The 115,343-nt window shown below is 72.9% G+C and carries 88 protein-coding genes, 1 tRNA gene, 1 pseudogene and 1 riboswitch (1 of these 91 running past the window's edge); of the genes and pseudogenes, 59 read left to right on the top strand and 31 right to left on the bottom strand.

Annotation, left to right across the window (positions count from 1 at the left end):
* The 7 genes from WA762_RS15085 to WA762_RS15055 all read left to right on the top strand — a co-directional run.
* Positions 1 to 965, top strand: partial view of a S9 family peptidase gene (locus WA762_RS15085; RefSeq protein ID WP_335936196.1) — the 3' portion only. 961 nt of this gene lie to the left of the window's left edge; only the last 965 of its 1,926 coding nucleotides appear in the window; the start codon falls outside the window, past its left edge; it ends in the stop codon at positions 963 to 965.
* 54 nt (positions 966 to 1,019) lie between these two features.
* Positions 1,020 to 2,423, top strand: a complete 1,404-nt coding sequence (locus WA762_RS15080) for a serine hydrolase domain-containing protein (RefSeq protein ID WP_335936195.1) — start codon at positions 1,020 to 1,022, stop codon at positions 2,421 to 2,423.
* Between the two features lies 1 nt (position 2,424).
* A complete protein-coding gene (locus WA762_RS15075) occupies positions 2,425 to 3,579 on the top strand; it encodes a M20 family metallopeptidase (RefSeq protein ID WP_335936194.1) in 1,155 nt (384 codons plus the stop codon).
* On the top strand, positions 3,576 to 4,433 hold the full coding sequence (locus WA762_RS15070) for a GNAT family N-acetyltransferase (RefSeq protein WP_335936193.1): 858 nt from the start codon (positions 3,576 to 3,578) through the stop codon (positions 4,431 to 4,433). The genes WA762_RS15075 and WA762_RS15070 overlap by 4 nt, the downstream gene beginning before the upstream one ends.
* Positions 4,430 to 5,536 (top strand): o-succinylbenzoate synthase, encoded by a 1,107-nt coding sequence (menC, locus tag WA762_RS15065; protein ID WP_335936192.1) that lies wholly within the window; start codon positions 4,430 to 4,432, stop codon positions 5,534 to 5,536. The genes WA762_RS15070 and menC overlap by 4 nt, the downstream gene beginning before the upstream one ends.
* Positions 5,537 to 5,701: 165 nt before the next feature.
* The gene (locus tag WA762_RS15060; RefSeq protein WP_335936191.1) at positions 5,702 to 7,300 is read left to right on the top strand and encodes a helix-turn-helix domain-containing protein; all 1,599 of its coding nucleotides are present in this window, start codon (positions 5,702 to 5,704) and stop codon (positions 7,298 to 7,300) included.
* Positions 7,301 to 7,680: 380 nt separating this feature from the next.
* A complete protein-coding gene (locus tag WA762_RS15055) occupies positions 7,681 to 8,127 on the top strand; it encodes a nitroreductase family deazaflavin-dependent oxidoreductase (protein WP_335936190.1) in 447 nt (148 codons plus the stop codon).
* Between the two features lie 75 nt (positions 8,128 to 8,202).
* Here the strand turns inward: WA762_RS15055 and WA762_RS15050 are convergent, their stop codons facing one another.
* On the bottom strand, positions 8,203 to 9,447 hold the full coding sequence (locus tag WA762_RS15050; protein ID WP_335936189.1) for an MFS transporter: 1,245 nt from the start codon (positions 9,445 to 9,447) through the stop codon (positions 8,203 to 8,205).
* Between the two features lie 97 nt (positions 9,448 to 9,544).
* On the opposite strand from WA762_RS15050, the gene WA762_RS15045 reads away from it, so the two are divergent.
* Complete coding sequence (locus WA762_RS15045; RefSeq protein WP_335936246.1) at positions 9,545 to 10,033, top strand: winged helix-turn-helix transcriptional regulator; 489 nt, start codon at positions 9,545 to 9,547, stop codon at positions 10,031 to 10,033.
* Between the two features lie 220 nt (positions 10,034 to 10,253).
* Here the strand turns inward: WA762_RS15045 and WA762_RS15040 are convergent, their stop codons facing one another.
* Complete coding sequence (locus tag WA762_RS15040; protein ID WP_335936187.1) at positions 10,254 to 11,228, bottom strand: acetylxylan esterase; 975 nt, start codon at positions 11,226 to 11,228, stop codon at positions 10,254 to 10,256.
* A gap of 143 nt (positions 11,229 to 11,371) precedes the next feature.
* Between WA762_RS15040 and WA762_RS15035 the strand changes: the two genes are divergently transcribed.
* The gene (locus WA762_RS15035; protein ID WP_335936185.1) at positions 11,372 to 11,647 is read left to right on the top strand and encodes a DUF2087 domain-containing protein; all 276 of its coding nucleotides are present in this window, start codon (positions 11,372 to 11,374) and stop codon (positions 11,645 to 11,647) included.
* Positions 11,648 to 11,735: 88 nt separating this feature from the next.
* A complete protein-coding gene (locus WA762_RS15030; protein ID WP_335936183.1) occupies positions 11,736 to 13,031 on the top strand; it encodes an alpha/beta fold hydrolase in 1,296 nt (431 codons plus the stop codon).
* A gap of 67 nt (positions 13,032 to 13,098) precedes the next feature.
* On the opposite strand, the gene WA762_RS15025 is transcribed toward WA762_RS15030, so the two are convergent.
* Complete coding sequence (locus WA762_RS15025) at positions 13,099 to 13,671, bottom strand: rhodanese-like domain-containing protein (RefSeq protein WP_335936181.1); 573 nt, start codon at positions 13,669 to 13,671, stop codon at positions 13,099 to 13,101.
* Between the two features lie 98 nt (positions 13,672 to 13,769).
* Between WA762_RS15025 and WA762_RS15020 the strand changes: the two genes are divergently transcribed.
* Positions 13,770 to 14,048 carry a metal-sensitive transcriptional regulator gene (locus WA762_RS15020; protein WP_335936179.1) on the top strand — a complete coding sequence of 93 codons (279 nt, stop codon included), beginning with the start codon at positions 13,770 to 13,772 and terminating at the stop codon, positions 14,046 to 14,048.
* 84 nt (positions 14,049 to 14,132) lie between these two features.
* Here the strand turns inward: WA762_RS15020 and WA762_RS15015 are convergent, their stop codons facing one another.
* Both WA762_RS15015 and WA762_RS15010 read right to left on the bottom strand, forming a co-directional pair.
* Positions 14,133 to 14,891, bottom strand: a complete 759-nt coding sequence (locus WA762_RS15015; protein WP_335936178.1) for a sulfite exporter TauE/SafE family protein — start codon at positions 14,889 to 14,891, stop codon at positions 14,133 to 14,135.
* A 118-nt stretch (positions 14,892 to 15,009) separates the two neighbouring features.
* Complete coding sequence (locus WA762_RS15010) at positions 15,010 to 16,386, bottom strand: MBL fold metallo-hydrolase (RefSeq protein ID WP_335936177.1); 1,377 nt, start codon at positions 16,384 to 16,386, stop codon at positions 15,010 to 15,012.
* A gap of 219 nt (positions 16,387 to 16,605) precedes the next feature.
* On the opposite strand from WA762_RS15010, the gene WA762_RS15005 reads away from it, so the two are divergent.
* The 6 genes from WA762_RS15005 to WA762_RS14980 all read left to right on the top strand — a co-directional run bounded on the left by WA762_RS15005 (position 16,606) and on the right by WA762_RS14980 (position 23,000).
* A complete protein-coding gene (locus WA762_RS15005) occupies positions 16,606 to 17,574 on the top strand; it encodes an NADPH:quinone oxidoreductase family protein (RefSeq protein WP_335936175.1) in 969 nt (322 codons plus the stop codon).
* 266 nt (positions 17,575 to 17,840) lie between these two features.
* The gene (locus tag WA762_RS15000) at positions 17,841 to 19,442 is read left to right on the top strand and encodes an ABC transporter substrate-binding protein (RefSeq protein WP_335936173.1); all 1,602 of its coding nucleotides are present in this window, start codon (positions 17,841 to 17,843) and stop codon (positions 19,440 to 19,442) included.
* A gap of 23 nt (positions 19,443 to 19,465) precedes the next feature.
* Positions 19,466 to 20,431, top strand: coding sequence for an ABC transporter permease (locus tag WA762_RS14995; protein WP_335936245.1), 966 nt, complete (start codon positions 19,466 to 19,468; stop codon positions 20,429 to 20,431).
* Positions 20,424 to 21,281 (top strand): ABC transporter permease, encoded by an 858-nt coding sequence (locus WA762_RS14990; protein ID WP_335936171.1) that lies wholly within the window; start codon positions 20,424 to 20,426, stop codon positions 21,279 to 21,281. The genes WA762_RS14995 and WA762_RS14990 overlap by 8 nt, the downstream gene beginning before the upstream one ends.
* A 92-nt stretch (positions 21,282 to 21,373) precedes the next feature.
* Positions 21,374 to 22,291: an ABC transporter ATP-binding protein gene (locus WA762_RS14985; RefSeq protein WP_335936243.1), complete on the top strand. Its 918-nt coding sequence runs from the start codon at positions 21,374 to 21,376 to the stop codon at positions 22,289 to 22,291.
* A complete protein-coding gene (locus tag WA762_RS14980) occupies positions 22,284 to 23,000 on the top strand; it encodes an ABC transporter ATP-binding protein (protein WP_335936169.1) in 717 nt (238 codons plus the stop codon). Before WA762_RS14985 ends, WA762_RS14980 begins: the two co-directional genes overlap by 8 nt.
* A 125-nt stretch (positions 23,001 to 23,125) precedes the next feature.
* Here the strand turns inward: WA762_RS14980 and WA762_RS14975 are convergent, their stop codons facing one another.
* Positions 23,126 to 23,530 carry a DUF4180 domain-containing protein gene (locus tag WA762_RS14975; protein ID WP_335936167.1) on the bottom strand — a complete coding sequence of 135 codons (405 nt, stop codon included), beginning with the start codon at positions 23,528 to 23,530 and terminating at the stop codon, positions 23,126 to 23,128.
* The gene (locus WA762_RS14970) at positions 23,527 to 23,958 is read right to left on the bottom strand and encodes a helix-turn-helix domain-containing protein (protein ID WP_335936165.1); all 432 of its coding nucleotides are present in this window, start codon (positions 23,956 to 23,958) and stop codon (positions 23,527 to 23,529) included. Before WA762_RS14970 ends, WA762_RS14975 begins: the two co-directional genes overlap by 4 nt.
* Positions 23,959 to 24,335: 377 nt before the next feature.
* On the opposite strand from WA762_RS14970, the gene WA762_RS14965 reads away from it, so the two are divergent.
* Both WA762_RS14965 and WA762_RS14960 read left to right on the top strand, forming a co-directional pair.
* Positions 24,336 to 25,277 (top strand): phosphatidylinositol-specific phospholipase C/glycerophosphodiester phosphodiesterase family protein, encoded by a 942-nt coding sequence (locus tag WA762_RS14965; protein ID WP_335936163.1) that lies wholly within the window; start codon positions 24,336 to 24,338, stop codon positions 25,275 to 25,277.
* A 109-nt stretch (positions 25,278 to 25,386) separates the two neighbouring features.
* Positions 25,387 to 25,581: a hypothetical protein gene (locus WA762_RS14960; protein ID WP_335936161.1), complete on the top strand. Its 195-nt coding sequence runs from the start codon at positions 25,387 to 25,389 to the stop codon at positions 25,579 to 25,581.
* A gap of 39 nt (positions 25,582 to 25,620) precedes the next feature.
* Here WA762_RS14960 and WA762_RS14955 read toward each other — a convergent pair.
* The 4 genes and pseudogenes from WA762_RS14955 to WA762_RS14940 all read right to left on the bottom strand — a co-directional run.
* Positions 25,621 to 26,151 (bottom strand): annotated as a pseudogene (locus tag WA762_RS14955) (alpha/beta fold hydrolase); the annotation flags it as partial.
* 174 nt (positions 26,152 to 26,325) lie between these two features.
* A complete protein-coding gene (locus WA762_RS14950) occupies positions 26,326 to 26,688 on the bottom strand; it encodes a DUF779 domain-containing protein (protein WP_335936159.1) in 363 nt (120 codons plus the stop codon).
* A gap of 196 nt (positions 26,689 to 26,884) precedes the next feature.
* Complete coding sequence (locus WA762_RS14945) at positions 26,885 to 27,583, bottom strand: response regulator (RefSeq protein WP_335936157.1); 699 nt, start codon at positions 27,581 to 27,583, stop codon at positions 26,885 to 26,887.
* Positions 27,580 to 29,184 carry a sensor histidine kinase gene (locus WA762_RS14940; protein WP_335936155.1) on the bottom strand — a complete coding sequence of 535 codons (1,605 nt, stop codon included), beginning with the start codon at positions 29,182 to 29,184 and terminating at the stop codon, positions 27,580 to 27,582. The genes WA762_RS14945 and WA762_RS14940 overlap by 4 nt, the downstream gene beginning before the upstream one ends.
* A 220-nt stretch (positions 29,185 to 29,404) precedes the next feature.
* Here WA762_RS14940 and WA762_RS14935 point away from each other — a divergent pair, with 220 nt between their 5' ends.
* The 10 genes from WA762_RS14935 to WA762_RS14890 all read left to right on the top strand — a co-directional run bounded on the left by WA762_RS14935 (position 29,405) and on the right by WA762_RS14890 (position 44,308).
* Positions 29,405 to 30,220 carry an ABC transporter ATP-binding protein gene (locus WA762_RS14935; protein ID WP_335936153.1) on the top strand — a complete coding sequence of 272 codons (816 nt, stop codon included), beginning with the start codon at positions 29,405 to 29,407 and terminating at the stop codon, positions 30,218 to 30,220.
* Positions 30,210 to 31,091, top strand: a complete 882-nt coding sequence (locus WA762_RS14930; protein ID WP_335936152.1) for an ABC transporter permease — start codon at positions 30,210 to 30,212, stop codon at positions 31,089 to 31,091. Before WA762_RS14935 ends, WA762_RS14930 begins: the two co-directional genes overlap by 11 nt.
* A 166-nt stretch (positions 31,092 to 31,257) precedes the next feature.
* Positions 31,258 to 32,289 (top strand): ABC transporter substrate-binding protein, encoded by a 1,032-nt coding sequence (locus WA762_RS14925; protein ID WP_335936150.1) that lies wholly within the window; start codon positions 31,258 to 31,260, stop codon positions 32,287 to 32,289.
* Between the two features lie 473 nt (positions 32,290 to 32,762).
* Positions 32,763 to 33,797, top strand: coding sequence for a pyridoxal-phosphate dependent enzyme (locus WA762_RS14920; RefSeq protein ID WP_335936148.1), 1,035 nt, complete (start codon positions 32,763 to 32,765; stop codon positions 33,795 to 33,797).
* Positions 33,798 to 33,799: 2 nt separating this feature from the next.
* Positions 33,800 to 35,029 carry an MFS transporter gene (locus WA762_RS14915; protein WP_335936146.1) on the top strand — a complete coding sequence of 410 codons (1,230 nt, stop codon included), beginning with the start codon at positions 33,800 to 33,802 and terminating at the stop codon, positions 35,027 to 35,029.
* A gap of 58 nt (positions 35,030 to 35,087) precedes the next feature.
* Positions 35,088 to 36,161 (top strand): ornithine cyclodeaminase family protein, encoded by a 1,074-nt coding sequence (locus WA762_RS14910; RefSeq protein ID WP_335936144.1) that lies wholly within the window; start codon positions 35,088 to 35,090, stop codon positions 36,159 to 36,161.
* A gap of 11 nt (positions 36,162 to 36,172) precedes the next feature.
* Positions 36,173 to 36,988 (top strand): class I SAM-dependent methyltransferase, encoded by an 816-nt coding sequence (locus tag WA762_RS14905; RefSeq protein ID WP_335936142.1) that lies wholly within the window; start codon positions 36,173 to 36,175, stop codon positions 36,986 to 36,988.
* Positions 36,985 to 40,290: an amino acid adenylation domain-containing protein gene (locus WA762_RS14900; RefSeq protein ID WP_335936141.1), complete on the top strand. Its 3,306-nt coding sequence runs from the start codon at positions 36,985 to 36,987 to the stop codon at positions 40,288 to 40,290. The genes WA762_RS14905 and WA762_RS14900 overlap by 4 nt, the downstream gene beginning before the upstream one ends.
* Positions 40,287 to 42,041, top strand: a complete 1,755-nt coding sequence (locus tag WA762_RS14895; RefSeq protein ID WP_335936140.1) for a non-ribosomal peptide synthetase — start codon at positions 40,287 to 40,289, stop codon at positions 42,039 to 42,041. Before WA762_RS14900 ends, WA762_RS14895 begins: the two co-directional genes overlap by 4 nt.
* Positions 42,038 to 44,308 (top strand): M20/M25/M40 family metallo-hydrolase, encoded by a 2,271-nt coding sequence (locus WA762_RS14890; protein ID WP_335936138.1) that lies wholly within the window; start codon positions 42,038 to 42,040, stop codon positions 44,306 to 44,308. Before WA762_RS14895 ends, WA762_RS14890 begins: the two co-directional genes overlap by 4 nt.
* 196 nt (positions 44,309 to 44,504) lie before the next feature.
* Here WA762_RS14890 and glpK read toward each other — a convergent pair whose 3' ends face one another.
* Both glpK and WA762_RS14880 read right to left on the bottom strand, forming a co-directional pair.
* Complete coding sequence (glpK, locus tag WA762_RS14885) at positions 44,505 to 46,022, bottom strand: glycerol kinase GlpK (RefSeq protein WP_335936137.1); 1,518 nt, start codon at positions 46,020 to 46,022, stop codon at positions 44,505 to 44,507.
* A 72-nt stretch (positions 46,023 to 46,094) separates the two neighbouring features.
* Complete coding sequence (locus WA762_RS14880; protein WP_335936135.1) at positions 46,095 to 46,940, bottom strand: MIP/aquaporin family protein; 846 nt, start codon at positions 46,938 to 46,940, stop codon at positions 46,095 to 46,097.
* A gap of 712 nt (positions 46,941 to 47,652) precedes the next feature.
* Positions 47,653 to 47,811, top strand: a riboswitch (cyclic di-AMP (ydaO/yuaA leader).
* A gap of 2 nt (positions 47,812 to 47,813) precedes the next feature.
* On the opposite strand from WA762_RS14880, the gene WA762_RS14875 reads away from it, so the two are divergent.
* The gene (locus WA762_RS14875; RefSeq protein WP_335936134.1) at positions 47,814 to 48,569 is read left to right on the top strand and encodes a LysM peptidoglycan-binding domain-containing protein; all 756 of its coding nucleotides are present in this window, start codon (positions 47,814 to 47,816) and stop codon (positions 48,567 to 48,569) included.
* Positions 48,570 to 48,735: 166 nt separating this feature from the next.
* On the opposite strand, the gene WA762_RS14870 is transcribed toward WA762_RS14875, so the two are convergent.
* Entirely contained in the window at positions 48,736 to 49,056 is a 321-nt protein-coding gene (locus WA762_RS14870; protein ID WP_335936133.1) for a hypothetical protein, read from the bottom strand.
* Between the two features lie 361 nt (positions 49,057 to 49,417).
* Here WA762_RS14870 and WA762_RS14865 point away from each other — a divergent pair, with 361 nt between their 5' ends.
* Positions 49,418 to 50,815: an APC family permease gene (locus WA762_RS14865; RefSeq protein WP_335936132.1), complete on the top strand. Its 1,398-nt coding sequence runs from the start codon at positions 49,418 to 49,420 to the stop codon at positions 50,813 to 50,815.
* 172 nt (positions 50,816 to 50,987) lie between these two features.
* Here WA762_RS14865 and WA762_RS14860 read toward each other — a convergent pair whose 3' ends face one another.
* The gene (locus tag WA762_RS14860; protein ID WP_335936131.1) at positions 50,988 to 51,578 is read right to left on the bottom strand and encodes a lytic polysaccharide monooxygenase auxiliary activity family 9 protein; all 591 of its coding nucleotides are present in this window, start codon (positions 51,576 to 51,578) and stop codon (positions 50,988 to 50,990) included.
* A 365-nt stretch (positions 51,579 to 51,943) separates the two neighbouring features.
* Between WA762_RS14860 and WA762_RS14855 the strand changes: the two genes are divergently transcribed.
* The 9 genes from WA762_RS14855 (at position 51,944) to WA762_RS14815 (ending at position 72,121) form a co-directional block, all read left to right on the top strand.
* The gene (locus tag WA762_RS14855) at positions 51,944 to 53,239 is read left to right on the top strand and encodes a HEAT repeat domain-containing protein (protein ID WP_335936130.1); all 1,296 of its coding nucleotides are present in this window, start codon (positions 51,944 to 51,946) and stop codon (positions 53,237 to 53,239) included.
* 99 nt (positions 53,240 to 53,338) lie between these two features.
* On the top strand, positions 53,339 to 54,106 hold the full coding sequence (locus WA762_RS14850; RefSeq protein WP_335936129.1) for an SMI1/KNR4 family protein: 768 nt from the start codon (positions 53,339 to 53,341) through the stop codon (positions 54,104 to 54,106).
* A 43-nt stretch (positions 54,107 to 54,149) separates the two neighbouring features.
* Positions 54,150 to 55,010, top strand: a complete 861-nt coding sequence (locus WA762_RS14845; protein WP_335936128.1) for a Gfo/Idh/MocA family protein — start codon at positions 54,150 to 54,152, stop codon at positions 55,008 to 55,010.
* 746 nt (positions 55,011 to 55,756) lie between these two features.
* A complete protein-coding gene (locus WA762_RS14840; protein ID WP_335936127.1) occupies positions 55,757 to 56,698 on the top strand; it encodes a sterol desaturase family protein in 942 nt (313 codons plus the stop codon).
* Between the two features lie 80 nt (positions 56,699 to 56,778).
* On the top strand, positions 56,779 to 66,234 hold the full coding sequence (locus WA762_RS14835; RefSeq protein WP_335936126.1) for a non-ribosomal peptide synthetase/type I polyketide synthase: 9,456 nt from the start codon (positions 56,779 to 56,781) through the stop codon (positions 66,232 to 66,234).
* On the top strand, positions 66,224 to 67,906 hold the full coding sequence (locus WA762_RS14830; RefSeq protein ID WP_335936125.1) for a phytoene desaturase family protein: 1,683 nt from the start codon (positions 66,224 to 66,226) through the stop codon (positions 67,904 to 67,906). Before WA762_RS14835 ends, WA762_RS14830 begins: the two co-directional genes overlap by 11 nt.
* Positions 67,903 to 69,651: a phytoene desaturase family protein gene (locus tag WA762_RS14825; protein ID WP_335936124.1), complete on the top strand. Its 1,749-nt coding sequence runs from the start codon at positions 67,903 to 67,905 to the stop codon at positions 69,649 to 69,651. The genes WA762_RS14830 and WA762_RS14825 overlap by 4 nt, the downstream gene beginning before the upstream one ends.
* Complete coding sequence (locus WA762_RS14820; protein WP_335936123.1) at positions 69,648 to 70,703, top strand: MDR family NADP-dependent oxidoreductase; 1,056 nt, start codon at positions 69,648 to 69,650, stop codon at positions 70,701 to 70,703. The genes WA762_RS14825 and WA762_RS14820 overlap by 4 nt, the downstream gene beginning before the upstream one ends.
* 215 nt (positions 70,704 to 70,918) lie before the next feature.
* On the top strand, positions 70,919 to 72,121 hold the full coding sequence (locus tag WA762_RS14815) for a cytochrome P450 (RefSeq protein ID WP_335936122.1): 1,203 nt from the start codon (positions 70,919 to 70,921) through the stop codon (positions 72,119 to 72,121).
* A 130-nt stretch (positions 72,122 to 72,251) separates the two neighbouring features.
* Here the strand turns inward: WA762_RS14815 and WA762_RS14810 are convergent, their stop codons facing one another.
* Positions 72,252 to 73,529 carry a cytochrome P450 gene (locus WA762_RS14810; protein ID WP_335936121.1) on the bottom strand — a complete coding sequence of 426 codons (1,278 nt, stop codon included), beginning with the start codon at positions 73,527 to 73,529 and terminating at the stop codon, positions 72,252 to 72,254.
* 320 nt (positions 73,530 to 73,849) lie between these two features.
* Here WA762_RS14810 and WA762_RS14805 point away from each other — a divergent pair, with 320 nt between their 5' ends.
* The gene (locus WA762_RS14805) at positions 73,850 to 74,356 is read left to right on the top strand and encodes a GNAT family N-acetyltransferase (RefSeq protein WP_335936120.1); all 507 of its coding nucleotides are present in this window, start codon (positions 73,850 to 73,852) and stop codon (positions 74,354 to 74,356) included.
* A 132-nt stretch (positions 74,357 to 74,488) separates the two neighbouring features.
* On the opposite strand, the gene WA762_RS14800 is transcribed toward WA762_RS14805, so the two are convergent.
* The 4 genes from WA762_RS14800 to WA762_RS14785 form a co-directional block, all read right to left on the bottom strand.
* Complete coding sequence (locus tag WA762_RS14800) at positions 74,489 to 76,138, bottom strand: FAD-dependent oxidoreductase (RefSeq protein ID WP_335936119.1); 1,650 nt, start codon at positions 76,136 to 76,138, stop codon at positions 74,489 to 74,491.
* Positions 76,139 to 76,170: 32 nt separating this feature from the next.
* Positions 76,171 to 77,085 (bottom strand): AurF N-oxygenase family protein, encoded by a 915-nt coding sequence (locus WA762_RS14795; RefSeq protein WP_335936118.1) that lies wholly within the window; start codon positions 77,083 to 77,085, stop codon positions 76,171 to 76,173.
* 402 nt (positions 77,086 to 77,487) lie between these two features.
* Positions 77,488 to 77,940, bottom strand: a complete 453-nt coding sequence (locus WA762_RS14790; RefSeq protein ID WP_335936117.1) for a hypothetical protein — start codon at positions 77,938 to 77,940, stop codon at positions 77,488 to 77,490.
* A gap of 377 nt (positions 77,941 to 78,317) precedes the next feature.
* Positions 78,318 to 79,487 (bottom strand): PP2C family protein-serine/threonine phosphatase, encoded by a 1,170-nt coding sequence (locus WA762_RS14785; RefSeq protein WP_335936116.1) that lies wholly within the window; start codon positions 79,485 to 79,487, stop codon positions 78,318 to 78,320.
* A gap of 215 nt (positions 79,488 to 79,702) precedes the next feature.
* On the opposite strand from WA762_RS14785, the gene WA762_RS14780 reads away from it, so the two are divergent.
* The 4 genes from WA762_RS14780 (at position 79,703) to WA762_RS14765 (ending at position 84,956) form a co-directional block, all read left to right on the top strand.
* Complete coding sequence (locus WA762_RS14780) at positions 79,703 to 81,157, top strand: glyceraldehyde-3-phosphate dehydrogenase (protein WP_335936115.1); 1,455 nt, start codon at positions 79,703 to 79,705, stop codon at positions 81,155 to 81,157.
* A gap of 284 nt (positions 81,158 to 81,441) precedes the next feature.
* Positions 81,442 to 82,371 (top strand): LLM class F420-dependent oxidoreductase, encoded by a 930-nt coding sequence (locus WA762_RS14775; RefSeq protein ID WP_335936114.1) that lies wholly within the window; start codon positions 81,442 to 81,444, stop codon positions 82,369 to 82,371.
* 319 nt (positions 82,372 to 82,690) lie between these two features.
* Positions 82,691 to 83,329 (top strand): HD domain-containing protein, encoded by a 639-nt coding sequence (locus WA762_RS14770; RefSeq protein ID WP_335936113.1) that lies wholly within the window; start codon positions 82,691 to 82,693, stop codon positions 83,327 to 83,329.
* Positions 83,330 to 83,780: 451 nt separating this feature from the next.
* Positions 83,781 to 84,956, top strand: coding sequence for a cytochrome P450 (locus WA762_RS14765; RefSeq protein WP_335936112.1), 1,176 nt, complete (start codon positions 83,781 to 83,783; stop codon positions 84,954 to 84,956).
* A gap of 168 nt (positions 84,957 to 85,124) precedes the next feature.
* On the opposite strand, the gene WA762_RS14760 is transcribed toward WA762_RS14765, so the two are convergent.
* Complete coding sequence (locus tag WA762_RS14760; protein WP_335936111.1) at positions 85,125 to 86,297, bottom strand: serine hydrolase domain-containing protein; 1,173 nt, start codon at positions 86,295 to 86,297, stop codon at positions 85,125 to 85,127.
* Between the two features lie 405 nt (positions 86,298 to 86,702).
* Between WA762_RS14760 and WA762_RS14755 the strand changes: the two genes are divergently transcribed.
* Positions 86,703 to 87,107 carry a hypothetical protein gene (locus WA762_RS14755; protein ID WP_335936110.1) on the top strand — a complete coding sequence of 135 codons (405 nt, stop codon included), beginning with the start codon at positions 86,703 to 86,705 and terminating at the stop codon, positions 87,105 to 87,107.
* 193 nt (positions 87,108 to 87,300) lie between these two features.
* Here the strand turns inward: WA762_RS14755 and WA762_RS14750 are convergent, their stop codons facing one another.
* Positions 87,301 to 88,533 (bottom strand): nucleotidyl transferase AbiEii/AbiGii toxin family protein, encoded by a 1,233-nt coding sequence (locus WA762_RS14750; protein WP_335936109.1) that lies wholly within the window; start codon positions 88,531 to 88,533, stop codon positions 87,301 to 87,303.
* Between the two features lie 29 nt (positions 88,534 to 88,562).
* Positions 88,563 to 89,393 carry a hypothetical protein gene (locus WA762_RS14745; protein ID WP_335936108.1) on the bottom strand — a complete coding sequence of 277 codons (831 nt, stop codon included), beginning with the start codon at positions 89,391 to 89,393 and terminating at the stop codon, positions 88,563 to 88,565.
* 463 nt (positions 89,394 to 89,856) lie between these two features.
* On the opposite strand from WA762_RS14745, the gene WA762_RS14740 reads away from it, so the two are divergent.
* Entirely contained in the window at positions 89,857 to 90,273 is a 417-nt protein-coding gene (locus WA762_RS14740; protein ID WP_335936107.1) for a hypothetical protein, read from the top strand.
* A gap of 323 nt (positions 90,274 to 90,596) precedes the next feature.
* Here WA762_RS14740 and WA762_RS14735 read toward each other — a convergent pair whose 3' ends face one another.
* The 3 genes from WA762_RS14735 to WA762_RS14725 form a co-directional block, all read right to left on the bottom strand.
* The gene (locus WA762_RS14735) at positions 90,597 to 91,598 is read right to left on the bottom strand and encodes a helix-turn-helix domain-containing protein (protein ID WP_335936106.1); all 1,002 of its coding nucleotides are present in this window, start codon (positions 91,596 to 91,598) and stop codon (positions 90,597 to 90,599) included.
* A gap of 217 nt (positions 91,599 to 91,815) precedes the next feature.
* Entirely contained in the window at positions 91,816 to 95,586 is a 3,771-nt protein-coding gene (locus tag WA762_RS14730; protein WP_335936105.1) for a S8 family serine peptidase, read from the bottom strand.
* A 265-nt stretch (positions 95,587 to 95,851) separates the two neighbouring features.
* Positions 95,852 to 96,757, bottom strand: a complete 906-nt coding sequence (locus WA762_RS14725) for a dienelactone hydrolase family protein (protein ID WP_335936104.1) — start codon at positions 96,755 to 96,757, stop codon at positions 95,852 to 95,854.
* Positions 96,758 to 96,774: 17 nt separating this feature from the next.
* Here WA762_RS14725 and WA762_RS14720 point away from each other — a divergent pair, with 17 nt between their 5' ends.
* Together WA762_RS14720 and WA762_RS14715 are read left to right on the top strand one after the other, a co-directional pair.
* Complete coding sequence (locus tag WA762_RS14720; protein WP_335936103.1) at positions 96,775 to 97,758, top strand: GlxA family transcriptional regulator; 984 nt, start codon at positions 96,775 to 96,777, stop codon at positions 97,756 to 97,758.
* Positions 97,759 to 97,962: 204 nt separating this feature from the next.
* On the top strand, positions 97,963 to 98,658 hold the full coding sequence (locus WA762_RS14715) for a DUF1326 domain-containing protein (protein WP_335936102.1): 696 nt from the start codon (positions 97,963 to 97,965) through the stop codon (positions 98,656 to 98,658).
* Positions 98,659 to 98,985: 327 nt separating this feature from the next.
* Here WA762_RS14715 and WA762_RS14710 read toward each other — a convergent pair whose 3' ends face one another.
* Positions 98,986 to 99,495: a tautomerase family protein gene (locus WA762_RS14710; protein WP_335936101.1), complete on the bottom strand. Its 510-nt coding sequence runs from the start codon at positions 99,493 to 99,495 to the stop codon at positions 98,986 to 98,988.
* 100 nt (positions 99,496 to 99,595) lie between these two features.
* Between WA762_RS14710 and WA762_RS14705 the strand changes: the two genes are divergently transcribed.
* Positions 99,596 to 100,090 carry a winged helix-turn-helix transcriptional regulator gene (locus WA762_RS14705; RefSeq protein WP_335936100.1) on the top strand — a complete coding sequence of 165 codons (495 nt, stop codon included), beginning with the start codon at positions 99,596 to 99,598 and terminating at the stop codon, positions 100,088 to 100,090.
* A gap of 348 nt (positions 100,091 to 100,438) precedes the next feature.
* Here WA762_RS14705 and WA762_RS14700 read toward each other — a convergent pair whose 3' ends face one another.
* Positions 100,439 to 101,773: an aminotransferase-like domain-containing protein gene (locus WA762_RS14700; protein WP_335936099.1), complete on the bottom strand. Its 1,335-nt coding sequence runs from the start codon at positions 101,771 to 101,773 to the stop codon at positions 100,439 to 100,441.
* Positions 101,774 to 101,915: 142 nt separating this feature from the next.
* Here WA762_RS14700 and WA762_RS14695 point away from each other — a divergent pair, with 142 nt between their 5' ends.
* The gene (locus tag WA762_RS14695) at positions 101,916 to 102,692 is read left to right on the top strand and encodes a crotonase/enoyl-CoA hydratase family protein (protein WP_335936098.1); all 777 of its coding nucleotides are present in this window, start codon (positions 101,916 to 101,918) and stop codon (positions 102,690 to 102,692) included.
* Between the two features lie 318 nt (positions 102,693 to 103,010).
* Positions 103,011 to 104,426, top strand: coding sequence for an aldehyde dehydrogenase family protein (locus WA762_RS14690; RefSeq protein ID WP_335936097.1), 1,416 nt, complete (start codon positions 103,011 to 103,013; stop codon positions 104,424 to 104,426).
* Between the two features lie 227 nt (positions 104,427 to 104,653).
* Here the strand turns inward: WA762_RS14690 and WA762_RS14685 are convergent, their stop codons facing one another.
* Positions 104,654 to 105,166 carry an FBP domain-containing protein gene (locus WA762_RS14685; RefSeq protein WP_335936096.1) on the bottom strand — a complete coding sequence of 171 codons (513 nt, stop codon included), beginning with the start codon at positions 105,164 to 105,166 and terminating at the stop codon, positions 104,654 to 104,656.
* 475 nt (positions 105,167 to 105,641) lie between these two features.
* Between WA762_RS14685 and WA762_RS14680 the strand changes: the two genes are divergently transcribed.
* Positions 105,642 to 106,493: a TetR/AcrR family transcriptional regulator C-terminal domain-containing protein gene (locus WA762_RS14680; RefSeq protein WP_335936095.1), complete on the top strand. Its 852-nt coding sequence runs from the start codon at positions 105,642 to 105,644 to the stop codon at positions 106,491 to 106,493.
* Positions 106,494 to 106,607: 114 nt separating this feature from the next.
* Here the strand turns inward: WA762_RS14680 and WA762_RS14675 are convergent, their stop codons facing one another.
* Both WA762_RS14675 and WA762_RS14670 read right to left on the bottom strand, forming a co-directional pair.
* Positions 106,608 to 108,914, bottom strand: coding sequence for a coiled-coil domain-containing protein (locus WA762_RS14675; protein ID WP_335936093.1), 2,307 nt, complete (start codon positions 108,912 to 108,914; stop codon positions 106,608 to 106,610).
* Between the two features lie 3 nt (positions 108,915 to 108,917).
* A tRNA-Arg gene (locus tag WA762_RS14670) sits at positions 108,918 to 108,989 on the bottom strand.
* A 479-nt stretch (positions 108,990 to 109,468) separates the two neighbouring features.
* Here WA762_RS14670 and WA762_RS14665 point away from each other — a divergent pair.
* The 6 genes from WA762_RS14665 (at position 109,469) to WA762_RS14640 (ending at position 115,050) form a co-directional block, all read left to right on the top strand.
* Positions 109,469 to 110,224, top strand: a complete 756-nt coding sequence (locus WA762_RS14665; RefSeq protein WP_443080589.1) for an SDR family NAD(P)-dependent oxidoreductase — start codon at positions 109,469 to 109,471, stop codon at positions 110,222 to 110,224.
* A gap of 437 nt (positions 110,225 to 110,661) precedes the next feature.
* A complete protein-coding gene (locus WA762_RS14660) occupies positions 110,662 to 110,994 on the top strand; it encodes a winged helix-turn-helix domain-containing protein (protein WP_335936241.1) in 333 nt (110 codons plus the stop codon).
* Positions 110,995 to 111,544: 550 nt separating this feature from the next.
* Positions 111,545 to 112,306 (top strand): iron-containing redox enzyme family protein, encoded by a 762-nt coding sequence (locus WA762_RS14655; RefSeq protein WP_335936091.1) that lies wholly within the window; start codon positions 111,545 to 111,547, stop codon positions 112,304 to 112,306.
* 32 nt (positions 112,307 to 112,338) lie between these two features.
* Positions 112,339 to 113,619 carry a pyridoxal phosphate-dependent aminotransferase gene (locus tag WA762_RS14650; RefSeq protein WP_335936090.1) on the top strand — a complete coding sequence of 427 codons (1,281 nt, stop codon included), beginning with the start codon at positions 112,339 to 112,341 and terminating at the stop codon, positions 113,617 to 113,619.
* A gap of 177 nt (positions 113,620 to 113,796) precedes the next feature.
* Positions 113,797 to 114,414, top strand: a complete 618-nt coding sequence (yczE, locus tag WA762_RS14645) for a membrane protein YczE (RefSeq protein WP_443080591.1) — start codon at positions 113,797 to 113,799, stop codon at positions 114,412 to 114,414.
* Between the two features lie 138 nt (positions 114,415 to 114,552).
* Positions 114,553 to 115,050 carry a DUF2004 domain-containing protein gene (locus WA762_RS14640; RefSeq protein WP_335936088.1) on the top strand — a complete coding sequence of 166 codons (498 nt, stop codon included), beginning with the start codon at positions 114,553 to 114,555 and terminating at the stop codon, positions 115,048 to 115,050.
* The last annotated feature ends 293 nt before the right edge of the window (positions 115,051 to 115,343 follow it).

The following is a 115,343-nucleotide window of genomic DNA, read 5'->3' as shown; positions in this document are numbered from 1 at the left end:
TCCCGGCCGGAACCGGGATCAGCGGCTGCTCCCTCGCGCCGAAGGCCGGGCGGGCCGCCGTGGTGGCCACCGACGCGTCGAGCTTCGCCGAGATCGTCCTGCTCGACCTGGACGCCTGGGAGCGAGGAGAACCCGGCGCCCGGCCCGTACGGCTCACCGACCACATGGCGCGCGCACTGCCCGGCATCGCCCTCCACCCGGCCACCGAACGCGAGTTCACCATCGCGGACGGCACCGTGGTGCACGGCATGATCACCCGCGCCGCGACGACGCCCGACGGCGGCCCGCTCCTGGTGGACGTGCACGGCGGCCCGCACAACGCCTGGGCGCCCCACTCCGACCCGGTCCACCTCTACCACCAGGAACTGGCCTCGCGGGGCTGGACGATCCTGACGCTGAACGTGCGCGGCAGCGACGGCTACGGCGAGGACTTCTACACCGCCGCGGTCGGTGCCTGGGGCGAGACGGACGAACAGGACGTCCTGCAACCGGTCGCCGCCCTCGTCGACGAGGGCCTCGTCGACCCGGACCGGATCGCGCTCACCGGCTACAGCTACGGCGGCTACCTCACCTGCTGGCTCTCCGCCCGCAGCGACCTCTTCTCCGTCGTCGTGCCGGGCGGCGTCCTGGTCGACCTGAAGACCATGGCCGGCACCTCCGAGGAAGGACACCTGATCGCCGAACACGAGATCGGCGACCCGCGACGGATGACGGAGCTCTCGCCGCTCAGCCACGTCGACGCCGTGCGCGCCCCCACCCTGATCCTGCACGGCGCGGCCGACCACACCTGCCCGGCCGGCCAGGCCGAGCAGTGGTTCCACGCGCTGCGCACCCGGGACGTACCGGTCCGGATGGTCCTGTACCCCGGTGGATCGCACCTGTTCCTCCTGGACGGCCGGCCCTCGCACCGGGAGGACTACTCCCGCCGGCTCGTCGAATGGGTCACGCTGCACACCGACCGCTGACCACGCACCACCCCAGCACTCCCACCACCGATCGCCACGGAACCGGAGCTGAACATGACCGAAACCACGGAAACCGCCGCCGACACCACCACCACCACCACCGACCTGTCCGCCCACTGGACCGCCCGCCTCGCCGAACTGGCCGCCCGGCACTCCGTCCCCGGCGCGAGCCTGGGCATCCTGCACCGCGGCGAACTGGTCGCCGAGGCCGCCACCGGCCTCGCCAACACCGAGGCCGGGATCGGGACGACCACCGACACCCTGTTCCAGATCGGCTCGATCTCCAAGGTGTGGACCACCACCGTGGCCATGGCCCTGGTCGACGAGGGGCTGCTCGAACTCGACGCCCCGCTCGTCTCCGTCCTCCCCGAGCTGCGGCTCGCCGACGAGGAGCTGACCCAGAAGGTGACAGTGCGTCACCTCATGACCCACACCAGTGGGATCGACGGCGACCTCTTCACCGACACCGGCCGCGGCGACGACTGCCTGGAGAAGTACACCGCGCTGCTGGCCGACACCGTGCCCAACCACCCGCTCGGCGCCACCATGTCGTACTGCAACGCCGGTTTCACCCTGCTCGGCCGGGTGCTCGAAGTCGTCACCGGCGTCCAGTGGGACCGGCTCATGCGTGAACGCCTGTACGCCCCGCTGGGACTGACCCACACCGCGACCCTGCCGGAGGACGTGCTGCGCTTCCGCGCCGCCATCGGCCATCTGGGCGACCCTCCCGCCCAGGCCCCGCAGTGGGGGCTGATGCGTTCGGCCGGACCGGCCGGGCTGATCTGCTCGACGCCGCGCGAGGTGCTGAAGTTCGCCCGGCTGCACATGGACGACGGCGTCACCGAGGACGGCACCAGGATCCTCTCGGCCGAGGGCGTCGCCGCCATGCAGACCGCGCAGGTCGAGCTCCCCGACCCGTACGTCATCGGTCACTCCTGGGGGCTCGGCTGGTTCCTCGACACCTGGGACGGGCGCCGGGTCCACGGTCACGACGGCGGCACCATCGGCCAGAGCGCCTTCCTGCGGGTGCTTCCCGACGAGGACCTGGCGATCTGCCTGCTCACCAACGGCGGCGACACCGGGAGCCTCTACCGCGAGGTGTTCGCGGAGATCGTGCGCGACCTCGCCGGCGTCACGATGCGCCCCGGGATCGAGCCGGCCACCGGACCGGTGGCGGTGGACCCCGCCGACTACGTGGGCGTCTACCAGCGGCTCTCCAGCAGGCTGGAGATCGTGGAACGGGACGGCGGCCTGGTCATGCGCGACCGGGTCACCGGACCGCTGGCCGAACTCGTCGAGGAGACGGAGCACGAGTACGACATGCACCCGGTCGAGCCGGGCCTGTTCGTGGTGCGGCGGCCGGGGCTCAAGTCGTGGTACCCGGTCGTCTTCTACGCCCTCGCCGACGGCTCGCGCTACATCCACCACGGCATCCGCGCCACGCCCAAGGCGGGCTGACGTGACCGCGATCGCCACCGCGCTGAAGGCGCTGGAGGCCGGGCTGCCGGATCTGCTGGCCGACATCGGGACACTGGTCACCACCGAGTCGCCCAGCGCCGACGTGTCCGCCGTCGCCGACTGCGCCCGGGTCGTCGCCGCTCTCGGCGCCCGGCTCACCGCGACGCCGCCCGAGTGGCTGGACGGCCCGGGGCGGCCCGTCCTGCGCTGGCGCTTCGGCGCCGGCGACCGGGTGCTGCTGCTCGGCCACTTCGACACGGTGTGGCCGGTGGGCTCCCTGGCCCGGCACCCCTTCGAGGTGACCGACGGGCGGCTGACCGGCCCCGGCTGCTTCGACATGAAGGCGGGCGTGGCACAGCTGTTCCACGCCCTGTCCGTCCTCGACGACCTGGACGGAGTGTCGGTGCTGCTCACCGGCGACGAGGAGATCGGCGCCCCCGCCTCCCGCGCCCTGATCGAGGCCGAGGCGCGCCGCACCCGGGCCGTGCTCGTCCTGGAGGCGAGCGAGCGGGGCGCGCTGAAAACGGCGCGCAAGGGCATGTCCGGCTACGAACTGGGCATCGCCGGACGCGCCGCGCACGCCGGCCTGGAACCCCACCGGGGCGTCAACACGACCACCGAACTCGCCCACCAGATCCTCGCGTTGTCCGCGCTCGCCGACCCGGCGGCCGGCACCACCGTGACACCGACCGTCGCCGCCTCGGGCACCACCCGCAACACCGTGCCCGACGCGGCCCGGCTGCTGGTCGACGTACGCGTCTCGACGGCCGCCGAGCAGGACCGGGTCGACCGGGCCGTCCACGCCCTCGCACCGGTGCTCGCGGGCGCCGAGCTCACCTTCTCCGGCGGGCCCGACCGGCCCCCGCTGCAACCGAGCGCGTCGGCGGAGCTGTTCGAGCGCGCCCGGGCCCACTACGCGGACCTGGGGCTCGGCCCGCTGCGCGGAGTCGCCGTCGGAGGCGCCTCGGACGGCAACATCACCGCCGGCGCGGGTACGCCCACCCTGGACGGCCTGGGCGCCGTGGGCGGCGGGGCGCACGCCGACGACGAACACGTCCTCGTCGCCGAACTCCCGCGCCGCGCCGCCCTGGTGGCCTCGCTGGTCGCCTCGCTCCTGCGCGAGCCGCCGGCCGCCCCGGACCGGGTGGGACCGTGAGCGGGACCCGGGCGGCCGAGGCGGCCGCCGCAGCCGGCCTGGCCGCACGGCGGGCCGGCGTGACCCTCTCCGAACTGCACGGGCTGGACGAGATGCGGGAGGCCTGCCGGGTGCTCGACCGGGTCTGGCGGCCGGTGCCGGGGAAACCGCTGATCACCCCGGAACTGCTCCGGGTCTTCGCGCACTCCGGTAGCTATGTCGTCGGCGTCCACCGCGACGGCCGCATGATCGGGTTCTGCCTCGGCTTCCTGGCCACCGCGGGACTGCACTCGCACATCGCCGGGGTGGACGGCTCCGCCCGGGGCCGCAACGTCGGCTTCGCCGTCAAACTCCACCAGCGGGCCTGGGCCCTGGCCCGCGGCATCACCGCGATCACCTGGACCTTCGACCCGTTGATCAGCCGCAACGCCTATTTCAACCTGTCCAAACTGGGCGCCGCGCCCAGCGAGTACCTCGCCGACTTCTACGGGGCGATGCAGGACGAGGTGAACGCCGGGACCGAGACGGACCGGCTGATGGTCCACTGGGAACTGGCCGGCGACCGCGCCGTGGCCGCCGCCGAGGGCGTCTCCCGCCGCGTGACCGTCGACGACGCCGGCGGGCACGCGGTCGTCGGCCTGGACGCCGACCCCGACGGGCGACCCGCCGTCGGACGCCGGGACGGCGACACCGTCCTGGTCCGGATCCCCGCCGAGGCCGAGGCGCTCCGCCGCACCGACCCGCCGCTGGCCCGCGAGTGGCGGTACGCGCTGCGCGAGGTGCTCGGCGGCCTGATGGCCCAGGGACACACCGTCACCGGATTCACCCGGGACGGCTGGTACGTGATCGTCAGACGTCAGGAGAAGCAGGTATGAAGCTCGTCGGTGTGGAACTGCGCCGGATCGCGATGCCGCTGGTCGCGCCGTTCCGGACCTCGTTCGCCACCATGGACACCCGGGAGATCCTGCTGGTCAGGGTCGAGACCGAGCACCACGAGGGATACGGCGAATGCGTCACGATGGCCGATCCGCTCTACTCCTCGGAGTACACGGCGGGCGCGGCGGACGTGCTGCGCGGTCATCTCGTGCCCGCGCTCGCCGCCCTGCCGGACCTCGACCCCTGGGCCGTCGCCCCGGCACTGGCCCCGTTCAAGGGGCACCGGATGGCCAAGTCCGCGCTGGAGACCGCGGTGCTGGACGCCTGGCTGCGCGCCCACGGCCTGTCCATGGGCCAGTGGCTGGGCGCGACCGCGGACCGGGTGCCCGCCGGGGTGTCGGTCGGGATCATGGACTCGATCCCCGCCCTGCTCGACGCCGTCGACGGCTACCTGGCCGAGGGCTACCTCCGGATCAAGCTGAAGATCGAACCCGGCTGGGACGTGGAGCCCGTGCGCGCGGTACGGGAACGCTTCGGCGACGACGTGCTCCTCCAGGTGGACGCCAACACCGCGTACACCCTCGCCGACGCCGGACAACTGGCCCGGCTCGACCCGTACGGACTGCTGCTGATCGAACAGCCCCTGGACGAGGAGGACGTGCGCGGCCACGCCGCCCTCGCCGCCCGGGTGCGCACCCCCATCTGCCTGGACGAGTCGATCGTCTCCGCCCGCTCGGCGGCCGACGCCATCGCCATGGGCGCCTGTTCGGTCGTCAACATCAAACCGGGACGGGTCGGCGGCTACCTGGAGGCCCGGCGGATCCACGACGTGTGCGCCGCGCACGGCGTCCCGGTGTGGTGCGGCGGCATGCTGGAGACCGGCCTGGGGCGGGCCGCCAACGTCGCCCTCGCCGCCCTGCCCGGCTTCACCCTGCCCGGCGACACCTCCGCCTCCGACCGGTACTACCGCACCGACATCACCGAGCCGTTCGTACTCAGGGACGGCCGTCTCGACGTGCCCCGCGCACCCGGGCTCGGCCTCTCACCGATCCCCGAGCGGCTGGCCGAGGTGACCGAATCGACGGAGTGGATCGGCCGATGACCGCGCCGTGACCCGGACCCCGCCGGGGCGACCGTGAACGGCACGGACGCGCGCCGGGTCCGCGCGGCCGAAGGGACGCCCCTGGGCCGCGCGGCCCGGCGGGCGGACCGGCGACCGGGCGGGGGAGCCGACCGCGGACGTGTCCCGCTCGTCTACGGTGTGACGATGACGGAGCAGCCGCGGGCCGTGCTCGGCCGGATCCTCGACGATCTGGGATCGACGCTGATCGATGTGGTGGCGGGGGAGGCCGACCCCTCCACCGCCGTCACCGGGGTGCTCATCCAGGACCCGCTGGACGAACCGGCCGGGCTGCCCGGAGCGGTGGTGCTCGGCGTCGGGGTGTACGGCGCCGGGGCCGTCGCGGCCCTCGTCGAACGGGCCGCCGGGCTCGGCGCGGTGGCCGTGGTGGTGCGTTCCCCGGTCCCGGTCGCCGGACCCGTGGCGGAGGCCGCCGACCGCACCGGCGTGACCGTGCTCGGCCTGACCCCCGGCGCGTCCTGGGCCCAGGTCGCCGCCCTGCTGCGGTCGCTGCTCGCCACCGACGAACTGGGCGCCCTGGGCGGCCCCGACGCCCAGGGCGGCGCCGAACCGTTCGCGGGCGACCTGTTCGCCCTGGCCAACGCGACCGCCGCCCTGCTGGACGGGCCCGTCACCGTGGAGGACCGGGGCGGACGCGTGCTGGCCTTCTCCAGCCGCCAGGACGAGGGCGACGACGCCAGGATCGCGACCGTCCTCGACCGCCAGGTGCCCGCCGAGAACCTGCGCGCCCTGGAACGGCGCGGCGCCTTCCGGGCCCTCTACCGCAAGGAGGAACCCGTCTACGTGACCGGCGTCTCCGACAAGCCCCGGATCGCGACCGCGGTCCGGGCGGGCGGCGAGATCCTCGGTTCGATCTGGGTCGTGGTCGACGGCCCGCTGGGCGAGGACCGCACCCGGGCCCTCCAGGAGGCGGCGAAGGTGGCCGCGCTGCACCTGCTGCGCCACCGCGCGGGCGCGGATGCCGAACGGCGGCTGCGCGCGGACCTGCTGGCCACCGTTCTGGAGGGCGGGCCGCACGCCCCGCAGGCCGCCGCACGCCTGGGGCTGTCCGCCCAGCCCGCCTGCGTGCTGGCCCTCTGGGTGACCGGCGAGCCGTCCGCCCCCGACCGGGTGGCCGCGGGGCACCGCGTCGCCGAGGCCCTCGCTCTGCACCTGGCCGCGATCCACCCCCGTACGGCCACGGCGTCGTTGGGCGGCGTCACCTACGCGGTCCTGCCCACGCGTTCGGACGAAAACGCCCTGCGGGCGGCCCAGGCGTTCCTCGGCCGCGTGGGCGACCGGGTGGCCGCGGTCATCGGCATCGGGCGGCTCGCCGTCCGCCCGGCGGACCTGCGCCGCTCCCGCGCCGACGCGGACCGGGTGCTGCGCGTCCTCGGCTCCGGCCGCTCGCGGCGGCGGTCGGCCCGCCTCGCGGACGTCTACACCGCCTCGCTGCTGGAGGAACTGACGGACCGGATCGCCGCCGAGGACGACGTCCCCGACGGCCCCGTCGTCCGGCTGCGCGCCTACGACGCCCGGCACCGCACCGCCCTCACGGACACCCTGGACGCGTGGCTGAGCACCTTCGGCGACGTGCCCGCCGCCGCGGCGGCCGTCCACGTCCACCCCAACACCTTCCGCTACCGGCTCCGGCGGGTGGCCGAGGTGGCGGGCATCGACCTGGACGACCCGGAGGCCAGGTTCGAGGCGATGCTGCACCTGAGACTGACCCCACCGGGCCCCTGACGCCCGGCCCGGGAAGCGGCCGTCGAACGGGGGCCGGACGAGCGCCGATCCTGCCCCGCCCCGGCCGGTCGGACCGGCCGGAACGGCGAACACGGGCGAGGAGCCGACACACGCACGGAACGGATCGAGCGGACAGCCGGAACGGGCCCGGACGCGGGCGCCGCCTCGACGGGCCCGCCCGCGCGGGACGGCCGTTCGGCAGACGGGCCGTCACGCCCGCCGCCGAACACCCGCCCCGTCAGCGCCGCGCCGGGGCGGGAGGGATGACAGAGTTCTCCCAGCGCCCCGACGCGCGGACGCGGCGGCGCACGGCTGCGTGCGCCGCGCGCCGGCGTGTCGGGACGATCCGGTATCCGCATGTCGACGATGGGACAGAAGCCATGCCTCTCCAGGGTGTGTACGAGCCGAGCCCCGAGAAGTGGGTCCGCGACCAGGTCGAGCTGTTCGAGAGCTCCGGCGGGACGGAGGGAACCACGATGCGGGGCCTGCCGGTGGTCATCCTGACCACCCGCGGGGCCAGGAGCGGAAAGATCCGCAAGACCCCGCTGATGCGCGTCGAGCACGACGGCACATACGCCGTGGTCGCCTCGCAGGGCGGCGCCCCCAAGCATCCCGTCTGGTACCACAACGTCGTGGCCGACCCCCGGGTGGAGCTCCAGGACGGCCCGGTCCGCCAGGACATGAACGCCCGTGAGGTCACCGGCGAGGAGAAGGCGCAGTGGTGGCGGCGCGCGGTCGAGGCGTTCCCCGACTACGCCGACTACCAGCGCAAGACCGAGCGGCAGATCCCGGTCATCGTCCTGGAACCGGCCGCCGCGCGGCACTGACGGCCGCCCGGGGAGGCGCCGCCGCCCACCGGACGGCCGGTGTCCGGCACACCGGCCGTCCCCCGGCCGGGGCGCTCAGCCGGCGGACGCGCCCCGGGCCCGGGCCGGGCCCCCGCGGGTCGCGGCCCATACGACCAGGGCGAGTGCGCTGATCGCGGCGCCGAGCACGCACACCGCCCCCCATCCGGCCCTGCCGTACACGGCCGTCGAGGCGACGGCTCCGGTGGCGCTGCCGACGGAGTAGAACACCATGTAACCGCCGATCAGACGGCTGCCCGCGTCGGGGCGGGCCGCGTACAGGACGCTCTGACTGGTGACGTGGACGGCCTGCACGGCGAGATCGAGGAGCACCGCCCCGGCCGCCAGCGCCCACAGCGACTGCCGGGTGAGGGCGAGGGGCAGCCACGACAGGGTGAGCAGGGCCAGCGCGACGCCGGTCGTCCACCCGGCGAGCCCCCGGTCGTGCAGACGCCCGGCCGGAGCCGCCGCGAGCGCGCCCGCCGCTCCCGCCAGCCCGAACGCGCCGATCGCGGTGTGCGACAACGACAGGGGCGGTTCGCTCAGGGGGAGCGCCACGCAGCTCCACAGCGTGCTGAAGGCGGCGAAGACCAGCAGCGCGAGCAGGGCGCGGACCCGGAGCAGACGTTCTTCGGCGAACAGCAGCAGGGTGGAACGCAGCAGCCGCGCGTACCCCATCGAGGCGTCCCGCGCCGGCCGCCGGGGGAGCACCCGGCGCAGGGCCAGGGTGAGCGCGAGGACCAGCGCCGCCGAGGAGAGATAGACCGACCGCCAGCCCGCGAGGTCGGCCAGCACGCCGGAGACCGTGCGGGCGAGCAGGATGCCGATCACGATCCCGCTGGTGACCAGGCCGACCGTGCGGCCGCGCCGCTCCGGGGCGGACAGCGAGGCGGCGAAGGCCACGAGGGTCTGGGTCACCACCGCGAGAAAGCCCACCGCGGCCAGGGCGGCCAGCAGCACCGCCGCCGTCCCGGCCGTCCCGGTGGCGACGAGCGCCGCGGCCAGCAGCGCCAGCTGGACCGCGACCAGGCGCCGCCGGTCCACCAGGTCCCCCAGCGGCACGAGCAGGAACAGCCCGAGGCCGTAGCCGATCTGGGTCAGTGTGACGACGACGCCGACGGCCGACGCACCGATCCCGAACTCCCGCCCCAGGGTCACCAGAAGCGGCTGCGCGAAGTAGACATTGGCCACCGCGGCCCCGGACGCGACCGCGAAGAGCGCCGTGGCGCCCCGGGGCAGGGAGCGCGCCGCCGCTCCTCCCTCCGTGTCGTCGCTTCCGGTCACCGTTCCGCCGCCTGCCATGGGCGTCCCTCCAGCATGATGGTTTCAACTTGCTACCACGTTGGACCGTAGTGCGGGTTGGTAGCATGTTGCAACCGACTGGGTGAGGGAGGACGATGTGGTCAAGCGGACGCGTTTCAACCGGAGCGAGTGCCCGGTGGCCCGTTCGGTCGACGCGATCGGCGACTGGTGGTCGCTGCTGATCGTCCGCGACGCGTTCGACGGCAGCCGCCGCTTCGGGGAGTTCCAGCGCGGCCTGGGCGTGGCGAAGAACATCCTCGCGGCGCGCCTGCGCGATCTGGTGGCGGGCGGTGTGCTGGACATGGTCCCGGCGGCCGCCGGCGGCGCCCACCACGAGTATGTGCTGACGCCGAAGGGGAGGGACCTCTTCCCGGTCGTCGTGGCACTGCGGCAGTGGGGCGAGGCGCACTTCTTCGACGTCGGCGAGCCGCACTCGGAGATGGTCGACCTGCGCGGGGGCCGGCCGCCCCGGACGCTGGAGGTCCGCTCGGCCGACGGCCGGCGGATCGGGCCGGACGACGTAAGGGTGAAGAAGGTCGAGAGTCCGGCCGGGGAGGCGGGGACGCCGGGCGGGGCGCCCGCGTAGGGCGTCGCGCACGCGCCCGGTCGTGCCCGGCCCGGGGCCCTGCCCCGCCGGGCCCCGGAGCGCACGGCCTGTCCGGGCGCGCACCCCGGGGCGCCCCGCCGCTCCCCCCGGCCCGTCCGCGTTCCCCGGCGGGCGACGCGCGCGGCGGATCACGCGCCCGCCCGCCCGTCGGGCGGCCGGGCCGACGGGCGGGCCGACGGACGGGCGGAGGGCGGGACGGTCAGGCGGCCAGCTTCCCGGGCAGCCAGCCCAGCTGCACGGCCTTGTGGAACGGCCCGCCGCCCTCGTGGTCGTTGAAGTCGTACACCTCGATGGCCTTGTCCCGGTGGGCGTAGGCGTTGTAGGCGGCGAAGACGGTCGACGGCGGGCAGGTCATGTCCTCCAGCGCCGTCGAGAACAGCGCGGGCGCCCGGCCGCGCGCGGCGAAGTGCACCCCGTCGAAGTAGGAGAGCGTGGTCCTGACGTGCTCGGTCCGGTCGCGGTGCGTCTTGAGGTAGTTGCCCACCTCGCGGTACGGGGCGCGGTCGGTGACGGTCAGCGCCCTGGGGAAGTCGCACAGGAACGGGACGTCCGGCGCGATCGCCGCCAGATCGGGTATCAGCCCGGCCACCGCGAGCGTGATGCCGCCGCCCTGGCTCTCCCCGACGACCGCGGTGCGCGACGCGTCCGCCAGCGGATGCGAGCGCGCCGCCTCCACCGCCCGCACCGCGTCGGTGAACACCCGCCGGTAGTAGTAGGAACGCGGGTCCTCGATGCCCCGGGTCATGAAGCCGGGGAACGAGGGGCCGCTGCCCACCGGGTCGGGGGTGTCGCCGGCGAGCCAGCCGCTGCCCTGGCCCCGGGTGTCCATCACGAAGTGGGCGAACCCGGCCGACGCCCACAGCAGATGCGAGTGGGGCAGCCCCCGGCCGCCGTTGTAGCCGATGAACTCCACCACCAGCCCGAGCGGCTCCGCGGTCCCGGCGGGCAGGACGAACCAGCCCTTCACCGGGTGCCCGCCGAACCCCGCGAACGTCACGTCGTACACGTCCACGGTCTTCAGCCCGGTGTCCGCGCGCGGCTCGAACCGGGCGCCGAGCTCGTACGACCGTGCCTCGTCGAGGGTCTTCGACCAGAAAGCGTCGAAGTCCGCCGGCTCCGTGGACCGGCTTCGGTAGTCGCGGAGCTCCTCGACGGGCAGATCGAACAGGGACATGGGGAACCGCCTTCGTCCTGAGGGCGCCTGAGCACCCGTGGGTCATCGGTGCACACCGTACGGGAGGGCCCCGCCCGGCTCCGTTCCGAGGGCGCGGCCAAAACACGTTGCCCACGGCGCGGCCGCCTGCCACGCTCCCTGCCATGTCAGACAACCGCACAGGCGACTCCAGACCGGTCCAGGCCCTCTTCTCGCACGGGCGGCTCACGGCGATCCCGCGCAGGGCGGCGCGCCGCGAACAACTCCTGGCGCATCTCGCGGAGACGCTCTTCGAGCGCGGGCGGAGCTACACCGAACGCGAGGTCGACGAGGCGCTGCTGACCGTGCACGAGGACTTCTCGGCGCTGCGCCGCCACCTGGTGGTGGCCGGGCTGCTGGTCCGGCCCGCGGACGGCAGCAGCTACCGGCGCGGCCGGTAGGGTCCGGCGCCGGGCGCCCGGCCCCCGCCCGCCCGCGCCGGCGCCGTCTGCTGAACTGTCCGTGGCACATCGGACTCAGGAGCACCTCGTGAGCAGCTACCGGCACCCCGGCATCGTCTTCACCGACCACTTCTTCCCGGTCCCGCTCGACCACGCGGATCCGGACGGAGAGCAGATCGAGATCTTCGGCAGGGAAGCGGTGGCGAGCGACCACGCGGGCGAGGACCTGCCCTGGCTGCTCTATCTGGAGGGCGGCCCCGGATTCGGCGCCCGGCGCTTCATCGGCGCGGAGGCGTGGCTGGGCCGGGCCGTGCGGGAGTTCCGCGTGCTGCTCCTCGACCAGCGCGGCACCGGGCTGTCCACCCCGGCCAACCGGCAGACCCTCCCGCTGCGCGGCGGCCCCCGCGAACAGGCCGACTACCTCGCGCACTTCCGCTCCGACGCCATCGTGCGCGACTGCGAGACCATCCGTCCCCGGCTGACCGGCGGCGCACCCTGGACGGTCCTCGGCCAGTCCTTCGGCGGCTTCTGCGCCGTGCGCTACCTCTCGGCGGCGCCCGAGGGGCTCGGCGCCGTCCTGATCACCGGCGGGCTGCCCTCGCTGGACGCGCACGCCGACGACGTCTACCGGGCCGCCTATCCGCGCGTCGAACGCAAGGTCGCCGCCCACTACGCCCGGTACCCGCAGGACGTCGAACGCGCCCGGCGGATCACCGCCCACCTCGCGGAGCACCGCCCGGAGAGCGCCGGACACCGGCTCACGCCCGAGGCCTTCCAGTCCCTCGGCATCATGCTGGGCGGCGGCAGCGGCAGCCACCAGCTGCACTACCTGCTGGAGAACGCCTTCGTCCGCACCCCGCGCGGCCCCGAGCTCTCCGACGCCTTCCAGGAGGCCGTGCGCGCCGCCACCTCGTTCGCCGGGCACCCGCTGTACGCGCTGATGCACGAGGCGATCTACGCCCAGGACGAACGCCCCACCGCCTGGTCCGCCGAGCGGATACGCACCGAGTTCCCGCGGTTCGACGCGGCCGCGGCGCTGAACGGCGACGGCCCGGTTCTCTTCACCGGGGAGACCGCCCACCCCTGGCACTTCGACGTCGACCCGGCGCTGCGCCCGCTGCGCGAGACCGCCGAACTGCTCGCCGCCCGCACCGACTGGGCCCCGCTCTACGACCCGGCGCGCCTGGCCGCCAACGAGGTGCCGGTCGCCGCCGCCGTCTACCACGACGACATGTACGTCGACACCGGGCACGCGCTGCGCACGGCGGCGGCCGTCCGGGGCCTGCGCACCTGGGTCACCGACGAGTACGAGCACGACGGGCTGCGCGCCGGCGGCCCCCGGGTGCTCGACCGGCTGCTCGCCCTGGTCCGGGACGAGCTCTGACCCGTCGGCACGGGAAGGAGCCGGTCACGCGCCCGCGCGACCGGCTCCTTCCCGTGGACGGGACGGGTCAGCCCTGAAGGGCCGCCAGCGTCGCGTCCAGGTCCGCGGCCGAGCGCGGGACACGGTTGAACGGCAGCTTCGACAGGGCCGCCGCCATGCCGCAGGTGTTGCTCACGGCGGAGAAGACCAGCCCCGAGCCGACACCGGCCGATATCCAGCGCGCGGCCGGGAAGCGCAGGCCCGCGAGCAGGCCCGCCAGCACGAGCGAACCGGCGGCGAGCCGGACCTGACGTTCCATCGGCCAGACGGTCCGGCCGCCGGCGGGACGGTCGACGGCGCGGCCCTCGCCCTCCCAGGCCGAGGTGCCGCCCGACAGCGTCGCCGCCTCGACGTCGGCCGCCGCGAGGATGTCGCAGGCCCGGGTGGAGCGGACGCCGGAGGCGCACACCATGAGCAGCGGGCCGCGGGCCGCCGCGGACTTGAGGGCGGGCACGGCCTCGGGAAGCCGGTCCAGCGGGATGTTCAGCGCGCCGGGGACGTGCCCGGAGGCGTATTCGCCGGGGGCGCGCACGTCGACGACGGTGAACTCCGCGAGCCGGGCCGCGGCCTGGGCGGGGGAGAGGGAGGCGGGGCTGGTCACGAACAATGTTCCTTTCGTTCACCGGGGATGCGGAGGGACTCGGTCCGTCCTTCCCCGTTCAGGGTAGAATACCCCTCGGGGTATCAGGAGGAGGGTGTGTGGAACTCGACATGGCGGCCGACGAACTGAAGTCGGTCCTCAACCGTCTGCGCCGCGCTCAGGGACAGCTGGCGGCGATCATCCGGATGATCGAGGAGGGCCGGGACTGCGAGGACGTCATCACACAGATGGCGGCCGTCTCGCGGGCGCTCGACCGCGCCGGATTCGCGATCATCGCGACCGGCCTCCAGCACTGCATGGCCGACGGCGGGAGCGAGCCGGAGGACCGCGACCGGATGCGGGCGCGACTGGAGAAGCTCTTCCTGTCGCTGGCCTGAACCGTCCGCCGGGGGCGGGCGCCGGAGCCGGGCAACCGCGCGGGACCGGCTTCCGCCCCCGGACATGAGCGGTGCGCGCACCGCTCATGTCACGGCGTCGACGAGCATGAACAGGGCCACGGCCAGCAACGTCGCGCCGAACACGCGCTGGAGCGCGGCCGTGGAGATCCTCGCGGCCAGCCGCCGCCCGTCCCAGGCGCCCAGGACCGCCGCCGCGGTGAACGGGGCGATCACCGCCCAGTCGAGCGGGGCCGGGGTGGCGAGACGGGTGACCAGCGCGGCCGCGGAGTTCACCGTGATGACCAGCAGACTGGTGCCGACCGCCGCGCTCATCGGCAGGGCCAGCACGGTGACCAGCGCGGGGACCGCGAGGAAGCCGCCGCCCACGCCGAGCAGCCCGGTGACGGCGCCGAGACCGGCGCCCGCCCGCACCGCCCGCCCCGGCGGCACGGCGTCCGCCGTGCCGTCCCCCTCCGGCGGGGCGGGGCGGGGACGGATCATCCGTACCGCGGCGACCACCGCGAGGACGGCGAACGCCGCGGTCAGCAGCCCGGGTGGGATCCGCGCGGACAGCGCGCCGGCGAGCGCCGCCGGGACGACTCCGGCGGCCGCGAAGAGCCCGCCGGTGCGCCAGCGGACCCCGCCCGCCCGGGCGTGGGCGACCAGCCCGGTGAGGGACGTGGCGACGACGATCAGCAGACCGGCGGTGGTCGCGGCGGCCGGGCTGAAGCCGAGCAGGTAGATCAGGGCGGGCACGGCGAGGACGCTGCCGCCGCCGCCCAGCCCCCCGAGTGCCAGACCGACCGCCGTGCCCGCCGCGAGCGCCAGGACCAGCGTGGTCATACGGCGGCGCCCGACGGACGGCCCGCGCGACGGCGCGGGGCGTACGGGTGAGGCAGGCGGGACGAGGGCGACGAGGGACGGGGGAGGGCTCCCCGGGCGCGGGGCGGGAGGCGGCGGATCATGAGGCGCGCGCCGGGACGGTCAGCTCCAGGCCGGCCGGCGCGGCGGCGTCGAACCCGTCGTCGACGGCCACCACCTCGCGTCCCGCCGCGTCCAGCAGCGACGCGGCGATCGCCGCCCGCATCCCGCCCGCGCAGTGCACCCACACCACGCCCGGCGGCACCTCGGCCAGCCGCTTCGGCAGCTCGTGCACGGGAATGTGCACCGCTCCCGCGAGAGCCCCGGCGGCGCGCTCGGCGGCCCTGCGCACATCGAGGACCACCGGGTCCTCGCCGCGGGCGCGGGCGGCCGCCAGCCCCGCGAAGTCCGACCTGCCGAACGACCGCAGTCCGGCCGGCCCGCTCACCCAGTCCTCGGGCGCGCCGGTGGCCGCGGCCACCGGGCGGTCCAGGCCGACCCGCGCCAGCTCCCGCTGCGCGTGCGCGATGTCGTCGGCGGTGGCGGCCAGCAGGGTGACCGGCTTCCCCCAGGGGATCAGCCAGGCCAGGTAGGTCGCCGGCTGTCCCTCGCCCTCGAAGTTGAACGCCCCCGCGACATGCCCCTCGGCGAACGCGATCCGGCTGCGCAGGTCCACCACCCACTCGCCCGCGGCCAGGCGCCGGGATATCTCCTCGGCGTCGGCCGGGCCGGGCGGCGTCAGGTCCAGCGGGCGCGGGCCCGCCGCGTTGGCGGGGCCCATGTGCGCGTAGTACGCGGGAATGTCGTCCAGGCCGGCGAGCAGCTCGGCGACGAAGGCGTCGACGTCCTTCACCAGCGCGGCGTTGCGCACGCGCTCGTCGCCGATCGTCGACGCCGTCCCCTCGGCCTGCGAGGAGGAGCAGAAGCTGCCGAAACCGTGCGTCGGAAGGACGGGGACCGCGTCGTCGAGCTCGTCCGCCAGGCGGTGGGCGGAGGCGTGCTGGGCCCGGGCCAGTTCGACGGTGAGCCGCGGCTCCACCAGGTCCGGCCTGCCCACGCCGCCGATCAGCAGCGACCCGCCGGTGAAGGCGGCGACGGCGCGGCCGTCCTCCTCCAGCACATAGGAGGTGTGGTGCGGGGTGTGCCCCGGCGTGGCGAGCGCGCGCAGCGCCAGGCCCTCGTCCACCGCCGTGACGTCGCCGTCGGACACCGGGACGCGGTCGAAGGAGACCGCCGCCGCGGCGGGCACCAGATACCGGGCCCCGGTGACGCGGGCCAGCTCCAGGCCGCCGGACACGTAGTCGTTGTGCAGATGCGTCTCCACCACCAGGGCGACGCGCACGCCGCGCCGGGCTGCCGCGGCGATGACCCGGTCGAAGTCGCGCGGCGGGTCCACGACCGCGGCGGTCCGCCGTCCGCCCGTCAGATAGCTGCGGTTGCCGAGGCCCGCCGTCTCCAAGGTGTCGACGAAGAACACGACACGTCTCCTTCCCTCATGTACCCCGGGGGGTATCTCTCGTCCAGGTCAACATTAATACCCCGGGGGGTATTTCTGGGGCGGTGGGGTGCGACTGTGCGCCGCCTCACGTCCCTTCCGGGCTGTTCCCAGGCATCAAGCGACCGCTTAGTATGTGCGCGCAGCGGCAACGCCCTCAACGTCGCCGCGGTGACGCCGAGAGTGTCGTGGAGGCCCCTCATGCAGGCATGGCGAGTGCACCGGAACGGCGAGCCGCGCGAGGTGATGCGGCTGGAGGAGACCGGCCGGCCCGTGCCCGGCGACGGCCATGTGCTCCTCAGGGTGCGCGCGGCCGACGTCAACTTCCCCGACGCGCTGCTCTGCCGGGGGCAGTACCAGGTGCGGCCCCCGCTGCCGTTCACACCCGGCGTGGAGGTCTGCGGCGAGACCCCGGACGGGCGCCGGGTGCTGGCCACCGTCGCCCTGCCGGACGGAGGGTTCGCCGAGTACGCCGTCGCCGACCGGGCGGCCCTGCTGCCTGCTCCCGGAGACCTGGACGACGCCGAGGCCGCCGCCCTGCACATCGGTTACCAGACCGGCTGGTTCGGCCTGCACCGCCGGGCGCGCCTCCAGGCCGGCGAGACCCTCCTCGTCCACGCGGCGGCCGGCGGCGTCGGCAGCGCGGCCGTCCAGCTCGGCAAGGCCGCCGGGGCCGCCGTCGTCGGCGTGGTCTCCGGGCCGCGGAAGGCCGGGGTGGCCGCCGCGCTCGGCTGCGACCTGGTCGTCGACCGCCTCGCCGAGGACGTCGTCGCCGCGGTCAAGGAGTTCACCGGCGGGCGCGGCGCCGACGTCGTCTACGACCCGGTCGGTGGCGACGCGTACGCCAAGTCCGCCAAATGCGTCGCGTTCGAGGGGCGGATCGTCGTCGTCGGCTTCGCGAGCGGAACCGTGCCCGCCCCGGCCCTCAACCACGCGCTCGTCAAGAACTACTCCATCCTCGGCCTCCACTGGGGCCTCTACGCCGCCCAGGACCCGGCCGCGGTCCGCGCCTGCCATGACGAGCTCACCCGGCTCGTCGCGCGGGGCGTCGTCAAACCGCTGGTCAGCGAGCGCGTCGGGATGGCCGGGGCAGCGGACGCCGTCCAGCGGGTCGCCGACGGCGCCGGCACCGGCCGGATCGTCGTCCTCCCGGCGGCCGCGGACCGCTGACCGCGCCCCGGCGCCGGGGCGAGGCCGGCCGCCTGCCGCCGGACGTCGCGGCGGACCCCGCCGCCGGAATCACGGAACGTCCCCCGCCCCGACCGGCCGTGAGGAACGCCCGGCTGCCCGGAGGGAGTTGGGGCCGGGAGCGGCCTGAAGCGCGCCCCCGGCCCGCCGTCCGACGCCGGGCCGGGTACCGCGCACCCCTTTACCTGCTGTTTAATTGCGACGGATTCGCAACAACAGTCGATCTTCAATAAGGGGTGTGCAGAGTGATGACGGGCCGATCGATACGGGGAGCGGTCGTCGTGACGCTGGCGACCGCGCTGTCGCTGACCGCGGCGGCCTGCTCGAAGCCGGGCGGCTCGGACGGCGGCTCCGGTTCGGGCGCGGGCGACTCGGCGGTGGTGGGCATCGCCTACGAGCCCGACAGCCTCAGCCCGCTCCTGGGCTACGGCAAGGACGGCAACTCCAAGATATTCGACGGGCTGCTCACCCTCGACGCGGACATGAAGCTGCGGCCCGCGCTGGCCACCGCCCTGCCCGAGGTGAGCGCCGACGGACTGACGTACACGTACAGGCTCCGCAAGGGCGTGAAGTTCAGCGACGGCAAGCCGTTCGGCGCCAAGGACGTCGTCTTCACCTACCGCACCATCCTGGACCCGAAGACCAACAACGCCTCCCGCACCGAGCTCGACGCCGTGAAGAGCGTCGAGGCGACCGGGGACGACACCGTCGTCTTCCACCTCAAGTACCCCTACGCGCCCTTCGCCCACCGCACCGTCCTGCCCATCGCCCCGGAACACGTCGCGGCCGGACAGGACGTCAACACCGGCGGCTTCACCACCCACCCCATCGGCACCGGCCCCTACCTCCTCACCAAGTGGTCCAAGGGCGAGAAGCTCAGCTTCCGGGCCAACCCCGATTACTGGGGCGGCGCGCCGAAGGTGAAGAAGTTCACCATGGTGATCATCAAGGACGACGACGTGCGCGCCACCCGGCTGCGCTCCGGCGAGCTCGACGGCGCCATCCTGCCGCCCAACCTGGCCAAGGGCTTCGCCGCGGACGCCGGCATGAAGAGCTACGCCGCCACCACCTACGACTACCGCACCGTGACCCTCCCCACCCACAACAAGGTCACGGGAGACACCGCGATCCGGCGCGCGCTCGACGTCGCCGTCGACCGGCAGGCCATGGTCGGCTCCATCCTCAACGGAGCGGGCAAGCCCGCCTACGGGCCCGTCCCCACCGACAGCGAGTGGTTCGCCAAGGGCACCGAACGCCCCCACGACCTGGCCGCCGCGAAGAAGATCCTCGACGACGCCGGATGGAAGCCCGGCAAGGACGGCGTCCGCGTCCGCGACGGCGTGCGCGCCGCGTTCCCGCTCTGGTACCTCACCGGTGACAAGCTCCGCCAGGACCACGCGCTCGCCTACGCCTCCGACGCCAAGAAGGCCGGCATCGACATCACCACCGAGGCCGGCACCTGGGAGGTCATCGAGCCCCGGATGAAGCAGGACGCCGTCCTCGCCGGCGGCGGAGCGCCCGCCGACCCCGACTTCGACCAGTACCCCATGCTGAAGTCCTCCCTCGCGGGCGACGGCTTCAACAACATGGCGTGGTACGAGAACAAGACGGTCGACCAGGCCCTCGAACAGGGCCGCAGGAGCGGCGACAAGGCCGCGCGCAAGGCCGCCTACGACACCGTCCAGCGCGAACTGGTGAAGAACCCCGGCTACACCTTCCTCACCCACATCGACCACCTCTACGTCGTGAAGGACCGCTTCGGCGCCCTCACCACGCAGGTCGAGCCGCACGACCACGGCCTCGCCACCGGCCCGTGGTGGAACGTCGAGGACTGGACCCCGAAGAAGTGAGCCACCGCCTCCCCTGGGGGCCGATGGGCAGGATGGCGGGACGGCGGGCGCTGCTCGCCCTCCCCGTCCTCGTCGTCGTCACCTTCGGCGTCTTCGCCGTCGCCGCGGCCTCCCCCTTCGACCCGGTCAAGGCCTACGCGGGCACCGCCGGGCTCACCGCCTCGCAGGAGAACCTCGACCAGCTGCGGGCCAACCTCGGCGTCGACCAGCCCCTGGTGACCCGCTGGTGGAACTGGCTGACCGCCGCGCTCCACGGCGACCTCGGCGACTCCAGCGTGATGCGCCAGCCCGTCGCCGACGTCATCGGCGAGCGTCTCGGCTGGTCCGTGCTCCTCGCCGGGACCGCCTTCGTCGTCGCCATCGTGCTCGGCACCGCACTCGGCGTGCTCGCCGCCCGCAGGCCCGGAGGCCTGGTCGACCGGTGCGCCGGATCCGCCGCGTACACCCTCGAAGCCGCCCCCGCCTTCTGGCTCGGGCTGCTCGCCATCTGGTTCTTCGCCCTGAAGCTCGGCGCGCTCCCGGCCGGCGGCCTCACCGACCCGGCCAGCGACACGGTCACCTTCGGCCAGGTCGTCGCCCATCTGGTGCTCCCCGCCGCCGTGCTCGGCATCTCGCAGCTGCCCTGGTTCTTCCTCTACGTGCGCCAGGGCGTCGCCGACGCGCTCGACGAGGACCCGGTGCGCGGCGCCCGCGCCCGCGGACTGCGCGAACGCACCGTGCTCCTGGGCCACGCGCTGCGCTCCGGGATGCTGCCGATGCTCACCCTGATCGGCTCCCGCGTGCCCGAACTCATCACCGGCGCCCTGCTCGTCGAGACCGTCTTCAGCTGGCCGGGCATCGCCGCGGCCACCGTGCAGGCCGCCACCGCCGTCGACTTCCCGCTGCTGGCCGCGCTCACGGTGCTCGCCACCGTCGCGGTCGTCGTCGGCAACCTGCTGTCCGACGTGCTGTACGCGCTCGCCGACCCGAGAGTGGGCTTCGATGGCTGACACCGTTCTCGGATCCTCCCGCCGCACCAGCCGCCGCGTCCGGCTGTACACCTCCGCCGGGATCGTCGCCGCGGTGCTGCTGGCCGTCCTCCTCGTGCCCCCGCTGGTCCAGCTCGACCAGCAGGCCGTCGACCTCTCGGCCCGGCTCCGGCCGCCGTCCTGGGAACACCCGTTCGGCACCGACGACGTCGGCCGCGACCTGCTGCTGCGCTGCGTCTACGGGCTGCGCGTGTCCCTGCTCGTCGGCGTCGTCGCCGGACTCACCGCCACCGTGGTCGGCACCGCCGTCGGCGCGCTCGCGGCGGCGGCGGGGGGCTGGACCGACCGCCTCGTCATGCGGCTCGTGGACACCTTCTCCTCCGTGCCGCATCTGCTCCTCGGCATCTTCATCGTCGCCATGTTCCGGCCCGGCATCGGTCCGGTCATCGTCTCCATCGCCCTCACCCACTGGCTGTCGACCGCCCGGATCGTCCGCTCCGAGGTGCTCTCGCTGCGCTCCCGCCCGTTCATCGACGCGGCGATCTCCGGGGGCGCCTCCCGGAGCCGGGTCGTCGTCCGGCACCTGCTGCCCGCCGTGCTGCCGCAGGCGGGTCTCGCCGCGGTGCTGATGGTGCCGCACGCCATGTGGCACGAGTCCGCCCTCTCCTTCCTCGGGCTGGGACTGCCCACCCACCAGGCCAGCCTCGGCAACCTCGTGCAGACGGCGCGCGGCTCGCTGCTCGCCGGGGACTGGTGGCCGACGCTCTTCCCCGGCCTGTTCCTGATCGTCCCCACCCTCGCCCTGGCGGGCCTCGCCAGTGCCTGGCGGGAACGGATCAATCCGCGCCGCCGATCGGAGCTGATGCTGTGACCACCACCCGGCGACCACCGGCCCCGGACACCGGGACCCCGGACCCCGTGGCACCGGTCCTCTCCGTACGCGGGCTCACGGTCCGCTTCCGGATGCGCGGCGGCCGGCACGTCGCGGCCGTCACCGACGCGCGGTTCGACCTCGCGGCGGGGGAGTGCCTGGCGCTGGTCGGCGAGAGCGGCTGCGGCAAGTCCGTCCTCGCCTCCGCGCTGCTGGGACTGCTCCCCGGCAACGCGGAGACCGGCGGCTCGGCGGTGCTCCGGGACGGCACCGACCTCCTCGCCGCCGACGAGAAGACCCTCGCCCGCACGGTACGGGGCCGTCGTGTCGGACTCGTGCCGCAGAGCCCCGCGGCCCACCTCACCCCCGTCCGCACCGTCCGGGCCCAGTTGGAGGAGACTCTCCGCGAACTGACCGGCACCCGGAGACCGGAGCTGCGCGCCGCCGCGGAACGGGCCGCCGAACGCGCCGCGTTCCCGGCCGGCCACCTGGACCGCTACCCGCACGAACTCTCCGGCGGCCTCGCCCAGCGCGCCGCCACCGCGCTCGCCCTCATCGGCGACGCCCCGCTGCTGCTGGCCGACGAACCGACCACCGGACTCGACCGCGACCTGGTCGAGCGGACCGTGGACGAACTGCGCCGCCACACCGACGACGGCAGAGCCCTCCTGATCATCACGCACGACCTGGCGGCCGCCGAGCGGATCGCCGACCGCGTCGCCGTGATGTACGCCGGACGCATCGTCGAACTCGCGGACGCGGAAGGGTTCTTCGGGAAGCCGGGGCCCCGCCACCCGTACGCCCGGGGCCTGCTCGACGCCCTGCCCGAGCGCGCCTTCGCGCCGATCCCCGGAATGCCCCCGGAACTCGGGGCGCTCCCCGACGGCTGCGCGTTCGCGGCCCGCTGCCCGCGCGCCGACGACCGCTGCTCCGTACCGCCCCCGTTCGACGGCCGTCTCGCCTGCCACCACGGTGCGCCGGCGGACGCGGAGGAACCCGCCCGTGCTTGAGCTCACCCGCATCACCGCCGGATACGACCGCCGCGCCCCCGTCGTCCGTGACGTCTCGCTGACCGTCCGGCCGGGCGAGTCCGTCGGGCTGCTGGGCCCGAGCGGCTGCGGCAAGTCCACCCTGGCCAGGGTCGCCGCCCTGCTGCACCGGCCGGACGCGGGCACGCTCGTGCTCGACGGCACACCGGTACGGGGCTGGCGCCACCGCGCCCCGAGGGAGCAGCGCACCGCCGTGGGCGTGGTGTTCCAGCAGCCCAGGCTGTCCGCCGACCCTCGGCTCAGCCTGCGCGAACTCATCGCCCAGCCGCTGCGCGCGACCGGCCGCCGCGCCGAGGCGCCGGGCCGGGTGGCCGAGCTGGCGCCGGCCGTCGGGCTCACCGCCGAGCTGCTGGAGCGGCGTCCGCACGAGGTGAGCGACGGCCAACTGCAACGCGCCTGTCTGGCCAGGGCGCTGGTCCTGCGGCCGCGCTGGCTGATCTGCGACGAGATGACGGCGATGCTCGACGCCTCGACGACCGCCGCGCTGGTCGCGGTCGTCGAGGACTACCGCCGCGAGTCCGGGGCCGGGCTGCTGACCGTGGGCCATGACCGGGTCCTGCTGGAACGCTGGTGCGACCGCACGGTCGGCTGGGCGGAGATCAGCGGGCCCGGGGGGTCCGCCCCGGCGGACGCGGAGCACGGGCCGACGGCCGGGCGCCGGGCCGGGTGACCGCCCGGTCCCCGTAGGGGCCGTACGGCCTGCCCGTTCCCGGCCTGCTCGTTCCCGGCACCGCCCGTCTCCGGCCCGGCCGTCCGGGAACGGGCGCGCCCGCCGCGAGCCGCCGTACGCCGTCGTCAGCCCCCGGCGAGTCTGGCGCCCAGGGCGTCGATGTCGGGGAGGAACCAGAGCTGGGCGCCCCGGTTGCTCTCGCGGACGAAGTCCCGCAGCGCCCCGCCGGCCTCGGTGTGCCGGGAGATGTCCCCGACGACGGCCAGTCTCAGGCGGTAGTTGGCGAACTTCTGGACGATGCCGCCCGCGACGCCCGTCCGCAGCCGGAAGAAGTCGTCCGTCAGCCGGGCGGCGGGCACCACCACCCAGGCGGCCTCGTGGTGGAACGCCGTGCCGATCAGGTCGAGCGCGTCCTGCTCGTCGCGCAGCGGCGCGCCGTCCGCCGCCCGGACGAGGACGGGGACGCCCGAGAGGTGCTGGAGCGTGTCGGGGGCGGGACGGTCCTCCGCCGACGCGTGGATGCCGCTCATTCCGGTTCCTCCATGAGGGAGTCGATGATCTTCAACAGGTCCGCCGTGGTGGCGAGTCCGCCCAGGACGACGATCTTGAGGGTGGCCCGCTCCTCGTCGTAGACGGTCTCCACGCGCAGGGGGCCGTCGCCGTCCTCGGGCCGTCGGCCCTGGGCGACCGCCATGACCAGATTGGTCAGGCGCATGGTCTCCTCGGGGCCGATCGCGTCGATCCGCACGATCCCGGAGACCTCGGTGTGGCGGGAGCGGCGGGCCGGGGCGGGGGCGGGCACGCCGGTGAACGCCTCCAGGTCCTCAACGTTGATCCGGTACTGCCTGCCGACCCGGGTCGCCCGCAGCCGCCCGTCCCGCACATAGCCGCGCACCGTTCTCACGTGCAGCCCCAGCAGGCCCGCCACCTGTTCCACCGAGTAGTAGAGCTGCCGCATCCACGCCGTCCCGTTCTCGCCGTCATGCCCACGTTCGGGAGCTTGATGTCCCTCAACGTACATGAGAAAGGGAAGTCCAGGGTATTTGAGGGAGTTCTGTGACAGAGGGAGGCGGGGCACCGGGGGCGTCGCGCGAGCAGGCCGCCGACCGCGGGCGCGGCCTCGTACGGCCGCGGCGACGGCGATCGACATCCGAGCGACGGATCGGTCAACTCTTCGGGAACACAGGCAAGTTGACGATGTTCAGGGCGCATACTCGGTCGCGGCCGATCCGTCCGGACCTTCCCGCCCGACCAGTCCGGACCACCGCCCGGACCGTCCGGGCCGCCGGCCGACCGCACTTCGTTCCCGGGTACCCGACGACCTACGGAGATCCCATGGCGTTCCCGACCCGCCGAAGCGTCCTCACCACCGCACTCGCCACCGCGGCCACGAGCGCGGTGCTGCCCCTCCGGGCGGCCGCCGCCACCGGGGCAGCCGCCGCGCCATCGGCCGGGGACCGCCGGGGCCCGCGTCCGCTGCGCCGGGCCCACGCCCACAACGACTATCTGCACCCGCGCCCGCTGCGCGACGCCCTCGACCACGGCTTCACCAGCGTCGAGGCGGACGTCTTCCTCGTGGACGGGGACCTCCTGGTCGCCCACGAGGCCGCCGCGCTCGACCCCGCCCGCACCCTCCGCTCGCTCTACCTCGACCCGCTGCTGGCCCGGGTCCGGGACAACCACGGCACGGTCCACCCCGGCCACCGCGAACCGCTCCAGCTCCTCGTCGACATCAAGACCGACGGAGCGGCCGCCTACCTCGAACTCGACCGGCAGCTCGCGCGGTACCGGACGATGCTGACGTCCTGCCGCGACGGCCGGGTGCGCCCCGGCGCCGTCACGCCGGTCGTCTCGGGCGACCGTGCGGCCCGCGCCCCGATGGCGGCGCAGCGCACGCGGTACGCCTTCTACGACGGACGGCCCGACGACCTCGGGGGCCCGGCCCCCGCCTCCTTCATCCCGCTCGTCAGCGGCAGTTGGACCGCGGAGTTCGGCTGGCTGGGCGCGGGCCCCTTCCCCGCGGCGGAACGGCGCAGGCTGCGTTCCCTCGTCGACGCCGCGCACCGCGACGGCCGGCGCGTCCGGTTCTGGGCCACCCCGGACGCCGCCGGGCCGGAGCGCGAGGCCGTATGGTCCGAGCTGCTCGCCGCCGGGGTCGACCACCTCAACACCGACGACCTGGCGGGGCTGGAGCGCTTCCTGCGCACCCGCGGACGGCAGCCACGCGACGAGGGGATCCGCCCCGGCGGCGGAACCCGTGCTCCCCTGGGGGCGTGACACCCGGTCAACACCCGGATGGCGGACACGCCAGTCCGCCGGACGGCCTCCCCGCTGCGTCACACTGGCGGCCGAATGCCGCATTCCGGCGCGGCGGAGGAGGTTGGCCATGGCCATTTCGATCTCGATGGTGCTGCTTCTGCTGATCCTTGCGGTGATCTTCCTCCGCAACGGCGGACTGAAGATGTCGCACGCGCTGGTCTGCGCCCTGCTCGGGTTCTTCCTCGCGAGTTCGAGCATGGCGCCGACGATCCAGGACGGCCTGACGGCGACGGCCGAGGTCGTCGGCAGTCTGGGGCCCTGACGCCCCGTGCGACCGGTGTTCCCCGGGCGGGGCGCGCGCTCAGCCAACGGCGGCGCGCACCTGCGGGGACCGCAGCCACGCGGTGAGGAGGCGGTTGACGTCGGCGGGGCGCTCCTGCTGGATCCAGTGCCCGCAGTCCCGCAGGACATGGGAGGAGACCAGGCCCGGCAGGGCGGCCGGGAAGTGCGCGATCGCGTCGGCCGCCCAGGCGGACGACGGGTCCGCCGTACCGCCCGGCGTCATCGCGTCGGCGGACGGCGCGGCGTGGAACCCGGCCGGCCGGCCGCGCACATCGGGCTCGATCTCCGCCTAGGCCCGGCCCGGCGTCTGGAAGAGGCTCACGTAGAACTCGCCGACGCCCCCGATGCGGCGGAAGACGTCGGTGGGCCGGGGACCGCCCCGGGGCATGTACGGGACGCCGAGCAGAGCCACCGAGGTGAACACGTCGGGCCGCGGCGGCGCACTGCCGGACGCGAGGGTCGCACCCCAGTCGTGGCCCACGATCGCCGCGATCCGTTCCCCCGGCGCCCGCACCACGCCGACGTGGTCGGAGACATGGGCGGCCATCCGGTCGCGGGCGTCGCGCCCCCAAAGGAAATTCCCGTCATGGCAAACACCGGCGAACATCGGCCGACGCCGGGGGCACGGGAAGAACCGGTGCGCGCCCGCCGCACCATGACGCGCCGCGCCGCGGCCGTCCTCCGTACGGCCGGGCGTGCCCTCCCGCCGGGGTGCGTCGCGCGCTCACCGGTCGACGAGCCGCGAGCGGATCAGGAACCGCACCCCCTCCGGAGCCTCCAGCGAGAACCCGCTGCCCCGCCCCTCCACCACGTCGACGATCAGCCGGGTGTGCGCCCACACCTCGAACTGGCTCCGGGAGATCCAGAACGGGACGGCCTCCGGCACCCCGTCGACCCGGAGCGAGGCCAGCAGCACATCGGAACCGCCCGTGCGGAACTCGCCGTCCCGGTAGCACATGGGCGCACTGCCGTCGCAGCAGCCGCCCGACTGGTGGAACATCAACGGGCCATGGGCCGCGCGCAGCCGGCGCAGCAGACCGGCGGCCGCCTCCGTGAGCTCCACGGCGGCCGCCCCGGACGGGCTCATCGCAGCGGTCCGCGGCCGGGACCCGCGGGCGCGCACCGGAACGACGGCGGACGCCCGGCGGTCCGCCGGTTCGTGACAGGTCGGTTCATGGAACGGTCCCTCCACCTCTCGGAGCGAAACGGGACGGGCCCTTCGCGCGGAAACGGGAGCGGCCCCGCGGAAGAGCCGGGGAACGGGCGGCACGGGCGCCGTCCGCTCAGCCGGTCCGCGCCCACGCGTAGCGGTGTTCGGGCCGGCCGGTGTCACCGTACTTCAGACTGAGGCTGATGCGGCCGGCTCCTTCCAGGTACTTGAGGTACCGCTGGGCCGTGGAACGGCTCAGGCCCGTCCGGGCGGCGACCTCAAGGGCGGACAGCGGCTCCTCGGCCGCCGACAGCACATGGCGGATGACATCGGCCGTGGGAGCCGAATGCCCCTTGGGCAGATCCGTGCCCGTCCCCGTCGCCGAGGTGCGCAGGGCGGCGAAGATCTGGTCGACCTGCTCCTGCTCCGCCTCGCCGTGCCCGCGGCCCACGCCCTCAAGGGCGCGGCGCAGCGCCGCGTAGCTCTCCAGCTTGGCCCGCAGACCGGCGAAGCTGAACGGCTTGACCAGGTACTGCAGGGCGCCGTACCGCATCGCGGTCTGCACGGTCGACACGTCGCGCGCCGCGGTCACCATGATCACATCGGCCGGATGGCCGCGCTGGCGCAGCCGCCGCACCAGCGTCAGCCCCGTCTCGTCGGGCAGATAGTGGTCGAGGAGGACCAGATCGGCATGGCCGTGCTCCAGGAACGCCAGCGCCTGCGCGGCGGTGTGCGCCCGCGACGCGACCCGGAACCCGGGGACCTTCGCCACGTACGCGGCGTTGATCTCCGCGACGCGGAAGTCGTCGTCCACCACCAGGACATCGATCATCGCAACTCTCCCACTTCGGTCGGCGGCCGGACGCCGAGCGCCTCGGGCAGGACGACGGTGAAGACGGCGCCGCCGCCCGCCCGGGCGGTGACGCGGGCCGCGCCACCGTAGCGCTCGGCCAGCCGGCGCACCAGCGCCAGACCCAGGCCGCGCCCGCGGTGCGCGGGGGACTCCTTGGTCGACCAGCCCTCGGTGAAGATCCGCTCGCGCATGCCGGGCGGGACCCCGGGGCCGTTGTCGCTGACCCGGAGGACCGCGGTGGGGCCCTCGGCGCGCACCTCCACCTCCACCAGCGTGGCGACGTCCAGCGCGTTGTCGATGAGATTGCCGAGGACCGTCACCAGGTCCCTCGGGTCCACCACCGCGTCCGGCAGCCCGGAGTTCGGCGACACCCGCAGGGACGCGCCGCGCTCCGCCGCGATCGCCGACTTGCCCACCAGCAGCGCCGACAGCAGTGGGTCGTTCACGCGCTCCGCGACCTGCTCCGCCGAGGCCCGGTGCCCGTCGCTCACCTCCGCGACGAACTCCCGCGCCGCGTCGTGCCGGCCCAGCTCCAGCAGCCCCAGCAGCGTGTGCAGCCGGTTGGCGTGCTCGTGGTCCTGGGCGCGCAGCGCGTCCAGCAGGCCGTGCGTCGCGTCCAGTTCACGGCCGAGCAGCTCCAGCTCGGTGCGGTCGCGCAGGGTGACGACGGCTCCGCCGTCCCCCGTCGGCATCCGATTGGCGATCAGCACCCGGCCCCCGCACACCGTGATCAGGTCGGCGCCGTCGACCCGCCCCGCCAGCACCTCCGCCGTGCGGCCGGGCGGCAGCACATCGCCCAGCGTCCGCCCGACGGCGTCCTGGCCCAGCTCCAGCAGCCGCTGCGCCTCGTCGTTGAGCAGCCGGATCCGGCCCCCGGCGTCGAGCGCCAGGACCGCCTCGCGGATGCTGTGCAGCATGGCCTCGCGCTCGTCCAGCAGCGCGGAGATGTCGGCGAACGCGAGCCCGTGGGTGCTGCGTCGCAGCCGCCGCGAGACGGCCCAGGCGGCCAGCACCCCCGCCGCGAGCGCCGCCCCCGAGTGGAGGAGCAGACTGGGAATCGCCGCCAGCAGCCGGTCGTGGACGCCGTCGTACGCGATGCCCACCGACACCGCGCCCACGATCCGCCCGTCACCGCCGCCGTCGCGCAGCGGCACCTTGGCGCGCGCCGAACGGCCCAGGGTCCCGTCGTCGATCTGCATGATCTCCCGCCCGGACAGGGCGGTTTTGGGGTCGGTCGAGACATGCCGGCCGATCCGGGAGACGTCGGTGTGCGACCAGCGCACGCCCCGGGTGTCCATGACCACGACGTACAACGCCTTCGTGGCGCGCCGGATGTGCTCCGCCCGGGTCTGCACCGGGCCCGCGGGATCGGGGGCGGTGGTCGTCAGATCCCGCGCCAGCCCCGGCTCCGCGGCGGCGGTCTGGGCGATGGAGAGCGCCTGGCGCATCGCCTGATCGTCGAGCTGACGCCCGAGCGGGGCCAGGAACAGCCCGGTGACGAGCATGATCACACCGGTGGTGAGGACCACCTGGATGAGCAGGACCCGCGCGGAGACCCGGCGGGGCCAGTGAAACCGCATGCGCTCGTCCTCAGCCTTCCGCCACCCGTGGGAACCCGGTGTTCCGTTCCGTCCTCGCGTGAACGCAACGTAGACGCCGCCGTCGCCCGTGACCAGCCCCCGTCCGGCATTCGCCGCCCGGGCGTGAGCAGAACGAGCAGAACCGCGGATTATGGGCAGAAGCCGGAGTTGTGGGCGCAAGGCTGCCCGCCGCGCCGGGCCGCGCCTAGCGTCCCGGCCCATGAGCAGCGAAACGAGCCCCGCCATCGAACTGCGGGGGGCGAGCAAGGCGTTCCGGACTCCGTCGGGGGCGCTCCACACCGCCGTACGCGACCTGGACCTCACGATCGGGCGCGGCGAGTTCGTCGCCGTGGTGGGACCCACCGGGTGCGGCAAGTCGACCACCCTGACCCTGGTCAGCGGCCTGGAGGAGCCCACCGAGGGGGAGGTGCTGGTGGGCGGGAAGCCGGTGCGCGGGATCGACGACAGGATCGGCTTCGTCTTCCAGCAGGACGCCGTCTTCCCCTGGCGGACGGTGCTGTCCAACGTCATGGCGGGCCCGCGCTTCCGCGGGGCGCCGAAGCCCGAGGCCAGGGCCCGGGCCAGGGAATGGCTCGGCCGGGTCGGACTGGCCTCCTTCGAGGACCGCTACCCCCACCAGCTGTCCGGCGGCCAGCGCAAGCGCGTCGCGCTCGCGGCCACGTTCGTCAACGACCCCGAGATCCTGCTGATGGACGAGCCGTTCTCCGCGCTCGACGTGCAGACCAGGGCCCTGATGTCGGACGAGCTGCTGGACCTGTGGGCCGGCACCGGGGCCTCCGTCGTCTTCGTCACCCACGACCTGGAGGAGTCCATCGCCCTGGCCGACAAGGTCGTGGTCATGACCGCGGGACCGGCCACGGTCAAGGAGGTCTTCGAGATCGACCTGCCCCGCCCCCGCAAGGTCGAGCAGGTGCGCCTGGAGGCCAGGTTCGTGGAGATCTACCGGGAGATCTGGTCCTCGCTCGGCGAAGAGGTCCGCATCACCCGCGAGAGGGGTGCGCACGATGCCGCCTGAGACCGACGCCACTGCCACTGCCGCCACCGCCGCCACCGCCGTCGCGAGGACCGACCGGTCCGGGGCGCGGGCGCGGACCGCCCGCAGGCGCGCGTATCTGGTCCTCGGGAGCCGGGCCGGGGTGCTCCTCGCGGTCGTCGGGCTGTGGGAATGGCTCGCCCGCACCGAGGTCATCGACCCGTTCAACTTCTCCATGCCGTCGAAGATCTGGGACCAGATCCGCACCTGGGTCGTCGACGGCACCGCCCAGGGCTCCCTCTGGGAGCAGATCTGGTACACCCTCCACGAAGCGCTGCTGGGCTGGGTCATCGGCGTGGTCGCCGGGGTGCTGCTGGGCATCGCGCTGGGCCGGGTCCGCTTCGCCGCCGACGTCCTCGGCCCGTACATCAAGGTGCTCAACGCCCTGCCGCGCATCGTGCTCGCCCCGATCTTCCTCATCTGGTTCGGGCTCGGTCCGGCCTCGAAGGTCGCCTCCGCGGTCGTCCTCGTGTTCTTCCCGGTGTTCTTCAACGCGTTCCAGGGAGCCAGGGAGGTGGACCGCGCCCTCGTCGCCAACTCCCGCGTCCTGGGCGCCGGGGACCGGCAGGTCACCCTTCATGTGGTCATCCCGTCGGCCACCTCGTGGATCTTCACCAGCCTGCACGTGAGCTTCGGATTCGCGCTCATCGGCGCCATCGTCGGCGAGTACATCGGCGCCACCAAGGGGCTGGGTCTCCTGGTCGCCGCCTCCCAGGGCACGTTCAACGCGGCCGGCGTCTACGCCGCCATGGCGATCCTCGCGGTCGTCGCGCTGCTGGCCGAGGGCCTGCTGACCTTCCTGGAGAAGAAGCTGTTCCGGTGGAAGCCGGCCGATGCCGGCGCCGCCCGCTGACGGCCGCCGCGGCGGGCCGGGCGCGGGGCCCCGCCCGCCCGTCCGGCGCCGCGCCCCCTGCCCTCCGGGACCGCCGGACCGCGACCCCCGGGGCCCCGCCCGCCCGGCTTCCGGCCTCCGATTCCCGACCCCCTCACCTTCGGCCCTTCACAAGGACGTGAACCAGATGCGCACATCCCTCCGGCTCCCGGCCGCCGTCGCCGCCGGCGTGCTCGCCCTGACCACCCTGACCGGCTGCGGCGGCTCGGACTCCGCCTCCGGCGGGGACGGCACGGTCAAGATCATGGTCGGGGGCCTGGACAAGGTCATCTACCTGCCCGCGATGCTGACCGAACGGCTCGGCCACTTCGAGGACGAGGGCCTGTCCGTCCAGCTCCTGACCGAACCGGCGGGCGTCCAGGCCGAGACCGCCCTGGTCTCCGGCGACGTCCAGGGCACGGTGGGCTTCTACGACCACACCCTCGACCTCCAGGTGAAGGGCAAGGAGGTGGAGTCCGTCGTCCAGTTCTCCCACGCCCCCGGCGAGGTCGAGATCGTCTCCGCCGAGGCGGCCGACGACATCACCTCGGCCAAGGACTTCAAGGGCAGGAAGCTCGGGGTGACCGGCATCGGTTCCTCGACCGACTTCCTGACGAAGTACCTCGCGGTCAGCAACGGCGTGAAGACCAGCGAGTTCACCCCCGTGGCGGTCGGCGCCGGGCAGACGTTCATCTCCGCGCTCCAGCAGGGCCACATCCAGGGCGGCATGACCACCGACCCCACGGTCGCCACCGTCCTGGACAAGAAGATCGGCAGGATCCTCGTCGACATGCGCACCCCGGAGGGCTCCAGGCAGGCCCTCGGCGGGCTCTACCCCTCCTCCAGCCTCTACATGCGGACCGACTGGGTCGACGGCCACAAGGACACCGTGCAGAAGCTGGCCAACGCCTTCGTCAGGACGCTGAAGTGGATGTCCACGCACAGCGCGGACGAGATCGCCGCGAAGATGCCCGCCGACTACGCGCAGGGCGGCGGAAAGGCCCTCTACACGCGGGCGATCGAGAGCACCCTGCCCATGTTCACCACGGACGGCGTCATGCCGCCGGACGGTCCCGCCACCGTCGAGCGGGTCCTGAAGGCGTTCAACCCGAACCTGAAGAACGCGAAGGTGGACCTCGCCAGGACGTACACCACCGAATTCGTGAAGAAGGCCCGCTGACCACCACCGGGTTCGCGAGGAACGCCCGCCGACCGCGCGGTCATACCCCGCCGCCGACGGAACCCGGCCGTCCGGACACGGACGGCCGGGCCGCCGCCTGTCGCCGCCTGCCGCCGCACCGGGACGCCCGGCCGGCGGCGACCGTCCCGCACGGCCCCGGAACCGGACGCGCCGGCCGACGCGCCACGGCGTGTCGTGGTCCGGAGACGTAGCCGAACCGGCCATTTCGACGTACCCGCCGCACCCCCTGCCCGGCCGACCGCCCGCGAGGACCCCGGCCGGCACCGGCATCGGACCAGGCGCATACGGAACGGCGACGGCGCGTCAAGCGCGGTTCTCGCCAACGACGGCGAACGCCCCGGCGAACGGCATGGTGACAGCGGGGCGCGCCCGCCTAATGTCTGAGGGCGCACAGCGAGGCATCCCGGCCGGGCCACCGGAAGGGCCGACGACCATCGCACAGGGGGGAAGCAGTGCCGCCCGTCCCATCCGTCCTCGCGCGGACCATTCGCCGCACTCCCTTACTCCTCCTGGACGTCGCCCACCGCGGCCGGGTGCGGCGTCTGGGACTGAAGCTCGAAGAACACGGCCCCACCGGATCGGTGAAGGACCGCAGCGCCGTCGCCCTGTTACGGGCGCTGCACGACGAACGGCCGCTCACCCCCGGCACGGTGGTGGTGGAATCCACCTCCGGCAACCTCGGACTCGCCCTGGCCCGGCTGCTGCCCGCCATCGACTGCTCCTTCCTCGCCGTGGTCGACCTCAAGACCCCGCACGCCACGCTCCGCACGCTCACCGGGAGCGGCGCCCGCACGATCGTCGTCGACGAACCGGACGGCCAGGGCGGCTACCTGCTGAGCCGGCTGCGCACGGTCCGCGAGCTCTGCGCGCGCAACCCCGGATACCGCTGGCCCGACCAGTACGGGAACCAGGCGTCGCCCGACATCCACCGCCGCACCACCGGCCCCGAGATCACCGAACAGGCCGGCCCCGCCCTCGACGCGGTGTACGTACCGGTCTCCACCGGCGGCACCCTCGCGGGCATCAGCGCCCATCTGCGCCGGCACCGCCCCGGCGTCGCCGTGGTCGCCGTGGACGTGAACGGCTCGACGGCCGTCTCGGGCAGCACCGGGCGCCGGCTGATCCCGGGCATAGGAGCCAGCCGGCCCTCCGCCTTCCTCAAGGCCCCGGGCGCCTACGACCGCGCCGTACGGGTCGACGACGTCGAGGCGATCGCCGTCTGCCGGATCCTCGCCGAGGACACGGGCGTCACGCTCGGCGGATCCAGCGGCTGCGCCGTGCGCGCGCTGCTCGCCGATCAGGACGACGGCCGCACCGGCGCCGGGCTCGCCGTCTGCCTGGCCGCCGACGGCGGCGAGAAGTACCGCGACACCCTCTACTCCGACGACTGGGCGGACGAGCAGGGCATCGCGAAGGAGATCGCCGCGGCCGTGGAACGGCTGCGCCGCGAGGGCCTCTTCTTCGACAGGAAGCACCAGGAGCACTGACCATGGGCACGAGCACCACCACCCCCGCCCGGCAGGAGGCGGGCACCGGTTTCCGGCAGTTCCTGCCCCTGGTCCAGGGCGCCGCGCTGATCGAGTGGACCGGTACGGGGCTGTTCCTCGCCGTCTCGACCATCTACTTCGTCAAGGTCGCCGGCCTCAGCACCTCCTCCGTCGGCGCCGGCCTGACGATCGGCGGGGCCGTCGCCGTCGTCGCCGCCGTCCCCCTCGCCCGGCTGGCCGGGCGCTTCGGGCCGAAACCGGTGCTCATCGGCGTGATGCTGGTCCGCGCCCTGGCCACGATCGGCTACCTGTGGGTGGACGGCTGGTGGACCTTCCTCCTGGTGGTCTCCCTCATCGCCGTCACCGAGCAGTCCTCGCCCCCGCTGGTCCAGTCGTACGTCGGCGCCCGGGCGCCCGAGAGCCTGCGCGCCAAGGTGATGGCCGTGCAGCGCACCGTCGTCAACCTCGGCATCAGCCTGGGCGGTCTGATCGCCGGGGTCGCGCTGGGGTCGGGCGCCCCGGACGCCTTCCGCCCGCTGCTGATCGGCGGCGCGGTCGCCTATGTCGCGGTGGCCGGGGTGTACGCCACCGCGCGGGGCGAGGAGGCCGCGGCGGTCGTCGGCGACGACCGGGTCGCCCCGCTCCTCAGGGACCGACGACTGCTCGGCTTCACCGCGTACAACGCCCTGGTCTCGCTGTGGATGCCGGTGCTCAACGTGGCGTTCCCGCTGTGGCTCGTCACCGAGACCGACGTGCCCGAGCGCTACGTGGGCATCCTGTACGCCGTCAACACCGTGCTGTGCATCGCACTCCAGTACCCCCTCAACCGCTGCTACGGCACCACCCGGCGGGCCTGGTACTCGTACGCGGCCGCCGCCCTGCTGCTCGGGGGCGGTGCCCTCGCCTTCGCCGCCGCGCCCGGCTTCGGCCGCACCGGCGCCCTGCTGGTGCTCGGGGCCGCGGTCGTCCTCCTGACCTTCGCCGAACTGCTCCAGGTCGGCGCCTCGTGGACGCTGTCCTTCGAACTCGCGCCGCAGGGCGCGCGCAGCGCCTACCTGGTGCTGTTCAACACCAGCCGCACCGTCGCCAACCGGGTCGCCGGCCCGGTGCTCATGACCGGCGTCGTCCTCGCGCTCGGCACGACCGGCTGGATCGCGCTCGCCTGCGTGCTGCTGCTGGGCGCGCTCGTCCCCCTCGCGGTACTGCGCGGGCCCCGCGCCACCGCCGGCTGAACCACCCCGCACGTCTCTCCGCCAGCATCGGACCTCACGTCAAGGAGCCCCGCCCGCCATGGACTTCGAGCACTACCCCGACAGCCACTTCCGCTATCTGACCCGCGCGGACGTCATCGAGGCCGCCCGAGGCGTCGACATCGTGACGGCGGTGGCCGAGGCGCTCACCCTGCACTCCGCCGGACGGTCGGTCCTGCCCGAGGAGGCGTACCTCGGCTGGACCACCCCGGAGGGCGACCAGGCCCGGCTGCTGGCCATGCCCGGCGCGCTTGTCCAGGACGGCCGGCCGCCGGTCATCGGCATGAAGACCATCAACGCCTCGATCGGCAACCCCGGGCGCGGCATCCCCCGCTCCCAGGGCTTCACCCTGCTCCTGGACCCGGAGACCGCGCGCCCCCGCGCCCTGATGGAGGCCGCCTACATCAGCGCGATGCGCACCGCCGCGGTCACCGCCCTCGCCGTCCGCCACCTGGCGGTGCCGGAGCCGCGCGCACTGGCGCTGATCGGCTGCGGGGCGCTGGCCCAGGCGCATGTGGCGCTGCTCGTGGACACCGTGCCCAGCCTGCGCCGGATCACCCTGTACGACGTGGCGCCCGACCGCGCGAAGTCCGTCGCCGCGTACGCCGCCTCGCTGCCCGGGGCCGCGCGGATCGAGACCGTCCTCGCCCAGGACCCGAGACAGGCCGTGCGGGACGCCGAACTCGTCGTCCCCGTCACCACGGTCACCGAGGGCTACATCGAGCCCGACTGGCTCGGCCCGGGCGCCCTGGTCTGCCACGTCTCGCTCGACGACCTCACCGAGGCGGCGGTGCTCGCGGCGGGCACGGTCGTCGTCGACGACTGGAGCCTGGTCCGCGACGACCCGCGCCGGCTGCTGGGCCGCATGCACCGGGCCGGCACCCTGCTCGGCCCCGACGGCGCGCCGCGCGAGGGCGTCACCGCGCGCCCCGGCGCCCGCCGCGTCGACGCCACCCTCGGCGACGTGCTGGCCGGCCGCCACCCGGGCCGCCGCGACCCGCACGAGACCGTGATCAGCAACCCGTTCGGCATGTCGATCCTCGACGTGGCCGTCGCGGACAGCGTCCTCGCCCGCGCCGAAGCCGCCGGCCTGGGCGCCCGGCTCACACTCTGAAGGGGATCCGCATGACGATCGACCGGAACGTCCAGGAGATCAACCGCACCATGTGGTCGTACGGCGAGTACCGGCACGTCGCCGACCTGCTGCGGCCCGGCGCCGAGGAACTGGTGGCGCGCCTGGCCCCGGGACCGGGCACCGGCCACCTCGACGTCGCCACCGGCAACGGCAACGTCGCCCTGCTCACCGCTCTGCGCGGCTGCGCCGTCACCGGACTCGACCTCACCGACGAGTTCTTCCCCGACGCCCGCGAACGGTTCGCGCGGGCCGGCGTCGAGGTCGCGCTGCACCGCGGCGACGCCCAGGAACTCCCGTTCCCCGACGCCTCGTTCGACCTGGTGACCTCCACCTACGGAATCCAGTTCGCCCCCGACCACGCCGCGGCTTCGGGCGAGCTGGCCCGGGTGCTGCGCCCCGGCGGCCGGATCGGGATGTGCAACTGGACGGCACGCAGCTGGACCGCCCACTTCCAGGAGATCCTCTCCTCCTACTTCCCCTCGCCCAACGGGCACCAGGGACAGCCCATGCTCTGGGGCTCCCCGGACTACCTCGCCGAACTGCTCGGCCCCGAATTCGACGTCACCTCCGAACGCCGGGAACTCTTCTACCCGTTCGCCGCCGCCGAAGATCTGGTCGCCTTCTTCGAGAACTGCTTCGGCCCCTGCATCGCCGCCAGGAACACCATCTCGCCGCCCTCCCGCTGGAAGGAACTGCGGGCCGAGATGGCCGAGATGACCGAGCGCTTCCACACCACCGACGAACGCGGCACGGGCGTGCCCGTCGAGTACCTGCTCGTCGTCGCGGAGAAGAAGGCGGCCCGGTGACCGGCGTACCCGAGCACTACCCGCCGCTCCCGCTCGCCGAAGGCGCCCGGGACGCCGCCGTCGCCGCCGCGCTGACCCGCGAGGAGCCCTACGAACTCGGCGAAGGGGTGTACGCCTACGTCGAACGGCACGCGGCCGCCCACCCGGACCGCACGGCGGTCGAGGACGGCGCCACCGTCCTCGGCTACGCCGCCCTGGCCGACCGGGCCCACCGCCTGGCCGCGCACCTGGCCGCCACCGGGGTCTCGGCGGGCCGGATCGTCGCGGTCGGCGGCCGGCGCGGCGCGGACGTCGTCACCGCCTTCCTCGCCCTGGAACTGCTGGGCGCCGTCTACCTGCCCCTGGACACCGGCTGGCCCGCCGCCCGCGTCGAGTCCCTGCTCACCGACAGCGGGGCCGCCCTCCTGCTCACCACCGGCGGACCGGAGGACGGCGGCGAACTCGTCAAGGGAGCCCGCGCCGCGGGCGTCCCCGCCACGACCCCGCGCCCGGCGGACACCGCGTACACCCGCCCCGCCCCGCCCGCGCCCGACGAGGTGCGCTACGTCCTCTACACCTCCGGCTCGACCGGCCGGCCCAAGGCCGCCGTCGTCGAGCACCGGGGCATGCTCAACCACCTCTGGGCCAAGATCGACGACCTCGGGCTCACCGCCGACGACCGGCTCGCCCAGACCGCGCCGCTGGCCTTCGACATCTCCGTCTGGCAGATGCTGGCCCCGCTCCTCGTCGGCGGCCGGGTCCAGATCCTCGACGACGAACAGGCCCAGGACGGCGCCCTGCTGCTGGCGGAGGTGCGGCGGCGCGGCACCACCGTCCTGGAGACGGTGCCCACCCTGATCCGGTTCCTGCTCGACGCCCACGACGGCGAGGGGACCCGGCCCGGCGCGCTGCGCTGGATGATCGCCACCGGCGAGGAACTGCCGCCCGCCCTCGCCACGCGCTGGCACGACACCCTGCCCGGCATCCGGCTGCTCAACGCCTACGGTCCCACCGAGTGCTCGGACGACGTCACCCACGCCGTGCTCGGCCGCCCCGGCCCCGGCGTCCGCCACCTGCCCATCGGCTCGCCCGTCGGGAACGCCGACCTGTACGTGCTGCGCGCCGAGGACGGGCGGTGGCACGCCTGCGCCCACGGCGAGACCGGGGAGCTCTTCGTCGGCGGACTCGTCGTCGGCCGCGGCTACCTCGGCGACCCGGAGCGCACCGCCCGCTCCTTCTTCACCGACCCCTTCGGGGACGGCGGAGGCCGCCTCTACCGCACCGGGGACGCGGTGCGCGTCCTGCCGGACGGCCAACTGGAGTACCTGGGCCGGATCGACCGGCAGGTCAAGCTCGGCGGCGTGCGCATGGAACTCGCGGAGATCGAGGCCGTGCTCGGCGGCCACCCCTCCGTCGCGGCCTGCGCGGTCACCGTCCACACCCCGGACGACGACGGCGCCCTGGTGGCCCGCGAGAGCGCCCACACCCCGCGGGCCGCCCCGCAGCCCCGCCTCGTCGCCTACGTCACCACCACCGACGAGGTCCCGGACGCCGTGCTCCGCGCCCACCTGGCCGAACGGCTCCCCGCGCCGATGGTGCCGCACACCTTCGTCGCCCTGCCGGGCATCCCGCTCACCCGGAACGGCAAGACCGACTACCGGGCGCTCCCGGCGCCTCCGCGCCGCACCCGCCCCGACGACCGCCCCTACACCCCGCCGCGCGACGGGACGGAGACCCGGATCGCCGGCCTCGTCGCCGGAATCCTCGGCACCGGACGGGTCGGCCGCGACGACTCCTTCCTGGCCCTGGGCGGCGACTCGCTCCAGGCCATGCGCCTGGTCGCGGCACTGCGCGCGACCGGGTCGACGGCCGGCCTGCGCGACGTGCTGCGCGACGGCAGCCCCGCCGCGCTCGCCGCGCTCGCCGACCCCGGCCGCCCCCACGAGCCCGCGCGGCGCCCCCGCCCGGACACCGCCGACCCGGACGCCCCCCGCACCCGCGCGCTCACCCCGCAGCAGGCCGGGGTCTACTTCCACTGGCGGCTCGACCCGCTCAGCCCCTACTACAGCTACCAGGGCTCGCTGGAGCTGGACGGCCCCCTGGACGTGCCCCGGCTGGCCCGCGCCTGGCAGCAGCTGCTCGCCGAGAACCCGCAGCTCCTCGCCCGGTTCGCGGAGACCGACGAGCCCGGCGGGCAGGAAGTGGTCCAGCACTACCCGCACTGGGACGTCCCGCTCTCCGGCCTGGCCCGCGACATCACCGAGGAGGCCTTCCGCGCCACCGCGACCCAGGAGGCGGCCCGCCCCTTCGACCTGCTGACCGAACCTGCCCTGCGCGCCGCGCTGTTCCGGCTGCCCGGGGGACAGCACCGGCTGCTCGTCACCATGCACGAACTGCTCCTCGACGGCTGGGGCGCCACCGTGCTCTTCCAGCGCCTCGCCGAGCTCTACGAACACCGCCCCGCCGCCCCCGACCCGGAACGCGCCACCCGCTACGACCGCTACCTGGACCACCTGGAGGCCCGGCTGGCCACCGAGGAGGTCGCCGAGGCGGGGGAGTACTGGCAGCGCCGGCTCGCGGGAGAGCTCCCGCCGCTCCAGATAGCGCGCAAGCCGCGGCCCGCCGCCCCCACCTACCGGGGCGGCATCACCGAGGCGGTCCTCGACGAGGAGCTCACCCGGCGGCTCCACACCACCGCGCTGTCCGCCTCGGCCACCGCCTTCGTGCCGCTGCTGGCCGCGTACGCGTTGGCCCTGAGCTACTACGGCGACGCCGACGAGGTGGTCGTCGGAGCCCCGATGGCCGGCCGGGAACGGCCGGAGGCCGCCGAGGTCCCGGCGTTCACGCTCGCCATGCTGCCGCTGCGGCTGCCCGTCGACCCGTCCGCGACCCTCGCCGAGTTCACCGCGCGGGTCCGGGAGACGGTGTACGACGCGTACGCCGCCGCCGAGTACCCGTTCTCCTGGACCCTGCGAAGGCTGCCCGCCGCCTCCCGCAGCTCCTCGGCGACGCCGGTCTTCCAGACCATGCTGAACATGCTCCCCTACCCGGCGCGCGCCACCGCCGCCGCGGGCGTCGGCTTCCGCTTCGTCGAACTGGACACCGGCTTCACCAAGTACGACTGCGCGCTGTACGTCCAGCCGCACGGCGCCGGCCGGCTGTTGCTCCAGTACGCCCACCAGCGGGACCTGCTCGACGACCCGGCCGCCCGCGACGTGCTGGAGTCCACTCTGATCGCCCTGCGCGCCCTGACCGACCCGGAGCGCGCGGCCCGCACCACCATCCGTTCCCTCGACCTGCTGCCCGGAGGCGACCACCGATGACCTCGCCGACCCTGCTGGAACGCTTCGCCGAGCAGGTGGCGGCCCGCCCCCGGGCCGTAGCCCTGCGCCACGCCGGCACCAGCCTCAGCTACCGCGAACTCGACGACTGGAGCGGCAGACTCGCCGCCCGGCTCGTCGCGGCGGGCGCCGGACCCGGCACCCTGGTGGCGCTCGCCGCGCAGCGCGGCCCCGCCGCCGTCGCCGGCGTTCTCGCCGTGCTCAAGGCCGGTGCCGCCTACCTGGGGCTGGACCCCGCGATCCCCGTACGGCGCCAGCGCCGCATGGTGGAGGAGACCGGGCCGCGGTGCGTGCTCGCCGAACCCGGGCTCGACCAGTTCCCCACCCTGGACGCCCCCCGCGTCGTCCTCGCGCCCCTCGCCGACGGGCCGCTGCACCAGGCGCCCGACGAGGAACCCGGCGACGACGCCCTCTTCCACGTCGTCTACACCTCAGGCACCACTGGGAACCCCAAGGGCGTGCGCATCAGCAGGCGTTCGGTCCGCGGCCGGCTGGAGTGGATGTGGCGCGACCACCCGTTCCCGCCGGACGCGGTGCTGGCCGTGCAGAAGTCCCTCGCCCTCGTCGCCTCGCCCTGGGAGATACTGGGCGGACTGCTCCGGGGCGTCCCCTCCGTCGTGCTCGGCGCCGACGAACTCCTCGACCCGGTCCTGTTCGCCGCCGCCGTCCACCGGGAGCGGATCACGCACCTCTTCCTGACCCCGCACCTGATCGCCGGCCTGCTGGAGGAGAGCGCGAAACAGCCGGACCGCCACCAGCCCGTCCTCGTCACCAGCGGCGCCGACACCCTGCCCGTCGGCACCGTGCTGCGGTTCCGCGAGGTCTGGCCCGACGCCACCCTGCTGAACCTGTACGGCATGACGGAGACCGCCTCCAACGTCGCCGCGTACGACACCGCCCGGCTGCCCGAGGACGCCGAACGCGTCCCCGTCGGCAGCCCGGTGGCGGGCGCCTCGCTCACCGTCCGCGACCGGCTCGGCCGCCGCCTGCCGCCCGGCACGACCGGCGAGGTGTGGGTCTCCGGGCCGCCGCTCGCCCTCGGCTACCTCGGCGGCGACGGCGACGACCGCTTCCGCACCGACGACGACGGCGTCCGGCACTACCGGACCGGCGACCGGGGCCGGTGCCTCCCGGACGGCGCACTGGAGATCACCGGACGCACCGACAACCAGATCAAGGTGCGCGGCTACCGCGTCGAACTGGAGGAGATCGAGGCCACCCTCCGCAAGGCCCCGGACGTCACCGAGGCCGGGGCGTACGCGGAGGCCGACGACGGCGAGCCCCGCATCGTCGCCTGCTTCACGGCCGACGAGCGGACCGACCCCGCCGCACTGCGCGGCCACCTGCGCGACCGGCTGCCCGACTACATGCTGCCCGCGCGCGTCCAGCAGGTCCCCACCCTGCCGCTGACCACCAACGGCAAGCTCGACCGCACCGCCCTGCGCGCCCTCGTGGACGGCATCGGACAGGAGCGGACGACTGGGTTCACCCCGGCCGACGCCACCGAGACCGCGGTCGCCGCCCTCTGGGAGGAACTGCTCGGCGCGCCCCCGGCCTCGGCCGACCAGAACTTCTTCGACGCGGGCGGCCACTCCCTGCTCGCCGTCCGGCTCGCCAACCGGCTGGCGGCGACGGCGGGACGCCGCGTACCCCTGCGCCGCATCCTCGGCGCGCCCACCGTCACCGGCATCGCCGCACTGTGCCGCGAGACCCGGCAGGAGGACCAGGCATGAGCACCCCCTGGCTGACCGTCACGGAGACCGGGCCGCGGGACGGGGACGCGCCCGGCACCCTCGCGGTCTGCTTCCCGCCCACCGGCGCCCACGGCTCGACCTTCGCGAGCTGGCGCGGACTGCTGCCCGGGAACACCGCGCTCGGACTGGTCACCCCGCCGGGCCGCGGCACCCGCATCGACGAGGAACCCGTCGTCGACATGGCCGACTACGCGGAAGCGGTGGCGGCCGAGGTGCGCGCGGCGCGCGGCGGCCGCCGACTGGTGCTGATCGGCGTCAGCCTCGGCGCGCTGCTGGCCTACGAGACCTGCGCCCGGCTGCTGGAGGCCGGAGTGCCGGTGGCCCGGCTCTGCGCGGTGGCCGGGCAGTGCCCCGGCGACTTCCACGGCGACGGCGGCGACGTCACCGTCGAGGACGCCCGCGCGTTCGTCGCCGGGACCGGGCTGACCGATCCCGAACTCCTGGCCGACCCCGAGTTCGAGGAGGTGCTGCTGCCTCCCGTCATCGCCGACCTGCGGCTGGCCGGACGCTACGACGGCGGCCTGACCGCCGTCCCCGAGGTCGAACTGCGCGCCGTGTGGGCCACCGAGGACCCGCACGTGGCCGAGGTGACGGTGCGCCGCTGGGCCGACTGGACCCGCGGCGCGTGCACGGTGCTGTCCGTCGAGGGCGGCCACTACGCCCACCAGGAGAACCCGGGCGCGGTCGTCTCCGCCTGCCTGGACGGCCTTCCCGCCACCCGCCCGTCACGCCGCTCGGTCCTCGGCGCCGGCGCGACGGCCGTCGCCGGCACCCTGCTGGGCCTGGGCGCGGCCACCGCCGCCGCCCCCCGCGCCTCGGCCGCCCCCGCGGCGGCCCGGGCCTCCTTCGACGGCGACCCCACCGACCCCGTGGCCCTCGCCGTCGCCATGATCCGCCAGGACACCAGCAACCCGGGCGACGGCGCGCTCACCGAACCGTACGCCCGGATGCTCCAGGAGATCTTCCGGTCCGCCGGGGTCGCCACCGAGATCGTGCCCACCCCCAAGGACGGCAACGTCCACTTCTTCGCCCGCGTCCCCGGCAGCGGGAAGGACCGGAGGAAACCCCTGGTCCTGCTCGGCCACTCCGACGTCGTCCCCGCCACCGGCGACACCTGGACCACCGACCCGTTCGCCGCCGAGATCAAGGACGGCAAGCTGTACGGGCGAGGCTCGCTCGACATGAAGGGCGTCAACGCCGCCTTCGTCGCCGCCCTGCTGCGCCACGTCCGCGAGGGCGCCGCATTCGACCGCGACATCGTCTTCTGGTCCGACTGCGACGAGGAGCAGGGCCCCTACGGGGTGCGCTGGTTCCTCACCGAACACCCCGGCAGGGTCGAGGCGGGCGCGGTCGTCACCGAGGGCGGCTGGGTGCTCGACCAGCGCGACGGCGTCACCCCCATGATCGCCACGCTCACCTGCAACGACAAGCGCTCCCTGCTGCTGCGCCTGGAGACCTCCTCGTACGCCACCCACACCTCCAAGCCGTTCACCGGACAGGCCGTGATCCGGCTGGGCGAGGTGCTGGAGCAACTGGGGGAGTGGCGGGCCCACATCCGGCCCAACGCGCTGTCCCGGCGGTACTTCGCCGAACTCGCCGAGGCCACCGCGGACCGGCAGCTCGCCGAAGCCGTCCGGCAGATGCTCGACGCCCGCGGCGAACCGGAACGGGACCGGGCCGGCGAGGCCGTGATCCGGCTCAGCGAGACCCCGGAACTGCACAACGCGATGCTGCGGACCACCCTCGCCTTCACCTCGGCGCGGTCCGGCTACTACCCGAGCATCGTGCCGGGCACGGCGACCGCCGAGTTCCGGGCCGCCTTCCTGCCCGGCGCCGACGACCCCGGCCGCGTCGTCGCCGAGCTGCGCTCCCTGATCGGCAACCGGGCGACGCTGACCGTCGTCGGGAACCCCGGCGAGAGCGAACAGGAGGCGCTGGACCGGCTGCGCGGCTATCTGGCCACGCCCGACTCCACGTCCGACACGGACGTCTTCCGCGCCTGGCAGACGGCCGTGCGCCGGACGCACCCCGGAGTACGGGCCACCGCCTGCCAGTTCGAGGCGGTGACCAGCGCCGTTCCCTTCCGGGAGCAGAACATCCCCGTCTACGGCATGTATCCGTTCACGGTGAACCGGGACATGCTCAAGCGCATGCACGGCACCGACGAGCACATCGGCGTCGAGGCCCTGCGCCGCGGCACCGAGACCGTGTACCACCTGCTCGCCGGACTGCGCACCGACGGCTGATCCTGACCTGACCTGACCTGACCTGACCTGACCTGACCCGGACCGCCGCGCGGGCGTACTTGGCCGCTGCGCCCGCGCGGCGGTCCCGGCGGGGGCCGGGCGTCCGGCGCTCGATCCGTCCGCGGCGTCCGACGGGCCGGAGCGGGCGACGGGCCCGGTGGGCGGGATCGGACAACCGGCCGGTCGGCGGGGCCGGTCAGTCCACCCTGACCCAGTCGAGGGTGCGCTCGACCGCCCGCCGCCAGTTCTCGTACCCCTCGGCGCGCCGCCCCTCGTCCCACTGCGGCTCCCAGCGCATCGACTCCTGCCAGTGCCCCCGCAACTCGCCCACGTCGCGCCAGAACCCGGTGGCCAGACCCGCCGCGTACGCCGCTCCCAGCGCGGTCGTCTCGGTGACGACCGGGCGGCTGACGGGCACGCCGAGGACGTCCGCCTGGATCTGCATGCACAGCTCGTTGGCGGTGACCCCGCCGTCGACCTTGAGCACGTCGAGGTGGACACCGGAGTCCCGCTCCATCGCCTCGACCACGTCACGTGTCTGATAGCAGATGGACTCCAGCGTGGCCCGGGCCAGATGGGCGTTGGTGTGGTAGCGGGCCAGCCCGACGATCGCGCCGCGCGCGTCCGAGCGCCAGTACGGCGCGAAGAGCCCCGAGAACGCGGGTACGAAGTACACGCCTCCGCTGTCCTCGACGGTACGGGCGAGCCATTCGCTCTCCGCCGCACTGCTGATGATCTTCATCTGGTCCCGCAGCCACTGCACGGCGGACCCCGTGACCGCGATGGAGCCCTCCAGGGCGTAGACCGCGGGAGTCTTCCCGAACTGGTACGCGACGGTGGTGAGCAGGCCGTGCCAGGACCGGACCGGTTCCGTGCCGGTGTTGAGGACGAGGAAGTTGCCCGTGCCGTACGTGTTCTTCGCCTCGCCCGGCTCGAAGCACACCTGCCCCACGGTCGCCGCGTGCTGGTCGCCGAGCACCCCGGTCACCGGGATCGCGGCGCGCAACGGCCGCGAGGTGCAGGCGCACCCGTACGCGTCCGGGTCCGAGGACGGGTTGATGACCGGCAGCATCCTGCGGGGGATGCCGAAGATGTCCAGCAGCTCGTCGTCCCAGTCGAGGGTCTCCAGGTTCATCAGCATGGTCCGGCTCGCGTTGGTCACGTCGGTGGCGTGGATGCCGCCCTCGGGACCGCCGGTGAGATTCCACAGCACCCAGGAATCCGTGGTCCCGAACACCGCGTGCCCGCGCTCCGCGGCGGCGCGGACGCCCTCGACGTGATCGAGGATCCACTTGATCTTGCCGCCGGAGAAATAGGTGGCCGGGGGCAGCCCCGACTTGCGCCGGATCACCTCGCCGTGCCCGTCGTTCTCCAGCGCCCGCGCGATGGAGTCGGTGCGGGTGTCCTGCCACACGATCGCGTTGCAGTACGGGCGGCCGTTGCGGGGGTCCCAGACGACGGTGGTCTCGCGCTGGTTGGTGATGCCGACGGCGTCCAGGTCCGAGGCGCTCAGCCCCCCGGAGCGGAGCGCGTTCTGCATCACGGAGTTGGTGCGCTCCCAGATCTCGACCGGGTCGTGCTCCACCCAGCCGGGGCGGGGCAGGATCTGCTCGTGCTCCAACTGGTGCTTGGCCACCTCGTTCCCGTCATGATCGAAGATCATGAAGCGGCTGCTGGTGGTGCCCTGGTCCACCGCCCCGATGAAGTCCGCCATGGTGTGTCGCCTCTCCTGAATCCGCGGCCGGTGCCGGCCCCTCGGGCCCGCGTCCGGCGCGGGAACCGGTCGTCACCTCTCCGGTGGTGCGGGGATCCGGCCCTCCGGCTCCGGCTCCGCCGCGGGGATGAAACGGCCGACGAGGTGCGTGTAGAGGAGGGCGCCGAGCGGGCCGCCCACGAGCGGACCCACGATCGGCACCCAGAAGTAGAGATTCCCGTACTGGTCCCGCCACGCCCCTCCATAACCCGTCAGAAAACTTGCCAGCCGGGGCCCGAGGTCGCGTGCGGGATTGATCGCGTAACCGGCGTTGGTTCCGAAAGCCATGCCGATGGCCACCACGACGAGACCCACGACGAACGGGCCCATATTGGCGCCCGGCGCCGTATTGAGAAGATCCGTGACCGCGAAGATCAGCAATACCAGAATGGCCGTCCCGATGATCTGGTCCCGGAACGCTCCCCATTCGGTGACGGGTAGTTCGATATTTCCGTTGGCGGGCAGGGTCGAGAAGACGGCCTGCGTCTTGACGGTGTGCCCGGGATCCACCCGGGCCAGTGCCTCGGTGTAATTCCAGCGCACCACGAGGGCGCCGACGAAGGCGCCCGCGAGCTGAGCGAGGGAATAGGGGACGACCTTTCGCCAGGGGAATCCCTTGAACGCCGCGAGCGAGACCGTCACGGCGGGATTGAGGTGGGCGCCGCTCAGCCTGCCCGCCACATAGACGCCCAGGGTGACCCCGAGGCCCCAGGCCCAGGCGATGCTGTCGTGGTTTCCCAGCCCGCCGCGGGGGTCGGTGAGCGCTCCGCCGGCCGCGACCTGGGCCACGACGCCACAGCCGAAGAGGATGAGGACCATCGTGCCGGTGAATTCCGCCGCGAGTTCCCCGAGCAATCCCGACAACCTGCGCCGCTCCATGGGGATCTCGCTTCCTGTCAGATCACGACCTTTGGCGGCATTGATCCAGAAACGAGCGTAGGCGCGCGGATGCGGCTCCGCACGCCGTGCGGAGCAGTCGCGTGACGCCGGCCGGCCGGGCCGCGACGGCCCGACCGTCCCGGCGGGGCGGTGGCGCGCTGGGCCCGGCGATGACGTTCCCGCTGGTCATCGCGCCGCCGGCCGGGCTGCGACCGACGGGCGGCCCGCATGGGCGCGACGGTCGAGAGGGCCGCCGCCCGGGCCGGGCCGTGCACCCGGGCGGCGCAACGGGGCGACCGCTCCCGGGCCGGGCGGGTGCCCCGGGAGCGTGGGTGAGGACTGGACGGCGGCCGCATCGGCGTCCGCTCCCAGGGGGGGGTGAATGTCCGGTTTTGAGCATATTTATGGTGAATTACATTTTTGGTCAGTAAAGGCGCTTTAGGTGCGTGCTGCGGCATTTGAGGGTGATACGAAAAGTCCCTTTTGTCGCCACGTGGCGTGAGTCACGAAAAGGCCAGCCGGATGACCCGGTCCGGAGCCCGGACCCTTTCTGGGCAAGGAAAGTTGGCCCCGCCGTGTGAGGTGGATTACTGCGAATTCCATGAATTGATCTTGCGGATCAATTGTGATCAATAAATAGGGACTTGTTTCGTTCTGCTTTCCTCGCCTACGGTCACGGTCAATCCGGACGGAACGCCGAATCCTGCCGCCGTCCGAGAAACCGACCCACTCACGTACGGCAGGAGCGGGGGAACCAGGTAGGCCGCCGGTCCGGTATCCGGAACGGCTCGGGGTGAAGTCGCATTCGTGCGGCCAGACATCTCCAGTCTGAACCCGACAGCTCACCTCGCAGGCGACGGAGAGGAATTCGTCATGACCGCAACGGGTACGTACCGTCGCCGCTCGACCATTTCGCTGAACCGCCGCCTCGTCGCCGCGGCGACGGGCGGAGTCGCCCTGGTGCTTCCGCTGATCGGAGCCGGATTCGCCTCGGCCGCCCCGGCGCAGGCCGCCGAGAAGACCTCGGTGTCGGCCGTCTCCACGGTCGGAACCGCGTCCGCGCCGAAGGGCGCGGCCGTCACGCATTCCGTGATCGCCGGAGACAGCCTCTCCACGATCGCGCGGGACTACTCCCTCGAGGGCGGCTGGCAGAAGCTGTACCAGGACAACCGGGAGGTCATCGGCGCGAACCCCGCCCTGATCCACCCGGGCATGAAGCTGACCGTCGGCGCCCAGGCCGGCTCCAAGGGCCCCGCCGGAATCTCCGCCGCCCCGGTCGCCGCCGTCAAGACCGCCCCCGTCGCCTACACGAACGACCTGGACGGCTGGATCAGGGAAGCGCTCGCCATCATGTCCGAGCACGGCATTCCCGGCAGCTACGACGGCATCCACCGCAACATCATGCGCGAGTCCTCGGGCAACCCCCGGGCCATCAACAACTGGGACTCGAACGCCGCCGCCGGCATCCCGTCCAAGGGCCTCCTCCAGGTCATCGACCCGACGTTCCGCGCCTACCACGTGCCCGGCACCGCGCTCGACAGCTACGACCCGGTCGCCAACATCACCGCGGCCTGCAACTACGCCGCCGACCGGTACGGCTCGATCGACAACGTGTTCGGCGCGTACTGACGCACCCCCGGCCCGGCCCCGCGCCGGCCCCGGAACCGACGGGACGCGCCCCTTCGGAGAGCCGCACGGCTCCCCGGAGGGGCGCGTCCCGTCATGGCGCACCCGCCCCGTCGCGCCGCCCGCCCCCGCCCGCACCCGGACGGGGGCGCGCCTCGTGCGGCGTGCCTCATTCCTGGGCGCGCTCCGCCGGGCGCTGCGGCCGGCCGCCGAGCGGCGGTCTGGGAACCTTCGCCGCCGCGCCCTCCCGGACGGACCGCACCGCCGCCTCGTGCAGACGCCGGCTGTCCTCCTCGGAGCAGCAGGGCACCGGGCTGCCCGACATGGTGAACCAGTCGATCGCGCCCGTGTACTGCACCGTCACCTGGGCCGTGTCGTCCGCCCAGGTCGTATGCACGGTCAGGTCCCCGGTCAGGACCCCGACCTCGTCCGTGAGCACGCCGCCGTGCCCGGAGAAAACACCACGAGTCGTCCATGACGCCCAAGCCATGCATCCAGGCTGGCACCTGATCGGAGGATCCGCGACCCGCGGAACGGCCCACGACCGCCGGGCACTCGACGCCCCGGGTGCCGTCGCCCGTCCGGAATCCGGAACGGGCGGAACTTTCCCCGCGGGGCCGGCTGCGGTTCCCGTACTCCCGGACACCCCGCGACTAGAAGCCCGAAGAAGCTCAAACCGTCGAAACGGATCACCGGGACAACGAATTCCGAAGGTAAACGGCTCTTGACCTATGGAACTCGTCAAGATTGCATGTTCGCGCCGGGAGTGAAGAGAACACACGCCACGTCCTCGTCTGGAGGCGATACCGCTCCCGTGCTCGTACATCACACCTGTTGATCGGAAACGCACGATGACCGAAACGCTCAGCGCTCCCCAGGCGCTCGCGCCGGCGACCGGCCCCACCCCGCAGAAGCTCAAGCGTTCCATCGGCGTCGTGGGCGGGACACTGCTCACGCTGTCGTGCGTGACGCCCGCCTCGACCCTCTTCGTGGTCGTGCCGGACCTGTTCTCCACCCTCGGCACGTACACCGCGCTCACCATCGCCGTCGGCTCGCTGCTCTGCATCGCGGTCGCCTTCTGCTACTCGGAGCTGGGCACCCTCATCCCGAGCGCCGGCGGCGAGTACGCGATGGTGTCGACCATGGCGGGCCGACTGGCCGGATGGCTCGTCTTCGTGCTGTCGCTGCTGGTCGTGATGATCGTGCCGCCGGTCATCGCCATGGGGACGGCCGACTACCTCGCCCCCGTCGTGCACATCCCGGCTCCTCTCGCGGGCGCGGGCGTCATGCTGCTCGCCACCCTCGCCGGGCTGCTGGACCTGCGGGCCAACGCCTGGATCACGGGGATCTTCCTGGTCCTCGAAGTGGTCGCGGCGGCCGTCGTCGCCGTCCTCGGCTTCGCCCACTCCGAGCGCGGGGCCTCCGCCCTGGTGCACGGCCAGGTCGCCGCGCCGGACGGCACGGTCTCCACCGTCACCACGATGATGGTGGTCTCGGGGCTCGCGATCGCGCTCTTCATCACCCAGGGCTTCTCCACGGCCGTCTACCTCTCGGAGGAGCTGGAGGACCCGCGCCGCAACGTGGCCCGCACGGTGCTCGCCACCCTGGCCATCTCCTCGGCGGTCATCCTGGTGCCCGTCGTCGCCATCACACTCGGCGCCCCGGACCTGGCGGCGCTCACCTCGGGCGATCTCAACACCATGGTCGCCGCCTGGTCCAACTCGGCCGTCGGCACCTTCGTCAGCCTCTGCGTCGCCCTCGCCATCATCAACGCGGGCATCGTCATGGTCATCCAGAACTCGCGGGTGCTGTTCGCCTCCGCCCGTGACAAGGCGTGGCCCGGCCCGGTCAACGACGCGCTGTCCCGGCTGGGCCGGTTCGGCTCCCCGTGGGTCGCCACCCTCCTCGTCGGCGTCCCCGGCGCGGCGCTCTGCTTCGTCAACCTCGACACCCTGTACGGCGTCACCGGCGTCTCGGTCACCGGGATGTACCTGCTGGTCGCTGTGGCCGCGCTGCTCTGCCGACGCGGCACGCACCGCGAGGTCCCGGCCTGGCGCATGCCGCTGTGGCCGGCCGTCCCTGTGCTGCTCATCGTCGTGCTCGCGTACATCCTGACCCAGCAGGAGGTCGAGTACCTGCTGTGGACCGGCGGCATCACCGCGGTCGCCACGCTCTACTGGGCGCTGTACCTGCGACCCCGGCCCGAGACCCGCTGGCTGGTCAGCATTCCGGAGGACACCCACGTCTGACCGCGCGGGCCGCGAACGCCGAGGCCGCCGCCGCCCCGCCAGGAACATTCCGGGCGGGGCGGCGGCGCGTCGGCCGGCGGCGGGGCCGCCGCCCGTGGGGCGCGGACCGCGGGGGCGCCGGTCCGGGCGCGGCTCGGCCCGGACCGGCGCCCCCGCGGAGTGCGGGACGGACTCAGAAGGTCACGTCCGAGCAGGCGTAGAAGGCGTTGCCGGTGTCGGCGATCGTCCAGACGCCGAGGATGAGGTGCTTGCCCGTCTTCTGCGGCAGCACTCCGGAGTGGCTCACCGTGGAGCCCGGCAGACGGCCGCCGAACGGCACGGTCAGGAACGGCTGCGGCTCCAGGTCGGCCCGGGTGAGCGGCTTGGTCGGGTCGTAGCCGTCCTTGGTGATGTAGTAGCGGAAGTCGGTCGTGGCGTGCCGGGCCTCGATCTGCCACCGGAAGGTGTAGTCCTGCCCGCCGGTGACCTTCGTCGCCGGCCAGTTGCCGCCGCGCGGGTCGTCGAGCTCGGAGAAGCGTCCGATGCCGCCGGCGCAGATCGTGCCGTCGACCGGACCCCGGGCGGGGAAGCCCTTCGGCCCCTCGACGCTCGGCGGCTCCCACTGGATCTGGCCGCAGTTGCGCACGGTGCCGTTGCCGCAGAGCTGCTGACGGCTGATGGGGGAGTCGGTGTACCCGTGGCTCTGGGCGGTGCCGGAGGTGGCGAGGAGGGAGATGCCGGCGATGCCGAGCCCGAGCAGTAACGAGGTGATCCTTCTGCGCATGCTTCGCTCCTGGGGGAGGTGTGGGGGCGCTGCGGGACGGGCGGAGGAGGCGGCGCCCCTCCGCGACGGGTCGTGCCTTCGAACCGGCGTCGTACGGTCCGGCCTCCGGCCGGGCGCCGCCGGCTCGACGACGCGACTTAGGTCTAGACCAAGTTCGAGACTAGCCAGGGGCGGCTGGTCATGTCCATACCAGAATCACGTGCCGCCGCCCGGCGTCGCGCCTCCTCGTGGGCCGGGCACGCGAGGGCCGCTCCTGGCTGACGCTCCGTCAATTCCCGCCGGACCGCGCATCGTCGAACGGCCGGGACGGGAGCCGAACCGGCGAGGGACGCCCCGTTGTCACACCCCTGTGCGACGCTGACGACGTGCTTGCGAAACTCGACACCATCGACTGGGTGGACCTGTCCCACGCCTACGGCTCCGCCGCCGACGTGCCCGACCAGATCCGCGCGCTCCGCTCGGCCGACCGCGCCGTCCGGGAGCGCGCCCTGGGCGAGCTGTACGCGAACATCTTCCATCAGGGCACCCGCTACCAGGCCAGCGCCGCCGCCGTGCCGTTCCTCCTGGAGCTGCTCGCCGATCCCTCGACCCCGGAGCGGTCCGCGGTCCTCGGACTGCTCACCGGCCTGGCGATCGGCTACGACGAGGCGCACCTCCCCGCCGGGTACGCGATCGCCGCCCACCGGGAGGCCGCCGAGGGCGGGCCGGAGCTCATGGCGGACGTCATGTCCCGGATGGCCGCGGAGCGGAACGGGCCCGGAGCCGAGGGCGACGCGCCCGAGGACGAGGACGACGAGGACGCGTACGACGACGAGGACTCGCTGTACGCGTACCTGGGGGAGCTCGACGACCAGGACCAGAACCGGGTGCACGCCTGGTTCGCGCTCGCCGCCTACGACGCCGTGCGTGCCGGGCTGCCGCTCGTCCGCGCCCTGCTCGACGCCGAGGACCCCGGGCTCCGCTCGACGGCCGCCCACGCCCTGGCCTGGTTCCCGGAGGAGGCCCCGGCCGGCGTGCCCGCCCTGATATCCCTGGCCGAGGACCCCGATCCGGTCGTCGCCGCCACGGCCCTGGCCGCCGTCGGCCTGCTCGCCACACCCGGAGCGGAGCGTGTGACGCCCGCGCTGGAGGCCGCGCTGGACGGCCCCGGGGAACTGGTGCGCTGGGGCGCCGCCACGGCGCTGGCCCGGCTGCACGGTCCCGCCGGGGGCCACCACCGGGCCGCCGAGGAGCTCCGCGCCCGGCTGACGGGCCACGGGGAACGAGGCGCCGAGGTCCCGTTCCTCGACGGCGACGTCAGGGGGTACGCGGCGCTGTCGCTCTGCCAGTTCGACGGCGCCGGCGCGGACGCGACCTTCACCGCTCTGCTGGCATCGCTGCCGGACGTCTCCGGGACCGAGGCGCTGCCCGTGGCCGAGGCCGCACTGCGACTGGCGTTCCCCGGCGGCCGCCTGCCCGACCGGACCCCGTTCGCCGCCCTCGACGACCGGCAGCGGCGGCTGCTCCGCGTGCTCGCCGACTCGCCCGGCACCTGGCGGCTGGGCGGCAGATCCTTCGGCAACTTCGCGCTGCTCGTGTCCGGTTACGGGCTGCCGTGCGACGCGGACGCGCTGGCCGCGTACACGACCGGCGCCGCGTCACCGGCCGACCGGGCGCGATGACGCGCGCGAGGTGCGGGGAAGGACGCCCGACTTCCCGCCGGGGCCCCGCTCCCGCCCGCGCCCGCCGTCCACGCGCCGATCCCTGGCAGACTCCCCGTCGTGATCCCTGACCTGGCACAGCTCCGAGACCTGATCGACGGCTCGCCGGACCTCGGCCACGGGCCGGCCGCCGCCCCGCCGGAGGCGGCGATCCGCGAAGCCGAGGCGCGTGTGGGCCCGTTGCCGCCGTCGTACCGGTGGTGGCTGGCGCGGTACGGCCACGGCCGGGCCGGGCGCGCGCAGATCGCGACCGTCGTGCCGGCCGAGTTCGCCGACGAGGTGTACGAGTCGGTCACCGCCGACTGGCGACGGGACGGCGCCCGGCTCTGCTTCGCCGTCGAACCCGACTGCGGGGACGGCTACTTCTTCGCCCTCGACCGGGACGGCAGGGCGGGGGACGGCGAACACCCGGTGGTGCGCCGCGACGGAACGGACGGCGAGGAGTACCCGGTGGCCGAGTCCTTCGCCGGATTCCTGGCCGTCCAGGACGCGTTGCGACGGGGCCTGGGCGACGGGCCCAACCCGTCGGTCGCCCGCCTGTGGCGGTCGACGCCGGGCGCCCTGCTCGACAACGGCGTCCTGGTGTACGGGCCGCACCTCATCGCGGAACGCAACGAGACCTTCGACGTCGCCCGATACGCGCCCCACTGGACGCTGATCGGGGACGACAGCGGCGGAGGCGGGCTGTTCATGCGCCACCACGGCCGGGACCGGACCGGCGTGTACCGGCTCGACCTCGGCGCGATCGGCGAGCCCGTCGAGACGCAAGGCGAACCGCTGACGGACGATCTGCTCGGCTGGGTGCGCGAGGGAGCCCCGTCGGCCTGACGGGGGCGGCGCGCCCGCGACGGCCGTCGGATAGCCTCTCCCGATGCGCATAGGGATCGTCGGCACCGACAACAGCCACGTCGACCACATCGTCGGTCACCTCAACGTCCGCCGGGCGGGCGGCGACGCACGGGTCGTGGCCCTCAGCGGCGGACGCAGCCGGCGCAACGAGGAACTCGCCGCCGCCGACGGAGCGATCAGGATCGTCGACGACCCCGCGGACCTGCTCGGCCGGGTGGACGCCGTCATCGTCGCGGACCGGGACGGCGCCCGCCACCGCGCCCAGGCGATCCCCTTCCTGACCGAGGGACTCCCGGTCTTCGTCGACAAGCCGCTGGCCCGCACCGTCGAGGACGCCCGGGCCATGACCGACGCCGCGCTGGCCCATGACGCGCCGCTCACCTCGTCCTCCGCCCTCCGCTGGATCCCCGACGCGGAGGCGCTGGCGGCCCGCACCGCACGCGGCGGGCCGCCGCACCTGGTCGTCGTGTCCGGGCCCGCCGACCCCGAGGGCGACCACGGCGGGATCTTCTTCTACGGAATCCACCCGGTGGACCTCGCGCTCCGGCTTGCCCCCGGCGAGATCTCAGGCGTGCGCACGGACGCCACCGACACCACCGTCACCGCCTCCTTCACCGCGGGCGGCGCCCGCGTCGTCGTGAACCTCGTCAAACCCACCGCCACCCGGCAGATCCCGTTCCACGGAATGACGTTCACCCAGGACGCCCTGGTCGAGCAGACCCTCACCCTGGACGCGCACTACTGCGTCCCGGGCCTGGAGGCGTTCCTGGAGATGGTCCGCACGGGCAGGCCGCCGATCGACTACCCCGACCTGCTGCGCCCCGTCGAGGTGCTGGAGGCCGTGGCCGCCGCCCTGAGCGCGCGGCGGCCCGCCTCCCGGTGAGGCGGCGGGACTCCGTCTCCTCGCCTCCGGCCCTTCGCCCGGCCCGGTCCGTCTCCCGTACCGGGCCCCGAGCGGCGGGCCCGGTACGGCCGGCCTCCGGCAGCCAGCGGTTATGAGCCAACCCGGATGGCGGTCGCGTACGGCGCGACGCGCGGGCCGCCGCCGGGCGCCGACGTGCCGGACGCCGAGAATCCAACGGGGCCGGCACCCCGTCAGGGCGAGGGCGGACCGTGTCGCCGTCGCCGTCCCCGAGGCCCCAGAGCCCGGTGGGCGCACGGCTTTTCCCCTCCCGCACGCAATTCCATCGCCTTCCCGTCGCGCACCTGCTCCTTTCGGCGCGCCCCTTATTCCGTGATGGAAAATATGAAAGCCACTCTGTCATCCATATGATTATTCACCCACTTGGGGGTGGGGTGAATTATTCGTATTCCGCCCGGCTGGTCCGCCCGGTTCATTGAAAAGCGTACGGGTGATGGATTCTCATGAGCCCGGCTGCCCGTCAGGACGGGGCCGGAATACGACGGTTGGGGGCGTCGGGAGGGGAAAAGAAAGAGAACGGGTTTGCTTGGCTTTCCCCGCCCCGGGACGCGGAGTCGGCGAAGTGATCCGTATCGGTCCCCGATGGTCCCTTGCTCATGCGTGAACGCCGGCGTCCGGTGCGCCGGTCTCGCGCGCCCGCAGGAAGTCGTCAGTCCACTCTCGCGGTCTGCGCATTTTCTGTGCTGTCTTTCATGAAGGTGCTGCGGATGGAAAACTGCGAACCACTGCCCGGTGGCGTTCCGGAGCCCGCCGCCGGTCCGCGGGCGCGGAAAGGTTCCCCCACACACCGGGCGCGTGCTCTGCTCAGGGTGTCGGCGTACCCGGTCCTGCTGCTGGCCGCGGTCTCGGTGGGCGCGGCGGCGCTGCGGTTCGGCTGGAGACCGGACCGGGTGAGTCCGTTCTTCCTGATCGGCACCGTCGCCTATCTCACCGCGCTCGAACGTCTGATTCCCTATCAGCGTTCCTGGCACCCCAGCGCCCGCGAATGGCGATGGTACGGGGTGTACTTCCTGCTCACGATGGCGGCCAGCGGACTGGCCCAGTATCTGGTCACCGCGACCGTCTCGCTGCTGACTCCCGAGGAGCCGGTCCTCGGCCTCTGGGCGGAAATCCCCGCGGCTCTCCTGACCGGTTCGCTGGCGAGTTACCTCGTGCACCGGCTCGGCCACACCAACCCGATATTGTGGCGATTCCACGGGGTTCATCATGTGCCGGACAAGGTCAACGTCGCGAACAACGGCGTCAACCACGTCCTGGACATCGTGATCGCCCAGGGATTCGTCCAGCTGGCACTGGCGCTGATCGGCTTCTCCCGGGAATCCGTGCTCGTCGTCGGACTGTTCGTGGCCGCCCAGGGATATTTCGTCCACGCCAACATCGACGTGCGCATCGGCCCGTTCAACCACCTGCTCGCCAGCCCCGAACAACACCGCCTGCACCACAGCACCGACCTGTCCGAGGCGGGCCACTACGGTTCGGACCTGTCGATCTGGGACCACCTCTTCGACAGCTACACCTGGAGGCCCGGCCGGGAACCGCTCGCGGTCGGACTGAGCGACCCCGCGTCGTTCCCGCCGACCGGCGAGATCGCCATCACCCTTCTCCACCCCTGGCGCCGCGCGAAGCGGGCCGGGCCCGGCGCCGTCTGACCGGTACCGCTTCCCCGGACACCCGCACCACCTCCCGCGATCCTGCCGTGCCGCGGCGCCACGACTTGAGGAGTACGACCTTGCCCGACGCGAACAGTGCCTCCGTGAGCGACAAAGTAGCGGTCATCGGCATGGGCTGCCGACTGCCCGGCGGTGCGTCCGACCACCGCGCGTACTGGCAGAACCTCATGGAGGGCAAGGACTGCATCACACCGACGCCGGCCGACCGCTACGACGTCACGACGCTGGGCAGCAGGCACAAGGACAAGCCGGGACGGCTGATCGGCGGCCGGGGCGGATACATCGACGGCTTCGACGAGTTCGACCCCGGCTTCTTCGGCATCAGCCCGCGCGAGGCCGACCACATGGACCCGCAGCAGCGCAAGCTGCTGGAGGTGGCGTGGGAGGCCCTGGAGGACGGCGGACAGCGGCCGGCGGAACTGGCCGGCAGCAACACCGCCGTGTACGTGGGCGCGTTCACGCTCGACTACAAGATCCTCCAGTTCTCCGACCTGGGCTTCGGCTCCCTGGCCGCGCACACCGCCACCGGCACCATGATGACGATGGTCTCGAACCGTCTCTCGTACTGCTTCGACTTCCGGGGCCCGAGCCTGTCCATCGACACCGCGTGCAGCTCCTCCCTGGTCGCGGTCCACCTCGCCTGCCGGAGCCTGCACAGCCGGGAGACCGACCTCGCGCTGGCCGGCGGCGTACTGCTGCACATGGCGCCCCAGTACACCATCGCCGAGACCAAGGGCGGCTTCCTGTCGGCCGACGGCCGGTCGCGCACGTTCGACGCCGCGGCCGACGGCTATGTGCGCGCGGAGGGCGTGGGCATGGTCGCCCTCAAACGCCTCGACGACGCCCTGCGCGACGGCGACCCGGTCCACGCCGTGATCCTCGGCACGGGCGTCAACCAGGACGGCCGCACCAACGGCATCACCGTGCCCAGCGCCGACGCTCAGGTCACGCTCATCCGGCGGGTCTGCGCCGAGGCCGGGATCACCCCTGGATCCCTGCAGTACGTCGAGGCCCACGGCACCTCGACCCCGGTCGGCGACCCGATCGAGGCGAACGCGCTGAGCCGTGCGCTCTCCGAGGGCCGCAGACCGGACGACCCCTGCTACGTGGGGTCGGTGAAGACCAACATCGGGCACGCCGAATCCGCGGCGGGCGTCGCCGGACTGATCAAGACCGTGCTCTGCCTCAAGCACCGCCGGATCCCGCCCCACATCAACCTGGAACGGATCAACCCGGCCATCGACGCCGAGTCCGCCCCGTACCGGATCCCGGTCGAGCCCACCGACTGGCCCGCGCACGAGGGCCCCGCCCGGGCCGGTGTGAACTCGTTCGGCTTCGGCGGCACCAACGCGCACGTCGTGCTGGAGGAGGCCCCCGAGCGCGAAGCGCCCCGCGCCCCCGGCCGGACGCGGTCCTGGAACATCCTCCCGCTGAGCGCCAGGACCCCCGACAACCTGCCGGAGGTGGCGCGGGGCATCCGCGGCGAACTGGCCGGCGAGCACGGACCGGCGGCGCCGCTGCCCGACCTCGCCCACACCCTCGCCCGCCGCCGCCAGCACCTCGACGCCCGGCTCGGCGTCGTCTACTCCTCGCGGGCCGAACTGGACGAGGGGCTCGCGGCCTTCCTCGACGGCGACGCCCACCCCCGGGTGGTCCAGGGCAGACGGCTCGACACCGGACAACGCGGCCTGGTCTGGGTCTTCACCGGAATGGGCCCGCAGTGGTGGGGCATGGGCCGCCAGCTGCTCGAGGGCGACGAGGTGTTCCGCGACGCCGTCACCCGCTGCGACCGGGCGATCCGCGAACTCGCCGGCTGGTCCCTGATCGAGGAGATGACGGCCGACGAGGCCGATTCGCGCATGGCCGAGACCTGGCTCGCCCAACCCGCCAACTTCGCCGTCCAGGTGGGGCTCGCGGCGATGTGGCGCCGGTACGGCGTGCGGCCCGACGCGGTGGTCGGTCACAGCACCGGCGAGATCGCCGCCTTCTACGAGGCGGGCGTCTACACCCTGGACGACGCGGTGAGGATCGTGATCCACCGCAGCCGGCTCCAGCAACTGCTGGCCGGGACCGGCACCATGCTCGCCGTGAGCCTGCCCGAGCAGGACGCGCAGAGCAGGGTGGCCGGATACGGGGACCGGGTCTCCGTGGCCGCGGTCAACAGCCCCTCGGCCGTCACCCTGGCCGGGGACCGGGACGCGCTCGCGGAACTCGCGGCCGGGCTGCGCGCCGAGCAGGTCTTCGCCAAGTTCCTGACGGTGGAGGTGCCCTACCACAGCGCCGGGATGGAGGCCGTCAAGGAGGAGCTGCTGGCCTCGCTCGCCGGACTCGACCCGCGCCCGGCGACCGTCCCGCTCTACCTGACGGGCCAGGAGGGCACGGCGCACGGCACCGAACTCGACGCCGCCTACTGGTGGAAGAACGTCCGCGACCGGGTCCGCTTCCGGTCGGCCGTGGACCGGCTCGCCGACGACGGCTACGGGCTGTTCCTGGAGATCGGCCCGCACCCGGTGCTGGGCCACTCCATCCGCGAATGCCTCGACGGCCGGGGCACCCCCGTCCGCACCCTCCCCTCGATCCGCCGCCAGGAGGCCGAACAGGAGCGTTTCGCCGCCTCCCTGGCGGAACTCCACACCCTCGGCGTCCCGATCGCCTGGGACGTCCTCCACCCCGCCGGCGCCACCGTCACCCTGCCCCGCTACCCGTGGAAGCGCGACCGGTACTGGACCGAGCCCGCCCCCGTGGCACACGTCCGCCTCGGCCGCGCCGAACACCCCCTGCTGGGCCGCCGCACCACCCACCCCGAACCGACCTGGCACACCGCGCTCGACACCGAGCGCCTGCCCTACCTCGACGACCACCGCATCCAGTCCACCGTCGTCTTCCCGGCGGCCGGATACCTGGAGATGGCCATCCAGGCCGTCCGCTCCCTGACCGGCGGCGCCCACGCGGTGCTCACGGACGTCGAACTCCGCAAGGCGCTCTTCCTGCCCGAGAGCGAGGAGCGGGCCGTACGCCTGACCGTGTCGGAACGGAACGCGGCGTTCACGATCGCCTCGGCCGGGCGGGACGAGAACGACCGCGCGGTCCACGCGTGCGGAGTCGTACGCTCCGGGCAGCCGCGCCCGCCCGGCCCCCCGGTCGCCGTCGAGACCATTCGGGCCCGCATGCGGCGCCGGCTGGACGGCGAGCGGTGCTACGCCGAACTGGCGGCCCTCGGCTACCACTACGGCCCCGCCTTCCGCGCCGTCGCGGAGGTCGCGATCGGCGACGGCGAGGTCCTCGCCCGGCTCCGCCCGCCCGCGGCGATCGGCGACGACGCCGCCCGGCACCACATCCACCCCGTGCTGCTCGACGGCTGCTTCCAGGCGCTGCTCGCGACCGGGCTCCTCGACGACGGCGCGGACCGGCGGACCGCCGGCATCCGGCTGCCGCTGTCGATCGACGAGGTCTGCCTGGCCCCGGTCGGACACCGGCCGGTCTGGGTCCACGCCACAGTGACCCGCGAGGACGCGGACGAACTCGTCGGGAACATCGCCGTGTACACGGACGGCGGCGAACCGCTCGGCGGCATCGAGGGGTTCCGCGCGGCCGACGTGGAGAAGGCGTCCACGGCCGTCGGCCTCGGCACGATCGACTCCTGGCTCGCCGAGACCGTCTGGACCGACCTCCCCCTCGCCGAGGAGGACGGGAACACGGACGCCGTCGAGGCCGGGGACGGCGCCGGCCGCGCCGCGGCGGGGGGCTGGCTGGTCTTCGCCGACGACGGGGGAGTCGGCGACGCCCTGGGCGCGCTGCTCGCCGCGCGCGGCGAACGATGCCACCTCGTGCGCCCGGGAGAGGGATACCGGAGGACGGACGACGGCGCGGAGTTCACCGTCGCCCCCGGCTCCGACGCGGACCTGGAACGGCTCCTCGTCGACCTCGACGAGGAGCCGGCGGGCGGGCCGGACGGCCGGAGCGGCGGAGCGCCCGCCGTCGGCGCCGTCGTGCACCTGTGGAACCTCGACCTCCCGCGCCTCGCCGAAGCCTCGCGGCAGGACCTCGCACGCCACCGCGACACCGGCGCGTACGCGCTGATCGCGCTCGCCCGGACGCTGCTGCGCCGGGGGGACGCGGGACGCCTGCACATCGTGACCCGCGGCGCACAGCACGTGGAGCCCGGCGAGACCGTCGAGCCGCTCGGGGCGCCCGCATGGGGCGTCGGCCGGGTGCTCAGACACCAGGAGCTGCTCAGCCACCCCGGCAAGCTGATCGACCTCGCCCCCGCCCCGCCGCGGGAGCGGGACGCCGCCGCCGAGGCCGCGGCACTGCTGCGCGAGTTCCTCACGGACGACGAGGAGGAGATCGCCCTGCGCGGCGCACGCCGCCTCACCAGCAGGGCACGGCGCGCCGAAGGGCTGACCCGCCCCCTCCCGCTGCGCCTGCGCGCCGATGCGAACTACCTGGTCACCGGCGCCTTCGGGGCGCTCGGCAGGCTGCTCTGCCGGACCCTGGTACGGCGCGGCGCACGCGGACTCGTCCTCATCGGACGCACCGCGCTGCCGGACCGCACCGCCTGGCGCGGACTCGACCCCGGCTCCGCCGAGGGCCGCGCCGCCGCCTTCGTCAAGGAACTGGAGGCCCTCGGCGCGCGCGTCGTCCTGGCGCCGGTCGACCTCACGGACGAAGCGGCGTTCACCGCCTGGCTGGACGCCCACCGCGGCACCGACCCGCTGCCGATGCGAGGGGTCTTCCACCTGGCCGGGCAGGTCCGCGACACCCTCGTCCCGGACATGGACCACCGCACGTTCGCCGACGCCCACGACCCCAAGGCCGTCGGCGCGTACCTCCTGCACCGCCACCTGCGCGACGAGCCCCTCGACCACTTCGTCCTGTTCGCGTCGATCGCCTCCCTGCTCACCACGGCCGGCCAGACCAACTACGCCGCCGGAAACGCCTTCCTGGACGCGCTGGCCCACCACCGGCGGGCGCTCGGCCTGCCGGGTCTCAGCGTGGACTGGGGCCCCTGGGCCACCGGCATGATCGAGGAACTGGGACTGGTCGGCCACTACCTCCACAGCCGGGGGATGAGCTCGCTTGCCCCGGACGTCGGCATGGCGGTCCTCGAACGCGTCATCGGCCAGGACCGGGCCCAGCTGCTCGTCGCCACCGTCGTCGACTGGCCGGTGTTCCTCGCCTGGTACGCCTCACCGCCCGCGCTGGTCGCCGAACTGGCCGCGACCGGCCGCACGGACACCGCAGACCCGGGGGCGGGCGGCGGGCTCCTCGACACCTTCCGCACCGCGGACCCCGCCGAGCGCCTGGCCCTGGTGGCCCGCCGGTTCATCGCCGTCGCCGCCACCGTGCTCCGGGCGGCCCCCGACCAGATCGATCCGCAGACCGGTCTCAACGCGCTGGGCCTGGACTCGCTCCTGGCGATGGAGCTCCGCGCCCGGCTCGGCTCCGAGCTCGGCGTCGCGCCGCCGGTGGTGGCCCTGCTCAGCGGCACCTCGGTCGGCGAACTGATCAACGCCCTCCACGACAGTCTCGCCGAGTCGGCGGCCCTGGAGGCCGGGGGCGGCGACCGGGCGGCGGTGGAGGTCTTCGAGGACGAGTTCCGCCACCCGCTGACCCAGAACCAGAAGGCCCTGTGGTTCCTGCGGCAGCTCAACCCCGAGGGCTACGCGTACAACATCGGCGGCGCGGTCGAGGTCCGCGTCGCCCTCGACCCCGAGCTCATGTTCGAGGCCGTGCGGCATCTCGTCGCCCGCCACCCCGCGCTGAGGACCAACTTCCTCACCGTGGACGGGCTCCCGATGCAGCAGATCTCGACCGGCCGTGACCCGGACGTCGCCCTGTTCGACGTGCAGGACCAGGAATGGGAGGACATCCACCGCACCATCGTGGCCGAGTATCGCAAGCCCTACGACCTCGAACGCGACCCGCTGTTCCGCTTCCGCCTCTTCAAGCGCGGCCCCGACCGCTGGGTGATCATGAAGGCGGTCCACCACATCATCTCCGACGCCATCTCCACGTTCACCTTCATCGAGGAACTCCTCGCCGTGTACGAGGGGCTGCGCCAGGGCCGTCCCCCCGCGCTGCCCCCCGTCACCGCCCGCTACCTGGACTTCCTCAACGCGCAGAACCGCTTCCTGGCCGGCCCCGAGGCGCGCCGCATGCTCGACTACTGGCGCTCGCACCTGCCCGACGAGGTCCCGGTCCTGGAGCTGCCCACCGACAAGCCCCGGCCGGCCGTCCAGACCCACAACGGCGCCTCGGAGTTCTTCGTCCTGGACCAGGCGCTCACCGCCCGCGTCCACGCCCTGGCCCGTCGGCACGACGTGACCCCCTTCATGGTGCTGCTCAGCGCCTACTGCGTGCTGCTCCAGCGCTACTCCGGACAGGACCACGTCATCGTGGGCAGCCCGGTCACCGGCCGGACCGAGCAGGAGTTCGCCTCCGTCTACGGCTACTTCGTCAACCCGCTCCCGCTGCACGCCGACCTGTCCGGCGAACCGTCGGTCGCCGAACTGCTGCAACAGGTCCGCACGACCGTGCTCGGCGGCCTGGACAACCAGGAGTACCCCTTCGTGCTGCTGGTCGACCAGCTCGGCCTCCAGCACGACCCCAGCCGGTCCGCCGTGTTCCAGGCCATGTTCATCCTGCTCACCCACAAGGTCGCCGCCGAGAAGTACGGCTACCGACTGGAGTACATCGAACTCCCGGAGGAGGAAGGGCAGTTCGAGGTCACCCTGTCCGTCTACGAGGACGAGGCCGACCACCGCTTCCACTGCGTGCTCAAGTACAACACCGACCTGTTCGAGGCGGAGACCATGCGGCGGATGGCGTCGCACTACACGACACTCCTCGACAGCATGACCCGGGCCGCCGCCGAACGCCCCGTCAGCCGGCTGGAGATGCTGGACGGCCGGCAGCGGGAGCTCCTGATCAGCGAATGGAGCGGCGACGGCCGCCTCGCACGGGAGACGGCGGACGCCGGAGCGGACCCCGTCCGCCCGGTGCACCAGCTGATCGGCGAGGCCGCGGCCCGCACCCCCGACGCCGTCGCCGTCACCGTCCCCGCACGCCACGGCCCGCCGCTCCGGCTGACGTACGCGGAACTGGACCGCCGCTCCGACGCGCTGGCGACGCGGCTGCGGGAGAGGGGAGCGGGAACCGGCTCGGTCGTGGCGCTCTGCCTCGACAAGTCCCCCGGCCTCGTCACCGCGCTGCTCGCCGTCCTCAAGACCGGCGCCGCCTACCTCCCCATCCCGCCCGACCACCCCGCGGACCGCCTCGCCCACGCCGTACGGACCGCCGGCGCCCGGATCGTCGTCGTCGAGGACGGCGCCGCGGGGGCCCGGACGGCCGGCCTGCCCGGCGAGACGCTGACCCTGCGCGAACTGTGCGAGCCCGGTCCCGGGAGCGATGACCAGAAGCCGCCCGCACCCGGCGGATACCCGGTCGACCTCGACGCGCCCGCCTATGTCATCCACACCTCCGGCTCGACCGGGGTCCCCAAGGCCGTGCAGGTCAGCCACCGCAACCTCGCCTCCGCGTACCGGGCCTGGCTGCGCGAGTACCGGCTGGACCGGGACGTGCGGGTGCACCTCCAGATGGCGGCCCCCGCCTTCGACGTCTTCACCGGCGACCTGGTGCGGGCGCTGTGCTCGGGCGGCACCCTGGTCCTGGTCGACCGGGACCTGCTCTTCGACACCGAACGCCTCCACCGCACCATGCGCGAGGAACGCGTTGACTGCGCCGAGTTCGTCCCCGCCGTCGTGCGCGGACTCATGGACCACTGCGAACGCGAGGGCCACCGGCTGGACTTCATGCGCCTGCTGGTCGTCGGCTCAGACGTCTGGAAGGCGGGGGAGTACCGGCGGCTGCGCGCGCTGTGCGGCCCGGACACCCGCGTGCTCAACTCCTACGGCGTCACCGAGGCCACCATCGACAGCGCTTGCTTCGAAGGACCCGCCGACGACCTCGAACCGGGCCGCGCCGTGCCCATCGGGCGCCCTCTGGGCAACAGCACCCTCCACGTCCTGGACCGGCACGGCGAACCGGTGCCGCCCGGCGTGCCGGGAGAACTGTGGATCGGCGGCGAGGGCGTCGCCCTCGGCTACGCCGGCGACCCCCGCCAGACCGCGGAACGCTTCGTGACCCGGACCCTCGGCCGGGGACCGGACGACCGCCCCGTACGCCTCTACCGCAGCGGGGACGCGGCCCGCTGGGACACCGACGGCGTCGTCCACCTCCTCGGACGGGTCGACGGACAGGTCAAGCTCCGCGGCCACCGCATCGAGATCGGCGAGATCGAGACCCGCCTCGCCCAGTGGCCCCCGCTGGCCCGCGCCGTCGTCACCGTGCGCCCCGACGCCCGGGGCGAGGACGCCCTCTGCGCGTACTGCGTACCGGCCCCCGGGGAGGAGATCGATCGCCGCGCGCTGCGTCGGCACCTCGCGGAGCACCTGCCGGTCCACATGATCCCCGCGCACTTCGTGGTCCTGCCGGAGCTGCCCCTGACCCCCAACGGCAAGGTCGACGTCGCCGGCCTGCCGGAGCCGCGGCCCGACACGGCCGAGGAACCGGACGAGACGCTCCACACCCCGTTCGAGATGAGCATGGCCCGCCACTGGAAGGAACTGCTCGGGCTGGAACGGGTCGGCCTGTCGCACGAGTTCTTCGAGGCCGGCGGCAGCTCCATCAAACTCATCGAGCTGATCCACCGCCTCCGTCAGGAGTTCGGCGTCGGCATCCCCGTCAGCCTGCTGTACCGGGTCACCACCCTGCACGGGATGGCCGCCACCGTGGAACGGCTCGCCACCGGCGGAGTCTTCGACGACCTGCCCTGCCTGGACTTCAACACCGATAGGGAACCCACCCTGTTCTGCTTCCCGCCCGCCGGCGGCCACGGCCTCGTCTACCGGAACTTCGCCGCCGGACTCCCCGAATACCGGCTCATCGCCTTCAACTACGTCCCCGGCGAGGACAAGACGACCCGATACGCCGACCTCGTCGAGTCCATGCAGCCCGACGGCGCCTGCCGGCTGCTCGGCTACTCCCTCGGCGGGAACCTCGCCTACGAGGTCGCCAGGGAACTCGAAGCCCGCGGACGCGACGTCACCCACGTGATCGTCCTCGACTCGCACCGCATCGAGGAACCCTACGTACCCGGCCCCGAGCACTTCGAGGCCTTCGAGGCGGAACTGGCCGAACACCTGCTCAAGCACACCGGATCGGAGATCGTCGCCCGCGAGACCCTCGAACACGCCGCGGAATACCTGGCGTTCTGCGGCCGCCACCCCAACCTCGGCACGGTCTTTGCCACCGTCGGAGTCGTCACGGACGAGGACAAGACCGCCCTCCACGCCGCCGACGCGCGCGGCACCTGGCACGGCAGCTCCACCACGGCCACCACCGTGCTCCGCGGCTCCGGCGCCCACGCCGACATGCTCGACCCCAAGCACGTCGCCCGCAACGCCGAGCTGGTGCGCGGCATCCTGGGGGAGGGCGAGGCCGATGGCCGGTGACAAGGACGACGTCTGGGGGCCCGACGGACGCGCGGCGGACGGCGCCCCGCGGGTCATCGTGATCGGCGCGGGCATCGCCGGCCTCTCCACCGGCTGCTACGCGCAGATGAACGGCATGCGCTCGCGCATCTTCGAGAAACACGTGCTGCCCGGCGGCTGCTGTACCGCCTGGTCCCGCGACGGCTACATCTTCGACTACTGCATCGAATGGCTGATCGGCACCGCCGCCGGCAACGAGGCCCACCAGATCTGGCGCGAACTCGGCGCCCTCGACGGCAAGACCGTCACCAACTTCGAGATGTTCAACCGGGTCGTCGACGAGAACGGCCGGGCGGTCGTCTTCTACAACGACCCCGACCGGCTGGAGAAGCACCTCCTCGGGCTGTCGCCCGCCGACGCCCGGCTGATCCGCTCGTTCTGCCGCGACCTGCGACGGTTCACCGCCATCGAGCTCTACCCGTTCCTCACCGCCCCCGCGCTGCGGACCGTGCGCGAGCGAGCCGCGACGCTGCGCACCGTCCTGCCCGCCTTCCGCCTCTTCTGGCGCACCGCCGCCACCCCGATGCACGAGTTCGCCGACCGCTTCCAGGACCCGCTGCTGCGCCGGGCGTTCCGCAACATCTTCTTCCAGGACCCCGAGGGCTTCCCGCTGCTCCCGTACCTCTTCAACATGGCCAGCGCCCACCACCGCAACGCGGGCTTCCCCCAAGGGGGTTCACTGGGACTGGCCCGGTCGGTCGAGGAACGGTACACCGCGCTGGGCGGCGAGATCAGCTACCGGGCGCGAGCCGAGAGAATCCTGGTCGAGAACGGCCGCGCCGTCGGCGTCGAACTGCGCAACGGCAGGCGGTACTACGCCGACCACGTCGTCTCCGCCTGCGACGGCCACACCACCGTCCACGGCCTCCTCCAGGGCCGCTACACCGGCCCCCGCGTCGACAAGCTCTACAACGACCTGCTGCACCGCCGGGGCGCCCTCTTCCCCGCCGTGGTCTCCGCCTTCGTCGGGATCCGCGGCGACCTGGGACACGACCGGGCGCACAGCACCACCTACCTGCTCGCCCCCGAGGACGCCGCGAGCCTGCCCGGAGCGCTCCAGAGCAGCCTGGTGGTCCAGTTGCGCTCCCAGTACTCGGACGGATTCGCCCCGCCCGGCAGATCGGTGATCCACTGCACCTACTTCAGCGACTTCGCCCACTGGAAGGAACTGCGCGCCACCGACCGCAAGGCCTACCGGGCACAGAAGCGCCAGGTCGCCGAGTTCGTCCGGGGCTTCCTGGAACGCCGCATGCCCGGCACCGGCGAACGCGTCGAACTCGTCGACGTCGCCACCCCGGCGACGACCCGCCGCTACACCGGCAACCACGACGGCTCCATCCTCGCCTGGAAGGCGTTCTCCGAGGCCGACGACATCGCGGCCAAACTCGTCGGCAAGGACCGCATGCGCCTGCCCGGCCTCGACGGCTTCTCCATGGCCGGGCAGTGGGTCGGCCTGGGCGGCCTGATCCGCGCCGCCTCCACCGGGCGCTTCGCCGTCCAGTACCTCTGCGACGAGCTGGGACGCGAGTTCACGGCGACCGTGAGCCCGGGCGGCGAACCCTGGCATCCGGGGAAGCTCGGCCGGCTGCCCCAGCTCGACCGATGGTCCGCGCGCGGGGACACCCGCACATGAACACCGAGGAGAACACGTCCGTGTCGCGTTCCCGACGAGAGTCGATGATCATCATCGGCGCGGGGCTGGGCGGCCTGTCCACCGGCTGCTACGCCCGGATGAACGGGTACCGCACCCACATCCTGGAGATGCACGAACTGCCGGGCGGCTGCTGCACCGCCTGGGACCGCGGCGACTTCACCCTGGACCCCTGCGTCAGCTGGCTCCTCGGCAGCGGCCCCGGCAACGAGATGCACCAGATCTGGCTGGAGCTGGGCGCCCTGCAGGGCAAGGAGATCCGCCACTTCGACGTCTTCAACGTGGTGCGCGGACGGTGCGGACGCTCCGTCTACTTCTACTCGGACCCCGACCGGCTCCAGGCCCATCTGACCGACATCTCGCCCGCCGACGCCGGCCTGGTCCGCAGCTTCTGCAAGCAGCTGCGCGCCTTCCGCAAATGCCTCGCCGCCTACCCCTTCCTCAAACCGGTCGGACTGATGTCGACGCCCGAGCGCTGGCGCATGCTCGCCGGATTCGTCCCCTACTTCAACGCCGTGCGCAAATCCATCGCCGTCCTGATGACCGACTTCTCCGCGAGGTTCCGGGACCCCCTGCTGCGCGAGGCGTTCAACTTCATCCTCTACGAGAAGCACCCCGCCTTCCCGGTGCTGCCGTTCCACTTCCAGCTCGCCTCGCACGCCAACCTCTCCGCGGGCGTCCCCGAGGGCGGATCGCTCGGTCTCGCCCGGTCCATCGAGCGCCGCTATCTGAGCCTCGGCGGCGAGGTCACCTACAACGCCAAGGTCGAGGAGGTGCTCGTCGAGGACGACCGGGCGGCCGGAGTGCGCCTCAGCGACGGGCAGGAGCTGCGCGCCGACATCGTCGTCTCCGCCTGCGACGGCCGCACCACGACGATGGACCTGCTGGGCGGCCGCTACCTCGACGACACCTACCGCCGGCTCTACACGCGCACGATCAGTGAGCCCGGCATGGTCTTCCCCGGGTACTTCATCCTCTTCCTGGGTCTGCGCCGCGAGTTCCCCGACGCCGACCCCTGCACGACCTACCTGCTCGACGAGGCGGAGGCGGCCCGGCTCACCGGCATCCGCCACCCCAGCGTCAACGTGCAGTTCCGCAACCGGCACTATCCCGAGCTGTCCCCCCGGGGGACGAGCATCGCCTATGTGACCTACTTCTGCGACATCGCCCCCTGGCGGGCCCTGGACGAGGGCCCGGAGCAGGCCACCAGGAGCAGGGGCGGCCGGCGGCTCCACACCCTGCCGGTCCGCCACGGCCGCGGCTACTACGCCGCCAAACGGCAGGCCCGCGAGACCCTGATCGCCCTCCTGGAACGGCACCACCCCGGCATCTCGGACGCCATCGCCGTCCGCGACGTCTCCAGCCCGCTCACCCAGGTCCGCTACACGGGCAACTACAACGGCACGGTGCTCGGCTGGCAGCCGTTCGTGGAGAGCGGGGAGACGCTGGAGACGCTCATCAAGAAGCACGGCCCCGGCCTGCCGGGGCTGCGCGACTTCTACCAGTCGGGGGTCTGGGCGACGACGGGCGGCCTGATCAGGGCGGCGGCGGCCGGCCGGCACGTCATGCAGTTCGTCTGCCGGGACGACGGGCTGCCGTTCACCGCGTCCGTCGACGAGAGCGGGCCGCCCCCGACCCATCGCGTCATCCCCGTGGGACCCCGTCCGGACGCCCCGTCCGGCACGGAGCACTGTTCGCCCCTCGCCGAGAGGAAGGGAGTCCGATGAGGACCAGGAAATGGGTCGTGCGGGAGCACATCGAGGGGGTCCCCGACGTGGACCGGGTGTACGAGATGGTCGAGGAGGACCTCGCCACCGACCTCGCCCCGGACGAGATGCTGCTGAAGACGCGTTACGTGTCGGTGGACCCCTACCTCCAGGGCATCGCCCTGGACACCCCGATCGGCGCGCACATGGGGGCCGACTCGATCATGGAGGTGCTGGACGCGGGCCCGCTGGCCGCCCACCGCCCGGGCGACCTGGTGCAGGGCTTCGGCGGCTGGCGCACCCACCTCGTCAGCGACGGCAGGGCCACCCCGTGGCAGACCGGGACGTTCCCGATGGTCTTCCCCGCCTACCGGCGCCTGGACCCGCGGTGGTACGACGACGCGCTCCCGCTCGCCACCGCGCTGAGCGTCATGGGCGGACCCGGCATGACGGCCTGGGGCACCCTGACGAAGTTCATGTCGGTCCGCCCCGGGGACACCGTCGTGGTCAGCGGCGCCTCCGGCACGGTCGGCTCACTGGTGGGGCAGCTCGCCAAGCTCGCGGGCGCCCGGGTGGTGGGCACGACGTCGTCGGCGGAGAAGGCGGACTACCTGGACGAGCTGGGGTTCGACGCGGTCGTCGTGTACCGCCACGGGGACGGCCGGGAGGCGGTGCGGGAGGCCCTGGGCTGGGTGGCGCCCGACGGCGTCGACAAGTACTTCGACAACCTCGGAGGAGCCGTCACGGACGCCGTGTTCTCCATGCTCAACGTGGGAAGCCAGGTGGCCGTCTGCTGGCAGTGGGCCACCCAGGTCGGCCGGGAGGCGACCGGACCGCGGCTGCTGCCGTACATCATGTTCCCGCGCACCTGTGTGCGGGGGATCTTCTCGCTGGAGTGGTTCACGGAGGAGAACTGGCGCGCGCTCCACGACGAACTCGGCGGCCGGGTCCGGCGGGACGAGGTCCGTTTCGGCCACAGCGTCCACCAGGGCTTCGAGAGCATTCCGGACGCCTACCGGAGCCTCTACCAGGGCACGGGTTCCCATCGGGGCAAGGTACTGGTGGAGCTCTGAGCACCCCCCTGCCTCCCTGCCCCTGTGCCGCTGCCTCCGTGCCCCCGTGACCCGTGATCTCGTGCCGGGCGCGGGGCCCGGGCATTCCCTTCCGGCCCCGTGACCGCCGCGAGCTCGTGCGGGCGCTCCGGGAGCCCGTGCGGCCCCGTCCGGGGCTCCCGCGCGCCCGCCTGCGTGCGCCCCTCGTCCGCCGTACCCCCGCATGTGGAGGACCCGTGCCCCGTTCCGACGACCATGACGCACTCCCCGGCCCGCAGGAACTGCCCCTGCACCGCGCGGGTTTCGAACCGTGCGGCCCGCCCCGGCCCGTCGTCCTGCCCGACGGGGCCCGGGCCTGGCGGGTGAGCCGCTACGACGACGTGCGCAAGGTCCTCACCGACCCCCGGTTCGGACGCGCGCGGCTCCACACGCCCGACGCCGCCCCGCTGGCGGGACAGGCCGGCCTCGTCGCCAGCGCCGACCTGATGTTCAACCAGGACGGCGAGGACCACCTGCGACTTCGCCGCACCCTGCGCCGCGCGTTCACCCCGCGCGCCGTCGCCCGCTGGCGGCCCTGGATCGCCGCGATCGTGGAACGGCGGCTGGACGGGCTGGCGCGCGTCGGGGCCCCGGCGGACCTCGTCGCCGGCTTCACCCTGCCCCTTCCGGTCGAGGTGATCAGCCGGCTCATGGGCCTCGACGGCGCCGCGCGGGAACGCCTGGGCCACTGGAGCCGGTACGCGTTCTCCGACGGCTCCCACGTCGAGGAGGAGGCGGAACCGGCGCTCGCGGAGTTCGCCGAGTACGGGGCGGAGCTGCTGGCCGAGCGGCGCAAGGACCCCGGCGACGACCTGACCAGCAGGCTCGTCCGCGCGGCCGACGCCGAGGGCGGCATCCCCGAGAGACAGCTGGTCGACCTGGTGTGCGGACTGGTCGTGGGCGGACACGACAGCACCATGACGATGCTCAGCAACGCACTGCTCTACCTGCTCGCCGAACGCCCGGAGTGCTGGCCCCGCCTGGGGGCGGAGGAGCGGGCCGCCGGGGCGGCCGCCGAGCGGCTGTTGCACGTCATCCCGCTCGGCGACGACCGGGGGACCGCACGCCACGCCGCCGGCGACACCGAGGTCGGCGGCGTCGTCATCCCGGCGGGAGCGACGGTGCTGGCCGACTGCGGCGCGGCCAACCGCGATCCGGACGTCTTCCCGCCCCGGCAACTGGACGACCTGTTCGCCCCGCTGGAGGCACCCACCCTGGCCTTCGGCGCGGGCCCGCACTACTGCCTGGGAGCCTGGCTGGCCCGGCTCGAACTCCAGCTGTCGCTGCACCGGCTCGCCGCCCGCTTCCCCGGCCTGCGCCTCGTGTGCCCCGAAGACCCCGTCGAATGGCGGCGGGGCACCACGTCCCGGAGCCCCCAGCGCATCGCGGTCACCTGGTAGGAGACGGCCGCCCTCCCGGGACGCGGTGCCGGCGCGGCTCCCGGGCCGGCCAGTCGTTCCGGAACGGCGGCGACTCGGGCGCCGCGTCGCCGCGACCCGGGGCGGTCCGAGGCCCGGGGCGGCCGCGTGCTCAGCCCAGGTGCACCGGCAGCGACTCGACCCCGTACACGATCGACAGTTTGCGGAAGGCCAGTTCCCGCGGCGGGACGGCCAGCCGCATCCGGGGGAAGCGCCGGGCCAGCGCCGGATAGGCGACGCGCAGCTCCATCCGGGCGAGTTCGGCGCCGACGCAGCGGTGGATGCCGTGGCCGAAGGCGAGATGCGCGGCAGGGTTGCGGTGCTGCTCGAAACGTCCGTCGTCCCCGACGTACGCGGCGTCGCGGTTGGCGCCGCTCAGCGAGCAGAGCACCATGTCGCCCCGGGGGATGACCACTCCGCCGATCTCCACGTCCCGGCGGGCGAACCGGGGAAAGGCGATCTGCACCGCGGAGATGTAGCGCAGCACCTCCTCGACGAACGGCGCGGCCGCCGCGTCGTCCGTCCGTATTCGCTCGAACACCTCCTCGTCCTGCAGCAGCACGAGGGAGCCCAGGGCGATCGTGCTCGCGGTCGTCTCGAATCCGCCGGTGAGCACCCCGTCGGCGAGACCGGCGAGCTCCTCGTCGTCGATGTCGTCGCCGTGCTCCTTCACGATCATGCCGAGCAGCCCGTCGCCCGGATTCCGGCGCTGCCGCGCGACCACGTCCCTGAAGTACGCCAGCGACTCCGACATGGCGCCGAATGGGGCGGTCGTCCCGGCGAAGAGGTCGAACCGGTCCATGGCCAGCTGCTGGAAGTCGTCCCGGTCCTCGTAGGGCACCCCGAGCAGCTCGCATATGGTGAGCGACGGGATCGGCAGCGCGAACTCCTGGACCAGGTCGACCGGGTCCCGCCGGTCCGCCATCGCGTCCAGACGCTCCCCGACGATGGCGTCGATCCGCGGAGCGAGCCGGCGCAGCCGGCGCATGGTGAACTCCGGCGTGAGGATGCGGCGCAGCCGTGTGTGCACCGGGGGATCGCTGAATCCGAGGCCGCCGGGGCTCTGTTCCGCGGCGACCCCGGCATTCGTCGCCAGATGGGCGAAGTCGGTGCTGAAGCCGTCGGGCGAACCGAGCACCTCCTTCGACTCCTCGTAGCCGCTGACCACCCAGGCGTCCATCCCGAACGGCAGCGGAACCCTGTGCACGGGCGCCTCCGCCCGGAGCGCCGCCAACTCGTCCACCGGGTCCAGACCGTCCCTGCGCAGCATTGCCAGCAGATCGTCGGGCAGCAGCCTGACCGTGGAGGAACCTATGCCGTACTTCTGGATCCTGGACAGGTAGGTGCGCCCGAGCCGGGCGGTGATACGAGAACGGAACTTCGTCCTCAACGTGTTCTCCAGTGGGTCGTTGCGCGGTCCGCACCCCGGGGCGCGGAGACGAGAAGGATGTGCGGCGGTCTCGGAACGGACAGGGGCGGGCGCCACGAAGGCTCGTGCGGGGAGACGGAGTGTCATCTCTCGGAGCACGAGCCGGAAGAGCGCGGACAGCACACGGTAGCGCGAGCGGGCGAGGTGCTTGTTCGGCAGTGTTCGAATCGAGCGGGCGAACGGCCCATGACGCGCCGGCGGCACGGGCCCACCGGGGCGCGGTCACCGGCCCCGTCCGGAACTCCTGAGTCGCGTCCGCACGGAGAACTATCCTCGACGGCGTGATCGAGACCGAGCGACTGTCGCTGCGGCCCCTCCGCCTCGCCGACGCCGACGCCTTCGTCGAACTCCACGCCGACCCGCGGGTCAACCGGTTCGTCGGCGCCTGCTCGCGGCAGCAGGCGCTGGAACGGCTCGCCGCGATCGAACGCCAGTGGGTCGAGCGGGGGCACGGACTGTTCGCCGTCCACCTCGGGTCGAGCGGTGAATTCGTCGGCCGGAGCGGCCTGAACCACTGGGAGGAGTTCGGCGAGGTCGAACTGGGCTGGACGTTCCGGGCGGAGCACTGGGGCAACGGGTACGCCACCGAGGCGGCCCGGGCATGCCTCGACCGGGGCTTCGCCAGCCTCGGCGACGACTACTTCACCGCCTACGTCCGGCACGGCAACGACCCGTCCGTGCGCGTCGCCGAGCGCCTGGGCTTCGCGCCGCGTCGGCAGGACACCGTCAAGGGGCACGCCGTCACGGTCTACGCGGTGGGCCGCCCGGACGGCGCCGCCGCCCGGTGACGGCAACACCGGTCCCACCGGCCGCCACAGCTCGGCGGGGCCCTCACCGGCGGGGCCTTCACCGGCGGGTCCTCCATCGGCGGGACGTTCGTCGGCGGGGCCGCGGACCCGGCCCGGCCCCGCCGACGCGTCTCATCCCGACAGCCTCCAGCGGCCCGCCCTCGCGGCCGACACCAGCTCGTCCACCGTGCCGAACTTCACCCGGGGGCGGCCGTGTTCCCGCCCCCGGGCCAGCTCCGCCCGGTCGATCGCGGCCAGCCCCCGGGCATCGACGACCTGCCGACCGCGCCGCCGGGCGAGCCGCAGGAACGCCCGGGCGGCTCCCTCGGGCGGCGGCAGCGCACCGGCGACCGCGTCGGCCAGCAGTGTGCCGACGGTCTCGGCGGCGCAGGCGCGATTGGCCCCGATGCCGCCCGAGGGCCCCCGTTTGATCCAGCCCACCACATACGTCCCCGGCAGCCCGCGCACCCGGCCCCGCTCGTGCGGCACGGTGCCCGTCGCCTCGTCGAACGGCAGCCCCTCCACGGGGCGGCCCCGGTAGCCGATCGCACGCAGCAGCAGGCCCGCCGGGATCTCCACGTCGCCGGAGCCCTCCGTCACCCGCGTGGCCCGCACCCGGTCCTCGCCCAGCACCTCCACCGGCGCCGAGTGGAACCGGAGGACGATCCGCCGGCCGGGCGGCGGGGTGCGCGACCAGTCCACCGTCTCGCGGGGCACGCCCCGCAGCAGCGCGGCCTTCGAGCCCGCCACCGCCCCGTCGACGTCCGCGCCCGTCCGCGGATCGCGGTCGTCGACGACCAGCTCCACCCCCGGGAGCCGCTTGAGCGCGAGCAGTTCGGACGCGCTGTACGCCGCGTGCCCGGGCCCGCGGCGGCCCAGCAGCACCACCTCGCGCACCTTCGACGTGCGCAGGGCCGCCAGCGCGTGGTCGGCGATGTCGGAGCCCTCCAGCACCGAGGGATCCGTCACGAGGACGCGGGCCACGTCCAGGGCCACGTTGCCGTTCCCGGCCACGACCGCCCGTTCGGCGTCCAGCGCCACGGAGTCCGGGGCGACCTCCGGATGGGCGTTGTACCAGGACACGAACGCGGGCGCCGGGACACTGCCCGGCAGGTCCTCGCCCGGGACGCCGAGCCGGCGGGCCGCCGCGGCGCCGACGGCGTACACGACGGCGTCGTGGTGCGCGGCCAGCTCCGCCGCGGTGACGTCCCGCCCGATCTCGACGCCGAGGCACATTCGCACCCGGGGATGGGTGTGGAAGCGGGCGAAGGACTCGCCCACCTTCTTCGTCGCCGGATGATCGGGGGCCACCCCGTAGCGCACCAGCCCTCCGGCCACCGGCAGCCGGTCGATCAGGGTCACTTCGGCGTTGGTGTGCAGCAGCAGGTCCTCGGCCGCGTACATCCCGGCCGGACCGGTGCCGACCACCGCGACCCGGATCGGCGCGAAGTCCGACGGCACGCCCCGGTCGAACGACGGCGCCCCCCAGCGGTGGAAGTTGGGCCCGGCGCCGACGGGCCCGGGCTCGTCCCCGGCGAAGTAGTCCGCGTTGACGGCGGCGTAGTCCCGCTGCGCCTCGGGCAGACGGTCCGCGGGGAAGATCGCGTCGACGGGACAGGCGTCGGCGCACGCTCCGCAGTCGATGCAGGTCCCGGGGTCGACGTGGAGCATCTCCGTGCTGCCGAAATCCCGCTCCTGCGGGGTCGGATGGATGCAGTTGACGGGGCACACGGCGACGCACGCGGCGTCGCTGCAGCAGTTCTGGGTGATCACATAGGTCATGTCGTCGGCTCGGTCGGTCGGCGGGGCGGGGGTCAGATCAGGTTGGCGCGCCGGTAGAGGGCCAGCGCGGGCCGGGTCAGGAGCCGGGCCGAGGCCAGGAAGTCCATCAGTCCCGAACAGCTGGACCGCATCAGGGACTTGTGGTGCTCGTTGGCCCTGGCTTCGGCGAGGGCGCGCCTCGGGTCGAGCCCGGCGTTCGCGTAGACGTTCCGGCTGACCATGCTGGTGACGATGAAGTAGGAGGCGGCGGCGATGACGAACGCGCCGACCCGGCGGCGCAGCGGCCCCGCGTCCCGGAGCCGCCTGCGCGTCTCGTCGCGGGCGAACTTCATGTGCCGCGACTCCTCCACCACATGGATGTTGTTGATGGTGCGCACGAACGGCACGACCCGCTCGTCCCGCATCCAGTCGCGCTGCATGACGTCGAGGACCTCCTCCGCGACCAGGATCGCGGCGTAGGCCGCCTCGCCGAACGCCAACGTCTTGAACACCCGGCCGAGTTCGACCACCGCGCGGTGCGGCCGGTAGGGCGGCGCCCCCAGCTTCGCTGCGCCCCGGGCGAACATGACGGAGTGTCGGCACTCGTCGGCTATCTCCGTCAGGGCCCACTGGAAGCGGGGATCGGTGGCGTCCGTGGTGTAGATGTCGCGCAGCACCATCTGCTGGAGGATCATCTCGAACCAGATGCCGGTGCTGGCCACCGACGCGGCCTCCTGCCGCGTCAGTTCCTTGCGCTGAGCCTCCGTCAACTCCGCCCAGTACGCCGTGCCGTAGAGCGTGCTCCACTCCGGGCTCGCGCCGTGGAAGTCCTTGTCCAGCGGGGTGTCCCAGTCCACCTCCGTGACCGGGTCGTACGAGAGCTTCGCCGCCGAGCCGAGCAGGCGGCGGGTGACGTCCTGGTCCTGGAGCCGGTCCTGGTCGTCCGGCCGAACGGTGCTGCGTGCCATGGTGCGGCTCCTTGAATCGACAGATCGACTCGACGCCGGCCGGCCGTGGCCCCTCCCGTGTCCGCTCGGTGATGGCCGTGGTCTGCCGGGCGCCGCCCGCTTGTTAGACGTCGCGTCTAGTAAGCTGTTGGACGGAACGTATAACAAGAGTGCCGCCCGGGCCTACCCCTTGTGGCGAATCGGCTCGATCGATCTCGACGGAGAAGGGGGGCGCACGTCCGCCGGCCGACATTTGGGACGCGACGAACGGGGGAGCGGATCGCGGGAGACGCGGGTGGAGCACGGGGCGGTGGGGGAGCACGGCCGGGACGCGCGGACCCGGACGGGCCGGTGCGAGGGGGACGTGCGCCCTGTCGGACCGTCGTCCGACGCGGGTCCGGTCGCGGAGGAGCGGGGGCCGTCTCAGTCCCAGAGCGTCCGGTGGGCCACCCGGGGCGTGTGGGCCGGGACGCCGTCGGAGTAGACGAGCCGCAGCCGGGTGAACCGCTGGGTCCCGGGGTGGTTCCGCCAGGTCGCCGGCCGGTCGAGCCGCACCTGGACGGGGTAGCTGTGGAAGGTCCCCGCGGCGCAGTAGGGCACGCAGTCGTTCACCGCGTCGAGCCCGGTGCCCACGGCCGAGGCCGGTCCCCAGTGGGTCCAGCGCAGCGAGACGAGTCGGTTGTTGCCGTCCCCGCAGGCGAGCAGGAAGTCGCCGGGGCGCACGCGCGGGTGCGAGAAGCAGTCGACGACCACCGTGCGGGCCGCCGGGGCCCGCGAGGGCGCCGCCGCCGAAGCGGACACCGGCGCCGCGGCCGTCGCCGCGAGCGCCGAGGCGGCGCACAGCATGGCCGCGCTCCTGAGCCTGTGTCCGTGCATGTCCACTCCTCAGCTGCTGTTCCGGCCTTGCGCCGGTCGTGCGCGATGCACGCCGTCCTTCAGGGGCGTACGCGAACCACGCCGCCTTCGAGGGGCGTACGCGGTCCACACCGCCCCGCCCACGGTGTCTTCTCGCCCGGCCGTCCTGCGGGAGGCCAGGCGGCCGTGTCCTGCAGTCGACGGTACGGCCGCGCCCGGGACCGCACCACCCGTGCCCCGTGCGACCGGCCGCCGTCGGGCGGCGAGGCGGGGGTGCCGCCGTCGCGGGGACCGGCTCCCGGCGGCTGCGCCCCGGAGGGCTTCCGCGCGGCCTCCCGGGCGGCGCCCGCCGCGGCGCCCCGCCCCGCCGCCGACCGGACCCCGCCGGACCGTCCCGCTCACGGGGCGGCCCCTTCGGGGCCTCCGGCGCCGGGGTCTCGCCGCGGCATCAGGGCGATCGCCGCCCGGTCGTCGGCCGCCCCGGCCGACCACCTCTCCGTGTCCGCCCTGAGGAAGGACACCAGGGCCGCGGGGTCCGGCGCTTCCCGGCCGGCGCCGAACCGGTCGGCCAGCCGTCGCGTCACCGGATAGAAATCGCCCCGCGCGTTCCGTGCCTCGCTCACCCCGTCCGTGTACAGGAGCAGCACCTCTCCGGGCCGCAACGGGTGCGCGGTGGTCTCCGCCCGCCCGGCGCTCAGACCGCCCAGACCCAGCGGCAGGAACGGGGAGGTGCACAGCCGCCGAGCGCCCCGCGCGGTGAGCAGGAGCGGCGCCGGATGCCCCCGGTCGACGATCCGCACCGACGTCCCGTCCGGAGCGAACTCCAGCAGCAGGGCCGTGACGAACAGCTCCTCGTCCCCGGCCGCCCGGCCGGGGACCCGGGCGAGGCCGCGCTCCAGTTGCTCCGCGAGACGGCCCAGGTCCGGCCACTCGTGCGCGCAGGCCCGGAAGCCCCCGAGCACGGCGGCGACCGTCTGGACCGCGCCCAGGCCCTTCCCGCGTACGTCCCCGAGCACGACCCGCACCCCGAACGGGGTCTCGCACAGGTCGTAGAGATCGCCGCCGACCAGCGTGCCCCGCTCGCCCGCCTGGTAGAAGCCCGCCGCCCGCAGCGGCCCGATCCGTTCCGGAAGCGGGTGCAGCAGGGCCAGCTGCATGGCCTCGGCGACCGAGCGGGCGTGGACCAGGCTCGCCCGGGCCCGGACCCGCTGCCGGGACAGGCCGACGCCGACCAGGCCGATCAGGGCGGTGGCCGTGTAGAGGGCCACATGATGCTGCTCCAGAACGTGCCCGGGGCGCCGGGACGCCAGCCACGCCTCCAGCCCCACGCACAGGACGCCGATCCCGGCGGTGCGCCACGGCCCGCGGGTGGCCGCCGCCACCGGAGGAACGCCGGCGAGCAGGAAGCTCAGCGGCTCACGGCTGCGCACCGCGAGGTCCGCGGCCACGTCCAGGGCGATCAGTAGAAGGGGAGCCCACCAGCTCCACCCCCGGCCGCCACCGGCCCGGGTGCGCCACCGCGCCAGTCCCTCGCGCCCTCCGCGGCCCGTCCCGCCGGTATCTGACATAGGGGAACTTTACGCATCTTCCAGTCATTTCCCGCTCGGTGGCGGACGGGTGTCTCCCCGGTGCGCGCGGCGGCGCGCCGGGCCGGCCCGCACCCTCGCCGACCCCTGGCGGCGAGCGTTACGAACCCATATGCGCACCCTGACCGGGACCCCTTGAAGGGGCAAAGTGCCGTCGGGTTAGCATATGAGCGCCGCCTAGCTCGAAAGATAAATCTGTGACTGTCAACGACGACTCGTTCACCAACTGGAAGACCCGTGAGGAGATCGCGGAGTCGATGATCCCGATCATCGGGAAGCTGCAGCGGGAGCGGGACGTCACCGTCCTGGTCCACAGCCGCTCCCTGGTGAACAAGTCGGTGGTCAGCATCCTCAAGACCCACCGGTTCGCCCGCCAGATCGCCGGCGAGGAGCTCTCGGTCACCGAGACGATGCCGTTCCTCCAGGCGCTCACCGCCCTCGATCTCGGTCCCTCCCAGATCGACATCGGCATGCTCGCCGCGACGTACAGGTCGGACGACCGCGGTCTGTCCGTGGCGGAGTTCACCGCCGAGGCCGTCGCCGGAGCCACCGGCGAGAACAAGATCGAGGCCCGTGAGTCGCGCGACGTCGTCCTCTACGGCTTCGGCCGCATCGGCCGCCTCGTCGCCCGCCTGCTCATCGAGAAGACGGGCTCCGGAAACGGCCTGCGCCTGCGGGCCATCGTCGTCCGCGGGGGCGGCGTCCGGGCCGGTGAGGACCTCGTCAAGCGTGCCTCGCTGCTGCGCCGCGACTCCATCCACGGCCAGTTCCACGGCACCATCACCGTCGACGAGGCGAGCAGCACGATCGTCGCCAACGGCAACGCGATCAAGGTGATCTACGCCGACGACCCCTCCGAGGTCGACTACACGGCGTACGGCATCGACAACGCCATCCTCATCGACAACACCGGCAAGTGGCGCGACCGCGAGGGCCTCTCGAAGCACCTGCGGCCCGGCATCGACAAGGTCGTCCTGACCGCCCCCGGCAAGGGCGACGTTCCCAACATCGTGCACGGCGTCAACCACGACACGATCAAGCAGGACGAGCGGATCCTGTCCTGCGCGTCCTGCACCACCAACGCGATCGTCCCGCCGCTGAAGGCCATGGACGACGAGTACGGCGTGCTGCGCGGACACGTGGAGACCGTCCACTCGTTCACCAACGACCAGAACCTGCTGGACAACTACCACAAGGCCGACCGCCGCGGCCGTTCCGCGCCGCTCAACATGGTCATCACCGAGACCGGCGCCGCCTCGGCCGTCGCCAAGGCGCTCCCCGACCTCGAGGCGCCGATCACCGGCAGCTCGATCCGGGTCCCCGTGCCGGACGTCTCGATCGCGATCCTCAGCCTGCGGCTCGGCCGCGAGACCACCCGCGAAGAGGTCCTCGACTACCTTCGCAACGTGTCGCTGACCTCCCCGCTCAAGCGCCAGATCGACTTCATCACGGCGCCCGACGCGGTCTCCAGCGACTTCATCGGCTCGCGCCACGCCTCGATCGTCGACGCCGGCGCGACCAAGGTCGACGGCGACAACGCCATCCTCTACCTCTGGTACGACAACGAGTTCGGCTACTCCTGCCAGGTCATCCGAGTCGTCCAGCACGTCTCCGGGGTGGAGTACCCGACCTACCCGGCCCCGGCGGCCTGATCCCGGATCCGCCAGGCCGAGCCCCCCGGCATCGGACCGCGCGCCGATCTCCTCCGCGAAGCCCCCGCCCGTCGACCGACGGACGGGGGCTTCGCGGCCATGCGCCCGGCGCCCGGGGCAGATCCGGGGGGCCGGCCGGGCGGCACGGGTCCGCCCGGGACGCACCGGCGTGCCGTCGACCCGCCGCTCCCGGTGACCACGACCAGGTTTCGACCGTCATCGGGCAAGGAACAACTCGGTGATTCGGAGCAGTTGTCCCGCCGTCGTCATGAAGGAGCGCACTCATGCCGGTCCCGATCGGTCTCGGTCTCCCGCAGATGAAGCAGTACGACCTCGGCCGCGACGTCGCCACCGTCGCGCGGGCCGCGGAGGAGGCCGGATACGAGAGTCTCTGGGTCTTCGAACGCGTCCTGTTCCCCGAGCCCGCCACCCAGGGGCTCTACGGCGTGCCGGGTCTCCCGTGGCCCGACAACTACCGCGGCGTCGCCGACCCGCTGGTCACACTGGCGCTGGCCGCCGCGGCCACGGACCGGGCCCGGCTCGGCACCAGCGTCCTGGTCGCCCCTCTGCACGTGCCGTTCCAACTCGCCCGCGCATTCGCCTCGTTGGACGTGGCGAGCGGCGGACGGATGATCGCGGGGCTGGGCACCGGCTGGTCCCTGGACGAGTACGCGGCGGCCTCCGTCGCCCCCTTCGCCCGGCGCGGCGCGGTCCTGGACGAGCTGCTGGACGTGTGCGCGGCGGTCTGGGGCCCGGACCCCGTGTCGTACGAGGGCGAATTCACCACCATCGCCCCGTCCGAGGTCGGACCCAAGCCGGTGAGCCCCATCCCGGTGTATCTGCCCGCGAACAGCCCGCGCGCCCTGCGCCGGGTGGTCGACCGGGCCGACGGCTGGATGCCCGTGGCGACGGGCCCGGCCCAGCTGACCGAACAGTGGGACCGGGTACGGGACCTGGCCGCCGAACGCGGCCGCGAGCGGCCCCTCGCCGTCTGCGCCCGGGCCAACGCGCGCCACACCGCCGAGCCGCTCGGCAGCGCCGGGCGACAGCCCTTCCACGGCAGCACGGAGCAGATCGTCGAGGACCTGGCGGCACACGCCGAGACGGGCGTGCGGGAATTCATCCTCGACCTCCAGAGCACGCCGCGCGACGCCGCCGAACTCGTCGACGTGGCCACCGAGGTGTACGAGACGGCACGCGCCGCGGGCCTCTGACACGGCCGTGCCGCCCGGCCCCGCCGCCGGGCCGTTCCCGCGTCCCGCGGAGCCCGTCGCGGGAACGGCCCACCGGCGGCCGGCCGCCACCGCCGCCGTCGCCCCCGCCCCGGACGCCCCGGCCCCACCACTGCGCCCGAGCCGAGGCCCGCGCCGACACACCGACGGCCGCCCGACTCGTCCGCATGGCCCATCGCGGCCCGGGACCACGCGACGGACCAGTTCCCGCTCCGGGTATTTCCGCGCCGGGGACGGCATTGTCTCCAAGGGGACGACCCGGCGGCCCCGGACCGACCCGATGAGAAAGGCAGGCAACACCATGAGCGAATCGATCGCGGATGTGCCGATCCCGGACAGCGGCCTGGCCCGCGAGGCCACCGAACTGGTCCGTGACGCGGCCCCGCCACTGCTGTTCGACCACTCCCGGCGGGTCTTCCTCTGGGGATCGCTGCGAGGCCGCGAACAGGGACTGCGCTACGACCCGGAGCTCCTCTACGTGGGGGCGATGTTCCACGACCTGGGCCTGACCGAGCGCTACCGCCGCACCGACCAGCGATTCGAGATCGACGGCGCCGACGAGGCCCGGCGGTTCCTGCACGCCCACGGCATCACCGGCGAGGAGGCCGACCGGGTCTGGACGGCCATCGCCCTGCACACCACGCCGGAGATCCCGCTCCACATGGCCCCCGAGATCGCCCTGGTAACCAGGGGAGTGGAGCTCGATGTACTGGGCATCGGCTACCGTGCGGTCTCCGACGAGCAGCGCGCGGCCGTGGTCGCCGCCCACCCCCGCCCCGACTTCAAGAAGCGGATCCTGGCCGCGTTCACCGACGGCGTCAAGGACCGCCCCGCCACGACATTCGGCAACGTCAAGGCGGACGTCCTCGCCCACTACGTGCCCGGATTCGTGCGCGGAGACTTCGTCGACGTCATCCTGAACTCCGACTGGCCGGAGTGACCCGGTCGGACCCACTGCGGCCGGCCCCGCCCGCCGAGGCTCCGTTCCCTTCCGGCCCGTGCCGCCCGGAGCGCCACCGGCGGCACGGGCCGGCCCCGCACCCGGGAGCGCAACCGCTGTTCACCCGGCAGGGTGGCCCGTGACCGCCCCGGTCGTCCGGACGCCCCGCCACGTGCGGGTGAATTCCCCCCGGATTCACAGGAACCTGAACGGGACGGCCACCGGAATGGCCGAGGATCTCCCACAGGCTTCCGCACGGGTCCGGCGGAAGACCCGCCGGCCGCGCGCCCGCGACGGAGGCGCGCCGCGCGAGCGGACCACATCGCACGGACCCGGAACGGGTGCCGGGGCACCCGCACACCTGGACGCCCGAGCGCACCCGCCCGGCTCACAGGTCCCCACGACCAGCCGATGCCGCAGCCCGCCGCCCCGGAGCGCGGGCGGGAGGACCATGCCCACCACCGACGAACTCGTCCCCCTGCACCGCCTGACGTTCGCCCCGCCCGGGCCGCCCCGGCACACCACCCTGCCGGACGGCAGCACCGCCTGGGTGTTCACCCGCTACGCCGACGTGCACCGGATCATCAACGACAACAGCTTCCGGCGCGTCCTGCTCCGGGCGCCGGACGACGGCGCCGCCGCCCTGGTGGACACCCCCGACTCCATGGGCAAGCTGGACGACGCCGAGCATCTCCGGCTGCGGCGCACCGTCCAGCGCGCGTTCGGCCCCCGCGCGGTCGCGCGCATGACGCCCTGGGTGGCCGACGTGGTCGACGAACTGGTCCAGTCGCTCGCCGACCACGGCCCGCCGGTGGACCTGGTCGCCTCCTACACCCGCCCGCTGCCCATCGCGGTCATGAGCAGACTGACCGGGGTGCGCGACGTCAGCGACGAACGCCTGCTCCGCTGGACCGAGCACGCCTTCGCCACCGGGGCCAAGGACGCGACGGAAGTGGCCGAGGTCACCAGGGAGTTCACCGAGTTCACCGTCGGCCTGCTGGCCGACAGACGGCGCGCCCCCGGCACGGACCTGATCAGCACACTCGCCCGGGCGGCCGACCGGGAGGGCGGCATCCCCGAACCACAGCTCGTCAACCTGGTCAGCACCCTGGTGGTGGGCGGCTACGACACCGCCATGACCATGCTCGGCAACAGTCTCCTCTACCTGCTCCACGACCGCCCCGAGGCCTGGGCCCGCCTCGGCGCGTCCGACGAGAAGGCCGCCGAGATGCTGACCGAACGCATGCTGCACCTCATCCCGCTGGGAGACCCCGCGGCCCACTCCCACCCGTTCCGCGCCACGGAGGACATCGGCGTCGGAGGCGTCACCGTCCACGCCGGAGAGGTCGTCACCGTCGACCGCGGCGCGGCCGGGCGAGACCCCGCGGCGTTCTCGGACGACCCCTTCGACGAACTGTTCGCGCCGCTGGAGAGCCCGACCCTGGCCTTCGGCGGCGGACGGCACTACTGCCTGGGCACCTGGCTCGCCCGCGCCGAACTGCGCCTGGGCCTGCACAGACTCGCCGCCCGCCTCCCGGGGCTGCGCCTCACCGCCCCCGTCGACACCGTCGCCTGGCGGCAGGGCACCATCACGCGGAGCCCGTTGCGGCTGCCGGCCACCTGGTGACCGCGGCACTGCTCCCCGCTCATCCGCGGCGGGGGAGCGGGGCCGCCCCGGTACCCGCCGCCCCGTCCCCCTCCGCACGGCCGCCCGCGCCGCCGGCGCCCCCACGTCCGGCCCCGGCCCGCGTTCCCACCGCGCCGCACCGGCCGGGGACCGACGGGCCGGAGCCGCTCACGACTCCTTCCGTTCCCCCTGGCCGAGCAGGGCCCCGACGATGCGCAGGGCGACGGGGTTCCCCGATGTGCCCTTGGCGTCCGTGGAGTTGACCGAATAGACGAGCGTGCGGCTCAGGTCCTCGGTGGCGGCGATCTCTGTGCTGTAGCCGTATCGAGCGCCCGACTTGAACCAGTAGACCGTGTTCCCGTACTCCAACCGCTGGAGCCCCGCGCTGTAGGTGGCGTCGTCGATCCCGGGCGGAAGCGTGAACATCTCCCGCAGCTGGGGCTCCGGCACGATCCGCCCCCGGAACAACGCCGTGACGAGCCGTTCCAGGTCCGCGGTCGTGGAGATCATGTCGCCCGCCGCCCAGCGGTCGGCCTGGTTCCACTCCGTCACGTCCACCAGCCGACGGGTGCCGTGGGGTCCCGGCACCGACTCGTAGCCGTGGTTGTGCGGGCCCCGGATGCGCGGATCCGTTCCCGGGAAGTACGTGTCGCGCATACCGGCCGGACGGAGCACCAGACGCTCGGCCGCGGCGGCGTACGACTGCCCCGTCACCCTCTCGATCAGCATGCCGAGGATCGTGTAGTTGATGTTCAGATACTCCTGCCGCTCACCCGGGTCCGACGCGGGCCCCTGCGCCACCGCCGACGCCACCACCTGTTCCGGCGTCAAGGTGTCGAAGCGGTGCGCGTACTGGTCCTCGAAGTCGTCGCCCCAGCCCATGCCCGGCTTGATGCCGCTGGTGTGGTTCAGCAGCCGGCGTACCGGGACGGGCTCGAACGCCGGGGTCAGCAGCCCGGGGAGATAGCGCTGGACAGGCGCGCCCAGATCGACCCTGCCCTGTGCCGCCAGTCGCAGCACGACCGCCGCCGTCACCACCTTCGTCGTCGAGCCCGCCCGGAAGAGGGCATGCGGGTCGGCCGCCCGGCCGCTCACCAGGTCGTGCACCCCCGCACTGCCCCGCCAACCGCCGTCCGTGCCCCCGACCCGCACCAGCGCGGCCGTCGCGTCGGCATCGGGCAGACCGGCGATGGCCGCGCGCAGCGCATCGGCGTCGGGGCCGCTCACCGCCCGGGTGGCCGTCCGGGCGGCCGTGGCGGAGGCGGGAGCCGTCAGCGGTCCGGCCGTGAGGGCCAGAACGACGGCGGCGGTGAGAACGGTGCGGGGCGTACGCGGGCGCATGCGGGCTCCTCGTCGGCATCGGTGCGCGATCGTCGACCATCGTCCGGCCCGCGGCCGTCGCCGGGACCGTCCGCGAGGAGGGCATCCGCCCCCGACCCGACCCGGAGGCGACCGTCGCCCGACCCCGACAGGCCGTCGGGGTCGGTCCCCTGGGTGGGGGCCGTCCGGCGCCGGCCGACGCCTGCGGTGGGCCCACGGCCGGACCGCTCGGGACCAGGCCCGCGCGGCGATCTGGGTGGGACGAGACTCCCGAACGGACCCCCGGGGCCCCGAAGCCGAGCGCCATGGCGTCCGACCGGGTGGTTCGAAGGCATCGCCGAACCGGCGACGCCGGAAGCCCTCCGGCCCTGTGGGAAGAATTCCTCTCGCACCACCCGGAGTCCCGTCGCGCAGGAGAGGCATCGTATGAAAATCATCGTCCGGACCGGGCTCGCCGCAGCGGTGGCGGCGGGAGCCGTCGCGGCGGCTGTCGCCCCCGCCTCCGCCGCCATCGGCGCCGAGAACGCCCGCGCGGCGATCCGCGCCCACGCGGTCGCGGCGAACCCGAAGGCGATCAAGCCGGCCGCGTACAACCAGGCGCGGAGCATCCTGGCCAAGGCCGGGAGCCAGACGGCGGCCAAGTCGCACGTCGTTCACGGGAAGGACGACGTACCGGTCGGTTACGGAACCGGCCTGCTGGCCGCGGCGCGCGACGAGTTCCGGCAGACCGACCGGAACCTTCCGTCGAAGCAGAAGAAGTCGGACATGTCGATCCCGCACTACGACGCGATCCACAGCGCGGCGAAGACCATGGGCATCGACAGTTGGTGACGCCGCGGGAGCGCCGCTCCCTGACGTGAACCGCCGAACGGACGAGGAGCATGAGGCGGAGGCGGCGCCGCCGGACCACGACACCCACGGTCCGGCGGCGCCGCGAACCGCGCCGGCGCTCCCGGGCCCCTGGGGGCGCCGCACTCCAATGGCTCCCGCACGGCCGCACTCGGCCCGCGCTCGCCGCCGCTCCTCAGTTCTTCCGCACGTGGTCGAAGGACAGGTCGACCGGGGTCGCCCGGTGGAAGGCGTGGACCAGGACGCTGACCCTCTTCGAGCGGGGGCTGACCTCGGTGACAGTCGCCTGGAGGGTGGCGAACGGACCGCCGCTGATGGTCACCGAGTCGCCTGCCTCGATACCGGCCGTTGTGGGGGCCGCCCCCGCGAACATCGAAGTGAGCGCCCCGGACAATCGGGACAACCAGTCCTCCGCGCTGCCCTGTATCCAGGGGTACTCGGCTTGGAACCGGCCCCACGCCACGGGCCATTGGCGCACCCGGTCCGGGCGGAACCCCTTCCCGTCGATGTGCCCGTGACCGCCGGACAGGACGTTTTCGAGAAGGCTTGCGGACAGCCTGGTACGGCGGTCCTCGGCCAGAAGGACGGCGTCGTAGAGGTCCTTGCCCTGGGCGCCGCCGTCCTCCTCGGACTCGACTTGCAGCCAGAGGATCTTCCAGGCGAGCGACAGGGCCCGGCTCGCCGTCCGGACCACTGCGGGCGGCTCGTCGCAGCCGACCGGCAAGGCGGTGAACTCCGGCGGGTCGAAGGACATGTCGTCGGTGGCGAAGTCCACGCGTATCCGGCCCGCCGGCAACCCGGGGGCCCGCCAGGGCACTTCCAGCCGCAACCCGGGCCCGTGGTAGAACCAGCCTCCGCCGCTCGACTCCGCGTAGGCCTGATCGGCGTCGAGAATCACGCCGCCCGGGGCCTTGGGCCGCTGCCTGATCTGTTCGAGCAGGTCCATGTACAGCGATTCGGCTTCCTCGTCCGTCGAAGCGGCCTCCAGCAGCCGGTCCAGGTCCGCGGACGCGTGCCTCACAACCCAGGTTCCATGAATGCCGTGCGCGTCGTCCGCGGGCTCCAGCGCGTCCACCACTGCGGGCCGGCTGCGGATCAGGTCGATGAGGTTTCCGTACTGCCAGCCCTCGTTGAGCATGTCTCGATCAACCACCCAGTCGAGATCGGCCGGCTCCCGGGCCCGCTCGCCGACCCATGCCTGGAGCGGCAGACTGCCCCGCAACACCAGACCGTCGCTCCACCAGGATCCGGCGATCAGGGCGAGCACGTGATCGATCGCCGCCCGGCGGGCGGTCCGCCAGCGCGCGGCCTGTGACGGGTCCGCGAACTCCGGCTCCCCGGCGCGCGACCGACGGTCGAACTCATCCCGCAGGGGCTCCCGGTCCTCGAACGCACTCTTCGGCGCCAAAGGAGCCGGGCGATTCCGATCGCCGTTCGTCATGCGGCTCCGCTCCCGTCCGCGACTATCCAGCCCGTGTCCATGGCGAGGTTGTCATCGTGCACCACGAACTCCTCCTCGACCTCCACAGCCGCGAACCCCGCGTCGGCGAGCGACGCCAGCAGCGCGTCCAGCCGCGCGCGAGCAGCAGGACGGCCGACCATTCGACACCGCTGTGTGACAAAGCGCTCGTGGCGGCTCCCGGCGAGGGGACGGCGGGCATTGCGGGAGACATGCGCCGCGTGCGGCCTGCACAGGGTCCGCACCACTTCCACCTGATCGGAATCGGCCAACACCAGCTTCACGTGGTGCTCGAAGTAGCAGTGCGGTGGGAGCCGTGCGGCCTCCCGGGGCGTCTGCGGCACGTCCTCGTTCCACGGCGCGGCCTCGATCTTCACGCGCACGACCTCGAAGCCCTCACCACGCAGCCGTCTCACGTATCCGCCGGCGGCGGTCCGTTGCAGGGCGAGAGTGCCACGGCCGGAGGCGGTGAGCATCGGCTGGTCCGGCGTCTTCCCTCGATCCAGGACGATTCGGGAGTACTTCACCCCGTTGCGCTCCGCCCAGCGAAGCAACGGCCCTTCTTCCCCGAGGCGCGGACGCAGCGTCAGATGCGTCTCGAAGTCCCCGGTGAAGTGCCTCTCCTCGGCCCCGTCGTCGAGTCCGGCGGCGGAACAGGGAATGAACGGGGAGCCGGTGGCCCCGTACCCGGCCGCCCTCCTCCGCGCCCCGGGCTCCCACGACACGATCGGGAGCCCTGCATCCGGCGACCGCTCGTCCGCGGTCGTGGGTCGAGTCCGCGGGCCACCGTTCCACAGGTCATCAGGCATAGCCGGCACAGTAGAACGACCCACTGACAATGCTCCCTCGGCCTCCTCGCCACCGGGCGGGACCGACGGGCCCTCACCCCGACCGCGGATCAGGACGCGGACACAGCACCACGAAGACATGGCGTCACAACTCAAGGCGCCACCCGGGTCCGCGCCCGCGCACCGAACGGCTCCTTCCGCGTCCGTTCACGCCGGCCGACCGTGCGCGGGACGGATACGAGGTCCTGGAGCACGGCCGGGCGGCAGTGCTCGAACGAAATGGCGGGCGCTCGAACGGAAGTGCCGAGGTTCTTGCGGACGGCAGCCGTCTCCACCGGCCCCGCTCGGCTGTTACAAGACAGCGACAAAACCCCGGTGAACGCCTGCCCCCGTCGTGCCGTCGTTTCTAGTGACCGCGCCAATCGGCATGTAGGTGCCCTTGGGCGCGAAACGCTGTTCTCACCATGGAAGGGGCAGAACTGTGATGGTCTCGAAGCGGCGCTCCCTGCGCACAGCCGTCGTCGGTGTCCTCGGCGCGGCCTCCCTCGCCCTCACGGGCACCGCGATGGCGGCCGGGCCGGCCGCGCACACCGCAACCCCGGTGGTCGCGCCGCAGGCCGTGCCCGCCAAGGCCGGCATCACGGCCGAGCCGTCGACGTCCTCCGTCCGCGCCTGGGAACTGTTCCGGGTCACGGGCCGGACCACCGGTCTCAAGACGGGCAGCAAGGTGACCCTTCAGCAGAAGCAGCACGGCAAGTGGGTCAGCCTGCCCGCGTCCACGAACACCTTGCGGGACGGCTCCTACTCGCTCGGCGTCAAGCTCGGGCTGAAGGGCAGGAACGACCTGCGCATCGTCAGCGGCACCACGGCCTCGCCGGTCTTCAACGTGACGGTTCGCTGACACGCGCCGCCACCGCGGCGGAGCTGGGCCGTCGGCACCGGGGTGGTCCCACCCGCCCCGGTGCCCTCGCCGGACGGTGTCCTCTTCGCCGATGCCTGTTCATCGCGGTGGCGCCGCCCGTCCGCGCGGTCGCCCGGCGGTCTTCTGCGCTGTCCGTCCTCCCCTCGGCCGTCGGTCCGGCCTCTGGGGTCGGCGGCCGCCTCGATCAGGAGGTCAGGGTGACCCACTGGCCGGCGCCGCCCGTCGCGACGGCCGTACGCCCGTCCTTCCGGACGGTGGCGGCAGGGGTCGGCCCGGCCGCCGGGGAAGGCCCCGAGTCGTCGCTACATCCAGTTCCGCCGGGCGGCCTGCCAGGCCAGCTGCATCCGCGTAGTGGCTCCCGCGAGGGCCATCATCGACTGGACGCGCCGCTGCACGGTCCGCCTGCTGAGCCGCATCTGACTGGCTATGGCCTTGTCCGTGACGCCGGCGACGAGGAGCGACAGCAACTGGCGGTCCGTCGCGGACAGTTCGTGGTTGCTGGGCGTACCGTCGGTGCCGCTGACCGTTCCGGACTCGCTCACATGGAGCGGCACCGCGTCCTCCCAGTAGCGTTCGAACAGGGCGACCAGCGCCTCCAGCAGACTGCTGCCGCGGACCAGGGCGGTGGTGGGCTCCTCGGCGCTGCCGCTCGGCCCGCCGGGGACCAGGGGGCAGATCGCGATGGCCCGGTCGGCGACCGCCAGCCGCAGCGGGAGGTGCGGGACCGCGCGGGCCGTCTCTCCCGCCCGCATGCCCCGCACCACGTTGCCGACGGCACCCGAGTCGTCGAAGAACGCCCGCTCGTACAGGACGCGGTAGCGCACCCCGCGCGCCAGGGCGTCGTACTCGGCCTCGTTGCTCCCCGAGGGCATGGCCACGTACTGGGCCTTGCAGAACCACAACATCTCGTGACGCGTGTCGTCCTGTATCCGGCGCAGGTGCTGGCGCAACGCCTTGGCGCCGGTGATCACTTCGATGAGCTGGTCGGGGTCCCGCCGGCGCCGGGTGCGCCGGTAGGTCTCCAGCAGATCGCTGACCGCCACACGGGCGTGGTCCAGGGCGTCGGACCGCTTCTGGAGATGCGGCAGCAGGGCGACGTCCGGGGGAGTGGCCGCGAAACTGCGGGGCGCCCGGTCCGTCGCGCTGACCAGTCCCTTCGCCGTGAGCGCCGCCAGGACCCGCTCGACCTCCGCCGCCGTCAGACCGGTCTGCTCCGCGATGTGGTCCGCGGAGGCGGTGAGCAGGGTGACGAGCAGCCGGTACACGGTTTCCTCGGCCTGGGTGAGCCCCACTGCTTCCAGCATCGTGATCCTCTCCGCCCCCTGCCGAACGTGCGGCGAGCGACGGAACGGCCTGGTGGAAGCGCCCGGTGACAGGGACTTGCCGGGGGCAACCGCTTGCGGACAACCGCACTATACGCCCCGGACATGTCCGGACCGGAAGGAAAAGGCGGCGGGCGCGGAGGAGTTGGCCACCTCCGCGCCCGCCGCGCCTTCGGCTCCCGGGGCCCGCGCCCGGTCCTTACCCGCCGATCGCGTACGCGCGCTCCACGGTCTGCCGGACCTTGTTCCCGGCCCCGTCGGTTGCCGTGACCCGCAGCGTCACGAACGTGTCGCCGTGGGTCCGGCCCGGCCGTCCGACGGCGGCGGTGAAGCGGTTTCGGCCGTGGTTCCGGACCTCGACCTCCTTCGTCCACGTCCTGCCGTCGTCGTAGGAGACCGCGACCTGGACGGAGACGCCGCGCGGCGCGGGCAGACCGTCCTGGTTGCGGACGGCCAGACCGACCGTGTGACCGCGCCGCGCCGTCACGGCGTTGTGTTCGTCGACCGGCACGTCGTAGTCGATCTGGAGCAGCGGCAGCACCGTCCTCCCGGCGGCGGTGTCCGAACGGAAGGACCAGGAGGTCTGCGTCCGCGTGCCGAATCTCCACTGGGGGGAGACACGGGAGGCCGACAGGTCCAGCCGGTAGTCGGCCTTCCCGGGCGCCACCTCGAAGTCCTCCCAGGCGTCCGTGGCGTCGGCGATCTTCTTGCCGTCACGGAACAGGGCGACGGAGACGGTGTCGCCCTCGGCCCCCTCGTCGGCCGAGCCGAAACCACCGGTCAGGGCCTGCGACCAGTGACCCGCACCGGAGTCGTTGAACTCGGGGACCCGGAGGGCCAGAACGTCGCGGGAGCGCACGGACGGCGTCGTGGTCCCGCGCGGGACGGACGGCCGCACCACGGCCCCGAACCACTTCTCGGCAGGCTGCCTGCCGGGTCGGTAGGTCCGCAGGAAGTCGCGCATTCCGACCGTCAGCGGCGTGTCGACGTAGAAGACGAGTCCGTCGTTCACCACGTGCAGCCACTGGGTGTCGCCGGCGCTGACATACTCGGTGCGCCGCGCACCGGTGGGCACGTACCGGCTGTACTGGTTCCAGAAGAAGTTCTGGTAGGGGCGGCTGCCGAAGCGCTGCTCACTCGCCCAGGGAACGCCGCCGCTCTCGGCGTACGTGGACTCGACGACGGCACTGTCGCGGTCCGAGACGGTGTGCACGACGCGTTCGGGGACGCGGTCCGCGGACACCTGCATCACGTCGTACAGGTACGGGCTTTTGGCGGTGCCGGAGAACGCCACCGCTGTCCCGCGGCGCGCGACGCGTTCCAGCAGGGCGCCGCCCTCGGCCGCGCTCACCCCCATGGTGGGCAGGGGGAGGCGTTCGCCGTCCGGGGTCCAACGGCTCCAGGGATAGCCGCCCGGGGGATGGACGAGCATGAGGCCGCCGGCGCCGGCGGCGGCCGCCGCCCGGGCGAGTTCCGTCGCGTCGGTGCCGTCGCTCCTGACGACCGCGAGCCTGCCGCGCACGCGGCGCAGATCAGGGGCGGAGTGGGTTCCCGCGTCCACGGCGGTCAGCCGGGCGCCCTTCGGGCTGAACAGCGAGGAGTCGTGCGTGTAGTACGGGCTGAGCGAGAGCGGCGATCCGGGGACCTCCGCCTCCAGCAGCGGAGCGACGAGCTGCCAGCGGGAGGCGAACTCGAAACGTCCCTCGGTGACCTTCGCCGTGGGGCTGACGTAGAGCCGCTTGGCCACGTCGAAGTACATCGTGCCCTGGGTCAGGCTGTGACCGTCCAGCTGACGGTACGTCTGATAGCTGATGATGCCGCGCTGTTCGGCGGGCCGGGGGGTACGGATCTCCACCTGGGTGGTCTTGCGCGCGTCCAGAGTGACGGACATGTCCCTGGTGACCTTCACCTCGGGCAGGACGACCTCGCGCAGCTCCTGGCCGTCCGCGGCGTCGTCGAGCGAGGAGTGGCTGAGCTGGTAGGTGCCCTCCTCGACCTCGGCGACGGCCGGACCGGTGCTGAGATAGCTCTCGAACCCGTCGGCGCCCCAGATCGTCGGCAGGTCGTCGACGGGTTTGCCCTCGCGGTCGATGACGTTCACGGTGATCCGGTGCTTGGGGCCGTGGACCGAAAGGCCCACCGTGGTGTGGACGTTCGTCCTGCCGTCGGCGGTGGAGGCGGTCACGTATCCGTAGTAGTCGCCCCGTTCGAGGAGCGAGGGATCGACCCGCAGGGACACCTCGGCCGTGGCGGAGGGGGCGAGGCGCACCGAGTCGGCGCCGAGCCGTACCGCGCCCTTCGCGATCTCGCGCCCGCCGGTGGTGGCGAGCCGGAGCGTCAGTCCGAGGGTGAGCTCGGAGCCGGAGGTGTTGGTGTACCGGACGGTGGTGTTCCCGGCCCGCTCGGCGGTGCCGCCCGTCACGAAGGAGCCGAGCGTCACGGCGCCGGTCGCGGTGACCGGCCCGAGGGCCGCGGCCGCCAGGTCGACGCGGCCGCCGCCCTGCTCGGTGACCTGCGCGCCGGGCGTCAGGTGGGCCGTGCTCACCAGAGCGTCCTTGAGGCGCACGGCGTCCCAGTCCGGATGCTGCTGGGCGAGCAGCGCCGCGGCCCCGGCGACATGGGGGGTGGCCATGGACGTCCCGGAGGACGCGATGTGGTCGGCGTCCACCGGGTCGCCCATGGTGGTCCCCGCGGCGCGGGCGGCCACGATGCCGACGCCGGGCGCGGTGACGTCGGGCTTGGCCACCCTGTCGGTCAGCCGCGGCCCGCGACTGGAGAAGGGGGCCGGCGAGTCGTCGCGGTCGACGGCGCCCACGGTGAGCGCCGCGTCGGCTGCTCCGGGCGAGCCGATGGTCTGGCTTCCCTGCTCGCCGTTGTTTCCGGCGGCCACCACGAACAGGGCGCCGCTGCTCTTCGTCAGCCCGTTCACCGCGAGGCTCATCGGGTCGGTGCCGTCGCTGGGCGCGTCCGAGCCCAAGCTCATGTTGACGACCCGGGCGCCGCCGGCCACCGCCCATTCCATGCCGTCGATCACGGCGGACTCGCTGCCGTAGCCGTCGTCCCCGAGGACCTTGCCGATCATCAGCTCCGACCGGGGCGCCACGCCCTTGCGCCTTCCGCCGGAGGCCGCTCCGGTGCCCCCGACCGTGGACGCGACATGGGTGCCGTGCCCGAAGGCGTCATTGGTCCCGGCGCTCCCGGAGAAGTCCTTCGCGGCCGCGGCCCGACCGGCCAGATCCGGGTGGTCGAGGTCCGCGCCGGTGTCCAGGACGGCCACCTTGACCCCCTGGCCCTGGTAGCCGGCGTCCCACGCGGCGGGCGCGTTGATCTGCGCCGTGCTCCGGTCGAGCGTCGGGCTCACCCGCCCGTCCAGCCATACGGTGGCGGCGGTGGCGTCGAGGGCGGAGGGCGACTTGCCGGAGCCGTGGGCGAGTCGCTTCCAGAATCGGCCGAGATCCTTGTCGCCGATGTGCAGCGAACGGGCGTCGATGCTGTCCAACCGGCGCGTGGGGGCCGAGCCGTCGTTCAGCGCGGCCAGGGAGTCGAGGGCGGAGACCGGTTCGCCGTGCGGCCGGGAGACGATCAGCGGGAGGGCGTCGGTGCGCGCCTCGTCGTAGCCCTGCGCGAGGAGCCCGGTGACGTCGAAGAGCCGCCGGTCGAGCTTTCCCGTGAAGAGCGGGGTGATGGCGTCGGACGGCAGGACGGACAGGGCGCCGTCCTCCTCCGTGGTCCGGAAGACGATGTTCTCGCGGCCGGGGCCCGGCTGAACGGAGGCGACCTGCTTGCCGCCCGGACCGGCGCTGACGGTCACCCGGTCACCCGTGATCAGCCGCACCGTGGCTCCCGGTTCGGCCGAGGCCGAGCGGACGGGGCCGCCCGGCGCAGCGGACTCGGCGGAGACCGGCGCCACGGCGCCCGCGGTCAGCAGCAAGGCGGTCGGTGCTGCCGCCAAGAGGCGGGCACGTCTCATTTTTCCAACCCTTCCTTCGACACGACTGGATACGCGCTGTCCGAAAGGATCCGACAGAGCCGGAAGGGCTGTCACGGCGTCCCGGTGTCGCCGTTGCGACATGTCTCAACAGCGACACCGCGCCACCGCATCTTCGGGCCACCGCACCCCTTCTGCGGCCCGCGCGGAGGAGGCGATGCGCCGTACCGGCCGGCCGAGCCCCGGCGGACCTTCGCCCGCCGGTGCCGACTCCGGCCGGGAGAGCCGGGGACGGACCGCGCGGGGATCATTCCCGCCGTGTCCCGAGCCGTTCGCCCAGGAACGCGATGATCTCGTTCCGGGCCTGCACGGTGGGATGACCGTCCTGGTCGACGAGGTGCGCCGTGACGACGCTGTGGGCGCACCCGACGACGTCACGGAAGAAGGGCGGTGGGTTCGTGTTCGCCGTCCCGGCGTTGAGCACGCGGCCGTCGAACGCGTCCCCGAGCAGTGCCCGGTAGGCCGCGAACCGTTGGCCAGTGCACCACCTGTCGTCGTCGAAGCGGTAGGCGAGAACCTTCAACCCGTCTCGCGCCACGCGTTCGGCCACGGCGGCGGCGTCCTCGTCGCTGATCTCCAGAGCGCCGGCGTCGTCGAGCGGAAGCGACGGATGGTTCACCACCGGGGCGATGACAGCGGGTTCGAGCGCCATGGTCAGGGCGAAGTTGCCGGTGAAACACAGACCGACGGCGCCGACGCCCGGCCCGCCGCGCTCGGCGTGCGCCAGCCGAGCGAGGCCGCGCAACCAGGCGACGACGGGGCTGGTGCCGCCACCGGCGAACGCTCGGAACTCGGCGCTGACACAGGCGCGTCGAACGACGGTCTCCTGCGCCTCGGCGAGCGGGTACGCACCGTCGACGCCGAAAAGAGAGGGCAGGTACACGGAGAAGCCGGCATCGCGGACCCAACGCGAGAACCGGGCGACGTCGGGACTGATACCCGGCATCTCGGGCATGAGGACGACAGCCGGCCCTGCCCCGGCGACATACACCGTCTTGTCGACGCCACTGACGCTGACGGTCCGTCGTGAGAAGTCGTCCAGCGGGTCGTTCTGCCCGCGCATGATGGTCATGACCGAGATGATGACGAGTGGCCGCCCTTCGGAGAAGCGGCGACATCGCCATGCAACCCGGTAATATCGCCATCCGGTCAAGGCGCTGGAGGGGCCGTATGAGTCCGCTGCGAGTGGGGGTGCTGGCCTACCCCGGCTGCTTCGCGTCGGAGGTGTTCGGAGTCCCCGACCTCCTGACGATGGCCGCTCACGTCGCCGCGGCGAACGGGCAGGTCCGGCCGGCCTACGAGGCCTCGGTCGTCTCACCCCGGCGGCGTGTGACCGCGTCCGGCGGTTCGGCCCTCGACGTCTCGGCGGTTCGCCCGGTGGACGTCCTGATCGTGCCGGGCTTCGAGCTCTCGCCCACGCTCGATCCGGACGCGACACTCGCGAATCTGGGACCGGAAACAGCGTCGATTCGATCGCAGGCGGCCTCGGGGACCGCTGTCGTGTCGATCTGCGTGGGAGCCTTCCTGGTCGCCGAAGCCGGGCTGCTCGGCGGTCGCGAAGCGACCACGTCCTGGTTGTTCGCGGACCGGTTCGCCCGCCGGTACCCCGATGTGCGCCTCCGCCCGGAACGCTTGGTGGTGACCGACCGGGGCGTGACGACCACAGCGGCCTTCAGTGCCATGTACGACTTCGCGCTGCAGCTCATCCGCGAACACGACGGCCCCCGCGTCGCCCGCAGCACCGCGCGCATCGCGCTCGTCGACGACGCACGCTCCACGCAGGCCCCCTATGTCGACTCGCGACTCGTGCCCACCGCGGGCGGGGATTTCTCGCTCGGCGTCAAGCGGTGGCTCGACCAGAACCTCGGCGCTCGCTATGACCTGCCCGCCCTCGCCCGGCAGTTCCACGTGAGCACGAGAACCATGCTCCGTCGTTTCCGCGACGAAGCCGGCGAGACGCCACTCGCGTATCTGCAGACGGTCCGGGTGCGTCGAGCCAGGCACCTGCTGGAGACGACCGACAAGACCGTCGCAGGCATCGCCGCCGACGTCGGATACCTCGACCCCGGGACGTTCAGCGGCATCTTCGCCAGACACACGGGCCGGCGGCCGGGGGAGTACCGCGCGACGTTCCGCCGTCGCCGCGACAGGTAGCGGCCACCACCCGCACCGCACTGCCGCCGAGTCGAGCGCGGCCACCTGGTGTCCTGCGCCCGCAGCGACGCCGCCGGCCGCAGAGACCGGGCAACCCGGCCGATCGTATACCCCAGGGGGGTAGTTGACGTGCGGGTGCGTCGAGGCCTAGCCTCTTCGCGGAGATACCCCCTAGGGGTACAAGTGATTTGGAGGGAAACTGCTATGTGCACCACTTCCGCCGCATCACAAGACGTCCCCGTCGTCCGGGCGGGCACGAGCGACGGCACGCTGCCCGACTGGCACCTACGGGGCGAGTGGTTCGACGTGTGCAGCTGTGCGCTGCCCTGCCCCTGCACGTTCGCCCAGACGCCGACCCATGGGGGCTGCCTTTTCACGCTCGTCTGGCAGGTTCACGAAGGGCACTTCGGGGACGTCCGACTGGACGGCCTGGGCGTGGTGGCGCTCGGCGAGTTCGCCGGGAACATGTGGGTCGGCGACCCGGATGCCACGATGAAGGTGATGCTCTACATCGACGCCCAGGGCGACCAGGCCCAGCGTGGCGCGCTGGAGCGGATATTCGCCGGTCATGTCGGCGGCTGGCCGGGCCAGTTCGGCTCGCTCATCAGCGAACTGCGCGAGGTGCGGTACGCGCCGGTCCACTTCGACGCCGCCGAGGACCTCTCGTACTGGCGGGCCCGTGTCGCCGACACGGTCTCCGTCGGCGCGACCGCCCTCAGCGGCCCCACCGCCGATCCCTCCCGCCGCGTCCAGCTGATCAACGCCCCGGGCGCCGAGGTCGGCCCCGGCCAGATCGCCACCTGGGGCGTCGTCGAGAGCGACCACGCGGAGGGTTTCGACTTCTCCCACGAATACCGCGGGGGATCCAGCAAGCACTTTCCCTTCGACTGGCGCCCCTGACCTCGCCCGGTCGGCCGCCTTCGAGCGGACTGGTGATGGCCGGCTGATGGCTCGTACGGCTCCGTCGGGCGCGGGACGTGCGGGGCGCAGAGCGCCCTCCGGCGCGGTCGTCGACTGGTCGCCGGGGCGGGACGGGCCGCGGTGCCTCGGTCGGCGCACGATGCCCGCCGGCCGGCGCACGCGCCTCCCCGCCCGACGGGCGCCACCGAGCGCCGCGCGGAACGGTCCGCCTGCGGAACGGCCCTTCCGGGCGACCTCCGGCACGGTCGGGCGCCGGCCCGGACAGCGGTCACGAGGACGGCTTTCGCCCTGGTGACGATGTCGAGGTCAGCGTGCGGTCCCCGGGATCCGGGTGTGCTCGACGCGGCTGGCGGCGATGCGTTCGGCGGCGAGCCTCGCCGTCTTCTCGGCGTCGTCGCCGGTCAGCCGGCTGATGATGCGTCGCAACGGCCTGATCTCGCCGAACGAGCCCCAGTGACCTTCGGGGATCTCGGTGGGGAAGACCCAGATTCGGCCGGGGTCGCGTGGCCACGCGCCGGCCTCGGCGTCCAGGATCGCCTCAGTGACCTCGCGGACGATGCCGGCGCGCTTGCCGCGGTCCAGTTGGCCCTCCGGGACGGAGGGGACCACCTTGTAGTGGGGCGCTTCCGCGGGCGTGCCGCCGACGTAGACGGCGGCCGGGCGGTGCAGGAACACCCAGGAGGCCGAGCGTGTGGTCGGGTCGGCGGGGTCGAAGCCCTCGTGGCGGATGAGGATCTCGGTGATCCGGTTCATCAAGGCCCTCTCCCGGTCGAAGGGGAAGGTGCCCTCGGGGATGTACACGTCCAGCATCGGCATGGCGCCCAAGCCTCCTTAGTTTATCTTTTAAACCTAGGCGGTTCGGATGGTAGGCAAGCTGGATTGAGATTGTCAATCCAGTCTGTGTAGGGTGGACCGCATGCGGCAGACACAACGGATCGACCCCGCCAACTGCTCAGTGGCGCGGGCGCTGTCGGTCGTCGGGGAACGCTGGTCGCTGCTGATCATCCGCGAGGCCGTCGACGGCGCGACCCGGTTCAGCGACTTCCGCAGCCGCCTCGGCATCGCCAGCAACCTGCTCGCCGCCCGGCTCGACGGCCTGGTCGAGGCCGGTGTGCTGGAGCGCATCCCCTATCAGAAACCGGGCGCGCGACAGCGCTACGAGTACCGACTCACCCCGCGTGGGCTCGACTTGCGGCCGACGCTGGTGGCGTTGTTGGAGTGGGGCGACAAGTACCTCGCCGACCCCGAGGGGCCGTCGGTGGTGGTGCGCCATCGTGGAGCCGACGACGGTGAGCACTGCGACGAGCCGGTGCGCGTCGTTCTGGAGTGCGCTGCCGGCCACGCGCATCTGCCGTCGTCGGAGATCGCGCGTACGCCGGGGCCGGGGGCTCGCTTCGTGGAGCCGTCCTGAGCCCCCGTTCCCGGGCCGGGCTGCCGACGACCGCCCGATGTCACGCGCTTCGCGAGTCGCGTTCGGCTCGCCGCCGCGTGGGTCGCTGACGGCTGCGGCGACGCGTGGCCGCCGGGCCCCGCCGATGTCCACCTGCGCAGCGCCGGCAGGCTCGCCGTGCCGCACCGGCGAGGGCAAGGTTCCAGCACCGAAGCGCCGGCTTCCGCCTCGCGCTCCCGAACCCGCCGAGGTGCCCGACCCGAACGTGCCCGTCCCGAACATGCCCGTCCCGCCGGTACGCAAGCCCGGCAAGAGCACGTGATCTTCCGTACTCCGCTGCTGTGTCCGGGCCGGGACTTCGGAGCCGTGTCATGGGGGGACGGCGTCGATCGTGTCCTTCAGGCAGCGCAACGCGGCCCCGAGCTCGTCCCGGGACGGTGTGGCCAGGGCGAGACGGAGCGCTCGGGGACGGTGGGGTCCGGTCGTGAAGGCGTCCGCGGTCGACACCAGGATCCCCTTCTCCGCGAGCACGGTCGCGACGTGATCGGGGCGCTGGTGCGACTTCAGGCCGAGCCACACGATGTATGAGACCGGGTGAGCCGTGATGTCCATGCCGGCGAGCGCGGCGCGGGCGATGGCCTGCCGGGCGGCCGCGTCCTCGCGGCGGTCCTTCTCCAGGCGGGCGACCGTTCCGTCGGCGATCCAGCCGGCGGCGAGTGCGGTGACGACGCCCGGGGCACCCCAGGCCGCGGTACGAAGGCGGCTCGTGGCCGGCTCCAGATGGCGGTCGGGCAGGACGGCGAAGCCGAAGCGCAGGCCGGGGGCCACGTTCTTGGACAGTCCGGCGACGTAGAAGGTGCGTTCGGGCGCGAGGGCCTGGAGCGGTGGCGGCGGCGAGGGTTCGAGGAACGCGTAGGTGCCGTCCTCGATGATCAGGCAGTCGTGCGAGCGGGCGAGGGCGACCAGCCGGTCGCGCTGCTCCCGGTCGAGCACCCAGCCCAGCGGGTTGTGCAGGGTCGGGATCGTGTAGATCGCGCGGACGGGCCGGGTGCGGCACAGCTGATCGAGCGCGTCGAGGTCCGGTCCCGTGGCCGTGACGGGGACGGGGGCCAGGTCGAGGTCGTGTGCCGAGGCGAGCAGCTTGATGCCCGGGTAGGTGAGCGCGTCGACGGCGAGGACGTCACCGGGCCGGGTGAGAGTGCGCAGCACGACGTCGAGCGCCTGCTGGGTCCCGCTCGTCAGCAGGACGTTGTGCGGCACTGTGTCGATTCCCCGCCCCAGCAGGTAGGTCGCCACGATCGCCCGGTCGTGGCGATGTCCGCCCGGCGGGTGCTGGCGCAGCAGCGCCTCCACGTCTCCCGACGTCGCCATCGTGCGCAGGGCCTGCCGCAGCTGGTCGGCCTGCCCGGGGGCCAGGGGCTGGTTGAACGACAGGTCCGCCACCCGGGGCACCGGCAGAGTGCGTGATGGTTCGAGCCCGTCGTAGCCCGAGCGCACCCGGACGAACGTTCCCCGGCCGGGCTCTCCCACCACCAGGCCCAGATCGGCCAGTTCGGCGTAGACGCGGGTGGCCGTGGCCAGCGCGATCCGCCGCTCGCGCGCGAGAGCGCGGTGCGTCGGGAGCCGGGTGCCGGCCGGGAGCGCGCCGGAGCGGATGGCTGCGGCGAACTCATGGACGACGGCCTTGTAGGAGGACGGTCGCATGCGCCACCTGCTGTCCGTCGCGGAGAAGGATGGGAGACGAGCCCCATTGTATCCAGGTGTATCCAGGACAATTAATGGATCGTCCTGGATCACGGCTCGTAGCCTCGGTGAGACCGAACCCAGGCGAAACGGAGCAACCGGCATGACCGTGCACATCGAGCGGGCCGACCAGGTCGCAGTGATCACCATCGACCGGGAGCAGAAGCTCAACGCCCTGGACTATCCGACGATCGACGCGCTGCTCGCACAGCTCGACGTCATCGACTCCGACGACGGCATCCGGGCGGTCGTCCTGACCGGAGCCGGGCGCCGGGCGTTCAGCGCGGGCGCGGACATCCCTTCGCTCGCGGCCAGCATCGCCGGCGGGCCCGAACGTGCGCTGCGCGAGATCGTCCGCCGGGGCCACGCGCTGACCCGGCGGATCGAGGAGTTCCCCAAGCCGTTGATCGTCGCGGTCAACGGCCTCGCCTACGGCGGTGGCTGCGAGATCACCGAGGCCGCCCCGCTCGCGATCGCCGCCGAGCACGCGACCTTCGCCAAGCCCGAGATCTCCCTCGGTTTTCCGCCGCCCTTTGGCGGCTCCCAGCGCCTGCCGCGGCACGTCGGCCGCAAGCGCGGCCTGGAGATGATCCTGACCGGCGACCCGATCCCGGCCGCCCGGGCCGCCGAGCTGGGCCTTGTCAACACCGTCGTACCGGCCGACGAGCTCATGGACGCCGCGCGGGACCTGGCCGCACGGATCATCAGGCACGCACCGACGGCCGTAACGGCCTGCCTGCGCGCGGTGACGCGTGGGATCAACCTGCCGATCGACGAGGGCCTGGCCGTCGAGGCGGCGTGCTTCGCGGCCACCGTTCCCACAGACGGTGTACGGACCGGCCTGAGCCGGTTCCTCGACCGGACTGCCGTGGCCGACTGAAACGCGACGCGCTCGACCACGGCCGCCTCGGGCGCGCCGGTCCGAGCCGGGATGCGTGAGGTCCTGCCGGCCTCGGAGGGGCCGGCGCCGCCGACGGCGGACCATCGTCAAGCAGGGCGGTCCGGCCGGGCCCCACGGTGGCGACCCCGTGGGGGACTTGCCGGACGCCCATGCTGAATGGACGGACTCTCGCCGCCGGGTCCGGGATTGCAACGGCCTGCGACATCCGCAGCGCCTCGGTGGACGTCGAACCCACCGCGAGACAGGGACCCACGTCGTTCTACGAGAAGACAGACGTGGTCGGAGCAGGAGGGCACCTTGATCGATCGCAATGCGACCTATGTGGACGGAACATGGGCGCGGGGCGCGGCGGAAGTGATCGCCGTCGAGAACCCGGCCACCGAGGACGTGATCGGCGCCGTCCCCGACGGCACTGCCGCGGACGCGGATCGGGCAGTACGGGCAGCACGCGCGGCGTTTCCCGCCTGGGCCGCGACATCCCGCGCCGAGCGGGCGGAGTACCTGCGCAAGCTGCACCGCGGCCTCGCCGGACGGTCGGCGGAGATCGCCGAGACGATCGCCACCGACGTCGGCACGCCGATGCGTATCGCCACCCGGATTCAGGCGGCGCTCCCTCTGACCGACATCGCCGGCTGCATCGACCTGCTGCAGGAAGACGAGACCGAGGAGCGGATCGGCAACTCGCTCGTCCTCGCCGAACCCGCGGGTGTCGTCGCGGCGATCACGCCGTGGAACTACCCGCTGCACCAGATCACCTGCAAGATCGCGCCCGCGCTCGCCGCGGGCTGCACCGTGGTGGTCAAGCCGAGTGAGGTGGCTCCGCTTGCCGCGTACCAGCTGTTCGACGCCATTCACGAGGCTGGTCTCCCGCCCGGCGTGCTGAATCTGATCAGCGGCCACGGCCCGGGCGTGGGAGAGGCACTGGTGACCCACCCCGAGGTGGACGTCGTCTCGTTCACCGGGTCTGTTCGTGGCGGTGCCCGTGTCGCCGAGCTCGCGGCACGGTCGATCAAGCGCGTCACGCTCGAACTCGGCGGCAAGTCCGCCAACGTGATCCTCGACGACGCCGATCTCAGTACCGCGGTGAAGGCGGGTGTGGCCAACGCGTTCCTCAACGGAGGGCAGACCTGCACCGCCTGGACCCGCATGCTCGTCCCCGCCCGGCGCCACGACGAGGCACTGGAGCTGGCGAAGAGCATCGCCGAGGGCTTCACGCCCGGAGACCCGCTCGACCCGAAGACCAGGCTCGGGCCGCTGGTGTCCGGCGCCCAGCGCGACCGGGTACGCGGATTCATCAGGCAAGGCATCGAAGCCGGTGCGCGCCTGGTGACCGGCGGCAGCGCCGCGCCCGAAGGCTTCGAGCGCGGCTACTTCGTACGGCCGACCGTGTTCGGCGGAGTCGATCCGGACTCGGTGATCGCCCAGGAGGAGATCTTCGGCCCCGTTCTCTCGATCATCCCGTTCGAAGGCGACGACGAAGCCCTGGCCATCGCGAACAACTCCGCCTTCGGCCTGCACGGCGCGGTGTGGTCGGCCGACCAGGACCGCGCACTCGCCTTCGCGCGGCAGGTCCGCACCGGGCAGATCGACATCAACGGTGGCGCCTTCAACCCGCTCGCCCCGTTCGGCGGCTACAAGCAGTCCGGCATCGGCCGGGAGATGGGCAGGCATGGCCTGGCGGAATTCCTCGAGACGAAGTCCATCCAGCTCTGAAGGACGCGGAGACGCCCCCTCCGGTGTTTGGTTCAGCCGTCGTGGAGGGGGCGCCGTCCGCCGGGGTCTCCGTGCGCCGACTGCCGCCCCGGACAGCGAAATCGGTACACCCGCGGAGATGTGCACGGGCCGCATACAACACCGCGGCGGACTCGTCCGCGCGGTCGGCTTCATGCTGGCCGTCGTTGTGGCACCAGGCGCTGAGCATGCGCTCGGCCACTCCTCTGTCACCTTGCGTGTCGCGTGGTTGGTTCGGTGTCGGACACCGAACGAATGAAGGTGATCGTGCGTGAACGCAAGCCTTCGCGACGTGCCTCGATGTGGTCGTCGACCAGGAGATCGAAGCCTTGGCGGATCGGCTTGGCGTTCACCTTGACCGCACAGTCGAGGTCGGTGCACAGGAGGAGACCGAGCGCGTTGAGGCGTTCGCGTTTGTCGCGTGACGGGCGGCGGGCGGTGAACAGCGAAACCTCGTTGAACCGGCGGGAGGAGCGGCACAGGTCGCACATCACCGCGCGCGATCCGAGTGCGGCTTCGTTCGGGGCCTGCCGCAGCAGCACTCCCAACGCCTGGCCGTCGGCTTCAGTGACGAGGTAGGCGAGCTGCGGAGCGCGCAGATCCCGCCACCCGAGGTAGTCGATCCGGTGCCACCGGACGTCGTCGAACCAGACGGGAAGCCGGACCCTCGTTGCGGCGGGGTCCAGGTTCACGATCGCGCCGCGAACCTCGTCCCTGGTCATGGGGCGCATTGCTTCTCCTGACGAGCTGAAGGAATCGTGGGCGTGGAGACGTCGGTGCTCTGTCACGCGACGCAGGGAGGTGAGGCTCGGCCACGGTGCGAACAGCATGCGATGGGCGGTGCTGGGGTCCCGCGGTTCCGAGTGCCGGCCGCACCAGGGCCGGTGCGTTGACGTCGCCGCCGAACTCGCCGCAGGACAGCGAGCCCGGTCCATCGCCGGGCGCCGGCTTTCCTGCTTCCGTGCGTCTGCCCATCACTCGCGCTCCCTCGGCCGACAGCTGTCGCGGATCGGCCGGAACCAATTACGTCACCCGATGCGTACTTAGTACGCATCGCCGTGTACAGCATACGCTTGCGGATGCCCCGGGCGGCAAGTGCGTTTGAGAAGCCGATGACATCCAGCTCATGGCTGTTCGCCTCGTTGGCGCGTTAGGATTTCGTCACACATGCAGGGTGTGACGAAAAGGGGTGTGGTGATGCCGGAGCAGACGGCCTGCGCGGTGTGCGGAAAGGACCTGGAAGCCGCGGAGCGGGGGCGGCCGCGGCGCTTCTGCTCACAAGCCTGCCGGGTGCGCGCGTACCGGGCGCGGAAGGCGGAGGCGCCGACGAAGGCGAACGGCACGGAGAACAGCGCCCCGGAAGGCGAGGCCGGCGCGCCTCACCTCACCGTCGGGCGCATTGTGCGGGCGGGGATCGCCATCGCGGACGCGGAGGGTCTCGACGCGCTGTCCATGCGGCGGGTCGCCGCCGACCTCGGCGCGAGCACGATGGCCCTGTACCGGCACGTCGCGTCCAGGGAGGACCTGGTGGCCCTGATGGTGGAAGCCGCGCTGACCGACGCCCCGCTGCCCGACACGCCGCCGCGGGACTGGCGGCACGGCCTCGAACGGACCGCCCGCCGCGACTGGGAGCTGTACCACCGGCACCCGTGGATCCTGTCGAAGGTCCTGGTGACGACCCGCACGCACTCCAGCCGGGCACTCGCCGCGGACGGCGAGAGCGCCTTCTCCGCCTTCGACGGACTCGGCCTCGAACCCGCCGACGCCTTCCGTTACATGTTCATGTTCGCTTCCTACGTCCAGGGAGTGGCCCTGACCTACGTCAGCGACGTGGAGGCGGAACGTAAGGCTCGACGTACCGACCGTCGCCGGGCGAACGCCACGGACGACGCGCGCCGTGCGCTCTGCGAGCCCGGCGCGTACCCGCGACTCGGCCCCGCGATGCGGGCGGGCGGCGACCCCTGGGACCTCGACGCCCTCTTCGTCTCGGGCCTCGCAGGCGTCCTGGACGGCATCGCCGCCGACCTCGCGCGGCGCGGCATCGAATAGAGAACGGAGCCTCGCCCGCCCACCACCGCGTGCCGAGGGCGTCGAGGTCGGCCCGGCGCCGTTCGGTGAGCTCGTCGGCGCGTTCGCGGACGTCTCGCGCCCGCTCCTTCGCCATCACCGCATCCAGTGCCCGTCGGTGCTCCATCCCACAAAGCGCCGGGCGCGCCCGCCGTCCGCCGTTCCGTCCTCGCCGAAGGCGCCACCCTCGGCGACCACGGCCAGGCCCGCCAGGGCGGGGACGAGCCGGTCCGCGACATGGGCCGGGTGGCGGGCCGTCTCCTCGTTCAGACCTGCGATCACCCGCCGCTGTTCCCGCGGCGGGATCAGGGACAGGTGGAAGACCATCTGGCGCCATGCGTACGCCGCGTCCTTGATGGCGCCCAGCGGTCGCGGATTGCGGTGCACACGGGCGGTCAGCCGGCACACGGTCACGAAGCAGCGGCGTGCCAGGTCGGCCCAGCCGGGCCGTGGGGCGATGCCCACCCGGTGGACCAGCGTGGCCAGGTTGTGCGTGGTGAGGATCTGCGCCTGCTCGATCACCGTGCCGTTCGCCGCGACCGAGCACCGGGACGCCGCCGTTCCGGCTCGCTCGGCGCACAGCCGCGCGAATCCGGGGGAGGTACGGGCGCTGGTCGAACGCGTCAGGGCCGCGCCGGTCTCGACGATCGCCAGATTGCGAATCGCCGCGTAGTCGATGCCGTAGTAGCGCTCGTACAGCGTGCCGCCGAGCAGTTCACCCGCGACTCGCGCCGCCGTGAGGTACTTCGGGCCGAACGCGCCCATGAAGATGTCGGCGGCCAGCTCCTCCACGAACGGGGCCCCGAGATCGCACTGGCGTTCAAGAACGCCGAACTCGCGGACCAGCGGGTTGGGCAGGATCGTGCCCGGGAAGGCCTGCACGGCCAGCTCGCCCAGATGCCGCAGCACGGCGAGCGCACCTTCGCCGTCCGACGCGCCCACCGCCGCGGAGCGCTGTCCCGACACGGCTCGTACCCAGGGCAGTTCCTCGACGCGTATCTGCCGCTCCAGATTGAGCAGGAGCAACGAGCGGCGGTTGCGAAACGCACGGTAGTTCGCGGCCATCACGGCTCGCAGCGTCGCGTCGTCGTACGCGTGTGCGGTGGTGGCGGCGACCAACTGGGGAACCAGCTCGGCCAGAACCTCGGCGGACGGGACGACGCCCCGCTCCACGAGCGTGCCGAGCGGTGCGCTCAGCGCGGACTCGACCACCTGGCCGACCGCCGCCGGTACGACGGCTCCCGCGGGCAGGCCGGTCTCCCCGCTCTCCTCCTCGGTCACCGGGCCCAGGAGCGGGGCGACGTCGGCGATGCCCGACCCCGGCGGGAGCACAGCGAGCCGACGCAGCATCAGCTGAGCCAGGGCGTGATGTGAAGGAAGCGCCGCCTGCTCGGCCTGGCGTCGGCGCAGGGCCAGGTGCGCGGCCGAGCCGGGCAGACCGCGCCGCCGCACCATGGACCGCACCGCGTGCCGCAGCAGACCGAGTCGGCGGGCCTCCAGCGGCCGTCCGGCGACGACCTCCTCCAGCGCCCCGCGCAGAATGCCCAGGTTCTCCTTGGGATCGCGGTGCTTGGTGCACCGGGTGTGTTCCGCGGCGAGCAGCCGGTAGCGGCCGAGCAGCACCTCGCCCTGCGCCAGCCAGTCGGCGTCCGGGACATGGGCGAGCACCTCCCCGTCCCGCGCCGTCCGCAGCCAGTGGACGAGCAGCTCGTCGCCGAACGGCTGCCACACGGCGAGCGCCTCGCGCTGAGTCTCCACGGCTACGTTGGGACGCCGCCGCGTCAAGGTGTCGACGGCCTCGGAGACGGTGTGCCGATGGACGGCGGCGGTGGCGCCCGGCGCGGGCCCGTCCGCTGGGCGCGGCAGGAACCGCAGCCGGTCGGCGAACGGCTCCAGTTCCGCCACGAGGTCGAGCGCCGCGCCGGTCTCGCCCCGGCGCACCAGCCAGGCCACGGTGAGCAGCGCGGCCTCCTCGGGCACACCGATCTCGTAGCTGCCGCTGTCCAATCGGGCCCACAACCAGGCGAGCCCGGGCCCGGTGAGGCAGTAGGCGAAGAGCGCGCGCCGCTCAGCGGGCACCCCGAAACTTTCCGCGGCCTCGGTCTCGTGGGTCTGGAGCGGGCCGCCCGCGCTCGCCGTCCCGGTGGCGAAGCCGCCCCGCATCACTTCAGGAGTCACCCAGGACGGCAGCCCGGCCACGGGCGTGCGCGAACCGACCGTCAGCCGGCCTGCGGCCATTGCCGCCAGGACCTCCCGCCAGCGCTGCCCGCGGGCCTCGGCCCGGCGCCGGGTCCCGGCGTCTTCGTGGGTCAACGCGGTCATGAAGGCCTTGGCCAGTCGGCCCTCCGGATATGACGGGGCCGCGGTGAGAGGCTGCTGTTGCTGTTCAGCGTTGTCGTTCATAAGCCGGCGTGGCAGGTTCCGCCCCTGCGCCCTCCGGGTCCGGAGCCCGGTGCTCCACTGCTGAGCTACACGCCGATGACGGTAGACGTTAGACGTCGGGGCGATCGCCCACAACCGGCTTTTCCCGGGTGCGCACCCGTTGGGGCGCGGTGCAACCGCCATCGGGGAGACCCGGGATCCTCGCAATCGAACAAGCACGGCCGACTCCTCGGACGGCACGGCCTCGGCCCGCTGCCGAAACCCGTGAGCATCTGGGCCCCGCCCGGGGACCCGGTGCCTCCCGCCCCCCGTAGCGGTGCTGTCGTCGCGCGTGAACAGAGCCACGCGGTGTCGGACGGCGGCGGCCGGCCGGGCGAGCTGCCCCTTGGTCCACGTCGCCGCCGACCCAGCGGGTGGACCCAACCGCGCCGGGCAGCCGGGGTCGGCTCGTACTTCCGGGGTGCAGCGAGTCGTCGTTGAATATTGAACGTGACGTCTGAATACCGCCGGACCCGCAGGGCGTCCCGGATGAGGATCGAGTCGTGTCCAAGACCGGAACAAGGAGTTCTACGGAGATGACGATGAACGGTGCGACGGCGCTCGACGGCAAGGCGGCGCTGGTGACCGGCGGCAGCCGGGGGATCGGTGCAGCGGCCGCGCTGCGGCTGGCCGAGGACGGCGCGGACGTGGCGCTGACCTACCACGGCTCGGCCGAGTTGGCCGAGGAAGTGGTCGCCAAGATCACCGCGATGGGGCGGAGCGGCTGGGCCGTCCGCGCGGACAGCGCAGACCCGGAGGCGGTGTGCGGCGCGGTGGCGGCGGTCGCCGAGCGGTTCGGGCGGCTGGACATCCTGGTGAACAACGCGGGTGTCGGCGCCGTCGGGCCGATCGAGGCGGTGACATGCGACCAGATCGACCGGGTGCTGGCGGTGAACGTTCGCGCGCCCTACCTCTACGCCCAGGCGGCGCTGCAGTACCTGGTCGAGGGCGGACGGATCGTGAGCATCGGCAGCTGCATCGCCCAGCGCGTGGCCTTCCCCGGAAGCGCGCTCTACGCGACCAGCAAGGCCGCGCTGATCGGCTTCACCAAGGGCATGGCCCGGGAGCTCGGCCCGCACGGGATCACCGTCAACCTGGTCCACCCGGGTCCGATCGACACCGACATGAACCCGGGCGACGGCGATTCCGCCGACTTCCAGCGCGGCTTCACCGCGCTCGGCCGCTACGGCACGGTGGCAGAGGTCGCGGACGCCGTCTCGTACCTGGTCGGCGAGAGCGCTCGATACGTCACAGGCGCGGAGCTGGCGGTGGACGGTGGCTTCGCGGCCTGACACCGGCCGGGCAGTTCTCGGCGGTCAGTCCGTCACGCCTCATGGGCCACGGTGAAGAGCCGGTCGGCGGCCGGCACGCCCGCGTGCCCGCCGCCGATCACGACGATCCCGGTCTCGGTGGTCATGGTCTCTTTCCTCCGCCTCCCCGCGTGTTGGCAGAGGGCCGGCCTCAAGACACCGGGCCCGCGATGCCTGTGACTGCGTACGCCGCAGCTCACATGCGGTGACTGCACGCCCGCTGCGGAGCCACCGCCCGCGGGCGACAGCGCGCTCGTCCAGGCCATCGAGATCTCCCACCCATCTCGGCAACTACTTGCTAAACTGGAAAGTAGATGCCGGGATGGACAAGGTGATTCACCCGGCCGCAACCGGAGGGGTGTGCCATGCCTGAACAGAACGACGCAGCCGCGGCGTTGAAGGGGGTCGCCCGGGTCGAGATGACGCCGGAGACCTCGGCAGGCCCGGGGCAGGCCCCTCATCCGCGCCACGCGCTCGCCCCGCTCCTGTCCTCGGCCGTGCGCCTGTCGATCGTCGCCGCCCTCGCCGCCACGGAAAAGGCCGAGTTCGGCTACGTGCGGGATCTCGTGGAGATCACCGACTCCGCCTTGTCCAAGCAGGTCTCCCGCCTGGAGGAAGCGGGCTGGGTGACCGTCGAGAAGGGCCAGGTCGGACGCCGTCCGCGCACCTGGCTGCGCCTCACCGAGGACGGAACAGCCGCCTACCGCCGCCATCTCGCCGCGCTCGCGGCCATCGCGGGCCCCCTGCGGTGACGTGACGCGGGCAGGGATCCAGTCGCAATTCGGCCGCCGGCCCGACCGCCCCGACCGGTCACCGCGAGTGCCGCTGCTCACCAGGCGGTCACGGGCGGCCCAACAGCACCACAGTGCGAGCCTGTCCCAGGACGGGTGCCGTGGTGTGCCGTGTCCCGGCTCGCGCCGCACGTGGACTGGGCTTGCGCAGGCCGAAGAACGGCAGTTCGTCGGTGTTGATCCCCAGGCCCGGTGCCTTTCGCGCCTTGCTTTCACAGGCGACCCAAAAAGGCCTGCCACCGCTGATTCCTGTCCGGGCACCATGGGCGAGAGCCAACCGCCACGCCTCCGCTCCCGTAGCGACGAGCTCCGGGACCAACTCCCGTTGCCCTGCGGAAGGAAACCGGGGACGGGGCGTCAGTGGGTTCGTGAACGAGCGGCGACTGCGTCGCATCGGTGGGTTCGGAGCCGACTACCGGACCCACCGGGGGCCATCAGCCCGCCCTGTCCGCCGGACTCTCGACAGCTGTGCCGTCCTGCACATCCTGCCTACACAGGGAGCAGCAGCGATATGACAGGCACCATCAGCACTGAACTTCAGGACCAAGTCACCTCACTGATGGATGACTTGGGTAAACACCCCGTATACGGCAACGACTACTTCAAGGTCCTGCGGGACGATTCGTGGACCGCGCCGGCCTACGACTTCCACCGCGCCAACTTCTTCCACCGCACCGAGGGCACCGTCAAGGGCATTGCCCACGTGTGCGCCCAGGCCGCGGCCCACGACGACCGCGACACCCTCGTCCTGTTCTCGCACATCCTCAACGAGGAGACCGGCGACGGCCGCGCCGAGCACTGCCACGAAGTACTGATGGAGAACGCCCACAACCACTACGGGCGGGCCGAGTTCGGCCTGCCGTCGCTGACCGTGCGGGAGTCGCGGGACAGCGACCAGGTCATTCCCGAGACCGTCGACTACCGCGACCGCACCCTCGAACTCCTGACGAGCAACTACCACCGCATGCTGGGCGTGGCCATGGCCCTGGAGTCCCACGCCGACCCGATGCTGCAGACCTGCCGTACGGCCTTCCGCAACGCCCGGAGGCAGCTGCCCGAGAAGGAGTTCGTCGACACGGTGGAGGTCTATTTCAACGTCCACGTCGGCGACCAGGGCGTCGAGGAGCGCCATGCCGCAGACGCGCGGCAGTGCGTGCTGAACAACTGCCGCACCGACGCCGACCTCGCCGAGGTCGCCTACGGTGCGCAGCGGACGCTGGACATCCAACTGACCATGTGGACCGCGATGTCCAAGGCCATGGCGGCGCGGTGACGGCCCGAGCAGGAGAAATGGAGCGCGGCCCCGTGCAGAAGAACCGCGGCATCGCCGACGCCGTCCTGCGCATTCCGGACTCGGTCACCCACGGGACCGCGGCGATGCTCGCCGACCTCAACCGCGGCCGTTCCGCCGACCAGCAGATCATCGACCTCAGCATCGGAGCACTCGACACCCCGACCGACACCCGGATCGACGAGGGGCTGGTCGAATTCATCCGGACCCGCCCCGATCTGGCCCACGCCTTCGCGCCCGTACGGGGATTCCTGTTCCTCCGAGAATCCATCGCCGCGCGGATGCGGAGGCTGCACGGCATCGACTACGACCCGGCGACCGAGATCCTGGTCACCCCCGGCGGCGTCAAGGGCGCCATCTCGGTGGCCTTTCACGCACTGCTGAACCCGGGAGACGAAGTCGTCATCCCCGTACCGAACTGGCCGCACTACGCCGACATGGTGCGTCTCCACGGGGCCTGTCCACGCACCGTCCTGACCGACACGCGCAGTGGATTGACCGCGTCGGCCCTGGCGGAGGCACTCGGCCCGGACACCAAACTCGTCATCCTGGGCGACTGCATCAATCCCACCGGCAAGATCTACTCCACCGCGGAGCTGACCGCGCTGGCCGACGTCCTCGCCCGGCACAACACCAGACGCGAGGCCGACGGCAGGAGCCCGGTCCACGTCCTGTTCGACACCCCCTACGAGGCCCATGTCCTCGGCGCCCGGGCCGCGACCTTCGCCGCTATCGAGCCCCGGCTGCCCGACGGCACTCCCGTCCCGGTACGGTCATGGACGCTGCACGTCACCGGGCCGGGCAAGACCTACGGCATGCACGGCGACCGGATCGGCTACCTCTGCGGCCCGCCGGACCTCGTGAACGCCTGCGACCGCGCACAGGTCAACCTCACCTCCTTCGCCTCCACCTACGGCCAGTTCGCCACCCATGTCGCGCTGAGCCCGGAACTCGACGACGTGCCCGTCGCCAGGGCCCGTACGGCCCGAGCCAACCTCGAAACCGTGCTGGAGGACCTTGCCACGGTCCCATCGCTGAGCATCGACGTCCCCCAAGGCGGCTACTTCCTCTTCGCGGACCTCTCGGCCTTCGCCGACGCCTACCTGCGGCTGGGCTTCGGTACCGCCGACCAGTTTCTGCTGGCCGAGGCCGGAGTCGCCACACTCTGCGGCTCTCACTTCACGGACGGGCACCAACTGGACCACTTCGTGCGGATCAACTGCGGCCGGACGGGCACAATCCTGAGCGAGGCCACGCGGAGAATCCGCGACGCGCTGAACCGGCTGAACCGGTGACCCGGCCAGACCCGGCCCGACCTCGGGGCCGCCCCGACGAGTGAACCGACGAGCGCTGGGAGGCGACCCGCCTTGGAAAACAGCGGCCACCATGTACACCGCCTCCCGCGCCGTCGGCAGAAGCACGGCTCCACGCCGGCCGCCGGCACAGGCTCACCACCACCCGCCCTCGGCTACCTGCCCCTGGCGGAGCGTCCGTTCCTCCGCCTGCCCCAACTCTTCCTCGGCCTGGGATTGTTCGGATTCAGCCTTTCGCTGATGGTCCGCACCTCCCTGGGCGTCAATCCCTGGAGCGTCCTCTACGAAGGGCTTCACTATCACACGTCTCTGAGCTTCGGCACGATCAGCGCCGTCCTCGGCGCTCTCGTCCTCCTGCTGTGGATCCCCCTCCGACAGAAGCCAACCCTGGGCACCGTCGCCAACATCATCGTGGTCGGTGCCTCCTCCGACCTCGGTCTCTCAGTCGTACCCGAGGGCCTCGGGCTCGCGGTCCGGATCGGGCTGGTCGTCATCTGCATCGTGCTCAACGGCCTGTCCGTCGCCATCTACGTCGGCGCCCGATTCGGCCCCGGCCCTCGGGACGGCCTGATGACCGGCCTCGCGGACGTGACCCGACGCTCCATCCGTTTCGTCCGCACCCTGATCGAACTCGCCGTTCTCGGCATCGGCTGGCTCCTCGACGGCAGCGTCGGCATCGGTACCGTCCTGTACGCGTTACTGGTCGGCCCCGTCACCCAGTTCTTCCTGCCGTGGTTCACCGCGACACCGCGCCGCGATCAGCCCCCCGCGCCCTGACTGGTGTGGTACATGGGGACGATGCTGGCGGCTCTCGGGCATCAGCCGTTGGTGTCAGAAGTCTCCGCTACGGTGAACCGATCTACGGAGTTGCCCGCGTTCATCACGGCGAGAGAACGGTGATTTCTTGTGAAGGTCATGGAGCACGCCCACTTCGGGCGCGTGGAAACAAGTGCGCTGGACGGCACGGATGTCGTGTGGGAAAGCACTTCACAGCTCGGAGACGATGAGGTCGAGGTCCAGCTATGGGCCGGACCGTCCAGCAAGCCGGACGCCGAGGAGCTGGATGCATTTGCCGCATGCCTTACCGACCTGTCGGCCCTTGACGCAGCGGCTCGCACGGCGCTGCGAGCGTACCTGCACGAGGATCGCTATTTCATCGACTACCACGTTGAGGAGCTTGAAGACAGCGAGACGGTTGTTCGGCTTGTACGAGAAGCGGCCGGCGAAGCGGTCGGAGTTGATTCCTTCGCCGCCGCCATGCGCCTGAGCAGCGTCGGTCTATGGCTGAGCGGCCTGTCCGAGAAGCCCTCAGTCATCTTGGACTACATGTTTGATCCCGACCTCAGTGATCAAATACTCGCCGTCAAGCTGACCCGGGACGGAACGGTGGTTTCCGTCGATTGGGAGAGCTGATGACTTCATCGCCGCACGATGAGAAACACTGCGTACGCGAGATCTGTTCTTTGCACTGTCAATCAGAGCTGAGTAACGCACGGGTGAGCTAAGCGTCCTGAGGGCGCTTCCGGGAAACCGGCATTGAATGAGCATCAATTCTTCAGACCCGCCTAAGCCAAAGGAATTTGTCGCACCATCAGTTTTCCTAAAGCTCAAAAGGCCACGAATAATCACCCGTACTGGAGATCAGACCGGGTGACCCCCTCGCAGCTGACCCAGGAATCCGCGGAGCGGATTCCTGCTGCCCGAAT

Origin of the sequence: Streptomyces tyrfis (assembly GCF_037034285.1) — a bacterium.
Taxonomy (GTDB): Bacteria; Actinomycetota; Actinomycetes; order Streptomycetales; family Streptomycetaceae; genus Streptomyces.
The sequence above is the reverse complement of the archived record's forward strand: the minus strand, read 5'-3'. Positions and strand labels throughout refer to the sequence as shown.

Excerpts from the sequence above, each read along its gene's own strand:
- WA762_RS15080 (WP_335936195.1), top strand. The coding sequence starts at position 1,020 with ATGACCGAAACCACGGAAACCGCCGCCGACACCACCACCACCACCACC.
- menC (WP_335936192.1), top strand. The coding sequence starts at position 4,430 with ATGAAGCTCGTCGGTGTGGAACTGCGCCGGATCGCGATGCCGCTGGTC.
- WA762_RS15060 (WP_335936191.1), top strand. The coding sequence starts at position 5,702 with ATGACGGAGCAGCCGCGGGCCGTGCTCGGCCGGATCCTCGACGATCTG.
- WA762_RS15055 (WP_335936190.1), top strand. The coding sequence starts at position 7,681 with ATGCCTCTCCAGGGTGTGTACGAGCCGAGCCCCGAGAAGTGGGTCCGC.
- WA762_RS15050 (WP_335936189.1), bottom strand. The coding sequence starts at position 9,447 with ATGGCAGGCGGCGGAACGGTGACCGGAAGCGACGACACGGAGGGAGGA.
- WA762_RS15040 (WP_335936187.1), bottom strand. The coding sequence starts at position 11,228 with ATGTCCCTGTTCGATCTGCCCGTCGAGGAGCTCCGCGACTACCGAAGC.
- WA762_RS15035 (WP_335936185.1), top strand. The coding sequence starts at position 11,372 with ATGTCAGACAACCGCACAGGCGACTCCAGACCGGTCCAGGCCCTCTTC.
- WA762_RS15015 (WP_335936178.1), bottom strand. The coding sequence starts at position 14,891 with ATGACCACGCTGGTCCTGGCGCTCGCGGCGGGCACGGCGGTCGGTCTG.
- WA762_RS15005 (WP_335936175.1), top strand. The coding sequence starts at position 16,606 with ATGCAGGCATGGCGAGTGCACCGGAACGGCGAGCCGCGCGAGGTGATG.
- WA762_RS15000 (WP_335936173.1), top strand. The coding sequence starts at position 17,841 with ATGACGGGCCGATCGATACGGGGAGCGGTCGTCGTGACGCTGGCGACC.
- WA762_RS14995 (WP_335936245.1), top strand. The coding sequence starts at position 19,466 with ATGGGCAGGATGGCGGGACGGCGGGCGCTGCTCGCCCTCCCCGTCCTC.
- WA762_RS14990 (WP_335936171.1), top strand. The coding sequence starts at position 20,424 with ATGGCTGACACCGTTCTCGGATCCTCCCGCCGCACCAGCCGCCGCGTC.
- WA762_RS14985 (WP_335936243.1), top strand. The coding sequence starts at position 21,374 with ATGCGCGGCGGCCGGCACGTCGCGGCCGTCACCGACGCGCGGTTCGAC.
- WA762_RS14975 (WP_335936167.1), bottom strand. The coding sequence starts at position 23,530 with ATGAGCGGCATCCACGCGTCGGCGGAGGACCGTCCCGCCCCCGACACG.
- WA762_RS14970 (WP_335936165.1), bottom strand. The coding sequence starts at position 23,958 with ATGCGGCAGCTCTACTACTCGGTGGAACAGGTGGCGGGCCTGCTGGGG.
- WA762_RS14965 (WP_335936163.1), top strand. The coding sequence starts at position 24,336 with ATGGCGTTCCCGACCCGCCGAAGCGTCCTCACCACCGCACTCGCCACC.
- WA762_RS14960 (WP_335936161.1), top strand. The coding sequence starts at position 25,387 with ATGGCCATTTCGATCTCGATGGTGCTGCTTCTGCTGATCCTTGCGGTG.
- WA762_RS14950 (WP_335936159.1), bottom strand. The coding sequence starts at position 26,688 with ATGAGCCCGTCCGGGGCGGCCGCCGTGGAGCTCACGGAGGCGGCCGCC.
- WA762_RS14945 (WP_335936157.1), bottom strand. The coding sequence starts at position 27,583 with ATGATCGATGTCCTGGTGGTGGACGACGACTTCCGCGTCGCGGAGATC.
- WA762_RS14940 (WP_335936155.1), bottom strand. The coding sequence starts at position 29,184 with ATGCGGTTTCACTGGCCCCGCCGGGTCTCCGCGCGGGTCCTGCTCATC.
- WA762_RS14935 (WP_335936153.1), top strand. The coding sequence starts at position 29,405 with ATGAGCAGCGAAACGAGCCCCGCCATCGAACTGCGGGGGGCGAGCAAG.
- WA762_RS14930 (WP_335936152.1), top strand. The coding sequence starts at position 30,210 with ATGCCGCCTGAGACCGACGCCACTGCCACTGCCGCCACCGCCGCCACC.
- WA762_RS14925 (WP_335936150.1), top strand. The coding sequence starts at position 31,258 with ATGCGCACATCCCTCCGGCTCCCGGCCGCCGTCGCCGCCGGCGTGCTC.
- WA762_RS14915 (WP_335936146.1), top strand. The coding sequence starts at position 33,800 with ATGGGCACGAGCACCACCACCCCCGCCCGGCAGGAGGCGGGCACCGGT.
- WA762_RS14910 (WP_335936144.1), top strand. The coding sequence starts at position 35,088 with ATGGACTTCGAGCACTACCCCGACAGCCACTTCCGCTATCTGACCCGC.
- WA762_RS14905 (WP_335936142.1), top strand. The coding sequence starts at position 36,173 with ATGACGATCGACCGGAACGTCCAGGAGATCAACCGCACCATGTGGTCG.
- WA762_RS14895 (WP_335936140.1), top strand. The coding sequence starts at position 40,287 with ATGACCTCGCCGACCCTGCTGGAACGCTTCGCCGAGCAGGTGGCGGCC.
- WA762_RS14890 (WP_335936138.1), top strand. The coding sequence starts at position 42,038 with ATGAGCACCCCCTGGCTGACCGTCACGGAGACCGGGCCGCGGGACGGG.
- glpK (WP_335936137.1), bottom strand. The coding sequence starts at position 46,022 with ATGGCGGACTTCATCGGGGCGGTGGACCAGGGCACCACCAGCAGCCGC.
- WA762_RS14880 (WP_335936135.1), bottom strand. The coding sequence starts at position 46,940 with ATGGAGCGGCGCAGGTTGTCGGGATTGCTCGGGGAACTCGCGGCGGAA.
- WA762_RS14875 (WP_335936134.1), top strand. The coding sequence starts at position 47,814 with ATGACCGCAACGGGTACGTACCGTCGCCGCTCGACCATTTCGCTGAAC.
- WA762_RS14870 (WP_335936133.1), bottom strand. The coding sequence starts at position 49,056 with ATGGCTTGGGCGTCATGGACGACTCGTGGTGTTTTCTCCGGGCACGGC.
- WA762_RS14865 (WP_335936132.1), top strand. The coding sequence starts at position 49,418 with ATGACCGAAACGCTCAGCGCTCCCCAGGCGCTCGCGCCGGCGACCGGC.
- WA762_RS14860 (WP_335936131.1), bottom strand. The coding sequence starts at position 51,578 with ATGCGCAGAAGGATCACCTCGTTACTGCTCGGGCTCGGCATCGCCGGC.
- WA762_RS14845 (WP_335936128.1), top strand. The coding sequence starts at position 54,150 with ATGCGCATAGGGATCGTCGGCACCGACAACAGCCACGTCGACCACATC.
- WA762_RS14840 (WP_335936127.1), top strand. The coding sequence starts at position 55,757 with ATGGAAAACTGCGAACCACTGCCCGGTGGCGTTCCGGAGCCCGCCGCC.
- WA762_RS14830 (WP_335936125.1), top strand. The coding sequence starts at position 66,224 with ATGGCCGGTGACAAGGACGACGTCTGGGGGCCCGACGGACGCGCGGCG.
- WA762_RS14825 (WP_335936124.1), top strand. The coding sequence starts at position 67,903 with ATGAACACCGAGGAGAACACGTCCGTGTCGCGTTCCCGACGAGAGTCG.
- WA762_RS14820 (WP_335936123.1), top strand. The coding sequence starts at position 69,648 with ATGAGGACCAGGAAATGGGTCGTGCGGGAGCACATCGAGGGGGTCCCC.
- WA762_RS14800 (WP_335936119.1), bottom strand. The coding sequence starts at position 76,138 with ATGACCTATGTGATCACCCAGAACTGCTGCAGCGACGCCGCGTGCGTC.
- WA762_RS14795 (WP_335936118.1), bottom strand. The coding sequence starts at position 77,085 with ATGGCACGCAGCACCGTTCGGCCGGACGACCAGGACCGGCTCCAGGAC.
- WA762_RS14790 (WP_335936117.1), bottom strand. The coding sequence starts at position 77,940 with ATGCACGGACACAGGCTCAGGAGCGCGGCCATGCTGTGCGCCGCCTCG.
- WA762_RS14785 (WP_335936116.1), bottom strand. The coding sequence starts at position 79,487 with ATGTCAGATACCGGCGGGACGGGCCGCGGAGGGCGCGAGGGACTGGCG.
- WA762_RS14775 (WP_335936114.1), top strand. The coding sequence starts at position 81,442 with ATGCCGGTCCCGATCGGTCTCGGTCTCCCGCAGATGAAGCAGTACGAC.
- WA762_RS14770 (WP_335936113.1), top strand. The coding sequence starts at position 82,691 with ATGAGCGAATCGATCGCGGATGTGCCGATCCCGGACAGCGGCCTGGCC.
- WA762_RS14765 (WP_335936112.1), top strand. The coding sequence starts at position 83,781 with ATGCCCACCACCGACGAACTCGTCCCCCTGCACCGCCTGACGTTCGCC.
- WA762_RS14760 (WP_335936111.1), bottom strand. The coding sequence starts at position 86,297 with ATGCGCCCGCGTACGCCCCGCACCGTTCTCACCGCCGCCGTCGTTCTG.
- WA762_RS14755 (WP_335936110.1), top strand. The coding sequence starts at position 86,703 with ATGAAAATCATCGTCCGGACCGGGCTCGCCGCAGCGGTGGCGGCGGGA.
- WA762_RS14745 (WP_335936108.1), bottom strand. The coding sequence starts at position 89,393 with ATGCCTGATGACCTGTGGAACGGTGGCCCGCGGACTCGACCCACGACC.
- WA762_RS14740 (WP_335936107.1), top strand. The coding sequence starts at position 89,857 with ATGGTCTCGAAGCGGCGCTCCCTGCGCACAGCCGTCGTCGGTGTCCTC.
- WA762_RS14735 (WP_335936106.1), bottom strand. The coding sequence starts at position 91,598 with ATGCTGGAAGCAGTGGGGCTCACCCAGGCCGAGGAAACCGTGTACCGG.
- WA762_RS14730 (WP_335936105.1), bottom strand. The coding sequence starts at position 95,586 with ATGAGACGTGCCCGCCTCTTGGCGGCAGCACCGACCGCCTTGCTGCTG.
- WA762_RS14720 (WP_335936103.1), top strand. The coding sequence starts at position 96,775 with ATGAGTCCGCTGCGAGTGGGGGTGCTGGCCTACCCCGGCTGCTTCGCG.
- WA762_RS14715 (WP_335936102.1), top strand. The coding sequence starts at position 97,963 with ATGTGCACCACTTCCGCCGCATCACAAGACGTCCCCGTCGTCCGGGCG.
- WA762_RS14710 (WP_335936101.1), bottom strand. The coding sequence starts at position 99,495 with ATGCCGATGCTGGACGTGTACATCCCCGAGGGCACCTTCCCCTTCGAC.
- WA762_RS14705 (WP_335936100.1), top strand. The coding sequence starts at position 99,596 with ATGCGGCAGACACAACGGATCGACCCCGCCAACTGCTCAGTGGCGCGG.
- WA762_RS14700 (WP_335936099.1), bottom strand. The coding sequence starts at position 101,773 with ATGCGACCGTCCTCCTACAAGGCCGTCGTCCATGAGTTCGCCGCAGCC.
- WA762_RS14695 (WP_335936098.1), top strand. The coding sequence starts at position 101,916 with ATGACCGTGCACATCGAGCGGGCCGACCAGGTCGCAGTGATCACCATC.
- WA762_RS14685 (WP_335936096.1), bottom strand. The coding sequence starts at position 105,166 with ATGACCAGGGACGAGGTTCGCGGCGCGATCGTGAACCTGGACCCCGCC.
- WA762_RS14680 (WP_335936095.1), top strand. The coding sequence starts at position 105,642 with ATGCCGGAGCAGACGGCCTGCGCGGTGTGCGGAAAGGACCTGGAAGCC.
- WA762_RS14675 (WP_335936093.1), bottom strand. The coding sequence starts at position 108,914 with ATGAACGACAACGCTGAACAGCAACAGCAGCCTCTCACCGCGGCCCCG.
- WA762_RS14665 (WP_443080589.1), top strand. The coding sequence starts at position 109,469 with ATGACGATGAACGGTGCGACGGCGCTCGACGGCAAGGCGGCGCTGGTG.
- WA762_RS14660 (WP_335936241.1), top strand. The coding sequence starts at position 110,662 with ATGACGCCGGAGACCTCGGCAGGCCCGGGGCAGGCCCCTCATCCGCGC.
- WA762_RS14655 (WP_335936091.1), top strand. The coding sequence starts at position 111,545 with ATGACAGGCACCATCAGCACTGAACTTCAGGACCAAGTCACCTCACTG.
- WA762_RS14640 (WP_335936088.1), top strand. The coding sequence starts at position 114,553 with ATGGAGCACGCCCACTTCGGGCGCGTGGAAACAAGTGCGCTGGACGGC.